90 protein-coding genes, 1 tRNA gene, 1 other RNA gene and 1 pseudogene are annotated in these 90,222 nt (G+C 64.1%); 68 read left to right on the forward strand and 25 right to left on the reverse strand.

Annotated features, from left to right (window positions below; all coding sequences use genetic code 11):
• Positions 1-11: 11 nt before the first annotated feature.
• Positions 12-443: pseudogene (locus tag QQK18_RS09045) on the forward strand (IS5 family transposase); the annotation flags it as partial.
• Between the two features lie 181 nt (positions 444-624).
• On the opposite strand, the gene QQK18_RS09050 reads toward QQK18_RS09045, so the two are convergent.
• The 4 genes from QQK18_RS09050 to QQK18_RS09065 form a co-directional block, all read right to left on the reverse strand.
• Positions 625-834 carry a ribbon-helix-helix domain-containing protein gene (locus QQK18_RS09050; RefSeq protein WP_284340008.1) on the reverse strand — a complete coding sequence of 70 codons (210 nt, stop codon included), beginning with the start codon at positions 832-834 and terminating at the stop codon, positions 625-627.
• 11 nt (positions 835-845) lie between these two features.
• The gene (locus QQK18_RS09055; RefSeq protein ID WP_284340009.1) at positions 846-1,334 is read right to left on the reverse strand and encodes an SspB family protein; all 489 of its coding nucleotides are present in this window, start codon (positions 1,332-1,334) and stop codon (positions 846-848) included.
• Positions 1,335-1,434: 100 nt separating this feature from the next.
• Positions 1,435-1,787: a transfer-messenger RNA gene (gene ssrA / locus QQK18_RS09060) on the reverse strand.
• 47 nt (positions 1,788-1,834) lie between these two features.
• Positions 1,835-2,254: a hypothetical protein gene (locus QQK18_RS09065; RefSeq protein ID WP_284340010.1), complete on the reverse strand. Its 420-nt coding sequence runs from the start codon at positions 2,252-2,254 to the stop codon at positions 1,835-1,837.
• A 253-nt stretch (positions 2,255-2,507) separates the two neighbouring features.
• On the opposite strand from QQK18_RS09065, the gene QQK18_RS09070 reads away from it, so the two are divergent.
• From QQK18_RS09070 to QQK18_RS09110, 9 genes are all read left to right on the forward strand, one after another.
• The gene (locus tag QQK18_RS09070) at positions 2,508-3,344 is read left to right on the forward strand and encodes an isocitrate lyase/PEP mutase family protein (RefSeq protein ID WP_284340011.1); all 837 of its coding nucleotides are present in this window, start codon (positions 2,508-2,510) and stop codon (positions 3,342-3,344) included.
• Between the two features lie 42 nt (positions 3,345-3,386).
• Positions 3,387-4,181, forward strand: a complete 795-nt coding sequence (locus QQK18_RS09075) for a thymidylate synthase (protein ID WP_284340012.1) — start codon at positions 3,387-3,389, stop codon at positions 4,179-4,181.
• A complete protein-coding gene (locus tag QQK18_RS09080; RefSeq protein WP_284340013.1) occupies positions 4,178-4,516 on the forward strand; it encodes a nucleoside triphosphate pyrophosphohydrolase family protein in 339 nt (112 codons plus the stop codon). Before QQK18_RS09075 ends, QQK18_RS09080 begins: the two co-directional genes overlap by 4 nt.
• A 21-nt stretch (positions 4,517-4,537) precedes the next feature.
• A complete protein-coding gene (locus QQK18_RS09085) occupies positions 4,538-5,545 on the forward strand; it encodes a DUF4424 domain-containing protein (protein ID WP_284340014.1) in 1,008 nt (335 codons plus the stop codon).
• A complete protein-coding gene (locus tag QQK18_RS09090) occupies positions 5,545-6,024 on the forward strand; it encodes a GNAT family N-acetyltransferase (protein ID WP_284340015.1) in 480 nt (159 codons plus the stop codon). Before QQK18_RS09085 ends, QQK18_RS09090 begins: the two co-directional genes overlap by 1 nt.
• Positions 6,021-6,545, forward strand: a complete 525-nt coding sequence (locus tag QQK18_RS09095) for a dihydrofolate reductase (protein WP_284340016.1) — start codon at positions 6,021-6,023, stop codon at positions 6,543-6,545. Before QQK18_RS09090 ends, QQK18_RS09095 begins: the two co-directional genes overlap by 4 nt.
• A 63-nt stretch (positions 6,546-6,608) precedes the next feature.
• Positions 6,609-7,730 carry an FtsH protease activity modulator HflK gene (gene hflK / locus QQK18_RS09100; protein ID WP_284340017.1) on the forward strand — a complete coding sequence of 374 codons (1,122 nt, stop codon included), beginning with the start codon at positions 6,609-6,611 and terminating at the stop codon, positions 7,728-7,730.
• 3 nt (positions 7,731-7,733) lie between these two features.
• A complete protein-coding gene (gene hflC / locus QQK18_RS09105) occupies positions 7,734-8,876 on the forward strand; it encodes a protease modulator HflC (protein ID WP_284340018.1) in 1,143 nt (380 codons plus the stop codon).
• A complete protein-coding gene (locus QQK18_RS09110; protein WP_284340019.1) occupies positions 8,873-9,058 on the forward strand; it encodes a DUF2065 domain-containing protein in 186 nt (61 codons plus the stop codon). The genes hflC and QQK18_RS09110 overlap by 4 nt, the downstream gene beginning before the upstream one ends.
• Positions 9,059-9,109: 51 nt before the next feature.
• Here QQK18_RS09110 and QQK18_RS09115 read toward each other — a convergent pair whose 3' ends face one another.
• Together QQK18_RS09115 and serB are read right to left on the reverse strand one after the other, a co-directional pair.
• A complete protein-coding gene (locus QQK18_RS09115; RefSeq protein WP_284340020.1) occupies positions 9,110-9,646 on the reverse strand; it encodes a GNAT family N-acetyltransferase in 537 nt (178 codons plus the stop codon).
• Positions 9,643-10,515 (reverse strand): phosphoserine phosphatase SerB, encoded by an 873-nt coding sequence (gene serB / locus QQK18_RS09120; protein WP_379993638.1) that lies wholly within the window; start codon positions 10,513-10,515, stop codon positions 9,643-9,645. Before serB ends, QQK18_RS09115 begins: the two co-directional genes overlap by 4 nt.
• Before the next feature lie 25 nt (positions 10,516-10,540).
• Here serB and miaA point away from each other — a divergent pair, with 25 nt between their 5' ends.
• On the forward strand, positions 10,541-11,422 hold the full coding sequence (miaA, locus tag QQK18_RS09125; protein ID WP_284340022.1) for a tRNA (adenosine(37)-N6)-dimethylallyltransferase MiaA: 882 nt from the start codon (positions 10,541-10,543) through the stop codon (positions 11,420-11,422).
• Here miaA and QQK18_RS09130 read toward each other — a convergent pair.
• The gene (locus QQK18_RS09130) at positions 11,419-12,837 is read right to left on the reverse strand and encodes an MATE family efflux transporter (RefSeq protein ID WP_284340023.1); all 1,419 of its coding nucleotides are present in this window, start codon (positions 12,835-12,837) and stop codon (positions 11,419-11,421) included. The two genes, miaA and QQK18_RS09130, sit on opposite strands and share 4 nt — an antisense overlap.
• Before the next feature lie 89 nt (positions 12,838-12,926).
• On the opposite strand from QQK18_RS09130, the gene QQK18_RS09135 reads away from it, so the two are divergent.
• The 6 genes from QQK18_RS09135 (at position 12,927) to panC (ending at position 17,277) form a co-directional block, all read left to right on the forward strand.
• Complete coding sequence (locus QQK18_RS09135) at positions 12,927-13,298, forward strand: DUF423 domain-containing protein (RefSeq protein ID WP_284340024.1); 372 nt, start codon at positions 12,927-12,929, stop codon at positions 13,296-13,298.
• Positions 13,299-13,370: 72 nt separating this feature from the next.
• Complete coding sequence (locus QQK18_RS09140; protein WP_284340025.1) at positions 13,371-13,643, forward strand: YMGG-like glycine zipper-containing protein; 273 nt, start codon at positions 13,371-13,373, stop codon at positions 13,641-13,643.
• Positions 13,644-13,769: 126 nt separating this feature from the next.
• A complete protein-coding gene (locus tag QQK18_RS09145) occupies positions 13,770-14,270 on the forward strand; it encodes an NUDIX hydrolase (protein ID WP_284340026.1) in 501 nt (166 codons plus the stop codon).
• A 135-nt stretch (positions 14,271-14,405) separates the two neighbouring features.
• The gene (gene panB, locus QQK18_RS09150) at positions 14,406-15,224 is read left to right on the forward strand and encodes a 3-methyl-2-oxobutanoate hydroxymethyltransferase (RefSeq protein ID WP_284340027.1); all 819 of its coding nucleotides are present in this window, start codon (positions 14,406-14,408) and stop codon (positions 15,222-15,224) included.
• Positions 15,224-16,435 (forward strand): bifunctional phosphopantothenoylcysteine decarboxylase/phosphopantothenate--cysteine ligase CoaBC, encoded by a 1,212-nt coding sequence (gene coaBC, locus QQK18_RS09155; RefSeq protein ID WP_284340028.1) that lies wholly within the window; start codon positions 15,224-15,226, stop codon positions 16,433-16,435. The genes panB and coaBC overlap by 1 nt, the downstream gene beginning before the upstream one ends.
• The gene (panC, locus tag QQK18_RS09160; RefSeq protein ID WP_284340029.1) at positions 16,432-17,277 is read left to right on the forward strand and encodes a pantoate--beta-alanine ligase; all 846 of its coding nucleotides are present in this window, start codon (positions 16,432-16,434) and stop codon (positions 17,275-17,277) included. The genes coaBC and panC overlap by 4 nt, the downstream gene beginning before the upstream one ends.
• 18 nt (positions 17,278-17,295) lie before the next feature.
• Here panC and QQK18_RS09165 read toward each other — a convergent pair whose 3' ends face one another.
• Complete coding sequence (locus QQK18_RS09165) at positions 17,296-17,769, reverse strand: SRPBCC family protein (protein WP_284340030.1); 474 nt, start codon at positions 17,767-17,769, stop codon at positions 17,296-17,298.
• A 468-nt stretch (positions 17,770-18,237) separates the two neighbouring features.
• On the opposite strand from QQK18_RS09165, the gene QQK18_RS09170 reads away from it, so the two are divergent.
• From QQK18_RS09170 to QQK18_RS09200, 7 genes are all read left to right on the forward strand, one after another.
• Positions 18,238-19,542: an autotransporter outer membrane beta-barrel domain-containing protein gene (locus QQK18_RS09170; RefSeq protein ID WP_284340031.1), complete on the forward strand. Its 1,305-nt coding sequence runs from the start codon at positions 18,238-18,240 to the stop codon at positions 19,540-19,542.
• A 448-nt stretch (positions 19,543-19,990) separates the two neighbouring features.
• Positions 19,991-20,614: a hypothetical protein gene (locus tag QQK18_RS09175; RefSeq protein ID WP_284340032.1), complete on the forward strand. Its 624-nt coding sequence runs from the start codon at positions 19,991-19,993 to the stop codon at positions 20,612-20,614.
• Positions 20,615-20,988: 374 nt separating this feature from the next.
• Positions 20,989-22,752 carry an acetolactate synthase 3 large subunit gene (locus tag QQK18_RS09180; RefSeq protein WP_284340033.1) on the forward strand — a complete coding sequence of 588 codons (1,764 nt, stop codon included), beginning with the start codon at positions 20,989-20,991 and terminating at the stop codon, positions 22,750-22,752.
• Between the two features lie 22 nt (positions 22,753-22,774).
• On the forward strand, positions 22,775-23,329 hold the full coding sequence (gene ilvN / locus QQK18_RS09185) for an acetolactate synthase small subunit (protein WP_284340034.1): 555 nt from the start codon (positions 22,775-22,777) through the stop codon (positions 23,327-23,329).
• 147 nt (positions 23,330-23,476) lie between these two features.
• A complete protein-coding gene (locus QQK18_RS09190) occupies positions 23,477-23,830 on the forward strand; it encodes a hypothetical protein (RefSeq protein ID WP_284340035.1) in 354 nt (117 codons plus the stop codon).
• Between the two features lies 1 nt (position 23,831).
• On the forward strand, positions 23,832-24,413 hold the full coding sequence (locus QQK18_RS09195) for a type II toxin-antitoxin system VapC family toxin (RefSeq protein ID WP_284340036.1): 582 nt from the start codon (positions 23,832-23,834) through the stop codon (positions 24,411-24,413).
• 126 nt (positions 24,414-24,539) lie between these two features.
• Positions 24,540-25,274 carry a pyridoxine 5'-phosphate synthase gene (locus tag QQK18_RS09200; RefSeq protein ID WP_284340037.1) on the forward strand — a complete coding sequence of 245 codons (735 nt, stop codon included), beginning with the start codon at positions 24,540-24,542 and terminating at the stop codon, positions 25,272-25,274.
• 15 nt (positions 25,275-25,289) lie between these two features.
• On the opposite strand, the gene QQK18_RS09205 is transcribed toward QQK18_RS09200, so the two are convergent.
• Positions 25,290-26,009, reverse strand: a complete 720-nt coding sequence (locus tag QQK18_RS09205) for a TetR/AcrR family transcriptional regulator C-terminal domain-containing protein (RefSeq protein WP_284340038.1) — start codon at positions 26,007-26,009, stop codon at positions 25,290-25,292.
• 192 nt (positions 26,010-26,201) lie between these two features.
• Here QQK18_RS09205 and QQK18_RS09210 point away from each other — a divergent pair, with 192 nt between their 5' ends.
• The gene (locus QQK18_RS09210) at positions 26,202-27,401 is read left to right on the forward strand and encodes a multidrug effflux MFS transporter (RefSeq protein WP_284340039.1); all 1,200 of its coding nucleotides are present in this window, start codon (positions 26,202-26,204) and stop codon (positions 27,399-27,401) included.
• A gap of 69 nt (positions 27,402-27,470) precedes the next feature.
• On the opposite strand, the gene QQK18_RS09215 is transcribed toward QQK18_RS09210, so the two are convergent.
• A complete protein-coding gene (locus tag QQK18_RS09215) occupies positions 27,471-27,806 on the reverse strand; it encodes a hypothetical protein (RefSeq protein ID WP_284340040.1) in 336 nt (111 codons plus the stop codon).
• Positions 27,807-28,158: 352 nt separating this feature from the next.
• Between QQK18_RS09215 and QQK18_RS09220 the strand changes: the two genes are divergently transcribed.
• From QQK18_RS09220 to QQK18_RS09230, 3 genes are all read left to right on the forward strand, one after another.
• Positions 28,159-28,776: an NADPH-dependent FMN reductase gene (locus QQK18_RS09220; protein ID WP_284340041.1), complete on the forward strand. Its 618-nt coding sequence runs from the start codon at positions 28,159-28,161 to the stop codon at positions 28,774-28,776.
• A gap of 188 nt (positions 28,777-28,964) precedes the next feature.
• Complete coding sequence (locus QQK18_RS09225) at positions 28,965-30,905, forward strand: potassium transporter Kup (protein ID WP_379993646.1); 1,941 nt, start codon at positions 28,965-28,967, stop codon at positions 30,903-30,905.
• Between the two features lie 153 nt (positions 30,906-31,058).
• Positions 31,059-32,135, forward strand: coding sequence for an FAD-dependent oxidoreductase (locus QQK18_RS09230; RefSeq protein ID WP_284340042.1), 1,077 nt, complete (start codon positions 31,059-31,061; stop codon positions 32,133-32,135).
• Between the two features lie 53 nt (positions 32,136-32,188).
• On the opposite strand, the gene QQK18_RS09235 is transcribed toward QQK18_RS09230, so the two are convergent.
• The 3 genes from QQK18_RS09235 to QQK18_RS09245 form a co-directional block, all read right to left on the reverse strand.
• Positions 32,189-32,863 (reverse strand): potassium channel family protein, encoded by a 675-nt coding sequence (locus QQK18_RS09235; protein ID WP_284340043.1) that lies wholly within the window; start codon positions 32,861-32,863, stop codon positions 32,189-32,191.
• Positions 32,856-34,187, reverse strand: coding sequence for a TrkH family potassium uptake protein (locus QQK18_RS09240; protein ID WP_284340044.1), 1,332 nt, complete (start codon positions 34,185-34,187; stop codon positions 32,856-32,858). The genes QQK18_RS09235 and QQK18_RS09240 overlap by 8 nt, the downstream gene beginning before the upstream one ends.
• A gap of 67 nt (positions 34,188-34,254) precedes the next feature.
• Positions 34,255-34,455: a hypothetical protein gene (locus tag QQK18_RS09245; RefSeq protein WP_284340045.1), complete on the reverse strand. Its 201-nt coding sequence runs from the start codon at positions 34,453-34,455 to the stop codon at positions 34,255-34,257.
• Here QQK18_RS09245 and kdpF point away from each other — a divergent pair.
• The 6 genes from kdpF to QQK18_RS09270 all read left to right on the forward strand — a co-directional run bounded on the left by kdpF (position 34,436) and on the right by QQK18_RS09270 (position 42,341).
• Positions 34,436-34,516 (forward strand): K(+)-transporting ATPase subunit F, encoded by an 81-nt coding sequence (gene kdpF / locus QQK18_RS27510; protein WP_379993664.1) that lies wholly within the window; start codon positions 34,436-34,438, stop codon positions 34,514-34,516. The genes QQK18_RS09245 and kdpF overlap by 20 nt on opposite strands.
• A gap of 105 nt (positions 34,517-34,621) precedes the next feature.
• On the forward strand, positions 34,622-36,331 hold the full coding sequence (gene kdpA, locus QQK18_RS09250; RefSeq protein WP_284340046.1) for a potassium-transporting ATPase subunit KdpA: 1,710 nt from the start codon (positions 34,622-34,624) through the stop codon (positions 36,329-36,331).
• A 10-nt stretch (positions 36,332-36,341) separates the two neighbouring features.
• Positions 36,342-38,393 carry a potassium-transporting ATPase subunit KdpB gene (gene kdpB, locus QQK18_RS09255; protein ID WP_284340047.1) on the forward strand — a complete coding sequence of 684 codons (2,052 nt, stop codon included), beginning with the start codon at positions 36,342-36,344 and terminating at the stop codon, positions 38,391-38,393.
• A 13-nt stretch (positions 38,394-38,406) separates the two neighbouring features.
• Positions 38,407-38,970 carry a potassium-transporting ATPase subunit KdpC gene (kdpC, locus tag QQK18_RS09260; protein WP_284340095.1) on the forward strand — a complete coding sequence of 188 codons (564 nt, stop codon included), beginning with the start codon at positions 38,407-38,409 and terminating at the stop codon, positions 38,968-38,970.
• A complete protein-coding gene (locus QQK18_RS09265) occupies positions 38,971-41,658 on the forward strand; it encodes a sensor histidine kinase (protein ID WP_284340048.1) in 2,688 nt (895 codons plus the stop codon).
• On the forward strand, positions 41,655-42,341 hold the full coding sequence (locus QQK18_RS09270) for a response regulator (RefSeq protein ID WP_284340049.1): 687 nt from the start codon (positions 41,655-41,657) through the stop codon (positions 42,339-42,341). Before QQK18_RS09265 ends, QQK18_RS09270 begins: the two co-directional genes overlap by 4 nt.
• Positions 42,342-42,398: 57 nt before the next feature.
• Here the strand turns inward: QQK18_RS09270 and QQK18_RS09275 are convergent, their stop codons facing one another.
• Both QQK18_RS09275 and dinB read right to left on the reverse strand, forming a co-directional pair.
• Positions 42,399-42,830, reverse strand: coding sequence for a hypothetical protein (locus QQK18_RS09275; protein ID WP_284340050.1), 432 nt, complete (start codon positions 42,828-42,830; stop codon positions 42,399-42,401).
• 153 nt (positions 42,831-42,983) lie between these two features.
• Positions 42,984-44,231, reverse strand: a complete 1,248-nt coding sequence (gene dinB / locus QQK18_RS09280) for a DNA polymerase IV (protein ID WP_284340051.1) — start codon at positions 44,229-44,231, stop codon at positions 42,984-42,986.
• 260 nt (positions 44,232-44,491) lie between these two features.
• Between dinB and QQK18_RS09285 the strand changes: the two genes are divergently transcribed.
• From QQK18_RS09285 to QQK18_RS09295, 3 genes are read left to right on the forward strand one after another with little or no spacing between them, the layout of a single operon-like run.
• The gene (locus QQK18_RS09285; RefSeq protein ID WP_284340052.1) at positions 44,492-45,118 is read left to right on the forward strand and encodes a TetR/AcrR family transcriptional regulator; all 627 of its coding nucleotides are present in this window, start codon (positions 44,492-44,494) and stop codon (positions 45,116-45,118) included.
• A 54-nt stretch (positions 45,119-45,172) separates the two neighbouring features.
• Positions 45,173-46,192, forward strand: coding sequence for a ketol-acid reductoisomerase (ilvC, locus tag QQK18_RS09290; RefSeq protein WP_284340053.1), 1,020 nt, complete (start codon positions 45,173-45,175; stop codon positions 46,190-46,192).
• 51 nt (positions 46,193-46,243) lie between these two features.
• On the forward strand, positions 46,244-46,984 hold the full coding sequence (locus QQK18_RS09295) for an NUDIX hydrolase (RefSeq protein ID WP_284340054.1): 741 nt from the start codon (positions 46,244-46,246) through the stop codon (positions 46,982-46,984).
• Here QQK18_RS09295 and QQK18_RS09300 read toward each other — a convergent pair.
• Positions 46,971-47,978 (reverse strand): SDR family oxidoreductase, encoded by a 1,008-nt coding sequence (locus QQK18_RS09300; protein WP_284340055.1) that lies wholly within the window; start codon positions 47,976-47,978, stop codon positions 46,971-46,973. The two genes, QQK18_RS09295 and QQK18_RS09300, sit on opposite strands and share 14 nt — an antisense overlap.
• Before the next feature lie 112 nt (positions 47,979-48,090).
• On the opposite strand from QQK18_RS09300, the gene QQK18_RS09305 reads away from it, so the two are divergent.
• The 9 genes from QQK18_RS09305 (at position 48,091) to QQK18_RS09345 (ending at position 56,209) form a co-directional block, all read left to right on the forward strand.
• Complete coding sequence (locus tag QQK18_RS09305; protein WP_284340056.1) at positions 48,091-49,074, forward strand: LysR family transcriptional regulator; 984 nt, start codon at positions 48,091-48,093, stop codon at positions 49,072-49,074.
• Between the two features lie 49 nt (positions 49,075-49,123).
• Positions 49,124-50,890 (forward strand): B12-binding domain-containing radical SAM protein, encoded by a 1,767-nt coding sequence (locus QQK18_RS09310; protein ID WP_284340057.1) that lies wholly within the window; start codon positions 49,124-49,126, stop codon positions 50,888-50,890.
• Between the two features lie 59 nt (positions 50,891-50,949).
• On the forward strand, positions 50,950-51,426 hold the full coding sequence (locus tag QQK18_RS09315; RefSeq protein ID WP_284340058.1) for a GFA family protein: 477 nt from the start codon (positions 50,950-50,952) through the stop codon (positions 51,424-51,426).
• Positions 51,423-51,938 carry a heme-degrading domain-containing protein gene (locus tag QQK18_RS09320; protein WP_284340059.1) on the forward strand — a complete coding sequence of 172 codons (516 nt, stop codon included), beginning with the start codon at positions 51,423-51,425 and terminating at the stop codon, positions 51,936-51,938. Before QQK18_RS09315 ends, QQK18_RS09320 begins: the two co-directional genes overlap by 4 nt.
• Positions 51,935-52,828, forward strand: a complete 894-nt coding sequence (locus tag QQK18_RS09325) for a PhzF family phenazine biosynthesis protein (RefSeq protein ID WP_284340060.1) — start codon at positions 51,935-51,937, stop codon at positions 52,826-52,828. Before QQK18_RS09320 ends, QQK18_RS09325 begins: the two co-directional genes overlap by 4 nt.
• 100 nt (positions 52,829-52,928) lie before the next feature.
• On the forward strand, positions 52,929-53,051 hold the full coding sequence (locus QQK18_RS09330; RefSeq protein WP_284340061.1) for a hypothetical protein: 123 nt from the start codon (positions 52,929-52,931) through the stop codon (positions 53,049-53,051).
• A gap of 107 nt (positions 53,052-53,158) precedes the next feature.
• Positions 53,159-54,721, forward strand: a complete 1,563-nt coding sequence (locus tag QQK18_RS09335) for a 2-isopropylmalate synthase (RefSeq protein WP_284340062.1) — start codon at positions 53,159-53,161, stop codon at positions 54,719-54,721.
• Positions 54,718-55,179: a GNAT family N-acetyltransferase gene (locus QQK18_RS09340; RefSeq protein ID WP_284340063.1), complete on the forward strand. Its 462-nt coding sequence runs from the start codon at positions 54,718-54,720 to the stop codon at positions 55,177-55,179. Before QQK18_RS09335 ends, QQK18_RS09340 begins: the two co-directional genes overlap by 4 nt.
• Positions 55,180-55,255: 76 nt before the next feature.
• The gene (locus QQK18_RS09345) at positions 55,256-56,209 is read left to right on the forward strand and encodes an endonuclease/exonuclease/phosphatase family protein (protein ID WP_284340064.1); all 954 of its coding nucleotides are present in this window, start codon (positions 55,256-55,258) and stop codon (positions 56,207-56,209) included.
• On the opposite strand, the gene QQK18_RS09350 is transcribed toward QQK18_RS09345, so the two are convergent.
• Complete coding sequence (locus tag QQK18_RS09350; RefSeq protein WP_284340065.1) at positions 56,190-57,314, reverse strand: pyridoxal phosphate-dependent aminotransferase; 1,125 nt, start codon at positions 57,312-57,314, stop codon at positions 56,190-56,192. The genes QQK18_RS09345 and QQK18_RS09350 overlap by 20 nt on opposite strands.
• Before the next feature lie 319 nt (positions 57,315-57,633).
• Here QQK18_RS09350 and QQK18_RS09355 point away from each other — a divergent pair, with 319 nt between their 5' ends.
• The 5 genes from QQK18_RS09355 to QQK18_RS09375 all read left to right on the forward strand — a co-directional run bounded on the left by QQK18_RS09355 (position 57,634) and on the right by QQK18_RS09375 (position 61,534).
• Complete coding sequence (locus QQK18_RS09355; protein WP_284340066.1) at positions 57,634-57,843, forward strand: hypothetical protein; 210 nt, start codon at positions 57,634-57,636, stop codon at positions 57,841-57,843.
• A gap of 142 nt (positions 57,844-57,985) precedes the next feature.
• Positions 57,986-58,061: transfer RNA gene (locus QQK18_RS09360), tRNA-Lys, on the forward strand.
• Between the two features lie 145 nt (positions 58,062-58,206).
• On the forward strand, positions 58,207-58,908 hold the full coding sequence (locus QQK18_RS09365) for a TerC family protein (RefSeq protein ID WP_284340067.1): 702 nt from the start codon (positions 58,207-58,209) through the stop codon (positions 58,906-58,908).
• A gap of 128 nt (positions 58,909-59,036) precedes the next feature.
• The gene (locus QQK18_RS09370) at positions 59,037-60,212 is read left to right on the forward strand and encodes a lipid II:glycine glycyltransferase FemX (RefSeq protein ID WP_284340068.1); all 1,176 of its coding nucleotides are present in this window, start codon (positions 59,037-59,039) and stop codon (positions 60,210-60,212) included.
• Positions 60,209-61,534 (forward strand): lipopolysaccharide biosynthesis protein, encoded by a 1,326-nt coding sequence (locus QQK18_RS09375; protein WP_284340069.1) that lies wholly within the window; start codon positions 60,209-60,211, stop codon positions 61,532-61,534. Before QQK18_RS09370 ends, QQK18_RS09375 begins: the two co-directional genes overlap by 4 nt.
• On the opposite strand, the gene QQK18_RS09380 is transcribed toward QQK18_RS09375, so the two are convergent.
• A complete protein-coding gene (locus QQK18_RS09380) occupies positions 61,535-62,155 on the reverse strand; it encodes a GNAT family N-acetyltransferase (protein WP_284340070.1) in 621 nt (206 codons plus the stop codon). It abuts the gene before it with no gap.
• A 153-nt stretch (positions 62,156-62,308) separates the two neighbouring features.
• On the opposite strand from QQK18_RS09380, the gene acs reads away from it, so the two are divergent.
• From acs to QQK18_RS09410, 6 genes are all read left to right on the forward strand, one after another.
• A complete protein-coding gene (gene acs / locus QQK18_RS09385) occupies positions 62,309-64,255 on the forward strand; it encodes an acetate--CoA ligase (RefSeq protein ID WP_284340071.1) in 1,947 nt (648 codons plus the stop codon).
• Between the two features lie 329 nt (positions 64,256-64,584).
• A complete protein-coding gene (locus QQK18_RS09390) occupies positions 64,585-65,679 on the forward strand; it encodes a glycoside hydrolase family 3 N-terminal domain-containing protein (RefSeq protein ID WP_284340072.1) in 1,095 nt (364 codons plus the stop codon).
• A gap of 130 nt (positions 65,680-65,809) precedes the next feature.
• Positions 65,810-66,607 (forward strand): UDP-2,3-diacylglucosamine diphosphatase, encoded by a 798-nt coding sequence (locus QQK18_RS09395; protein ID WP_284340096.1) that lies wholly within the window; start codon positions 65,810-65,812, stop codon positions 66,605-66,607.
• Complete coding sequence (locus QQK18_RS09400) at positions 66,608-67,645, forward strand: glycosyltransferase family 4 protein (RefSeq protein ID WP_284340073.1); 1,038 nt, start codon at positions 66,608-66,610, stop codon at positions 67,643-67,645. It abuts the gene before it with no gap.
• 160 nt (positions 67,646-67,805) lie between these two features.
• Complete coding sequence (locus tag QQK18_RS09405; protein WP_284340074.1) at positions 67,806-69,035, forward strand: MFS transporter; 1,230 nt, start codon at positions 67,806-67,808, stop codon at positions 69,033-69,035.
• Positions 69,036-70,211, forward strand: a complete 1,176-nt coding sequence (locus QQK18_RS09410; RefSeq protein ID WP_284340075.1) for an MFS transporter — start codon at positions 69,036-69,038, stop codon at positions 70,209-70,211.
• Between the two features lie 4 nt (positions 70,212-70,215).
• Here the strand turns inward: QQK18_RS09410 and QQK18_RS09415 are convergent, their stop codons facing one another.
• The 4 genes from QQK18_RS09415 to QQK18_RS09430 all read right to left on the reverse strand — a co-directional run bounded on the left by QQK18_RS09415 (position 70,216) and on the right by QQK18_RS09430 (position 77,435).
• Complete coding sequence (locus tag QQK18_RS09415; RefSeq protein WP_284340076.1) at positions 70,216-70,719, reverse strand: GNAT family N-acetyltransferase; 504 nt, start codon at positions 70,717-70,719, stop codon at positions 70,216-70,218.
• Between the two features lies 1 nt (position 70,720).
• The gene (locus QQK18_RS09420; protein ID WP_284340077.1) at positions 70,721-71,101 is read right to left on the reverse strand and encodes a GFA family protein; all 381 of its coding nucleotides are present in this window, start codon (positions 71,099-71,101) and stop codon (positions 70,721-70,723) included.
• A 10-nt stretch (positions 71,102-71,111) separates the two neighbouring features.
• Positions 71,112-71,678: a DUF2087 domain-containing protein gene (locus QQK18_RS09425; RefSeq protein ID WP_284340078.1), complete on the reverse strand. Its 567-nt coding sequence runs from the start codon at positions 71,676-71,678 to the stop codon at positions 71,112-71,114.
• A gap of 243 nt (positions 71,679-71,921) precedes the next feature.
• Positions 71,922-77,435 (reverse strand): apolipoprotein A-IV repeat region-like domain-containing protein, encoded by a 5,514-nt coding sequence (locus QQK18_RS09430; RefSeq protein ID WP_284340079.1) that lies wholly within the window; start codon positions 77,433-77,435, stop codon positions 71,922-71,924.
• 362 nt (positions 77,436-77,797) lie between these two features.
• On the opposite strand from QQK18_RS09430, the gene QQK18_RS09435 reads away from it, so the two are divergent.
• The 10 genes from QQK18_RS09435 (at position 77,798) to QQK18_RS09480 (ending at position 88,072) form a co-directional block, all read left to right on the forward strand.
• The gene (locus QQK18_RS09435; protein ID WP_284340080.1) at positions 77,798-78,193 is read left to right on the forward strand and encodes an Hpt domain-containing protein; all 396 of its coding nucleotides are present in this window, start codon (positions 77,798-77,800) and stop codon (positions 78,191-78,193) included.
• Between the two features lie 158 nt (positions 78,194-78,351).
• Positions 78,352-79,974: a peptide chain release factor 3 gene (locus tag QQK18_RS09440; RefSeq protein ID WP_284340081.1), complete on the forward strand. Its 1,623-nt coding sequence runs from the start codon at positions 78,352-78,354 to the stop codon at positions 79,972-79,974.
• Positions 79,971-81,155, forward strand: a complete 1,185-nt coding sequence (locus QQK18_RS09445; RefSeq protein ID WP_284340082.1) for a class I SAM-dependent methyltransferase — start codon at positions 79,971-79,973, stop codon at positions 81,153-81,155. The genes QQK18_RS09440 and QQK18_RS09445 overlap by 4 nt, the downstream gene beginning before the upstream one ends.
• Positions 81,156-81,234: 79 nt before the next feature.
• Entirely contained in the window at positions 81,235-81,555 is a 321-nt protein-coding gene (locus QQK18_RS09450; RefSeq protein WP_284340083.1) for a 2Fe-2S iron-sulfur cluster-binding protein, read from the forward strand.
• A gap of 204 nt (positions 81,556-81,759) precedes the next feature.
• A complete protein-coding gene (cysG, locus tag QQK18_RS09455; RefSeq protein WP_284340084.1) occupies positions 81,760-83,154 on the forward strand; it encodes a siroheme synthase CysG in 1,395 nt (464 codons plus the stop codon).
• 4 nt (positions 83,155-83,158) lie between these two features.
• A complete protein-coding gene (locus tag QQK18_RS09460) occupies positions 83,159-83,464 on the forward strand; it encodes a DUF2849 domain-containing protein (protein ID WP_284340085.1) in 306 nt (101 codons plus the stop codon).
• On the forward strand, positions 83,451-85,121 hold the full coding sequence (locus tag QQK18_RS09465) for a nitrite/sulfite reductase (RefSeq protein WP_284340086.1): 1,671 nt from the start codon (positions 83,451-83,453) through the stop codon (positions 85,119-85,121). Before QQK18_RS09460 ends, QQK18_RS09465 begins: the two co-directional genes overlap by 14 nt.
• On the forward strand, positions 85,096-86,370 hold the full coding sequence (locus QQK18_RS09470; RefSeq protein ID WP_284340087.1) for a phosphoadenylyl-sulfate reductase: 1,275 nt from the start codon (positions 85,096-85,098) through the stop codon (positions 86,368-86,370). Before QQK18_RS09465 ends, QQK18_RS09470 begins: the two co-directional genes overlap by 26 nt.
• A gap of 175 nt (positions 86,371-86,545) precedes the next feature.
• A complete protein-coding gene (locus QQK18_RS09475) occupies positions 86,546-87,574 on the forward strand; it encodes an NAD(P)/FAD-dependent oxidoreductase (RefSeq protein WP_284340088.1) in 1,029 nt (342 codons plus the stop codon).
• A 168-nt stretch (positions 87,575-87,742) separates the two neighbouring features.
• Positions 87,743-88,072: a 2Fe-2S iron-sulfur cluster-binding protein gene (locus tag QQK18_RS09480; protein WP_284340089.1), complete on the forward strand. Its 330-nt coding sequence runs from the start codon at positions 87,743-87,745 to the stop codon at positions 88,070-88,072.
• 56 nt (positions 88,073-88,128) lie between these two features.
• Here the strand turns inward: QQK18_RS09480 and QQK18_RS09485 are convergent, their stop codons facing one another.
• Positions 88,129-88,707 carry an NADPH-dependent FMN reductase gene (locus tag QQK18_RS09485; RefSeq protein WP_284340090.1) on the reverse strand — a complete coding sequence of 193 codons (579 nt, stop codon included), beginning with the start codon at positions 88,705-88,707 and terminating at the stop codon, positions 88,129-88,131.
• A gap of 97 nt (positions 88,708-88,804) precedes the next feature.
• On the opposite strand from QQK18_RS09485, the gene QQK18_RS09490 reads away from it, so the two are divergent.
• Positions 88,805-89,260 (forward strand): winged helix-turn-helix transcriptional regulator, encoded by a 456-nt coding sequence (locus QQK18_RS09490; protein WP_284340091.1) that lies wholly within the window; start codon positions 88,805-88,807, stop codon positions 89,258-89,260.
• On the opposite strand, the gene QQK18_RS09495 is transcribed toward QQK18_RS09490, so the two are convergent.
• Both QQK18_RS09495 and QQK18_RS09500 read right to left on the reverse strand, forming a co-directional pair.
• The gene (locus QQK18_RS09495) at positions 89,257-89,682 is read right to left on the reverse strand and encodes an SRPBCC family protein (protein WP_284340092.1); all 426 of its coding nucleotides are present in this window, start codon (positions 89,680-89,682) and stop codon (positions 89,257-89,259) included. The two genes, QQK18_RS09490 and QQK18_RS09495, sit on opposite strands and share 4 nt — an antisense overlap.
• A gap of 2 nt (positions 89,683-89,684) precedes the next feature.
• Positions 89,685-90,041, reverse strand: coding sequence for an ArsR/SmtB family transcription factor (locus QQK18_RS09500; RefSeq protein ID WP_284340093.1), 357 nt, complete (start codon positions 90,039-90,041; stop codon positions 89,685-89,687).
• Positions 90,042-90,222: the final 181 nt, after the last annotated feature.

Consider the following 90,222-nt stretch of genomic DNA (forward strand, 5'->3'; position numbering starts at 1 on the left):
GCGCGGCGTAAAAGGGGGGATCTCAAGCCCAAGCTCTCGGCCGCTCACGCGGCGGCTTCGGCACCAAGATCCATGCTGTCGTAGACGCGCTCGGCCTGCCGGTCCGCTTCGAGATCGGACCCGGCCAGCAGAACGACATGGCACCGGCTTGCCAACTCGTCGCTGGCCTGGCATCGGGCAAGGTCCTCGCCGATCGCGCCTACGATGCCGACAGCCTGCACGATGTCATCCTCAATGAGGGCGGCGAGCCGGTCATTCCACCGCGCCGCCACCGCAAGTACCAGCACCGCTACGACAAGTTCGCCTACCGACAGCGCTGGGGGATCGAAGGCTTCTTTGCCAAACTCAAGCAATGGCGGCGCGTCGCCACCCGCTACGACAAGCTGGCAGCCAATTTCCTCGGCTTCATCAAGCTCGCAAGCATCATGCTGTGGCTCAAATAGCTAAATTGTCACTACAACCTAGAGTGTTTTCAGCAAAAGTGGACACCACGTTTGCGGTTCGAACACGCGACAGTACAAGGACTTAGAGCTCACGTTCCGATTCACTCGGAACGTGAAATGCTCTAAATCGGGACGCGAAAGTGAGAACCGGTTTTCGTGAAAAGTCCCGCGACACCACAAGCTAACGCGCGCGCTCCCGATACCAGCCGAGCACAGCCAGCCGTACAGCCGACGAGAGATTGGGAACCGAGCGCTCCTCGTCGATGGCTTCGATGATTTGAGGAAGCGTTACGCCCTTGTGGGCGGCCATCGCCTCCAGGCCGATCCAGAACTCCGGCTCGAGCGCCAGGCTCGTGCGGTGGCCGGCAATGCTGAGGGAGCGTTTTTCCAACGCCTCGGCTGTCAGGGCTTCTTGCGGAATGAGTCGAGGCTGACGACCTTCTCGCCGGGCTGGCCGGACGGCCCTTCTTGCCCGCCGGTGGGCTCTCCACCGTCCTCGCCGTCCGGATCGCCGTCTTCGTTCTCGGCATATTCTCCGAGATCATGGAATTGCATTCCGGTCTGCACCGCGGGGTCGAAGAAGCCTTTGAGAGCCGAGAAGGGAATGACCAGCGTTTCCGGTTGGCCGTCGAACGAGAGGCCGACCTCGAAACTTGTCTCATTGACCTTCAGATCCCAATACTGGTTCTGAAGGACGATCGTCATCTCCTTGTCGTACTGGTCCAGCAGCTTCTGCGAGATGCGTACGCCCGGGGCACGGGTGACGAAGGTAATGAAGAAGTGGTGCTCTCCGGGCAACCCGGCCTTGGCCACTTCCGCCAGCACCTTGCGCACGACGCCGCGCAGGGCCTCCTGAGTCAGGATGTCGTAGCGGATGAGATCTTCGGCCATGGCGCCTTCCGGTTGCGAGAATCCAGTCTCGCCATATCAGCCCCAGCCCGCTCCGGAATTCAAGGAGAAAGCGGCAGATCGGGAGGAATTGAAGGGAGAGAGTGCAGGCTTCTGTTGCCAGGTGCCTGCGAACCCCGCCTTCCACCTGCTAGAGCGGAAGGGCTTCAAACGAGGCTATCGCGCCGCATTACGCAGCGAGACGGGCCTCAGCATAGTTGTCGTTGGCAACTATTGAGTATGGCCTGATAACGGTAGTGCCATGCCGAGCGAAAACACACCCTTTACGCCCTCGTCGATCCTATTTCGCCCCCATTTGTCCGGCCAACGCCGGGATGATGGTGGAGGCGCCGGGTACCGCCCCCGGGTCCGAAAGGTTTATTACGATGGCCATTTATCGCCATAGCCCTCGCGGGCACGGCCAATATAGGCATCCTTGGGCAGGGATTCAATCACATCAGGGAGCGAGCGCCTGAGGCGCTCGCTAGTCAATCGTGGCCGACCTAGCCGCGACCCAATATGCTGCGGGCATGGTCCCAGAAGCCGGGATACCTGCCTGTCTTGGCATAGCTGTGCAGGCGTCCGGCGATCATGGTGCCGGTGCTGACGCACTCGCACATCAGCTCATGGATGTCTTCCACGGTCATTTCGAAGAAGTCCATCGCGTCCGAGAGCCGGTCACCCTTGAGCCCGAGGGCTCGGAACACCGGATCGGCGAAGGCCACGGTCATGGGATAGTACGGGCCGGCGAGTTCCCGGCGTTCCGCGTCCGGCATGTACTCGATGCCAGGCAGTGGGCTGATACGCCCATCATACTCTTCGAGCAGCGTGGCCCACCGCTCTATACGCTCGCTGCGAGTCATCGCCAGATGGGCGATCGGCTCGGCAGTTACTTGCATTTCCAAAGGATCAGAGCGCTTCATCGACACCTCCTAGAAGTCTCCAGGGGCCGCCGCACCACACGGCGGCAACTGATCGGACGCCCCAACTAAGGCAGGAGTCCGGCGACGCGCGGAGATGTGATCAAGATTCGGCCATTATTTCGGCTTGATCGAACCGCCCGGAGAAGCCGAGACGCCGAACGGCAGGGAGAGGGTGCTTGCAAGCGGCTGCCGGCTTGGTCATACCCGTGAGCGGTGCGGGCGAGCCGTCCGGCCGAAGGAGGAGAATAAGGCCATGCCGCAGTCTCACGATCCCGGTCCGGCCCTGCGGGCGCTCCATCGTCCGGGCGAACCGTTCATCCTTGCCAATGCCTGGGACGCTGGATCGGCCCGCATGCTGGCGGGATTGGGGGCGAAGGCCCTGGCAACATCCTCGGCCGCCCATGCTTTCACGCTCGGCCGTCCGGACATGGGCCATGTGACGCGCGAAGAAGCACTGGTCCATGCCGAGGCTTTGGTCTCGGCAACGCCGCTCCCCGTCTCGGGCGATTTCGAGAACGGCTTCGGTGACGCACCCGAGACGTGCGCCGAAACGGTCCGGCTGGCAGCGGAAGTGGGCCTCGCCGGCATTTCGATCGAGGACACGGCACTTCCGGCGGCGTCCGCCTATCCCTTCGACCTGGCGGTCGAGCGCATCCGCGCCGCTGCCGCCGCCGCCCGGTCGCTGCCGCGCGATTTCGTGCTGGTGGCGCGGGCCGACGGCGTGATGAACGGGACCTACGATATGGACGAGGCGTTACGCCGGGTGCAAGCATTCGACGAGGCGGGCGCCGATTGTCTCTATGTGCCGCTGCCGCGTTCGATCGAGGACCTGCGCAGAATTTGTGCGGCGACGGCAAAGCCAGTCAACGCGCTGGCGGCCGGCAGCTTCGTCAACCTCTCGCGCAGCGAGTTCGCAGCGCTGGGCGTTGCACGCATTTCGCTCGGCTCCTCACTGGCCCGGGCAACGCACCGGATCATCCATGACGCCGCCACTGCGATGTTCGGGGCAGGGGACTTCAGCCAGCTCGGGCAGTCGATATCAGGTTCTGCGATAGACGCGCTTCTGGAAAAAGGGCAGCGGCACGACTGAGCGCGCTGCCCGTCGTTCCAGAATCGAGCTAAGCTTCAATCCATGCAGCCCTATCTCAAGCTACTCGCCGATATCCTCGAGCACGGCACCGACAAGTCGGACCGCACGGGCACCGGCACACGCTCCCTTTTCGGCTACCAGATGCGGTTCGATCTCGCGCAGGGATTCCCGCTGGTCACGACGAAGAAGCTCCATATCCGGTCGATCGTCTATGAACTCCTCTGGTTCCTGCGCGGCGAAACCAATGTGCGCTGGCTGCAGGAGCGGGGGGTCAAGATCTGGGACGAGTGGGCCGACGAGAACGGCGACCTCGGCCCCGTCTACGGTTCACAGTGGCGCAGCTGGCCAGCTCCGGACGGCCGCCACATCGACCAGATCGCCAACCTCATCGAAGGCATCAAGACGCGGCCGGACTCGCGCCGGCACATCGTCTCGGCCTGGAACCCCGCCGAGATCGACGAGATGGCATTGCCGCCCTGTCACTGTCTCTTCCAGTTCTACGTCGCCGATGGAAAACTGAGCTGCCAACTCTATCAGCGCTCGGCCGACAGCTTCCTCGGCGTCCCGTTCAACATCGCCTCGTATGCGCTGCTAACGCATATGGTGGCGCAGGTGACGGGCTATGCGCCCGGCGACTTCGTCCACACGCTCGGCGATGCCCATCTCTATTCCAACCATTTCGAGCAGGCGCGCGAGCAGCTGACGCGCGCGCCGCGGGCGCTGCCGCAGCTTGTTCTCAATCCGCAGGTGCAGCGGCTCGAGGACTTCACCTTCGAGGACATCGTCATCTCAGGCTACGATCCGCATCCGCACATAAAGGCCGCGGTGGCGGTATGAGCAGCACCCTGGCCGAGCTCGCCGAGGGCGTGGAGCGAGTCTCGGACCGCTATGCGCGCGTATTCTCGGTACGGCGCGACGATGACTGGTACCTGCTGAAGCTCCAGGAGGAACTGGGCGAACTGACGGCCGAGGCGCTGCGGGCCAGCGGGCGCGGCCGAAGGGGCGACGCTACAGACGCGGCCATCGCCGAAAAGCTCGCCGATGAAGCTGCCGATCTGCTTGGAAGCCTGTTACTGTTCGCGCGCCATCACGGCATCGACCTCGAGGCAGCCTTGTCGCGCAAATGGCTGGTCTATCTCGAGGAAGAGGCTGACCGGCCGCAGGTGCGGTAGCTTGAAAACGGGGGGTATGGGATGAAGCTCGGCGCGGCGTTGGTCTGTCTTGCATCGGTGGTTCCGGCGGTTGCCCTCGCCAATGACACGGCAGCCGTTCTCTCGACCGGTGGCCTCCAATTCGTCGTGGATCCGGACATCGCGATGGTCAGCGAGGACCTTTATATTTCGGCCGAAGAAATCCGGGTCACCTACATCTTCCGCAACGAAGGGAAGGCCGACCGCAATGTGCTCGTCGCCTTCCCCATGCCGGACATCACGCCCGACCACTGGTCGCCGGTCGCCTTTCCCGACGGGCCGGACGACAACCTTTTTTCGTTCGAAACGACGTTCGACGGCGAGCCAGTCGAAACGATCCTCTACCAATATGCCTATGCCTTTGGCGTCGACCGCACCGACTATCTGAGGGAGCTCGAGATGCCGCTTGTTCCCTTCTCGCAGGCAGCGATCACGGCGGTTGAAAAGCTCGACGCGGCGACGATCGCCGAAATGCTGCACCTCGGCCTCGTCGTGCCCGACGAGTTCGATGCGGGCGAGGGGTGGGAGACGCATCACTGGCCGATGTGGACGCTGCGCTCGACCTATACATGGGAGGCGATGTTCCCCGCTGGCGAGGAGGTGACGGTCGAGCATCGCTACAAGCCGAGTGTGGGTGGCACGACTGGCGTCAGTTTCCTCTCCGAACCCTATGAAGGGCACGATCCGGCCGCCGAATATGCCGAAAAGTACTGCACCGACGAAGCGTTCCTCGACGCAGTGCGCAAGACCGTCAAGAACGGCGAGCCATGGAGCGCGCCGTTCTTCGAGCAGTGGATTTCCTATATCCTCAAAACCGGCGCCAATTGGAATGGACCGATCGGCAGCTTCCGCCTGGTCATCGACAAGGGCGAGCCCGGAAACCTCGTCTCGTTCTGCGGGGAGGGGGTCACCAAGATCGGCCCGACCACTTTCGAGATGGTCAAGACAGACTACTGGCCCGATCGCGACCTCGACATCCTCATTCTCGAGCGACATGAGGGGTTCGAGTAGTGGCGCTTTCCATCCGTCAGGCTACCGCCGCGGACGCCGGCACGGTCCATCAGTTCGTTCATGCGCTGGCCGATTATGAAAGGCTCTCCCATGAGGTCGTGGCGAGTGAATCGGATATCGCGCGCGACCTTTTCGGGGACAATCCGAGGGTCTTTTGCGACCTGGCCGAATGGAGCGGTGAGCCGGTAGGCTTTGCCCTCTGGTTCTACACCTATTCGACCTTCAAGGGCCGGCACGGCATCTGGCTCGAGGATCTGTTCGTCGATCCTTCAGTGCGCGGCAAGGGCATCGGCAAAGCCCTGCTCGGCCATCTCGCGCGCCGCTGCGCGGTCGAAGGGCTCGGGCGCTTCGAGTGGCATGTGCTCGACTGGAACATGCCTTCGATCGATTTCTACAAGGCACAGGGCGCCGTGTTGCACGAGGAGTGGTTGACCTGCAGGGTGGACGGGGAGGCGCTGCTGGCGCTCGGGCGGCAATGAGCGTCAAGATCGCCATGATCGCCGCGGTCGCCGAGAACGGAGTCATCGGCAGGGATCAGACCATCCCCTGGCGTATTCCTTCGGACATGGCCTATTTCAAGCGCACCACCATGGGCAAACCCATCGTCATGGGGCGCAAGCAGTACGAGACTGTGGGCAAGCCGCTGCCAGGCCGCACCAATATCGTCGTCACCCGCCAGACGGACTATCGCCCGGATGGCGTGATTGTGATGAACGATCTCGAAACCGCGATTGCGCGAGCCAAGACCATTGCCGAGGCCGATGGGGTCGGCGAGGTGATGATCCTGGGTGGCGGGGAAATCTACCGCCAGGCGATGCCGCTCGCGGATCGCCTCTATATAAGCCACGTAGCGCTTTCGCCCGACGGCGACGTGACGTTCCCGGCCATCGATCCCGATCATTGGCGGATCGTCGATGAATTGGCCGTGCCGCCGAGCGAGAAGGATGCTGCGGCGTTTCGCGTCAAGGTCTACGAGCGCCGGTCACCCGCTTTTCATTGATCGGCTAGGCCCGGTTCCCTATATAGGTCCGAACTCGAAATCCAAACGAACAAAGGGTATGTGATGCCGTGGGAGAGTAATGGTGGCGGGGGCGGCCGCAATAGTGGCGGTCCCTGGGGGCAAACACCCGGCGGCGGCCCACGCCGGCCAGGAAATACTCCCAATCTCGAAGACATCCTCAATCGCGGCAGGGATCGGTTCCAGGGCGGCTTCCAGGGCGGCGTGCCGGGTGGCCGCTGGGCGATCATCGGCGGTATCCTGGCGCTGCTGGCCTTCTGGGGTCTCAACGCCATCTATACGATCAATCCCCAGGAAGTGGGCGTGGAGCTGCGTTTCGGCCAACCCAAGGACGAGTTGTCAAACCCGGGCCTTCACTTCCTCTTGTGGCCGATCGAGACGGTCGAGCGGGTCACCATCACCGAGAACCAGACCATTATCGGCTCGGGCAACGCCGCGGGGTCACGTGCCGCCAATCGCGAGGGATTGATGCTCTCTGGCGATCAGAACATCGTCGATGTGCGCTTCTCGATCCTCTGGGTCGTGGCCAATCCAGCCGACTACCTCTTCAACGTGCGCGATCCCGAAGCAATGGTGAGGGCTGCGGGGGAAAGCGCCATGCGTGAAATCGTCGGCCGGCGTCCCGCGCAGGACGCCTTCCGCGACGACCGGGCCGGTATCCAGATCGAAGTGCAGGAGATTACGCAGGCTATCCTCGACAGCTACCAGATCGGCGTGCGCATCAATGGCGTGCGGCTCGAAAACGCCGCGCCGCCCTCCGAGGTCGCCGACGCGTTCAACGAGGTGCAGCGCGCCGAGCAGGACGAGGACCGGCTGCAGGAAGAGGCCCGCCAATACGCCAATACCCTGCTTGGCGACGCCCGCGGACAGGCCGCGCAATTGCGCGAGGCTGCCGCGGCCTATACGAACAGGGTCGTGCAGGAGGCGACCGGTGAAGCCGGGCGCTTCAACGCGGTCTTTGCGGAATACGTCAACGCGCCCGCAGTTACGCGCAAGCGCCTCTTCCTCGAGACGATGGAAGAAGTACTCGGAAACTCCGAGAAGGTGCTGGTCGAAAACGGCGCCGGCGGCAGCGGGGTGGTTCCTTACCTGCCGCTACCGGAGTTGCGCTCGCGTGCCACCACCACGTCGACCACTACGTCGACCACCAACGGATCGGGGAACTGAGCCATGACCAATCGTCTTCTCGTCATTGGCGCAATCGTCCTTGCCGCCCTCTACGTGCTCTTCTCGTCGATCTACATCGTCAACGAGCGTGAGCAGGCCATCGTCATGCGCTTCGGGCAGATCACGGCCGTCAATACGCAGCCGGGCCTCTACTTCAAGGTCCCCACCGACATTGTCGACAGTGTGCAGATCGTCGAAGACCGGCTGCTGCGCTATGATCTGGACGACATGACCGTGCAGGTTTCCGGCGGTGCGTTCTACGAAGTGGACGCATTCCTCTCGTACCGGATCGCCGACCCCAGGCTCTTTCGTGAACGTGCTCTCGGCCAGCTCTCGGTTGTCGAGGATCGTATCGCCACCCGGTTCGACGCGGCGCTGCGCCAGGTCTATGGCCTGCGCGAGTTCAACGCCGCACTGTCCGAGCAGCGTCCGCAGATGATGCGCGAGGCGCGCGATCTCATCTATCCGGACATGGTCGAGCTCGGCGTGGAGATCGTCGATGTGCGCATCCTGCGCACGGACCTTGCCCGCGAGGTCGAGGAGCGCACGTTCGAACGCATGCGGGCCGAGCGACTGGCGGAGGCGGCGCTGCTGCGTGCCCGCGGCCAGGAGCAGGCACAGAGCCTGCGGGCTATTGCCGACCGCCAGGCGGTCGAGATCGTTGCCGCTGCCACCCGGGACGCGGAGATCATCCGCGGTGACGGCGATGCCGAGCGCATCCGTCTCTATGCGGCGGCGTATGGACAAGACCCGGAGTTCTTCGAGTTCTACCGGTCGATGGAGGCCTACCGCACCGCCCTCGCCGGTACAGGTACGACCATGGTGCTTACGCCAGAGTCAGAATTCTTCCGCTATTTCGGCTCCAACGGCGAATTGCCCGCGGCAAGCACGAGCTTTCCGACGCCGATCGACCCCTCGAGCCAGGTTCCTGCTGCGACCGACGAGCCGGCGCTCGACGGGCTCGGGATCGAGGAGACTACGCCGCCTTCGGTAACGCTCGATGACGGCACGCCGCTCGAGCCCACTCAGGGGACGCAGATACCGGCACCGGTCGAGGACGGCTCCGCGCCGGCGGAAGAGACGCCGGCTCCGGCCGAAGAGGCGCCCGCACCAGTTGAGGAAACGCCCGCACCGGCCGGCCAGTGAGCGATCTGCTGGCCGCCCTGGCGCTGGCCCTGGTTATCGAGGGCCTTCTCTACGCGGCCTTTCCGAACGAGATGAAACGAATGCTGGCAGCGCTGATGGCGCTGCCAGCGTCCAACTTGCGGATAGGTGCGCTGATCTGTGCCGGGCTCGGGCTGGCCCTCCTATGGGTAGTCCGCGCCTAGAGCCCCCTGCCATGCTTTCTCGACGAGAACAGCGAGGGCGGCCGCTCCCGGTCAGGAGCGGGGATTGATGACCCGGTAGAGGACGTGCGGGCGCACCGGGTGCCCGATGGGGAGCTTGGGATGGTCGAAATCCGCCCCGGCGTCGCGGACCATGCCGATCTTTTCCATTACCCGTTGGCTCGGCAGATTGGTCCGGGTCGTGAATGCCACCACTTCCGGCAGGTTCAGCACCGTGAACGCGTGGTCGAGGCAGGCCCTGGCCGCTTCGGGGGCGTAACCCTTACCCCAATAAGCCTCGCCCAGCACCCAGCCGATCTCGGTCTTCGGGTTGGTTGGTATTTCAAAGTCGATGCTCGCAAGGCCAACAAGCCCAAGCAGGGAGCCATCGGTCTTGAGTTCGGCGGCCAAACGCGTGACGCCGGTTTCAAGATCGGCCACCATCCTGTCGAACCAGGCGTCCGCTTCTTCTCTTGACCTTGGATGCGTATAGAACCGCATGACATGCGGGTTACCGACGATCGCGGCGAACGGATCGCGATCCTTTTCCTCCCATGGCCTCAGGATCAGGCGCTCGGTCTCCAACTTCATCGCACGAACTCCTCCTCGTGGTAGCCCTGCAGGTAGAGCAGGGCGGTGAGGTCGCCATGGTCGATGCGGATCTGCGCCTCGGCCGCGACGGCGGGCTTGGCGTGGAGGGCGACACCGAAGCCAGCGGCCTTGATCATGTCGAGGTCGTTGGCGCCGTCGCCGACGGCCAAGGTCTCTGTCATCGCCAGTCCCTTCTCTCTGGCGAGCGTCTGGAGCCGCTGGAGCTTGATGGACTTGTCGACGATAGGTTGGGCGACGGTACCTGTCAGCTGCTCTCCATCGAACTCGAGCACGTTGGCGACAGCTTCATCGAAGCCGATGCGCCGGGCGAAGTGGTCGGCAAAGAAAGTGAAGCCGCCCGAGATCAGCGCCGCATAGGCGCCGTATTGCTTCATCGTATGGACGAGCGCGCGTCCGCCCGGCGCCAGCGTGATGCGCTCGCGGCGGACTTCCTCCATCGCCTTGCGCTCGAGTCCTCTAAGGAGCGCCACGCGTGTGTCGAGGGCAGCAGCGAAATCCAGCTCGCCGCGCATGGCCCGATCGGTGATCTCGGCGACCTGGGGCTTGAGGCCGAGCGCGTCGGCCAACTCGTCGATGCACTCCTCATTGATCATGGTGGAGTCCATGTCGGCAATGAGCAGCTTTTTGCGGCGGCCGTCGGCAGGCACCAGGGCAACGTCCACAGCCTTTCCGGCAACGAGCGCGCGGGCCGCTTCGAGGCTCGCGGTTGACTTAGGATCGACGATCTCGCAGGCAATGCCGTGGTCGAGCCAGTTGAGCTCGCCGCCGACCTCCTTGTGGACCGTGGCCGCCAGTTTGGCGTCGAGTTCCGGATCGGCGGGATTGGCGATGAGGCAGAGGACCTGCATGGACATTTTCCGGGGAGCGGATCGAGTGAGCAAGGCGGACGCCCGGCGAGCGGTTCTGATAGCGGGTCCGACCGCCAGCGGCAAGTCGGCGCTGGCGCTTAACCTGGCGCAGCGTTCAGGCGGGGTGATCGTCAACACTGACGCCATGCAGGTTTACGACACGCTCAGGATCGTCACGGCTCGTCCCAGTCCGGAGGACGAGCAAAGCGCACGCCACGAGCTCTACGGCTTCGTGCCCTGCGCGCAACGGTTCTCGACCGGACGTTGGCTTGAAGCGGTCCGCGGTGTCATGGCAGAGGTGGACCCGGCAACGCCGCTGATTTTCGTTGGCGGCACAGGACTTTACTTCGATGCTTTGACAAAGGGATTCGCCGACGTGCCGGAGATTCCGGCGGAGGTCGCGCTTCAAGTTCAACAAGAGATTCAAGGGCTCGACGAGGCCGACCGCATGAGCCTGCTGTCGCGCGAGGACCCCGAGACCGCGGCTCGCCTCAAGGTTGCCGATCCGCAGCGGGTCGAACGGGCCCTGGCGGTCAAGCGGGCGACTGGCCGGACTCTCTCCAGCTTCCAGAGCACGCCGCAGCTGGGGCCGCTCGCCGGCCACGACGTCGAACGCATGGTGCTCGATCCGGGCCGCGACCTGCTGCGCGAGCGCATCGCGCGGCGGTTCGAGGCGATGTTCGCAAGCGGAGCGGTCGAGGAGGTCGAGGCGCTCCTGGTACAGAACCTCGATCCCTCCCTGCCGGCAATGAAGGCCATCGGCGTGCGCGAGATCGGCGACTGGCTCGCCGGCAGGCTGGCGCGCGAGCAGGCGATCGAACGGGCGATCATCGCCACCCATCAATATGCCAAGCGGCAGCGAACCTGGTTCCGCAACCGCATGGGCGACTGGCCGCGCCGCTCCTAAGCGTTCGGAGTGCCGACCAATCCCAGGCGTTCGCGCATGGCGAAGCGGCTAACGAGGATGACGGCGACGCACGCCAGCCCTACGGCGAGCCCGGTCCAGATGCCGACGCCGCGCCAGCCGGCGACGAAACCCAGCACATAGGCCACGGGCATGCCGACGGCCCAATAACCGAAAATGGCGACGACCATGGGGACAGCCGTATCGCTGAGGCCGCGAAGCGCGTGAGCAGCGGTCACCTGCGCCCCGTCAACGAGTTGGAAGATGCCGGCGACGACGAGATAGGTCCCGGCGAGATAGAGGGCGTTGGCGTTCCCGGGGTCGTCTCGATCGAGGAAAAGTCCGACGATCGATGGTCCGGCGGTGATAAACAGCAGCGCGGTGAAGGCCATGAAACCGGTGCCGAGAACGAATGCGACCCAGCCCGCCTTGCCGATGGCATCGGGATCCTGGCGACCATAGGCGATTCCGACCCGCACGGTCGCCGCCATGCCGAGCCCGAGCGGCACCATGAATGCGGTCGAAGCGCATTGCAGCGCCACCGCGTGAGCTGCCACCTCATCGGTGCCGAGCCAGCCCATCAGGAAGGCGGCTCCGGTAAAGAGCGCCACCTCGGCCAGAATGGTGAGGCCAATGGGCGTGCCGATGCGGAAGAGTTCGCGGAACCGGATCCAATCCGGCTTCCAGAAGCGGATGAGGATATAGAAGCGCCGGAATCTCCTGGTGCGGAGTACATAGGCGAGCAGCAGACCGAACATCACGCAATTGGTGGCAACCGTTGCGATAGCCGCGCCGCGCAGCTCCAGCCGCGGGAAACCGAAATTGCCGAACATCAGCAGGTAGTTGACGATGGCGTTCACAACGACGCCGGCGACCGTCACCAACAAAATGATACGGGTTGCGTCGAACGCCGACAGCAGCGAGCGCAGCACGATGATCAAGAGCTGCGGGATGACGGACCACACGGCGATCTGGATATATTGCTCGACGAGCACTGTCGTACCGGGATTCTGACCCAACAGATCGAAGATCGAGCCCACCTGCAGGAGGAAGGGGATCAACAGCGCCGAAAGCACGAAGGCTACCCAGAAACCCTGGCGCACGACCCGGCGCACGGCCTTGATCTGGCGCGCGCCGCGGGCTTGGGCGACGAGGGGCGCGACGGCGCCGACAATGCCGATGCCCAAAAGAAGGAACGGCATCAGAAAGGCGCTGGCAAGCGCGCCAGCGGCAAGGTAGCGCGGACCGAGCCATCCCATCATGATGACATCGGTCGTGAACAAGGCATTCTGCGCCAGCTGCGCGATAACGAGCGGCCAGGCAAGCGTGAAGGTCGCGCGCAGCTCCTGCCCCCAAGTCAGGGGGGCAAGGGCCGGCCGGCCGGCAGCGGAACCTGCCAGCGTGGTATCGGTGCTCATCTCTACTTCCTACTCGCGGACTTGACCTCTAACCGATTGCGCGCAAGGTGCAAGTCGGCAGCTGTCAGAACGTGGCAGGAGAAAGCGGTATGACGAGGTCCCTTATGCTCGCTGCGGCGGGATTTCTCGGCGCGGCCGGCATTTTGGCTGCCGCCGGTTCTGCGCATGCCGGCGCGTCGCAGATGCTCATTTCAGCAGCGCTCGTATGCCTCGCCCATGCACCGGCTCTGCTTGCCCTCGCACTCGGTAACTGGCGCAGTTGGCTGCTGACGCTCGCGGCCGGGCTGCTGGCGGTCGGAACGCTGGTTTTTGCCGCCGATATGGGGGTCAGGGAATTCGCCGGTGGCCGTATTCTGCCGCAGGCGGCACCGATCGGCGGGACGTTGATGATCGGCGGCTGGCTTTGCGTAATAGCGGGCGGGATTGCAAGTCTTTGGCAGTCTCGCACCGGGCTGCCTTAGTTTGTCCTTTATTTGCAGGAACCAATCGCCGCGGGGTACGTTATCAATTCCGTAGTTTTTCTGGAGGGTTCCATGCATAAATTTATCATCACCGCTGCTGCTTTGCTGTCGCTTGCCGCTTGCACCAGTACACAAACCGGCGCAGCGGTTGGTGCAGGCGCCGGCGCCATTGTCGGAGCTGCAACCACCAATTCGCTTCTAGGCACGGCGGTTGGTGCCGGTGTCGGCGGTGTCGTGGGTGCGGCGGCGGGCAATGTGCTCGGCCGGGTCGAGAATGATCCAAACCGTTGCGTCTACCAGCGCGCCGACGGCACCCGCTATATCGACGTCTGCCCGCGTGGCTGATTTCGGGTCGTCCGGCGCCAGCAGTGCGCCGGGCCTCCAGTCAACGGAAAAGGTCCCGCGCGGGACCTTTTTTGTTGGTACCATTCGAATACCAGCTGAGTCGGAAAAGGAGACATTGGCCGGCCCATGGGAACGGCAATCAAGGATTTCCTGAAGAGCCTCAACCCGTTGCGGGCGCACGCTCCGCGCGAGACGCAGTCGGGCGTATTGCCCTATAGGATCGTCGGTAGCCGGCTCACTTACCTTCTCATCACCTCACGCCGCTCCGCGCGCTGGATGTTCCCCAAAGGCGGCCTTGTTACCGGCGCGACCGCCTGGGACAGCGCGGCGCAGGAGGCTCTGGAGGAGGCCGGAGTCGAAGGTACGGTCGAGACCTCGCCAATTGGCAGCTATCATGGCGCCAAGAATGACGAGAATCAGACGCCGGTGATCGTCGATATCTACCCCCTCAAGGTTAGTGTCGAGCACGACGAATGGCGCGAGAAGCGTCAGCGTCAGCGGCGGTGGGTGACTATCGAGGAGGCCCGCAACCTCCTCGATGACCGCGAAAAAATCGCTATCGCCGTCGCGCTCGATGCGCGCCTGCGCCATCAGTTGAAGGCTGCAAGGCAGGCTCAGACGCGCTGATGGCCGCAGGTAGGTGCCGGCGCTCTACGACTATTGATGTCTTGCAAATTAGCCGACGCTGATTAATTGAAGGCTCGAGGCGCCGGGGGTTGCCGCACCCGCTTTGGGCGGGAGGCGCAGAGCAAGGACAAGTCGATGTCGGCCAGAACCGAAACCGCCCGCCTGACCACACGCGACCTTCAGCACCTCAAGCGTCAGGGCGAGAAGATCGCCATGCTGACTGCCTATGACCACGTCATGGCCGGCCTCCTGGATGACGCGGGTATCGAAATGATTCTGGTGGGTGACAGCCTCGGCAATGTCGTCCTGGGGCATGAGACGACGCTGCCGGTGACCCTTGAAGACATGATCCGCCATGCCGGCGCGGTCTATCGTGGGACACACAGGGCGCTTGTCACCGTCGATATGCCGTTCGGCACGGCCGGCGACCCGGAGACGGCGCTGCGCAATGCGGTCCAGATTCTCCAGAAGACGGGCTGCCAGGCGGTCAAGATCGAAGGTGGGGCGGCGATGGCGCCGACCGTTGCGCGGCTTGTCGGGCAGGGCATTCCCGTCATGGGCCATATCGGACTGACGCCGCAGGCGGTGCATCAACTCGGCGGCTATTATCGCCACGGAAAGAGCGGGCCGGCCGCGCAAACGCTGATCGATGCGGCCCTTGCGTTGCAGGACGCAGGCGCCTTCGCCGTCGTCCTCGAAATGCTGGTCCCCGACCTTGCCGGCGACATCACCCGGCTCCTCGACATCCCGACCATCGGCATCGGCTCGGGTTCCGACTGCTCGGGCCAGGTGCTGGTCGTCAACGATCTCATTGGTCTCAATAGCGGGCGTGTTCCCAGCTTCGTGCACCCGAAGGCGGACGTGGCCGCAGTCATCCGGCAAGCGGTCGGCGAATACATTACAGAGGTCAAGGCCACCCAGCCGGCCAAGGCCAAGGGGCGGGCGATCGCCTGATGGGCCACAACATCCTCATCGGCGTCACCGGCAGCATCTCGGCTTACAAGATCGCCGACGTCGTCTCTGAACTCGGCAAGCAGGGCCACGAGGTGCAGGTGATCCTGACGCAGAGCGCTGCGCAGTTCGTTTCGCCCCTGGTGCTCGAGACTCTCAGCGGCCAGCCGGTGAAGTCGGCCCTGTTTGGTCCCGAGATATCGGGTACCGAGCATATCGACCTGGCGCGTTGGGCGGACCTGTTCGTCGTTGCCCCGGCAAGCGCCAATACCCTCGCCAAGCTAGCGCTCGGTCTTGCAGACGATCTGCTGACCACCGTCGCGCTTGCCACCGAGGCGCCGATGCTGATTGCACCGGCCATGAACACCGTGATGTGGGAAAAGCCTATTACGCAGCAGCACGTCAGGACGCTCGAAACGCGGGGCGCCGCGTTCATTGCACCGGCTGCGGGGACGCTGGCTTGCGGAGAAGTGGGGGTGGGCAAGCTCGCCGCCGTCGAGACCATCGTCACGGCGATCAACGCGGCGCTTGCCGCGCCCATAGGGGATCTGACGGGCGTCAAGGTCCTGATCACCGCCGGGCCGACGACGACCCCGATCGATGCGGTCCGCTACATCACCAACCACTCGACCGGCCGCATGGGCGCGGCCATGGCCGAGGAGGCGCTGCGGCGCGGTGCCGAGGTGCGATATGTTCTGGGCGTCGACAAGGGGGTTGTACGGCCTGTCCCCCCGGACCGGACACAGGCCAGAATGACGCTTGTCGAGGTGCGCACGGCCGAGCAAATGGCCGAGGCGGCACTGAAATTCCTGCCGGAGGTGGATGGCGTCATCGCGACGGCGGCCGTCATGGACTACCGGGTGGCGAGCCCGGCATCTGGAAAGGTGAAGCGCGCGTCAGAACCCGTCACACTCGACATGCTGCCGTCCATCGACGTGCTGGGCACCCTCAAGGCAGCCGCCAACGGGCAATGGTTCCTTGGATTTGCCGCCGAGACGGACGATGTGGAGGCCAACGGACGCGGTAAGCTGGACAAGAAGGGGCTGGACTTCCTCTTCGCCAACCCGGTCGCTCGCGCGGGTGAGGCGAGCGATACAGGCTTTTCCGTGCCGACCAATGGCGGTGTGCTGTTGAGGCGCGAAGGCACGCCGCTGGCGTTGCCGGTGATGAGCAAGGCCGAACTCGCGCGCCGGCTCTGGACCGCTATCGCATGACGCAGGTCCTACGGTCGGTTGCAGAGCTGCGCTCCTGGCGCAAAGCGCTGCCGCCTCAGCAGTCTCTCGGGCTCGTGCCGACCATGGGGGCTCTGCATCGCGGCCATATGAGCCTCGTCGAGCTCTCGCAGGAGCGATGCGATACGACGCTCGTCAGCATCTTCGTCAACCCGCTGCAGTTCGGCCCGAGCGAGGACCTGGCCAAATATCCCCGCCCCTTGGAGGCCGACCTCGCGCTGCTCGAGGCGGTCGGGGTCGATGCGCTGTTCCTGCCGGGCACCTCGGATCTCTACCCGCCCGGCGCCTCGACTTTCGTCGTCGAGGAGAGCGTGTCGGCGCCGCTCTGCGGTGCGTTCCGGCCGGGGCATTTTCGCGGTGTGGCGACGGTCGTACTCAAGCTCTTCAACCTGTCGCAGCCGCACGTTGCCTTTTTTGGGCAGAAAGATGCGCAGCAATGTGCGGTGATCGAGCGGATGGTGCGCGACCTCGACGTACCGGTCGAGATCGTGCGCGGGCCGATCGTGCGGGAGAGCGACGGGCTGGCTCTCAGCTCGCGCAACGTCTACCTGAACCCGGCTGAACGCGCGGCTGCGCCGAGACTCTTTGAGAGCCTTAATGCAGCGCAAGCGGCATACGCTGCGGGTGAACGGCGTGCGGACAGGCTGGTGGCAGCGGGACGGGCGGTCCTTGCGAGCGAGCCGCTGATCCGCGTGCAGTATTGGGAGGTGCGCGACCCCGTCAGCCTCGATGAACTCGAGCGCATCGGGGAGGGCGGCGCCTTGCTGGCGGTGGCCGCGCACCTGGGGGCGACCCGACTCATCGACAATATCGTCGTTGGTTAGCCGAGCCGCGGTTCTCGGTCAGAGAGTCCGGGCAAGAGCCTCCAGTTGGTCGGCACAGATGCCCCAGCCTTCATGAAATCCCATCTTCTCGTGCTCTTCGCGTTTCTCTTTGGTCCAGTGGCGGGCGCGGGCGGTGTAGCGTGTCTTGCCGTCCTCGTCCTCGAAGGTGAGGACGACCGTCATGAAGGGTGCACCCTCCACGGGTTCCCAATCCCCGGAATACGCGTCGGTGAAGGCGAGCTTTTCCTCCTCAATGACTTCCAGATAGACGCCGGGGTTGGGGTACTCGTTGCCTTCGGGGTCGGCCATGGTGACATTGGCCTTGCCGCCGGGCCGAACATCCACGTCCACTTTGGGAGTCGTCCATGGCTTCGGCGCAAACCACTGCTTCATCAGGCCAGGCTCGGTCCAGCAGCGCCAGACGGCTGAACGCGGCGCGTCAAGCAGGCGGGTGAGAACCAGTTCGCGATCGTTGGCGGGGGTGGCGGTCATTTTTGTCGTCCTTTCGGATTGGCTTGCTTTCGATCACACGACGAAGGTCCAGTCCGTCATTCGACATCCGTGCCCAAAAACTTCGAACGCCTCACCATTGTGATTTGGGCCACGATAGCAGGGCCGTTAGGATGCGACGGTGCTGATGGCGGATTGGGGGCCTCGTGCGCCATCAGGTGCGAATTTTCGTAGCGGTTGGCCGATTGCGGAGATGCGGCGGGAGCGTCGCCCCGATCCGATTCCTGTGAACCAGGAGCCGGCTCCGAGGTTGTGACATAGGCATGGTGTGGTTGGCCAACGAACCGGCCAGAGAAGAGCCCGTGCAGCGTGACGATGGGGTGACACCCAATGAAGACAGGGGCATGCGACGAGGCGGCCAGAAATACTCGCGCCGACAGGGACGTCCGGCGCAATTGCCGTGCTTTGTCTCTATGCCTCGCCGTGTTGCTCTTCGGGGCGCCTCCCGCGGTGTCGGCTCCGGATCAGACCGGAACCGTCGTCATCCATCAAAAGACCGACGGCGACGACGCGGTATTCGGCTTCCATTCGGCCAACACCGGGCTCGGCACGACCATAGCGACGACCGGAGGCGAAGGGGTGGGCGAACTTCTCGACCTGCCGTCGGGCGTCTATGAGATCACCGCAGACGACATGAGCGGTGCGGGGTTTGCGCTGACCGGCATCTCGTGTTCGGACGGCGACAGTGTTGAGCAGGAGTCCGCGCGTACGGCGGTCATTCATCTCGACGCGGGGGAAATCGTCACCTGCACGTTCACCTCGGTCAATTCGGGTGCGCGCACGCAAGGCCTCATTGGAGACTTCCTGGGCAACCGCACCAATATGCTGGCGGGCACGCTCGCCGGCAGCGAGCGGCGCGTGGGGCGGCTCGAGGGGGCAATGAAGGCCGACATCAACAAGGCGATCAACCGGCTGATGCATTACATGCCCAATTTCGTCGGCAGCCGGCGGGTTTTGTTGTCGACTTCGCTCAACACCTTCGATGCACTTGCCGGCCACCGCAAAGCCTCAAGCTTCGATGTCTGGGTCGATGCCGCCTTCACCCTTTTCGATACCGGCGCGCCCAAGACCGACTCCAGCATCGCAACGCTCGGGGTCGACTATCTCGTCACTCCCGCAGTACTGGCCGGGGTCTATGTGCAGACCGATAGTTTGCGGCGACCGGCAACAGTGAGCGGCGCCGTCAGGGCCAGTGACGGCTGGCTGGCTGGGCCGTATCTGACCGCGCGGCTCGGCCCATCCCTCTATCTCGATGTCGTGGCCGGTGCGGGGGTCTCGTACAACCAAGTGCGGTCGGAAGGCGGAGAGGTGAGCGGGTTCGATGCAACGCGTTGGCTGACCAGCGCGTCTCTTACCGGACAGTGGAAGCTTGGAGAGTGGACCTTTTCGCCCCGGGCGCGTGTGGGCTATTCCGAGGCCATCTCACAGGCCTATATCGATGCGTTGGGCGTTCCCGTGCCGACAGTGACCGGTGGAACGGGGCAGGTTGCCCTCGGACCCGGCATCTCGCACAAGGTCACAACCAGCGAGGACTTCGACATCGAGACAAGAGTCCGGCTCGAAGGGGTGGTCGACGTCTCGCACAATGCCATCGGCTGGTCATTGCGCAATCCCAAGGGGAGGATTGAAGGCGGGCTCGGTATCGGCTTTCCGCAGGGCGCTAACCTCAATCTCTCGGCAACCTATGAAGGCATTGGTGTACCCGATTCGAGCCGGGCGACCGGCAAGGTGCGGCTGTCGCTACCATTGAACTAGGCGGCTGCTCGGCAGCCGGTGCACGAGGTTTGTCGAAGCTGGTTCTATAGGCTGCCGAAATGGGACCGAGATAGTAGGGCCAGACGATGAGGCCCAGCAGTCCCACCCAGAACCGAGTTTCAGGTAGCCGATGGTGAAGAGCCAGCCGGCGAACCAGGCCGCGCCGAGCGGGGAGTGCTGGGTGATGTGAATGCGACGTTCCATTGTGAGGTTCCATGCGGCGGTGGTTTGGAGAGATGTGTGTGGCACCGGTCCCTCCGGTTCGCAATCTGCCCCCGCTCTTGCCGGGCAGCCTTGATCCGGCTCAAGCTGGATGTCGGAAATAGGGGGGCTGCGAAGGCGGTACAGGAATAAATCTGCATTCGGAAGTAAATTCACCTCTCTTTAAAGCGGCACAGGACAAGCTCCTTCATGCAGTGGATCCTCACTGCATGAAGGAGGAAGTATGATGACGTCGAAATTGACGGGCGTGCTGGTTGCGGTTTGCGGTCTGGCACTGCTCGGTGCACAGCCCAGTTTTGCAGAAAACGAGTCGGCCGAGCTGCTGCAAAGTCTGGCTAACGGAAAGATCCGCAGCTTTGCCACCGATCCGATGGTCATCGAGGCCATCAACGCACAGAATGCGGTGACCGGCTCTTACGATCAGGCCAAGCTCGACAGTCTCGATACCCAGTGGCGCGCGGAGATCAGCGCTTCCGATACGCCCCTGATCAGCGCGACGCTCGGCAATCGTCTGTCCCAATACCTGACAGATGTGCTGCGCACCTCGGGCGGGTTCTATACTGAGATCTTCGTCATGGACGGCAAGGGCCTCAATGTTGGCCAGAGCAACGTGACATCCGACTATTGGCAGGGCGATGAGGGCAAGTGGCAGAACACGTTCCTGGTCGGACCGGATGCGGTCGACATCGGGGATGTCGAGATGGACGAAAGCACGAAGATCCTCCAGAGTCAGGTGAGCGTGTCGATTGCCGATCCGGCGACCGGGCAGGTCATCGGGGCGGTTACTGTTGGTGTCGATGTTTCGAACCCGGAGGCCATCGCTCAGTTCGCAGCGTCCGCGGCTCAGTAGCGCGCGCGTTTCATCGTTCGAAGGGTAACCGGTGCAGGCGAGCCGCCGAGCGCCGGCATCCTCCGCTTCGCCGCCGCTGCCCTTGACACTCCGGCATCCAGCCCCTATCAATCCCACGGTTCAATCTTGAGGAGCGGTCCCTTGCGGTCCCTTGTTCTCGTAGTAGGAAGGCGCACTGGTCACGTGGGGTAGGTCCCCGCGCGTAAGCTGGTGCGCCGAACAAGGTCCCGAATGGGGCCTTTTTTATTGCCCTTTTTCCGGCGTGGATAAGGGAGGATGCGGTAGAGGCCGCGAGATCTGGGACCGCGCAAGCGGTTGTCGCCCCTTCACTCTCCAGAGGAGAGGGCACGGGCGGAGAATGGAAGGAAAAGACGATGGCCGAGCAGATGACCGGCGCGGAAATGGTGGTCCAGGCGCTGATCGATCAGGGCGTGACGCACATCTTCGGATATCCCGGAGGGGCGGCGCTGCCGATCTACGACGCGATCTTCCAGCAGGATGCGATCACGCACGTGCTCGTGCGCCACGAGCAGGGGGCAACGCACATGGCCGAGGGCTATGCGCGCTCGACCGGCAAGCCCGGCGTCGTCCTGGTGACCTCGGGACCCGGCGCGACCAACGCCGTCACCGGCCTCACCGACGCGTTGATGGATTCAATTCCCCTCGTCTGCATCACCGCGCAGGTGCCGACGACCCTCATCGGCTCGGATGCCTTCCAGGAATGCGACACCGTTGGCATCACCCGCAGCTGCACCAAGCACAACTATCTCATCAAGAAGGTCGAGGACCTGCCCAAGGTCATGCACGAGGCCTTCCACATCGCAACGACCGGCCGGCCGGGGCCCGTCGTCATCGATATTCCAAAGGACGTGCAGTTCGCGCTCGGCGAATACCTCCAGCCCAATATCAACGGGTTCCGCCATTCGAGCTACAAGCCGCACGTGGAAGGCGATATCGAGGCCATCCGCGCCGCGGTCGACCTGATGCTCAAGGCCGAGCGGCCGGTCTTCTATACCGGGGGTGGCGTCATCAATTCAGGGCCCGAAGCCGCAACGCATCTGCGCGAGCTGGCCGAACTGACCGGTTTTCCCGTGACCTCGACGCTGATGGGGCTCGGGGCTTTCCCGGCATCGAACAAGCAGTGGCTGGGAATGCTGGGCATGCACGGCACCTATGAGGCTAACCTCGCCATGCATGACTGCGACCTGATGATCAATATCGGGGCGCGGTTCGACGATCGCATTACCGGGCGGATCGACGCTTTCTCGCCGCATTCGACCAAGATCCACGTCGACATCGATCCGGCGCAGATCAACAAGAATGTCCGCGTCGACATCCCGATCGTCGGCGACTGCGGATTGGTGCTCGAGGAGATGATCCGCATCTGGCGAAGCCGGACCAACGAGCCGCGTACCGAGGCCATCGCCCCCTGGTGGGAGCGCATCAGGACATGGCGGGCGGTCAACTCGCTCGGGTTCAAGAACTCGGACACGACCATAAAGCCGCAACACGCCATCCAGCGGCTCTACGAGCTGACCAAGGACCGCGACGTCTACATCACCACCGAGGTCGGCCAGCACCAGATGTGGGCCGCCCAGCACTTCCACTTCGACAAGCCCAACCGCTGGATGACCTCGGGCGGGCTCGGCACCATGGGCTACGGCCTGCCGGCGGCGGTCGGCGTGCAGGTCGCACATCCCGATGCGCTCGTCATCGACATCGCCGGGGAAGCGTCGGTGCAAATGACCATGCAGGAGATGTCGACGGCGGTGCAGTACCGGCTGCCGATCAAGGTCTTCATCCTCAACAATGAACGCATGGGCATGGTGCGCCAGTGGCAGGACCTCCTGCACGGGGGGCGGTATGCACACTCCTATTCGGAAAGCCTGCCCGATTTCGTCAAGCTTGCCGAGGCCTATGGGGGCAAGGGCATCCGCTGCGACGATCCGGCCAAGCTCGACGATGCGATCCGCGAGATGCTCGACTATCCAGGGCCCGTGCTCTTCGACGTCATGGTCGAGAAGGACGAGAACTGCCTGCCCATGATCCCGTCGGGCAAGCCGCACAACGAGATCATCCTGCCCGATACCGCCAATATCGGTTCGATCATCGATGAGAAAGGCCGCCAACTCGTCTGAGTTGCGTGTGGGAGAAACAAACATGAACGCACACCTTCAGCCGACTGGGTCGGCCTATTTTCTCACCAAGGAAACTGACTCACCCGAGCGGCATACGCTTTCGGTGCTGGTCGACAACGAGCCAGGGATCCTGGCGCGTATCGCAGGGCTCTTCACGGCGCGCGGCTACAATATCGAGAGCCTGACGGTCAGCGAGACCGAGCACGAAAAGAACCTCTCGCGCATCACCGTCGTGGTGGTGGCAACGCCCAAGGTCCTGGTGCAGATCAAGCTGCAGCTCGAGCGGCTGGTGCCGGTGCACAGGGTGCATGACCTGACTGCCGAAGGCGCCGCGCTCGAGAGGGAGCTTGCCCTGGTCAAGGTCGCCGGCACCGGCGAGCATCGGGTCGAGACACTGCGGCTTGCCGACGCCTTCCGCGCCCAGGTGGTCGATGCCTCGACCGAGAGCTTCGTCTTCGAGATCACCGGCAAGCCCAGCAAGATCGAGCAGTTCATCGCGCTGATGGTGCCGCTCGGGCTCGTCGAGGTGGTGCGCACGGGGCTGGCGGCGATTTCGCGCGGGCCGCAGGGGATGTAGAGCGGGGCGCGAAAAGCTAGGTTGCGTCGCTCCGCCATCCTTCAAACTCCACTTGGAGTCGATGAACTCACCTCTGGCTCATCGACAAATGCAGCCTCGCGTGCTATGTTGAACAAAACCGAGTTATGTTCAACAAGGGGTGACTGAATGTCCAAAAGCGCAGCGAAGGCGGTGCGGGCCGGCACCAAAACGGGTGGCGGGTCGAGCAAGGTCGTTTTGGGGCGCGACGCCCACACCGGTCGATTCCGCGCGCGCGAGGAACGTGTCGAAAGCGTTATGGAGGCCGCAGAGCGCTCGGGGCTGCTCACGGAGAAAAGCAGCCGCATTGCGGGTCGCGTGAGCCCGGCTCTCGTCGAGGAGGCGAAGCGGCGCACAGGGATCAAGGCGGATACCGACTTGATTGCCTTTGCTTTGGCTAACGTCGCGCTCGAGGACAATTTCGCGGAAGCCTTCAAGGACGCGCGCGCAAAGATCGATCGGGACGTGAAACTCGGCTTCTGAAGTGGCGGAGTTTGACTTTGACGGCGCCGTACGCTGGGCGCGCTTTGATCCGCGCCGCACGCTCGCGCGCCGCGCGGATAGCGCTTTGCCATTCGCCACCGAGGAACGGATCGGCGGCCAAGCCCTGCTCCTCGATACCTGCGTCTACATCGATCAACTTCAGGGGCGGGCACCTGACATAGTCGGAGCGCTCATAAACGCGCGCCAGACGAACCATTCCTCAGTGGCGCTCCAGGAACTGATGCACACGGTCGGTGTGCTGGATCCCGACGACGCCCGATCGTCAGGGCCGATCGATGCCATCCGCAGACTGGTTCGCGCAATGCCCCCGCATCGCACATTCTCGCCCGACATAGACGTGCTTGGCCGTGCGGCACTGCTGTCAGGTATTCTCTGCCGGCTCCAGGGGTACGGCCGGGAACAGAAGCTGCGTGTATTGCATGATTGCGTGCTCTTTCTTCAGGCGCAGAAGCTCGGTTTCACGGTTCTGACTGCAAACGTCGGCGACTTCGACATCTTACTTCAGATGGTGCCTGCAGGGAGAGCTCTGCTCTACCGGCGGAAAGGGCCCGAGGCGCGTTAGAAGCGCCGGCCGAGTCCGCGGTACGACCAGCGATCAACGGGAGTGATCCGGCCGATCAAAAGGTTCCATTGGGCCGGGTGACAACGTTGGTGTAAGGGTCTCATCTTAAACGGGAGATCCAGGCCCATGACGCATCTTTCCGTCAATCTCAATGCCGTCGCTCAGCTGCGCAACCGGCGTAATCTGCCCTGGCCGAGCGTGACGGGGATTGCGCGGGTGGTCATGGATGCGGGGGCGGCGGGGATCACGGTGCATCCGCGGCCGGACGAACGGCATATCCGCAGGACCGACGTCTTCGAGCTCGAAGCGCTGCTGCGGGCCGAGTATCCGAGCGCCGAATACAACATCGAGGGCTACCCCAGCCCCGACTTCCTCGATCTGGTGGAGAAGGCGGCGCCCGACCAGGTCACCTTCGTTCCCGACGACCCCAGCCAGGCAACCTCCGACCATGGCTGGAACATCGATGCCAGCCACGACATCCTCATCCCGGCCATCACGCGGATGAAGGCGGCCGGCATCCGGGTGTCGCTCTTCATCGACGAAGACCCGACGGTGCCGCCGGACGCCAAGGAGGTGGGGGCGGACCGGGTGGAACTCTTTACCGGCCCTTATGGCGGCAGCTTCGGCAGCGCCGAGGGTGATCGGCATCTGACCATGCTGGCAACGACCGCGGGAGCGGCGCACGCAGCGGGCCTGCTGGTCAATGCCGGCCACGACCTGACGCTCGAGAACCTGCCTGTGTTCATGCAGGTGATGCCGGAGGTCGCCGAGCTTTCCATCGGTCACGGCATCACCGCGGATGCGTTGTTGATGGGTTTTCTGGAAGCCGTGCGACGCTATAACGCCGTGCTCGGCGGCTGACCCTGCACGATCACCCTAATCCGATGCGGGATTGCGCAGGCGGTCGAGGCGTTTTTGGGCAACGTCCTCGACGCTCGCCGGATAGGACTGGCGTGGTCCGAAGGCACGCAGGAACGTGGTTACGGCGTTGCGGGCCGCGCGGGAGACTTCTTCCTCGCTCGGCCGGGTTCCGCAGGGCCGATCGTGCGGAATGTCGGCCTGAATCAAGGCCATGAACTGGCGGGCAGCGAGCGTCGGATCTTCGAGATCGAGATAGCCGCCATAGGCGAGCTGGGCGAAGCGGGCGGAAATGGCCGGCCAGGTCTTGCCGGGACCATATTCCTTCCAGGCAGTGAAAAGCTCGGGGTACCGGTGCGCTTCGTTGCGGATGAGGTTGGCGAGGGCGTGACCATCGTCGTCGCAGATACATCGCGTGATCAGGTGACGAGCGAAGGTCACCAGCTCGGCATGGAGATCTTCGGGCTTATCGGGAAAGCTGCCGAGCACCGCAAAGAGCTGTGCGCTGGAGCGGGCGGTGATATCTTCAACCACGGCAGCGAAAAGACGCTCCTTGTCGCCGATCTGGTTGTAGACCGTCTGGCGCGACACCCCGGCCTCGGCGGCGACGGCGTCTATACTGGCGGCCGCAACGCCGTCGCGCACGAAGGTTCGCTTCGCTGCGTCGAGGATTGCCTGCCGCTTGCTGGCGTGGCCGCGGAAGAAGGGGTGATTCGTCGCTATCGAGAGTTCGCTCATGTTCAGTCGATATAGCGCATCGCTGCGCATTTTACAATAGTGTCCAATTTTTTTGACGTGGTGGCTTGACTGACGTGCTGGTGTCGTCCAATAAAATGGACATGCGTCGTCGCGCTCCTCCCTATCGGCGGCGCGTCCTCATTTCAGAAATTTGCGCACCGGCCCGTGACAGGCTGGCAGAGCGAGGTTGCAATGAATTCTCAACTCATTCGGACGGCCGTGGTGCTCGGCCTGATGACGGCCATCGGGCCGTTTGCCATCGATATGTACCTGCCGACGCTCCCGGCGATTGGAGCCAGCCTGAATGCCGATACCGCTTCCGTGCAGGTAACGCTGATGGCCTATATGGCGGCCTTGGCCGTCTGCCAGCTCTTCTATGGCCCCGTCAGTGATATGGTCGGACGCAAGCCGCCGCTCTTTTTTGGCATGATCGTCTTCATCGTCGGTTCTATCGGCGCGGCGCTGGCGCCCAATATCGAGCTCCTGATCGTCGCCCGCGTTATCCAGGGCATTGGCGCGTGCGCGGTGATGGCCTTGCCGCGCGCCATCGTCAGGGATGGCTATACCGGCGCCGACGCCGCCCAGCTCATGGCGCTCCTGATGCTGGTGATGTCGATTTCGCCGATCCTGGCTCCGCTCGCGGGCAGCCTCGTCATCCAGGTCGGCGATTGGCGGACCATCTTCTGGGTGGTGACCGCCGCCGGCGTGCTGGCGACCATCCTGCTGGCTTTCGCTCTCAAGGAGACGCGCCCCGCGCATCTGAGGCTGGAAAGCAGTATCGGCAGCGCGCTCAGGGGCTATGGCACGCTTATCAAGGACGCGAACTTCATGGGGCTGACCTTCATCGGCGGCTTTGCCATGGCAAGCTTCATGGCGTACCTGGCCAATTCGTCCTTCGTTTTGATCGACCACTACGGGCTCTCGCCCACGCTCTACAGTGTTATGTTCTCAATCAACGCCGTTTCGTTCTTCTCGGTCTCGCAACTCTCCGGCGTGCTGACCCGGCGGTTCGGCCTCAACGACGTCGTTCGCGTGGCGGTCATAGGGTTTGTGCTCTCGATGATGGCGCTGTTCGCAGCGTTCAGCACGGGCCTGGGCAGCCTGCCGGTGATGGCGGTGCTGCTTTTCGTTGGCTACGGCTTCCTCGGCCTCGTCATTCCGACGACCGCGGTGCTCGCCCTCGAGGAGCATGGTGAGATTGCCGGCACGGCCTCGGCACTGATGGGCACGCTGCAGATGCTGACCGGTGCTGTGGTGATGGGTGTGGTGGGTGTGTTCTTCGACGGCACGGCCCAGCCCATGGTTGCCGGCATCGCGCTCTGCGCCGTGGTGGCGTTCGTTCTGACCCAGATCACCATCCGGCCCGGACGCGTCATCCAGCCGGCCGAATAGCTGGAATGGTTTCTAGCCAAATAAGAAACGGGCGGCCTGAGCCGCCCGTTTCTGTTCGTGTGACCCCGATCAGTTGGTGAAGTTGAAGTCGGTCAGCTCGCAGACATTGTTGTTGGCCGAGACGACTTCGTCGCCGTCCTCGAAAACGGCAAGGAAGTCGAACATGCAGTAGCCGGAGCCGTCATCGATGTTGATGATGACGCTGCTGCCCGCCGGAAGGATATCCTTGCCGAGAATGTCTTCCTCCCAGTTCGATGTCCCGGTGTTCGACGCATAGAACTCATAGATATCGTACGAGCTCTCGTTGTTGATGCGCACGCGACGATCAAGCGCGGAGGCAGCCGAAGCCATGGTGGCGACGGCAACAATGGCGAGCGCGCAAGCGCGCAAAGCGGTTTTGATCATTTGTAGTCCCCCAAATCCAACCCTTTCGGGCAGGGCAGAGACAATTGCGCCGCGCTCGTGCTGGCAAGCGCCATTTTCAGAAGCAGTTAAATTTGTGGTTGAAAACGCAGGCCCACCCACTGGTGGTCGCTCGTCGAACGATGCGTTTCCGCTGGGGCGCTACAATGACCGGCAGGGACCGCCGCCGAATCACTGATGCGGCCGGGAATTCCCGGAAACCCAACAATTACACTGATGTAACCGTCGCACGCCAATGTGCCTACGACACAAAATCATGCCTTCTTGAGTGTCGGGCGGGCAGGAACATATTACGCCTCAGTTACGATTTGTTCCTGACTTCAAGGAGACCTCCATGTCCAAACCCAAGATTGCCGTCATCATCTCGTCGACCCGCGATACGCGCTTTGCCGACAAGCCCGCGCAGTGGATCCTCGACCTCGCCAAGCAACGCGAGGAGTTCGACGTGGAGCTCGTTGATCTGCGCGACTACGACCTGCCGTTCTTTAATGAAGTGGCGTCCAACGCCTGGGCCCCGACACAGGACCCCAGGGCCGTCGCTTGGCAGAAGAAGGTCGCCGAGTTCGACGGCTATATCTTCGTCGTGGCCGAATACAACCGCTCCATCACCGGCGCGCTCAAGAACGCGATCGACCAGGCGTATGTCGAGTGGAACAAAAAGGCGGCCGGCTATGTCGGCTATGGTTCGGTGGGTGGCGCCCGGGCCATCGAGCACCTGCGTCTGATCGCGACCGAGCTGCAGATGGTCTCGACCCGCTCGGCCGTACACATCGGCGGCAGCGAGTTCTACACCGTATGGGGTGGCGGCGGCAATCAGCCGATATCGGCCATCGAGGGCGTGATCGGCGCCTCGGCCAAGGACATGCTCGATCAGCTCGCATGGTGGGTCTCCGCCGCCAGGGCGCAGCGCGCCGCCGACGAGGCGGAGGCCGTCAAGCAGGCTGCCGAATAGGGTCCTGCACTCGCGCAAACGCTTCGAAAGCCCCTTGGGACTTTCGTTTACCGGCAGGGGTCGCGCCAGACGGCGCGGCCCCTGTTGATATTTTGCTGCCCCCTGCAACCGGATCGTGCGAGGGTTGTTTGTGAATGATGGCGGGTGTATAGCGGCGCCCGCCTTTAACAGCGAGAGCGACACAGCTCATGACGCAGACGAACATCGCCGGCCCCGAGGCCGGCGTCGTTGCGACCGACCAGGCCGATCACTCCCATAGTCAAAGTGGCAATCTTCCGCTGCTGATGCTCGGCGCCCTCGGCGTGGTGTTCGGAGATATCGGTACGAGCCCGCTCTACGCCTTCCGCGAAGCCCTGCATGCGACAGGGCACAGCGCAGCTTCCGGTGTTGCCTCGCCCCGCGAAGTGCTGGGCCTTCTCTCGCTGATTCTCTGGGCGCTGACGCTTATCGTCACGATCAAGTATGTCGGTTTTGTCCTGCGGGCGGACAACAAGGGGGAGGGCGGCACGCTATCGCTGACGACCTTGGCGCGTGGCGCATTCGCCAAACGCTCCAACTGGGTGTTGCTCGTAGGCGTCGTGGGCGCAGCACTATTCTTTGGTGATGCCATCATCACCCCCGCTATCTCCGTGCTATCGGCCGTCGAGGGCCTGGAGGTCGTCGAGCCACGGCTGACGCCCTGGGTAGTGCCGCTGACGGTTATCATCATCGTTGCGCTTTTCACCGTCCAGCGACTCGGCACCGGCAAGGTGGCGGCCGTCTTCGGGCCGATCACCGCCATCTGGTTCGTGGCGCTCGGCATTTCCGGTCTAGTGCATATTTTCGAGGCGCCCGAGGTTCTCTGGGCGATCAATCCGCTCCTCGGCGGCCAGTTCATCCTCAACCACACCGGCATAGCACTCATCGTTCTCGGCGCGGTGTTCCTGGCGGTGACGGGTGCCGAAGCGCTCTATGTCGATCTCGGTCACTTCGGACGTAGGCCTATCGTGCTCGCCTGGCTCTCCATCGTCTTTCCGTGTCTCCTGCTCAATTATTTCGGGCAGGGGGCCTACGTGCTGACAAATGTGGGCGCTGCCGAGAACCCGTTCTTCCTGATGCAGCCGGAATGGGCGCGCATTCCGATGATCATCCTGGCGACGATGGCAACGGTCATTGCCAGCCAGGCAGTGATCTCAGGGGCCTATTCGCTGGCGAGGCAAGCGATGCACCTCAATCTGTTACCGCGCCTTCACGTTCTGCACACCTCCGAAACGCAGAGCGGGCAGATCTATATGCCGCAGGTCAATTCGCTGCTGCTCATCGCGGTGCTCATCCTCGTCATCGGCTTTCGCAGCTCGAGCGGCCTGTCGGCGGCCTATGGCATCGCGGTGACCGGCGAAATGCTGGTGACGACCCTGCTGCTTTTCATCGTCATGTGGCGCATCTGGAAGTGGCGTCTCGCCGTCGCGCTGGCGGTGGTGATCCCGCTCGGCCTCATCGATATGGGTTTCTTCATCGCCAATTCCGTCAAGTTCACCCAGGGCGGCTGGGTGCCGGCGGTGGTGGCCGTGATGTTGGTTACCATCATGATCACCTGGATGGGCGGGCGCAGACGCCTGGCCGAAAAGACGCGCAAGGACGAGGTGCCGCTGCAGTTCCTCGTCGACAATCTTTCCAAGAAGAAGCCGACGACCGTTCCTGGAACGGCGATCTTTTTGACAAGCGACATCGAGGGCGCACCCACTGCGCTCCTGCACAGCCTCAAGCACTACAAGGTCCTGCACGAGAACAACGTCATCCTGACGGTGCGGACGTCCTCCTCGCCGCGGATTCCCGACGATGAGAAGGTCATCATCGAATCCTACAACGAGCTGTTCAGCCGGGTGGTGGTCACCTTCGGCTACCTGGAAACTCCCAATATTCCAAAGGCACTGGCGCTGGCGCGCAAGATCGGCTGGAAGTTCGACATCATGTCGACCTCCTTCTTCCTGTCGCGCCGTTCGCTCAAGCCCGGCCAGAATCTGGGCCTCATCCGCTATTGGCAGGATAGGCTCTTTACGCGTCTGGCGCGCAATGCGAGCGATGCGACGGAGTACTTCCACATTCCCACCGGGCGCGTCGTGGAGATCGGCACGCAAGTGGTGCTTTAGGTCAGGGCCGCTCCGGGTGCGGCGGGGGCTGGATATCGCCATCTGCGGCGCGGGCCTGGCGGCCTTGCCACCGCACTCTATATGAGACGGCTCGGCCATAATCCGGTCATCAGGGAACGGTTCGAGAAACCGAGGCCGCTGGGCTCAGGGCTCATGCTGCAGCCGACGGGCCAGGCCGTTCTCGACGATCTGGGGTTATTGCCCAAGATTCACGCTCTCGGCGCGCCGATCGAACGCTTGTACGGCACCGACTCGCGAACCGGCCGCGTCGTGCTGGACGTCCGGTACGAGAAGCTGCGGAGCTTCGGGCGTGGTCTCGGACTGCATCGGGGAGCGTTATTCGGTGTGCTGCACGACGCCGTGCTAGCTGCCGGCATTCCTGTCCGCAACGGCAATGAGGTCATCGATCTCACCGCCGTTGCCAAGGGCAAGCGCCGGCTTCGGTTCATGAACGGCGAGTACTCGGAAGACTTCGATCTCATCGTCGACTGCCTGGGCTCTGCTTCGTCGCTCAAGGTGCACTCGCTTGCCCCGGGCAGATCGCGCCCTCTCGACTACGGTGCCCTCTGGGCAACGTTGCCCTGGTGCGGTCAAGGCTTCGAAGCTTCGGCACTCATGCAACGTTATCAGGCGGCCCGGGTGATGATCGGCGTCTTACCCGTGGGGCGTGAGGGGCCGGGAACCCCCGATCGGGCTGCATTCTTCTGGAGCCTGAAACCTTCCGATTACGAGATGCTGCAGCGCAACGGCATCGACGCTTGGAAGCAAAGCGTCCTTGTGAACTGGCCTGAAACGCGACCCTACCTGGAGGCGATCAAGGATCTCGAAGCATTGACGCTGGCCCGCTACGCGCATCACACCATGCCGATGCCGGTCGGCGAAGGGCTCGTCTTTGTGGGCGACAGCGCACATTCGACCAGTCCGCAGCTCGGGCAGGGCGCCAACATGGCATTGCTCGATGCGCGGGCGCTGTTCGTGGCGCTACGTGACGCCACCGATCTGGCGGACGGACTCGGCCACTACGCGCGGCTGAGACGGCGCCACATACGCCTCTATCAGGCGCTCAGCGCGATGCTTACGCCGTTCTACCAATCGGACAGTCCGATTCCGCCGATGATCCGGGATTTCCTGGTGCCCTACATCGCCCGGATCCCGCCAGCACCGCAGGTCCTGGCGGCGGTTGTTGCCGGCTCGCTGGTCTCGCCGATGCGAAAGCTCGGGTTAAGCTGAACAGGAAGGCGTCAGCTTTTCATGTCGGGGCAGACATAGGGAGCGGCCGCCGGTCACTCCAGCGCCGCGAACCGTTCGACGAGATTTGTGGCACCCGAGACGATCAGCAGGTCACCCGGCTGGATGACTGTTTCCGGGCGCGCATAGGTGAAATCGGTGCGGGGCCGCTTCACTCCGACGACAGTCACGCCATATTTGCTGCGCAGCGCCGATTCCGCCAGCGTCCTGTTGAGGCTTTCTTTGGGCGCACGGGTCTTGACGATAGCAAAGCCGTCGTCGAACTCGATGAAGTCGATCATCTGGCCGGTGACCAGGTGCGCTACCCGCTCGCCCATCGCCGCCTCCGGATAGATAACGTGATGCGCGCCCGTGCGCTCGAGCAGGCGCCCGTGCTTATCGCCGAGCGCTTTAGCCCAGATGTCCGGCACCCTGAGCTCGCTGAGCGCCAGGACCGTCATCAGGCTGGCTTCGATGTCGGTGCCGATAGCGACCACCGCCCGCTCGAACTCGCCGACGCCGAGGCGCTTGAGCGTATCCACATTGGTCGTATCGGCCTGCACCACATGTGTCAGGCGCGTTGCCCAGGACTGGACGATCGCTGCGTCCTCGTCGATGGCGAGCACCTCGTGCCCCAGCCGCACGAGGGAATCGGCCACCGCCCCGCCGAACCGGCCGAGACCGATGACGAGGACGCTGCCGGGGGTTGCTGCGACGGATTTCTTAGCCAACGATGGGGCGCTCCTCGGGATATCTGTAGGGCCGCTGGGAGCGCTTGAGCGCAAGCCCGGTGGCAACGGTAATGGTGCCGACGCGGCCAACGAACATCAGTGCAACCAGCGTCAACTCGGCCGATGGCGGCAGATCGCCGGTGATGCCGGTCGACAGGCCAACTGTAGCGAAGGCCGAGACGGTTTCAAACAGCACCCGTTCGAGAGAGAACGTCGTGACCGACAAGAGGTGCAGTGTTGCCAGCGCGATCGCGATCATGGCCAGCACGATGAGCGTCAGGGCCTGGCGCTGCACATCTCTCGAGAACCGGCGGTGGAATGCGGTGACGTCGGCCTCGCCGCGGATCTCCGCCCAGACCGCCAGGATCAGCACCAGCGCGGTCGAGACCTTGATGCCCCCGGCGGTGCCCGCGCTTCCGCCGCCGATGAACATCAGGACGTCGGTGACGACGAGCGTTTCGCTACGCAACGCGCCGACATCGATGGCGTTGAACCCGGCCGTGCGCGTCATGACCGAATGGAAAAGAGCCTCGAGCAGGCGTTCGGGAAACGTGAGAGGGTTGAGCGTGCCGTCGGCAACCGGTTCATAAAAGAGCACGGCGAGTGTGCCGGTGACGATCAACGCGCCGGTTCCGAGAAGCGTGATCTTGGTATGCACCGACCACTTCGAGGGATGGAGGAGCCTGCGCCGCAAATCGGCGAGAACCGGAAATCCGATGCCGCCGACGATCACCGCCAGCATGATCGCGCCAAGGAACAGCCAGTCGTCGGCAAAGCCGACAAGGCTGTCGGAATAAGTCGAGAACCCGGCATTGTTGAAGGCCGAGATCGCATGGAAGAGCCCGTTCCATATCGCGAGCGGCAGCGGCTCGCCATATTCCCAATGGAGCCGCGCCGCCAGCGCTGCCCATATGGTGAGTTCGACAACGAGGGTCGCCACGAAGATCAAGCGCAGCACGCTGGTCACCTCGCCCAAATCGAGCGTGCGTGTCTCGGCCTGAGCGACGATGCGGGTGCGGAGGCCCAGCCGCCGGCTGATCAGCACGCCCAGCAGCGTCCCGCCGGTCATGATCCCGAACCCGCCGACCTGTATCAGCGCCAGGATCACCGCCTGGCCAAAAGGGGTCCAGTAGGTCGGGGTGTCGACGACGATAAGGCCGGTAACGCACACCGCCGAGGTTGCCGTGAAAAGCGCGGTGATGAAGTCCGTGCCGCCGGAACCGGCCGTGGCGATTGGCAGCAGCAAGAGTGCCGTTCCGATGGCGATGGCGATCAGGAAAGCCAGCGGAACCAGGCGAGCCGGATGCTGCAGGGACGATCTCAAACTCGGCGTTCTCCTCGGTTGCGGACGGACCTGCGAAATCGGGAACCGGACTATGGCCCGCCCGTCCTTATTCTTTCCTTATGCGCTCGAACAACTTCCGAATGGAATCCTTACGAGAAACGGCGCGAAAAGACCGCTCCATCATCGGAGTTGTTCCATGTTCGACTTGTTTTTCCTCGTCGTTGCCGCCGCGGCCTTCCTCGCGCTCTTCGTTTATGCGCGCGGGCTTTCGAGGCTCTGAGACGGCCATGTTGATTGTTTCATTCATCGTTGCGCTCGGCCTAGCGGCCTATCTGCTGGTGACGCTGCTGTCGCCCGAGCGCTTCTGACCAACCTCCCCGGAGCGGGATGCGAAAAGAGCTTGTCCCGGACTTGGTCCGGGATGGGAACCGGTTTTTCGCGAAGAACCCCGCGGCTCAAGCAGGAGACATATCATGACCTGGCAAGGCTGGCTGCAGATCGGCCTGGTGCTCGCGCTCGTTGCGTCGGCAATCAAGCCGTTAGGCCTCTACATGGCCCACGTGTTCGAGGGCGAACGCACATTCCTTTCACCTGTCCTCCAGCCCGTAGAGCGCGGCTTCTATCGTCTGGCGGGGCTCGACTCTCGAGCCGAGCAAACCTGGCTCGGCTATGCGATGGGCGTGCTGCTCTTCAGCTTCCTCGGCGTCCTTCTGCTCTACGCGATCCTTCGCCTGCAGGGCTTCCTGCCCTTCAACCCGCAAGGCTTCGAGGCGGTTGCGCCCGATCTCGCCTTCAACACCGCCGTCAGTTTCGTGACCAACACCAACTGGCAGTCCTATGGCGGCGAGACGACCATGAGCCATATGAGCCAGATGCTGGGGCTGACGGTACAGAACTTCGTCTCGGCAGCAAGCGGCATCGCCATTGCGGTCGCCGTTTCGCGCGCGTTCGCCCGCTCGGGTGTCGACCGGATCGGCAATTTCTGGATCGACCTGACGCGCGCCACGCTCTACGTGCTCATGCCCATGGCTATCGTCGTGGCGCTGGTCTTTGCCGCGCTGGGCCTGCCGCAGACCCTCGAGGGTTCGGTGACGGCAATGACGCTCGAGGGCGTGAGCCAGACCATTGCCATGGGTCCCATGGCAAGCCAGGAGGCGATCAAGCAGCTTGGCACCAATGGCGGCGGCTTCATGAACGTCAACGCCTCACACCCGTTCGAGAACCCCAACGCCTTCTCGAACTACCTCGCCATCTTCTCGATGCTCTCGATCTCCTCGGCCCTCGTCTATGCCTTCGGTCAGATCGTCGGCAGTCGGCGCCAGGCCTGGGCACTGCTCGCAGCCATGGCGATCCTGCTGGTTGCCGGCATCGGAGCCATTTACTGGGCCGAGACGGCGGGCAATCCCATCCATCTCGCCGCCGGTGTCGATGCGAGCCTCGGCAACATGGAAGGCAAGGAGATCCGCTTCGGGCAGGCCATGACCGCGCTCTATGCGGCAGCCACGACCGGGCTCTCCAATGGCGGCGTCAACGCCATGCACTCCTCGTTGACGCCGCTCGGCGGGCTGGTCCCGCTCTTTTTCATCCAGCTCGGCGAGGTGCTGCCGGGCGGCGTCGGCTCCGGGCTCTACGGCATGGTCGTCTTTGCCATCCTCACGGTCTTCGTTGCCGGCCTGATGGTCGGGCGCACGCCGGAATTCCTCGGCAAGAAGATAGAGGCGCGCGAGATGAAGCTTGCGATGCTCGCCATCCTCATCCTGCCGCTCGCCATCCTCGGCTTCTCGGCGGTTGCCGCCGTGATTCCTGTGGGCCTTGCCGGGCCGGCCAATGCCGGGCCGCACGGGCTGACCGAAATCCTCTATGCCTATTCGTCGGCAGCCGGCAACAACGGCTCGGCCTTTGCCGGCCTTTCAGCCAACTCGCCTTGGTACAATACGACGCTCGCCCTCGCCATGCTCGCCGGGCGCTTCGCCTATATCGTGCCGGTGCTGGCCATTGCCGGATCGCTGGCGAAGAAAACCCGGGTGCCGGCCTCGAGCGGCACATTCCCGACCGATGGGGTGCTCTTCGTCGGCCTGCTCATCGGCATCATCCTCATCCTCGGCGGCCTGCAGTTCTTCCCCGCGCTCGCCCTCGGTCCGATCCTCGAGCACGTACTGATGCTTGCCGGCCAGACCTTCTAGGAGACACCCCATGTCATCCACAGCCATAACGCCGTCGGTCGTCGACCCGGCCATCCTCTTGCCCGCGCTGCGCGACGCTCTCGTCAAGCTCGATCCGCGCCAGCTCGTGCGCAATCCCGTCATCTTCGTGACGGAAGTCGTCGCGCTGCTCGTGACCGTCCTCTGGGCTCAGGAACTGTTGACGGGGATAGGGGCGCCGGCCTTTTCCGGCCAGATCGCTGCCTGGCTCTGGTTCACCGTCGTCTTTGCCAATTTCGCCGAGGCGGTCGCCGAAGGGCGCGGCAAGGCACAGGCCGAGAGCCTCAAGCGCGGCAAGGCCGATCTCTTCGCCAAGCGCCTGCTCCACCCAAACGATGAGGCCGACACGGCAAGCGAGGTCATCCCGGCGATCAGCCTCAAAGTCGGCGACATCGTTCTCGTCGAGGCCGGCGACATCATCCCCGGCGACGGCGACGTGATCGCTGGCGTTGCCTCGGTCAACGAGAGCGCCGTCACCGGTGAGTCCGCTCCCGTCATCCGCGAGAGCGGCGGCGACCGCTCGGCGGTGACCGGCGGTACGCAGATCATCTCCGACTGGCTGAGGATCCGCATCACCACGCGGCCGGGCGAAAGTTTCGTTGATCGCATGATCGGCCTCATCGAAGGTGCCAAACGGCAGAAGACCCCCAACGAGATTGCGCTCTCGATCCTCCTCTCGGGCCTGACGCTGGTCTTTCTCATTGCAGTCGTCACGCTTTATGGCCTGGCGCTCTATTCGGGCACCGACCTTTCCGTGGCGGTGCTGGCGGCGCTGCTGGTGACGCTGATACCGACGACCATCGGCGGGCTGCTCTCGGCCATCGGCATCGCCGGCATGGACCGGCTCGTGCGCTTCAACGTCGTTGCCACTTCCGGACGCGCCGTCGAGGCCGCCGGGGACGTCGACACGCTCCTTCTCGACAAGACCGGCACCATCACCTTCGGCAACCGCATGGCAAGCGAATTCATGGCCGTCGAGGGTGTCGGTGAAACCGAGCTCGCCAGGGCCGTGCTGCTTGCCAGCCTTGCCGACGAGACCGCCGAAGGCCGCTCGATCGTGGCGCTCGCCAAATCGGACTACGGGCTGACCGAACCGCCGGCCGGAGAAGGCCGACCCATCGCCTTTTCAGCCCAGACGCGCATCTCGGGCATCGACATCGATGGCCGCCCGGTCCGCAAGGGCGCGGTCGACGCCGTGTTGCGCTTCGTCGGGCTCGACAAGAGCCAGGCGCCGGCCGGGTTCAACGCGGCGGTCGATGCGGTCGCGCGCACCGGCGGCACGCCGCTCGCTGTCGCCGAGGGCACGAGGCTTCTTGGCGTCATCCACCTCAAGGATGTGGTCAAGCCCGGCATCAAGGAGCGCTTCGCAGCTTTGCGGGCCATGGGCATCCGCACCGTGATGGTCACCGGCGACAACCCCGTCACCGCCGCCGCCATTGCCTCGGAGGCGGGCGTCGACGATTTCCTTGCCGAAGCCACGCCCGAGCAGAAGCTCGACTATATCCGCCGCGAGCAGCAGGGCGGACGCCTTATCGCCATGTGCGGCGACGGCACCAATGATGCCCCAGCCCTTGCCCAGGCCGATGTCGGGGTGGCCATGCAGTCGGGCACCCAGGCGGCGCGCGAGGCCGGCAACATGGTCGATCTTGATTCGAGCCCCACCAAGCTCATCGAGATCGTCGAGATCGGCAAGCAGATCCTTATGACTCGTGGTTCGCTCACCACCTTCTCGATCGCCAACGACGTTGCCAAATACTTCGCCATCATCCCGGCCCTCTTCGTTGCGACCTATCCTGAGCTCGGCGCGCTCAACGTCATGGGGCTCGCCTCGCCGCAGTCGGCAATCCTTTCGGCGGTGATCTTCAATGCCCTGATCATCGTCGTCCTCATCCCGCTGGCCTTGAGGGGCGTCGCCTACCGACCGGTGGGTGCCGCCGCGCTCCTTCGCCGTAACCTTCTCGTCTACGGCCTCGGCGGGCTCGTAGCGCCGTTCCTCGGCATCAAGCTCATCGACCTCGCCGTCAGCGCCCTCAACCTCATCTAGGAGAAATGCCATGCTGACCAAACAGATCCGCCCGGCCTTGGTGCTGCTCCTGCTGCTTGCCGGTGTGACCGGCCTTGCCTATCCGCTGGCCGTCACCGGCATCGCTCAGGCCGCCTTTCCCGCCGCGGCTAATGGCGGCCTCATCGAGCGCGATGGCACAATCATCGGCTCCAGCCTCATCGGCCAGACCTTCACGGGCGAGCGCTACTTCCACGCCCGCCCATCGGAGGTCGACCATGATGCGGCCGGATCCGGAGGTTCCAACCTTGGGGCGACGTCGGCAACGCTCGCGGCCGATGTCGCCGCCCGGCGCGATGCGCTCGTGCAGGGCCAGACGCCGGTCCCGGCCGATGCCGTCACCGCGTCCGGCTCGGGGCTCGACCCGCATATCTCGCCGGCCTATGCTGGCCTGCAGGTCGAGCGCGTGGCGAAGGCGCGCGGCCTTGATCCGCAAGAGGTTGCAGGCCTTGTTGCCAACCAAACGCAGCAACCCCTGCTCGGGGTTTTCGGAGAACCGGCGGTCAACGTGCTCACGCTCAATCTTGCGCTCGATGCCCTGGAGTCCGACAACGGCTAGATGAGCGACGCGTCGCAAACGACCCGCCCCGATCCCGGAGCACTCCTCAAGCTTGCCGCGCGCGAAGACCGCGGCAAGTTGACGGTTTTCCTGGGTGCCGCTCCCGGCGTCGGCAAGACTTATGCGATGCTCGCGCGCGCGCAGCAGCGTCGGGCCGAAGGCGTCGACATCGTCGTCGGCCTTGCTGAAACCCACGGCCGTGGCGAGACGGCACGGCTGATGGAAGGCCTTGAGGTCCTGCCCCGACGGCAGGCCGAGCACTCGGGCAAGATCTACGACGAGTTCGACCTCGATGCCGCCCTTGCGCGCCAGCCCTCGATCGTCATCGTCGACGAGCTCGCCCACACCAACGATGCTGGCGCTCGCCATCCCAAGCGCTACCAGGATATTGCCGAGCTTGTCGACGCCGGCATTGACGTGTGGACCGCGCTCAACGTCCAGCATCTGGAAAGCCAGGCCGATCTCGTTGCCCGCATCGCCCGGGTGCCCGTGCGCGAGACCATCCCCGACGTGGTGCTACAGGAAGCCGACGAAGTGGTGCTGGTCGATCTGCCACCGGCCGACCTCATCGAGCGCCTCAAGGAAGGCAAGGTGTACCTGCCCGAAAACGCGACGCGGGCGACCGAGGGCTTCTTCCGGCCCGAGAACCTGACGGCGCTGCGCGAGCTGGCGCTGCGGCGCACGGCCGACCGGGTCGACGACCAGATGGCCGACATCTGGCGCCGGCAGGCCGTCGAGGGGCCCTGGGTCACCGGCGAGCGGCTTCTGGTCTGCGTCGGGCCGGACCGGCTCTCGGAAAAGGTCGTGCGCACCGCCAGCCGCATGGCCCTTGGCCTCAATGCCAGATGGCTCGTCCTCTCGCTGATGCGTAGCGCCGATCCCATCCCCGATGCCGACAAATCCGCGCGTCTCGAAACCACCCTGGTGCTCGCCGAGCAGCTGGGGGCCGAGGTGCGTCGGATGGTAGCCGACGATTTCGTTGCCGAGATCCTCAAGTTCGCACGCCGCGAGAACATCACCCAGATCGTCATCGGGCGGCCGAAAACTGGTTTCCTCGCTGGGTTGTTCCGCCGTACCTTGCCCGACGTGCTGGCGCGTTCCGTAGATGGTGTCGGCGTACACCTCGTCTCTGAAAGCCCCGGCCCCTCAGGAGGAGCCGGGTTCCGTCCCAGGAAGCGCAGCTTGCCCGAATGGGTGGCGGCTACCGGCCTGCCGGTCGCGACCGTCGGCGCCATCACCCTTCTCGGTCTCGGCTTCTCGCAATTGCTGGTGCTGCAGAACCTGTCGATCCTCTATCTCTTCGCGGTGCTGGTCTCGGCGATCCTGGCCGGGCGCTTCGCGGCGCTTCTGGCTGCCGGCCTCTCCTTTCTTGCCTATAACTTCTTCTTTATCGATCCGGTGCGCACCTTCACCATCGCCAGGCCGCACGAGGTGCTGGCGCTGATCATCTTCGTTGCCGTGGCGGCGGTGACGGGCACGCTCGCCGCGCGGCTGCGCGAGCAGATCGAGCGCGCCCGACAGGCGGTGCGCCGCACTCAGGCGCTCTACGATTTCTCCCGCAGGCTCTCGGCCGCCTACGGCATCGATAACGTCATGACCGCAACGGCTTCCCAACTCCACGCCATGCTCGGATTTGCCACCGTGCTCCTGGCGCCGGGCGAGGACCGCAACCTCGAGATCCAGGTCGCCTGGCCGCCCGATCAGTCTCTCGACGAGACGGCCATGACCGCCGCGCGCTGGGCCCTCGAGAAGAAGGAACCCGCAGGGTTCAGGACCGACACGCTTCCGCTCACGCCCTATCTTTTTCTGCCGACCCGCTCGGACCGGCGCATGGCCGGTGTCGTCGGGCTCATGCTCGACGCGGCGCACGGACCGCTTTCGGCTGATGAGGAACGCCAGGTTACCGCCGTTCTCGAACAGGCGGCGATCGCCATCGACCGTGCCCGGCTGGTGCGCGAGAATGCCAAGGCGGCCGTTGCCCAGGAGGGAGAAAAGCTGCAGACCGCGCTTCTCTCATCTCTCTCCCACGACCTGCGAACGCCTCTGGCCTCGATCACCGGCGCTGTGACGACCCTGCGGGAGCTCGGCGAGCGCATGAGCCCGGAAACCCGCGCCGACCTCCTGGTCTCGATCGAGGAGGAGACCGCGCGGCTGACACGCTTCGTCGGCAATCTCTTCGACATGACCCGGATCGAGTCGGGGATGGTCAAGCCCAAGAGCGAGCCGGTCGACCTCGAGGCGCTCGTGGCCGGGCTGGTCGAGCGGATGGGCAGGCTCGACGGCCGGCTCGAGATCGAGACCAGCATTGCGCAAGGCATGCCGCCGGCGCTCGCCGATCGGGACCTTCTCGAACAGGTCCTCTTCAACCTCCTCGATAATGCGCGCAAATACGTCGGCACCGAGCGGCCGGTGAGCGTCTATGTACGCCGGGAGAGCGAGACGGCGGTGATCAGCGTCACCGATCAAGGCAAGGGCATTCCGCACGAGGACCTCGAGGCGATCTTCGAGAAGTTCCACCGTCGCGCCAAGGGAGACGGCCGCCCGGCCGGCACTGGCCTTGGCCTCTCGATCGCCCGCGGGTTTGTGACCGCCATGGGTGGAACGATCAAAGCCGAGAGCCCCGCCGTGCGCAAGCGCGGTAGCCGCTTCGTAATCCGCCTACCCGTTGCCGCCGAGACGGCGCGATGATGAAGCCCCGCATTCTCGTCGTCGACGACGAGCCGCAGATCCAGCGGTTCCTGAAGCCCGCGCTCATCGCCGTCGACTATGACGTGCTGCAGGCCACCACGGTCGCCGAAGCAAAGCGCGCGATCGCAACTCAAGTGCCCGATGTGGTGGTGCTCGATCTCGGCCTGCCCGATGGCGACGGCAGGGACGTGATCGCCGCGGTGCGTCCGTTCTCCAGCGTGCCGATCATCGTGCTCTCGGCCCGCGACCGCGAAAGCGAGAAGATCGAAGCACTCGATCTCGGCGCCGACGACTATGTCGAGAAACCCTTCGGCATCGGCGAACTGCTGGCCCGCATCCGTACCGCGCTGAGGCGCGGGGAGAATGCGCCGGCCGCACCCGAGACGTTCGAATTCGGCCCGCTTGCCATCGATGCCGCCACGCGGCGCGTGACCCTTTCACGAAATGTCCTGCATCTGACCCCCAAGGAATACGATCTGCTGCTGCTGCTTGCCCGCAATGCCGGCCGCGTCGTCACCCACCGTCAGCTCCTCACCGCGATCTGGGGTCCGGCCCACGTCGAAGACGTCCAGTACCTCCGCGTCCTCATCGCCCAGTTGCGCGCCAAGATCGAGCCGGAAGCGGCTTCCGTCCGCCTGGTCGAGAACGAGCCCGGCATCGGCTACCGCCTGCAGCCGCCCTGACGGCGCCATGGGCGGCAGCACCGATGCAAAGCTCGGTCTACGTTGAATAGGAAGGCGTCAGCTTTCCATGTCGGGGCAGACATAGGGGACGGCGGCCGGTACGAAGCGCTGCTCCTTGACCTCGCTGCCGAGGTTAAGCCGAAGCACAAGCTCGGCGTCGCTGACGGTGGCGATATCGGCCTTGATCTCGATGCCGTCCTCGTCCCAGCTGATGGCAGTCGGCGAGACCTGTTGCCATTGCGAGAGGCGGTAGGTCTCCCAGCAGCTGTCGCTGACCAGCGTACCATCGGCAAGGAAGATATGCATCGGCCCGGGCAGACCATTGGTATCGTCCGCCCGGACCCATACGCGATTGAGCAAGGGATTGGAGGTCGCCTCAGACTCGGCCGCGTCTTCGGTCTCGGTTTCCTGAGCCGATGCGGGCAGGGAGACACATGTACCAACGCCCCACACGCTCAAAAGAGCAATAATGGCGGCCTTGGTATCCATGGCATCTTCCTCCGAGTCGCTCCTGATCTGGGGAGCGCAGATCAGGACTGCAAGAGTGGGTGGGCGAATGCGGTGAATTTTAGACGCTTTGTCGCGGAGTGCCGGCGGGGGCGACGCGTTTTTCGGCGTGGTTAGCAGCAAGTTAAGCCGCCGTCACAGGTCTTTCTCGGCAAGTTCACGGAAGGCGTCGGGGACGGAGCGGGACGTTTCGAGGACCACCGAGCCATAGCCGATCGCCTCCCAGCCGAAACGCTGCCGGACCGCGTCCAGGGCACGATCGGCTTGCCAGCGCGCTGCTCCCCTGCTTGTGCCGGGGCGGACCGCCTCGTCGTCGAGGCCGAGGGAGAACTCGAGCTGCATCGCCGGTTGCCGCTCCAGGTGCGACACCGAAATGCCCAGCAGCGAGATCGTCGCTTCGTTTGGAAAATCCGCGCGCACCGAACGTGCCTGCTCTTCGGCGACCTCGGCGAGGATCGCCGTTGCCGAAACCGGCGCGGGCAGTGTAACGGCGCGCGTGATCGAACGCAGGTCCGCGAACCGCACCCGCACCGTCACGGTGCGGCCGGACAAAGCCTTGCTGCGCATGCGAGAGCCGATGCGATCGGCTAGGTGCCGCAAGGTCGGCCGGAAGACGCGCTCCTCGAAAGGCCTGCGGCCGAGTGCCGATTGCGCGCCGACCGAGCGGGCTCGATGATCGGTGACGATCGCGCGCGGATCGCGGTTCCAGGCGAGAGCGCCGAGCTTTTCCCCCACCGCGTGGCCCAGCAATTTTTGCAGGGACTGGCCCGGCATCACCGCCAACTGTCCGACCTTGGTGACGCCGGCCTCGGCGAGACGCCTTTTGGTGGCAGGACCCACGCCCCAGATCACCTCGACCGGCAGGTCGTGCAGGAACTCGAGTTCATCTGCAGGATCGACGAGCAGCAGTCCGTCGGGCTTGGCGACCTGTGACGCGATCTTGGCCAGATGCTTGGTGCGGGCGATGCCGATCGAGATCGGCAAGCCGAGTTCGCGGCGCACGCGGGTCCTGACCGTCTGCGCGATCTCGGCAGGTGAGCCGAAGAGATGGAGGCATCCGGCGACATCGGCGAAAGCCTCGTCAATCGAGATGCGCTCGACGAGGGGCGTATAGTCGCCGAGGATACCGATCGCGGCATCACCGAGCCGCTGGTAGTGCCTGAAGTTGCCGGGGACGAAGATGAGGTGGGGGCAGAGCTCGCGCGCCCGGCGCCCAGGCATGCCGCCATGGACCCCGAACGCTTTGGCCTCGTAGGAGGCCGCCAGCACGACCCCGCCGCCGACGGCAATGGCCCTGCCGCGCAGTGACGGATCCAGCATCTGTTCGACCGAGGCATAGAACGCGTCCAGGTCTGCATGAAGGATCGTGGCCGTCGCCTCCATCCCGACACCGCTTGTGCTCGTTCGTCTTCCACGCAGTCTAGCGCCTGGGCAGGCGAGCGATCAAGAACATAACAGGAACATTTACCGAGAGTGAGACCTGATGGCGGGCTCCACCTGTCATAGTCATGCAGACTTCCGGATTGGGTCTTGACGGAGAACCGTACGTTACGGTACGGCAAGGCAAGGCAGTAATTGCAGCAGAGCGACGAGACGGATCGGACGGGAGTGCCGCCGGCAAGCGTCGTCCAGGAGGTTCCAGCGTGGCATTGACCATCAAGGTCAGCGAAGAGGCGTTCACGCCGCGCCAGCAGGCGGTGCTGACGGCTGCGCTCGACCTGCTGGTCGAGAACGGCGACGGGCTCACCATGACGGCGGTGGCGCGCCGGGCGAGCTGCTCGAAGGAAACGCTCTACAAATGGTTCGGCGATCGCGAGGGCCTGCTGACGGCGACGGTGCAATGGCAGGCGGCCAAGGTGCGGATGCCGCAGGTCGACCGCACGACGCTCTCGGCCAAGAAGCTGCGCGAAAGCGTCGAGCAATTCGCGCGAGACCTGCTGACGACGATTGAAGGCGACATCTCGGTGACCCTAAACCGCATCGCTGTCACGCACGCGGCCAGCGACAAGGACCGGCTCGGCGAGATCGTCCTCGAGAACGGCCCGCTGGCCATCCGCCGCCGTCTGAAGCCGATCCTCGAGGCCGGGCGAGAAGCCCGGCTCCTCAGGTTCGACAACAGCGAGGATGCCTATCGCACGTTTTTCGGACTGGTCGTGCGCGACGTGCAGATCCGCCTTCTGCTCGGCGACAAGACCCTCAAGCAAACCGACATCGACGTGGAGGCCAAGGCCGCCACCAACCAGTTCTTCGCCCTCTACGGGACGGACTGAACATTCCAAGCAGCCAAAAGCTGCCCGACCACACGCAGATTCAAGGAGATTTCCATGCGCGTCTATTACGATCGGGATGCCGATCTCAACATCATCAAATCCAAGAAGGTCGCCATCGTCGGCTATGGCTCGCAGGGCCACGCGCATGTGCTCAATCTGCGCGATTCCGGGATCACCAATGTCGCCGTGGCGCTGCGGCCGGGTTCGGCCTCGGCCAAGAAGGCGGAGGGCGAGGGCCTCAAGGTCATGAGCGTTGCCGAGGCAGCCGGCTGGGCGGACGTCCTGATGATGCTGACCCCTGACGAGCTGCAGGCCGACATCTACAAGGAGCACATCGAGCCCAATATCCGCGACGGCGCCGCGCTCGCCTTCGCCCATGGCCTCAACGTGCACTTCAATCTCATCGAGCCTAAGAAGACTGTCGACGTCATCATGATCGCGCCCAAGGGCCCGGGTCATACGGTGCGCGGCGAGTTCCTCAAGGGCGGCGGCGTGCCGTGCCTCATCGCCGTCCACCAGGACGCGTCGGGCAATGCCCACGACATCGCGCTCGCCTACGCGTCGGGCGTCGGCGGCGGCCGCTCGGGCGTCATCGAGACCAATTTCCGCGAGGAATGCGAGACTGACCTGTTCGGCGAGCAGGTGGTGCTCTGCGGCGGCCTCGTCGAGCTGATCCGCGCCGGTTTCGAGACGCTGGTCGAGGCCGGCTACGCGCCGGAAATGGCCTATTTCGAGTGCCTGCACGAGGTCAAGCTGATCGTTGACCTCATCTACCAGGGCGGCATTGCCAACATGAACTACTCGATCTCCAACACCGCCGAGTGGGGCGAGTACGTCTCGGGTCCGCGTATCATCACCGCCGAGACCAAGGCCGAGATGAAGCGGGTGCTCAAGGACATCCAGACCGGCAGGTTCACCTCCGAGTGGATGCAGGAGCACAAGTCCGGTGCTTCGCGCTTCAAGGCGACCCGCCGGCTCAACGACGAGCACCAGATCGAAGAGGTCGGCGAGAAGCTGCGCGGCATGATGCCCTGGATCAAAGCCGGCGCGCTGGTCGACAAGGCCAAGAACTGATCTGTCACGGCCGGGAGCAATCCCGGCCCTTTCCCTGCCCAGGTCGTTCAAGTGCTGCAGATTTTCCCCATCCGCGAGGTCGACGTCCGGCTCGTGCCCGGCCCATGGCCGCTGCCTGAGACGATGCGCCATGCGGTGGCGATGCACTGGCAACGATTGATCGCTGACAATCCGCATCTTTGGGATGGCCGCATCCTCGGTGTCCAGGCGCCAGGAACGCCCGGCGGCGCTGCCGTCGAAGACGGCGTGCTGCGCGGCTTGGCGCGCGAGGATGCCTATTCGGCCTTCCTCACCTGGCGCGACCAGGGTTTTGCCGAGATCGGCATCCGCAATCTCTTCGGCTCCGCGCTCATAGCATCGAGCGATAATGCGCTGATCTATGGCGTGATGGGCGGAACCACTGCCAATGCCGGTCGGGTCTACCCGCCGGGTGGATCGCTCGAGCCCCGTGACGTGACGCCGGACGGGCGCGTCGACATCGAGCGGTCGATCGCACTGGAGCTCACGGAGGAAACGGGCCTCGAGACGAGCGAGGCCGAGGTGGAGGGCATGGTTGCCGTGTTCGACGGGCCGCGCATCTCCATCGGCCGCGTGTTCCGGTTCAAGCAGAGTGCAGAAGAGCTGGTGGGGCGTATCCGGGCCGATCTCGATCAGCAGGAGCACCGCGAGCTTGCCGACGTCGTCGCGGTGCGCTCCGGCGCGGAGGTGGCCGCCGCCGGCAGCGCGCCGCCCTTTGCCGAAGCGATCGCCGACATGTTCCAGTCCGGCTGGCCGGTGGTCACCCGAGGGTAAACAGCTCGGCCGCTGGCGAATGGCCGACCATATCGGTCTGCAGCTGCTCATGGGCGGCGTTCACTGGATTTATGCCGTCGGTATAGGGTCCGACGGTCAGGCGGTTTGGCCGCGTGCCGAACTCCTTGGCCGCAAGCTCGAGCACCGCGTCGCTCACCTCCTGAGGATCAAGGGTCGTATCGGGTTCGAGTCCGGCGAGCATCGCCTCAACGTGAGGCGCGTAAAGCTCGAGGGCCGACGGCGCGGTCGCTTCGAGGTCGGCGAGCATCTCTTCCCAATAGCGGATGCCGTTGGCCTGGAACCGGGTGGGATAGGCTCCGGCCGGTTGCACTACGGCCACCTCGATGTTGGAGGCAGCCAGCTCGTAGCCCATGGCGTCGCAGGCCGCTTCCACGACAAGTTTCGAGGCGCAGTAGCCGCCGAGCATCGGATCTATCGCGCGACCGAGCGCACTCGACATCTGGATGATCGTGCCCCGGCCGGCCTCCCGCATATGCGGCACCACGGCTTTGATGACGCGCAAGGCCCCATATGCGTTCGTCTCGATATTGGCTCGGAACGACTCGGGCGGCTGCAATTCGATCGGTCCCGGCACGACGATGCCGGCATTGCTGACGAGAACGTCGATGCGACCGGCATCCGCGATGGCCTGTTTGATGGCCGCCGTCACGGATCGATCGTTCAGCACATCGAGCTCGATCACCTCGAGCGCGAGGTTCTCGTCTGCGGCAAGCGCGCGCAGTTCCTCGGCTGCAAGGGCGTTACGCCCATCGGTCTGGCGCATCGTGGCAAAGACGCGTGCACCCTGTCGAGCAAATCCCTCCGCCATCAGCCGACCGAAGCCGGAGCTGGTGCCGGTGATAAGGACGACGTGCTGGTCGGCATCTTGCGCGCGCAAGGGACCTGCCGCGGAGAGGAGGGCGGCGGCCGCGCCGATCTGCAGTACCGTGCGCCGCCGCATGCCGGCGGGCGAGGTTTCAATGGTCTGCTTCATCTTGCTGCTCCTTAGTCGATGGCTGCGCGGAGGTGGCCGCGCGATCCTTGCAGGAGGTTTGCATGATCGATATTGTGCCGGTAGAGCCGACAATCGGAACAGACTGCTACGCATGCAACAACAACAGGTCGATCTCAATGATGTGGCCGTGTTCAACCGGGTGGCAGAGGCCGGCAGCTTCAGCGCTGCGGCGCGCGAGCTCGGCATGCCGCGCGCGACGGTGAGCCGGGTCGTTGCCCGGCTCGAGGAGGCGATTGGCGCGCAGCTTCTTTATCGCACCACGAGACGGGTGGAACTGACCGAGCTCGGGCGCGCCTATCATGCAACGACGGCGCATGGGCTCAGCCTGATCGGGACGGCCGGCGAAGCGGTGATGGCCGCGCGAGCCGAACCCGTCGGATTGCTGCGCATGACGGCGCCTATCAACTTCGCGACCATGTCGCTCATCCCCTGGATTTCCGAGTTCCTGGACCAATACGGCAAGGTGCGCATTTCGCTGCGGCTCGTCGACCACCCGGTGGACCCGATCGAAGAGCGGGTGGACCTGGCGATCCTTGCCGGCCGGCAGCCGGATTCCAGCTATCTGACCCGCCGGCTCGGCACATCCGCGCTGATCCTCGTGGCGAGCCCCACCTATCTTTCCCGCCATCCCGCGCCGGTCACGTTGGCGGACGCTGGTTCACACCACTTCGTGCTGTTCTCATCGGACCGCAGCAGCGAAACCTGGACACTCGACGGACCGGAAGGGCGTGTCGAGATCGAGGTCGCCGGGCGCATCAATGTCAGCGGGCCCCATGCCGAACTCAGCGCTGCGCTTGCGGGCCTCGGCATCGCGTTGCTGCCGGCAGCGGTGACCATGCCCTATATCGCGGCCGGTGAACTGGTTCAGGTTCTGCCCGCCTATGGGCGGCAGGGCGGATCGATCGGCGCCGTCTTTCCGGCGAATCGGCATCAGCCGGCAGCGCTGCGTGCCTTCCTCGATTTTCTCGTCGCCAAGATGGCCGAGCACCCGCCGGTAAAGCCGTTTCTGGCCGGCGGGTCATCCAGCCAGGCGATCGGTCGGCGCCATCTTTCCATTAACCGCAATTCCCGTTAACGTCGCCGGAGCGTCTCGAAGTCCATCGCCTGCTGGGGGAAGCGGCATGATGACGACTACGCGTACCTTCTGCCTCTACCTGATCAAGCCGTCGCACTATGACGATGATGGCTATGTCATTTCCTGGAAACTCTCGCCGATTCCGTCCAATTCCCTGGCTTCGGTCTATGGCCTGACGATGGATATCGTCGAGCGCAAGGCGCTGGGCGAGGACTGGGCGTTCGAGGTCGTGCCGATCGACGAGACCAATACCCAGGTGCGCGTCGACGAGATCGCGCAAAAAGTGCTCGCGGCCGATGCCGGGCTCGTCATGCTGATCGGCGTGCAGTCAAACCAGGTCCCGCGGGCGATCGACATCGCGCGGCCGCTGCTGGCCAAGGGCGTTCAGGTCGCCATCGGCGGTTTCCATGTCTCGGGCGTCATCTCGATGCTTTCGGGCGAGGATGCGGATTTCAGGCTGGCGCAGGAGATGGGCATTTCGCTCTTTGCGGGGGAAGCCGAAGGGCGGCTGGAGGAGGTGATCCGCGACGCCGCGAACCGGGAACTGAAACCCATCTACAATTACATGAATGACCTGCCGGGTATCGAAGACACGCCCGTGCCGTTCATGCCCGGCGGGCACGTGGCTCGTACGGCCTATAACCTGACCAGCTTCGATGCCGGGCGGGGCTGCCCCTATCAGTGTTCGTTCTGCACGATCATCAACGTGCAGGGCCGCAAGTCGCGGCGTCGCTCGCCCGACGACGTTGAAAAGATCATCCGCCTGAACCTGGCGCAGGGGGTGAGCCGCTTCTTCATCACCGACGACAATTTCGCCCGCAACAAGGACTGGGAGTCGATCATGGATCGGCTCATCCAAATGCGGGAGGTGGAAAAGCTCAAGTTCAACTTCTTCATCCAGGTCGACACGCTCTGCCATAAGATCCCGAACTTCATCGAGAAATGCGCGCGCGCCGGGGTCAAGCGCGTGTTCATCGGGCTCGAGAACGTCAATCCGGCGAACCTCAAGGACGCCAAGAAGCGGCAGAACAAGATCACCGAATACCGGCGGATGCTGCTCGCCTGGAAGCAGTGGCGCGTCATCACCTATGCCGGCTACATCCTCGGGTTCCCGACTGACACGCCCGAGCGCATCATGCACGACATCGACGTGGTCAAGGAGGAACTGCCGGTCGACATCCTTGAATTCTTCTTCCTGACACCGCTCCCGGGATCTGAGGACCACCAGAAGCTCCATAGGGCCGGGATAGCCATGGATCCGGACCTCAACAAATACGACCTCAACCACTATACGACCGCCCATGCCTTGATGAGCCGGCAGGATTATGAGCGGGTCTATCGTGCGGCCTGGGATCGCTACTACAGCGTCGACCATGTCGAGCGGGTGATGCGGCGGGCGGCGATTTCGGGGATATCGACCGCTAACATCCTGCTGCTGGCCGTCTGGTTCATGGGAGCGCTCAGAATTGAAGGCGTGCATCCGCTGGAGGTTGGCTGGATCCGGCACAAATCGCGGCTCAACCGGCGCCACGGCATGAAGATCGAGCCGGCCTGGCTCTTCTATCCCAGGTATCACGCCGAGCGGCTGTGGAAGCTTGCGCGTTGGGGCGCGCTTTACCTGCGCTTTGCGCTGGCGCGACGCAGGGTCGAGAAGGACCCGGCCAAGCTCGCCTATATGGACAAGGCGATGACACCGGTGACCGACCACGACGAAGACGATTTCGAGATGTTCAAGACCGAGGATGCACTCGCTTATCTCGAACAGGAAAAGCGGATCGAGCGGGCGCGTCACGGGCAGGTCACCGCCGCCGAATAGTATGGCACCGGTTCCCCGCAATGCTAGGGTGCGCGGATACAGGTGCGAGTCGGATCGGCATGCAACTTCCAGATTTTCCCCTTGGCGGCGGCTGCCAGTGTGGCCGCGTGCGCTATGAACTGATGGCCCCGCCGCTCTCGGTCTATGCCTGCCATTGCAAGGACTGCCAGCGTTTCTCGGGTGCCGCCTGGTCGATGTCGATGCCGGTGCGGCGCGAGACGCTGCGCCATCTCCAAGGCGGACTGAGAGCATTCGACAAGCCGGCCGACAGCGGACGCACGGTGCGCATGCTGGCCTGTGCCGTGTGCGGCACGAACATGTGGAACGAGCCGCTGTCGTCTCCGGACATCTTCGTGGTGCGTGCCGGCACGCTCGACGACATCGACTGGATCGAGCCTGTCGGCAATATCTGGACGCAGAGCCGTGCCGCCTGGGTCGAGATAGATCCTGCGCTCATCAACTTCCCCGGCCAGCCACCTTCGCGCGAGCCGCTCTACGAGGCGTGGACGCACAAGACCGGAGCGCCGCGAGCATGAGCATCGCCGACGACATTGCCTTCATCAGAGAGCAGGAGCGGGCACTGGTCCTGCCCGCGCTCGACGAGCATACCGCCTTCGAGATCGGCGGGTTGGTGCGGGAACGCGCGGTCGCCGAGGGGCTGGTGCTCATCTGCGACCTGCGCACCTGGGACAGACAGCTCTTTTTCACTGCGACGCCCGGCACGACCGCCGACAATTCCGAATGGGTGCGGCGCAAGATCAACGTGGTCAGGCGCTTTCACAAGGCGAGCTACCGCCTGCTCCTCGAGCGGAACAACGAGACGCTGCTGCCGGCGAGCTTCGGTGCCGATCCGGCCAATTATGTGCTGGCGGGCGGGGGCTTTCCATTGCGGGTCGATGGGGCAGGGGTCGTCGGGTGCATCGCCATTTCCGGCCTGCCGGGGCGGTTGGACCACGGGGTTGCGGTCGAGGCCCTTTGCCGGCATCTCGGTCGCGAACCCGCTGAGCTGGCGCTGCCGCCGGATTCGGAGGCGAGCGAAGGCAAATGAAGCTCGACTACCTGTTGCTCGACGTCTTCACCGACAAGCCGCTTGCCGGCAACCAGCTGGCAGTGGTGCCCAATGCCGATCACCTGCTCGACGACGAGATGCAGGCGATAGCGCGCGAGTTCAACCTCTCGGAGACGGTCTTCCTGCGCAAGGCGCAGGGCGAGCGCAACACTGCGGCGCTGCGCATCTTCACCCCGGAAACCGAACTGCCCTTTGCCGGACATCCGACGGTCGGCGCGGCCGTCGTCCTTGGCCTCACGCACAACGCGAGCGCGGTGCGCCTGGAAGAAAAAGTGGGGCTGGTGACGGCGCTGGTCGACAAGCGCGGCAAGCACACGGGCGAAGCGCGGTTCAGCCTGCCGCGTTTGCCCGAGAGGGTCGGCAAGGCGCCGGAATCGCGCGACATCGCGCTGGCGCTCGGCATCGAGGTGGAGGAGATCGGCTGCGGCGCTTATTTGCCGGATGTCTTCTCGGCCGGCAATGTCTTTTATCTCATCCCGGTGCGCGAGCCGGGTGCCCTCAAGCGGATCGAACTCAATGTCGGGCGCTGGCGCGAGATCTTTCCCCTAGGGCACAACTCCGTCTACGTCTTTACCCAAACACCAAGGGAACCTGGCAACGACCTGGCGGCGCGGATGTTCTCGCCGGGCATGGGTTTGGCCGAGGATCCCGGTACGGGCTCTGCTGCCGCGGCGCTGATCGGGCTTCTTGCCGAGCATTGCGACAGCACCTCGGGCCAGGTCGACTATGTTCTGCGCCAGGGTCACGAGATGGGGCGACCCTGCCGCATCACCCTCCAGCTGCGCAAACAAGATGACGTACTCGTCCACGGCGCCATCGGCGGCCAGGCTGTGATCATCGGGGAAGGGACCCTCGATCTCGGCGCTTAAAGGTTCGGTTTCTCTTTTTGGCTTTTTTGACGCAGCACGCGTCCAAGGACTTGCACCCTTTGGCGTTCTCGCCCATTGTGCCGTCAAACGGAATTTCGCCATGCAGCGCAAGCGCGCCATCGCCATTGCCGCCCAGCAACGCCGGACCTTCGAGGCCCGGATGATTATTGCTGCCGGGCTGCTGCTGCTTCCCGCGCTCCTTCTCCTTCTTATCAGCCCCTGATCACCGGCAGCTCGGCAAGCGAGCGGGTCTTCAGGGGATACGCAAAATAGTGACACGAAATGCGTGGCCGACGAGGCGTTGCCCGGGCCGACCGATAGGATGAGAGAATGACCATGAGCGCGGACAATTCCAACAAGGAACGCGTCTACATCTTCGATACGACGCTGCGCGACGGCGAGCAGTCGCCGGGTGCCACCATGACGCTCGAGGAAAAGCTGCAGGTGGCCGAAGCGCTCGACGAAATGGGTGTCGATATCATCGAAGCGGGCTTCCCCATCGCCTCGGTTGGCGACTTCGAGGCGGTCTGCGCGGTGGCCAAGCAGGTCAAGCACGCCACCGTCGCCGGGCTTGCCCGCGCCATTCCCGCCGATATCGACCGGGCGGGCGAGGCGGTGCGTCATGCCCAGCGCGGGCGCATCCACACGTTCGTATCGACCTCTCCGATCCACCTTGCGCACCAGATGCGCAAGACCGAGGACGAGGTGATCGAGATCATCGCCAGGACCGTGTCGCAGGCGCGCAACCTCATCGACGACGTCGAGTGGAGCGCCATGGATGCGACCCGCACGCCGATCGAGTTTCTGATGCGGTGCGTTGAAACGGCGATCAAGGCGGGCGCCTCGACCATCAACCTGCCCGATACGGTCGGTTACGCGGTGCCCGAAGAGCACTACGCGATGTTCAAGACCATCATCGACAAGGTACCGGGTGCCGACAAGGCTATCTTCTCGGTTCATTGCCACGACGATCTCGGCATGGCCGTCGCCAATTCGCTGGCCGGAGTCGCGGGTGGCGCGCGGCAGGTGGAGTGTACCATCAACGGACTCGGCGAGCGGGCCGGCAACGCAGCGCTCGAAGAGATCGTCATGGCCTTGCGCACCCGCGGCGACGCCATGCCCTACTACACAAATGTGGAGACGACGCAGCTCTCCCGCGCCAGCCGCATCGTTTCGGCAGCAGCCAACTTCCCGGTGCAGTTCAACAAGGCGATCGTCGGCAAGAACGCCTTCGCGCACGAAAGCGGCATCCACCAGGACGGCATGCTCAAGAACGCGGAAACCTACGAAATCATGACCCCCGAGAGCGTCGGCATCAAGGCGACCACGCTCGTCATGGGCAAGCATTCCGGCCGCGCCGCCTTCAAGGACAAGCTGAAGGAATTGGGCTACGAGCTTGGCGACAATGCCTTCCAGGAGGCGTTCGTGCGCTTCAAGGATCTGGCCGACCGCAAGAAGCATATCTACGATGCCGACATCGTCGCGCTGGTCGATGACGAGGTGGGCTCGGCCGGCGACCGCATCAGGCTCGTCAACATGGAGGTCGTCTCCAAGACGGGCGGTGTGCATCGGTGCTCCATGACCCTTTCGATCGACGGACAAGAGAACACGGTCACCTACGACGGCATGGGCTCGGTCGACGCGATCTTCAACGCGATCAAGCAGGGCGTCGGGCAGAACCCGCATCTGGTGCTCTACGCGATCGATGGCGTCACCGGCGGCACGGACGCGCAGGCGAACGCGCATGTGCGCCTTGAGCTCAACGGGCGGATCGCGTCGGGTAACGCGGCCGAACCCGATACGCTCGTCGCCTCGGCGCGCGCGTATCTCAACGCCTACAATCGCCTGCTGCTCGAGCGCGGCGCCTCCGCCCAGGGGGCGCTCGCGGGGTGAGTCGGTACGAACTCGCCCCTGTCACCACACCCGAGCTGTGGTCAGCACTGCACGACATCCGTCGCGCGGTGCTGTTCAGTCCTGGCCGCCACGCAACGTCCATCGTCTACAACGACAACCACCCGGACGATCGGAAGCCGGGACACCACCCCTTCGTTCTGCTGGCCGATGGAAAGCCGGTGGGGACCGCTCGCCTCGACGAGATCGGCGACGGTCGGGGCGTTGTCAGGCTGGTGGCGATCGTTGCTGAGCTGCAGGGGCGAGGCCATGGCCGGATCCTGGGCACGATGGTCGACGAGGAGGCAGCTCGACGCGGTCTTGAAATCCTCCACGTCAACGCGGCGGCCGATGCGCTCGGATATTATGAGGCGCTCGGTTGGCGACGCGATTCGTGGGATCCATCCGAGCTGGCCGGCATTGCAGCCGCCTGTATCCAGATGAGCAAGGTTCTCGTTTAACTGCATTGCACTGCCCGCAATTGTATTCCCCGCGACCTTACGCCAATAGAGAGGCGTTTGTCGGTGCGGAGATGACATGGCGTTGCGTGCGGAGATCAGAGGCCTGCTGACCGGGCTCGGACTGGTCGCAGCGGCGGTGGTGGTGGCCGCCAGCGGTCCAACCTATATCCCTGGCCAGGCGCTGTTGCAGTCGCTGCGCCCGCACTTGGCGGTTGGCCTGCTGGTTTATGCCGTGGTTGTACTATTTTCCGGCGCGCGTTGGCGGGCACTGGCCCTGGCAGGGATCGCCGCAGTCAGCATCGCGCACACCGCTTGGATCATCATCCCGCAGCAGCAAGCGCGTGCGGCAGTCGCGGCACGGCCGACGGTCACGCAGTTCGACCTTTTGAGCTTCAACGTCCTAAACACCAACAAGGGCAACAGCGCTCCGATCGTCGACATGATCCTCGAGCGCGATGCCGACGTCGTCATCCTGATGGAGGCGGCGCCGCTCTTGCCCGATATCGAGCGGCTGCGGACCGCTTACCCTTACGGCATTGGCTGCGAGCTGGAGGCGACCTGCGACACGCTCCTGGTGAGCAAAACGCCGCTGGAGAAGTCCTCGCGCCTGGCTGATCTCGGCCATATCTTCCCCCGACGTGTGATCTATGCAGCGTCAGTGATCGATGGTCATCGCGTGAACCTGGTTGCCGCCCATTTGACCAAGCCCTATTTCGACTACTTCTCGGTAGCCGAAGCTCGTGTACTCAGGAAAGGTCTGAATGGACTGGAAGGGCCGGTGGTCGTCGCCGGCGATTTCAACGCCGCGCCGTGGTCGCGCAACCTTATCCGGCTGATGCGCAACGCGGATCTGTTGACCGGCAACGCCTATCCGGGCACGTGGCCGGTGGAGCTCGGCGATCTCGGTGTGCCGATCGATACCATGTTCACGCGAGCTCCCGCGGTCATCACCTCGATCGAGGGGCTGCCCGACCCGATGGGGTCAAATCACCGCGGCATAGTCGCCCAAATCACGCTCGTTGAGCAGTGAGGGCTTGCGCCGCCGCGATGGCGGCGGGCAGTTCTGCCTCGAAGATGTCGAGCGCTTCATCCGGTCCGACGCTGACGCGGATGCAACGGTCCAAACCCTGCGAGGCCGGTTTCCGGACGAACACGCCACGCGCGACCAGTCCTTCGAGCACGCCGAGGGCATAGGCGCCGTCGCGGCCGCAATCGATGGCAACGAAGTTGGTTGCCGAGGGGATGGCCTCGAATCCATTAGCGGCGGCTATGGCATAGACGCGCTGGCGGGCGGCTGCCGTGCGGGCGACGACATCGGCGAGCCACGCTTCATCGGCAAGCGCCGCGATGGCGCCGGCCTGGCCCATACGGCTGATGCCGAAATGGTTGCGGATGCGGTTGAAGGGCGCGATCGCCTCGCGAACACCCACCACATAGCCGACTCGCACACCGGCCATGCCATGGGCCTTGGAGAAGGTGCGCATGCGCAAGACGTTCGGGCGTAGCGGATGGATCGGGGGCAGCGTACCTGCCGGGGCGAACTCGCCATAGGCTTCATCGAGAATCAGCATGGTGTCGGAGGGCAGCGCGTCGATAAAGGCGGTGATTTCCGCGGCGGTCCACCAAGTCCCCATGGGGTTGTCCGGATTGGCCAGGTAGACGAGTCGTGCCTTCTCGCGGCGAACCGCCTCGGCAAGGCCGGCAAGGTTCTCGCGGTCGGCCTCGTAGGGCACCTTGACCTGCCGCCCGCCGAAGCCGGCGACGTGGAAGTCGAAGGTCGGATAGCCTCCGGCCGAGGTCACCACCGGCTCGCCCGGCTCAATGTAGAGCCGCGCGGCAAGGCCTAACAAGGCATCGATGCCTTCCCCCGGCATGACCTCGTCCGCCGCCACGCCCAGGTGGTCGGCGAGGGCGACCCGCAGATCGTGATTTTCCGGATCGCCGTACTTCCAGCTCTCATGGCTGGCCGCGGCCATTACGGCGAGCACGCGCGGGGAAGGGCCGAAGCCGCTCTCGTTGGCGCCGAGCCGGGCGCGGAACGGTTTGCCGAGGCGACGTTCGATCGCCTCGGGTCCGACAAAGGGCACAGCTTCGGGCAGGGCGGCGGCAAGGCGCGCTAGCGGTGGTCTGGTCAATCTTTCCTCCCATGGGCGATTCGTGCTTGCGGCGCCCCAGCCAATGCTTTTCGGGCAAGGTAATGCGGTCTGCCCGCCCGAGGCAAACCTCTCCATCTAATCCGGCTGGAGCACAGCCCCCATGTTTTGCACAGGACGTCCGCACCTTCATCCCGCGCAACCCGTTGGGGGCAGAGGATTTGCGGCCCGGTGTTCATTGCACTCAATTTTCAACAAATTGCAGCTTCTGCGGAAAGGTCCGTGAAGGCATGCCGGCTCACCTTCGTCCCATGGCCAAGGCCGATTCTCACCCCCTTCAACCACCCCTGGAGACAGCGTCATGCTCCCCACTTTCCTGCTTGCCCGCGACCACCTCGAGCAGGCTGCGGTCATTCTGCAGGGTTCTGATACCCGCTCCCGGCAATTGCGCCATATCATCGAGCGTACGATCGGGCTAATGGACGAATTCCAACGCCGCCAGCCAAGGCGGGCGGACAATGTGCTCGACTTCGCCGAATTCCGGCGCCAGCGGTACGGATCGCCGCAGTAACCGGTGCATGAGGAAAGACGCCCAGGGAACCGGGCTCGCGGATGGGGGTGCCGCGACGACGTTAACGAGCGCGCAGTTTTTGCGCGCTCGTCCTATAGACAGGGCCAAAACCCTTTGATAGAGAGGCGCCACTTTGGTGGCCGGGTGCATAGCTCAGATGGTAGAGCAGCTGACTCTTAATCAGCGGGTCCAAGGTTCGAGTCCTTGTGCACCCACCAAAGGCCGGCGCTGACAGGCGCCAGACAGGTTTTCATGTCAGATTGACCGCTTCCGTACGACCGAGTCCCTCAGGCCCGGTCCGCGTCGGCGTGCAATCTGAACGTCATGGAGCGGCCTCAAGCCGCCCGCCCCCGGAGGTCCCTTATGCCGTTTGGCATCGACGCCAGCTTCGTTTCCTCATTCTTTCAGGTCATCCTCATCGATCTGGTTCTCGCTGGCGATAACGCTGTCGTCATTGGCCTGGCGGCGGCGGGACTGCCCAAGGCAGTGCGGGGGCGCGCGATCCTAATCGGTATCGCGGCGGCGACGGTAATGCGCATTGGCTTTGCGCTCATCACCACCCAGCTCCTTGCCATGACCGGCCTGCTGCTCGCCGGCGGCCTGCTTCTCCTGTGGGTCTGCTGGAAGATGTATGAGGAACTGCGCATCTCGCCGGCCGAGCATGAAGCAGCGGCCGAGGCCGTCGCTCACGCCGACCTCAACGCAGACGGTACCATCGCCGGCGGCGCGGCGCCCAAGACGCTGCGCCAGGCTGTCATCCAGATCATCATCGCCGATGTCTCCATGTCGCTCGACAACGTTCTGGCCGTGGCGGGTGCGGCCCAGCACCATTGGGAGGTGCTGGTCTTCGGTCTCGTGCTCTCGGTCGCGCTGATGGGCGTGGCGTCGGCCTTCATCGCCAAGCTTCTCAACCGGCACCGCTGGATCGCCTGGGTGGGGCTGCTCATCATCCTCTACGTGGCGATCAAGATGGTCTATGAAGGCGCTGACCAGGTTCTCGGCTACACGCTGCCGCATATCCCCTTCATCTATGGGGGGCATGCGGCTCCCGCCGCTGCGCATTAACCGGGCGGCACGCCGCCAGGTTTCGGTAACCAAGGGCGCAGGTTTGCGGCATTTGGTCCGTCGGGATAGGGTTTTGCACACCCTCTGGCGCTAGTGTCCGGCGAAGAGAGTTCGCAGCGGATCATCTGATGTCAGCCATCGAAGAGCAAACGTCGCCAGCCTTGCCGGCCGTGGCGGCAAAGGATGCAGCGTCCGCTCTCGGCCTGACGGTCGAGATCGCATCCGGCAGCGCGTGGGACGCGGCCGTTGCCGATTTCGACGAGGTCTGCCAGGAGCAGCTCCATGCGTTCTCGGCCACACGTTGGCCGGGAACCGTGCAGGAGCCCGTGCTCTTCCGGCAAGGCGGCGAACTCGTGGGCGGTGCGCTGATGATGATCCAGCCCTTGCCGCTGCGGCTCGGCGCGATCGCCGTTTCCAAATGGGGGCCGATGCTCAAGGACGCCGGCCGGGCGGATGCGGAGGCTATCCATGCCGGCATGATCGAGTTGCTGATCGCGGACTACGCACGAGCGCGCGGCATGATGCTCTCGGTGCTGCCGCGTGCGGCGCTCGAAGCCGACAACAGACGCCATCGCTATCTTGTCGAGCGTGGCTTTCGGCGCGGCTCGGAGCTTCTCTATCCCAGCCGCTACATCGTCAACCTCAGGCTCGACGACGCCGGGCTGCGCAAGAGCTTTGCGCAGAAATGGCGCTATCACCTCAACAAGTCGGAAAAAGAAGGCCTTGCCTTCGAGCATGCGGACGTCGCGCGCATGGACGAGTTCCACGCCCTCTACAGCGCCATGACTGACCGCAAGCAGTTCTCCGACCATTCGGCTTACGACACTGTCGATACGCTGATGACGATGAAGCCGCCGAATTTGCGGCCCGAGCTCTTTTTCGTGCGGCACGAGAGCGGGATCGTTGCCGGGGCGATCATCTTCACGGCAGGCGACAGGGCCGTTTATCTCTATGGGGCGACGAGCGACCGGGCTCTTCCCCTGCGGGCCGGCTATTTCCTGCACTGGCACGTCATCCGGTGGTTGCGCGACAATACCCGCGCCAACTGGTACGACCTCGGCGGCACCGACGGCTATCAGGGGTTGCACCAGTTCAAGAAGGGGATGGTGGGTGAGGCGGGGGTTATCCGACCGGTACCCCCCGTTGCCAATTATGCCGACAACCCGATGGCCTTGTTGGTCGGTGAGGGGGCTTTTGCCGCGCGCGATGCCTATCATCAGGTGCAGCGCACAATCCATGCCTGGCGCAACCCGAAGGCGCGGCCCGATCAACCGCGATCGGCGGAAAACGGAGAGGCTCGATGAGCCTCTATCGGCGGCTGGCCTCCCAGTCGAGCGTCATCTTCGCAGCGCGTCTGTTCGGCGCGGGTATCGTTTTTGTCGTACAGGCGCTGATCGCCCGCACCTGGGGTGCCGATATCTTGGGCGAATACCTCGTCATCATCGCGACGGTCAACCTCGTCGCCGTGACCATGCCTCTGGGATTCCAGACCATCGGCGGCTATTTCGCGGCAGAGTACCGGGCGCACGGCAACCGGCGGCAACTCGTTGCTTTCCTCGCACGCGCCTATGGCCACATTGCCTTGGTATTTGCTGTACTCCTGGTTGCTGGTCAGCCGCTCCTTTCTCTCTTCGGACTGGGGCAGGGGACGGTCGCGCGGCACTTCCTGCCAGTGATGCTTCTGGCATTCGGCACGACCATGGTCTTCGTCAACGGAGCGGTGCTGGTCGGCATGAAGCGGCCGTTCGCCGGATTCTTTGCCGATACACTGTTCCGCCCGATGATCGTGATCGCGGGGTTCGCGGCAGCCGCCGCCATTGCCGACGCCGATGCAGCATTCACGGCTCTGCTCTGGTGGGTCGCCTGTGGTTACGTCGCTATCTGCCTTATACATTTCGGGTTTGTCGTCGCCACCGTTCTCGCCGTCGCCGACGAGGGGACCGCCAGTACGCGCGAACCGCGGCGCTGGTGGCGCTTTGCGCTGCCGTGGGTGGTGATCGGGCTTGCTACCGATTTCTTCTTCGATATCGACCTGTTGCTTCTTGCCGCGCTGCTGTCGCGCGAGGAACTGGCGATCTTCGGGGTTTGCACCAGGGTCTTTTCGCTGGTCTCGTTCGGCGTGGCGGCGGTCTATGCCGTCACCATGCCCGAAATGTTCGAAAGCGAGGCCAGGCAGGACCGGGCCGGGTTCAACCGCAAGGTGAGCGAGGCGAACCTGGTCGCCGGTGGCCTTTCGGTATTCCTGTTCGTAGTCATGCTAATCGCGGGCCCGTTTGCACTGATGCTGTTCGGGCCGGCATTTTCAGCCGGCGCTGTTCCGCTCGCCATCCTCTGTCTCGCGCTCGTCGTGCGCTCTCTGCTGGGGCCGGCTTCTCTCGTGCTGTCCATCCACGACAGGCCCTATGCCAGCCTGCCGGCCGTGGGGCTCGGAGTCGTGACTCTTGTTGGCGGCAATTTCCTGCTGGTGCCGGCCTTCGGGCTGATGGGAGCGGCTCTGGCGGCGCTCTTTGCCATCTCATTGTGGTCGGGAGCGTTATGGTGGACGGCACTCAAGACCGCAAAGGTCGACGTGTCGATCTTCCAGCGGTGGCGCCGGACAATCGAGCGGGCGACGCCGGCAGAGTGATCAGCGCTTCAGCAGGCGCCGGATGCGGCGCCTGACCTTGGCGGAAACGCCGCCCTGCATGCCGCGATCATAGCCGGATACGGTCTTGGTCAGCGGCCGCTCGTAGAGCAGGTAGTCTTCGCCGAAGATGTGCTTTTCGAGCGTTGCAGTCAGTGAATAGCCATAGCGCTTCATGATCAGCGCGGCGACGTCGTTGCCGGCCTTGGTGTAGGTGGCGATCTTGTGGAAGCGGCCGTCGTTCCAGTGTTCGATGAAGGCGCGCATGCCATGGGCGCCGAGGCTCGAGCGGCGGTGCTCGGGAAACACGTAGGACCAGTATAGCCAGAGCGTCCCCAGCTCCGGACCGCTGATCATGAAGGCGGCGGGCGCGCCGTCGCGCTCGAAGATCATGATGTGGAACGGATCGGCTTCGATGAGGCCGGCCAAATGGTCCTTGGTCAGCCGCGCCTTTTCGTAGGTCTTGAACTCGGGAATGTAGAATGGCGAGGTCTCTATGGCCTCCATCAGGCGCTCATGGACGAGGTCGATGTCGGCGAAGGTGGCGGCGCGGTAAGGTCGTTCGCGCGGCGTTTCGGCGGCCGGTGCCGATGTAGTCTGCTGCAGCTCGATCGTCTCGCTCATCGTACGCTCCAGATGAAGGGACATGCTAGCAGACCCGGCCTTGAGGCCGAAGCGTGCTTGCGCCAAGCGGTTAACGGGTCCGGTCCGCCAGGCCCTTGCCCGGTGGATGGTGCGCGATTAGAACGGGAGCCCCGAAGAGATGAGGAGGAGTCCATGAGCGAGGAGCTCGTTTTCCCGCCAAGCGCTGAGGCTGTCGCACGCACCCGCACGACCGCGGAACAATACGAGACTCTCTACGCCCGCTCGATCTCGGACCCTGATGGGTTCTGGCGCGAGCAGGCTGGCCGCCTGGACTGGATGGTGCCGTTCAGCACGGTGAAGGACACCTCGTTTGCCTACCCGGATGTGTCGATCCGCTGGTTCGAGGACGGTGAGCTCAATGTCTCGGCCAACTGCATCGACCGGCATCTGGCCACACGCGGCGACCAGACGGCGCTGATCTTCGAACCGGACGATCCCAGGGCCGAGGCGCGCCACATCACCTACCGCCAGCTCTACGACGAGGTGTGCCGGCTGGCCAATGTCTTGAAGGCCAGGGGGGTCAGGAAGGGCGACCGGGTGACCATCTACCTGCCGATGATCCCGCAGGCGGCCTATGCGATGCTGGCCTGCGCGCGCATCGGGGCGGTGCACTCGGTGGTATTTGCCGGCTTCTCGCCCGAGGCGCTGGCGGGGCGCATCAACGACTGCGGCTCCAGGCTGGTGATCACCGCCGATGAAGGCCGGCGCGGCGGCAAGGCGGTGGCCCTCAAGGCCAATGTCGACAAGGCGCTGGAAAGCTGCCCGGATGTGGAAACGGTGCTGGTGGTCAGCAACACCGGCAGCGAGGTGGCGATGGTCGCGGGCCGCGACCTGTGGCTCGACGAGGAGGCGGCCGGCGTTGCGGGCGAGTGCCCGCCCGAGCCGATGAATGCCGAGGACCCGCTGTTCATCCTCTATACCTCGGGCTCGACCGGCAGCCCCAAGGGCGTGCTGCACACCACCGGCGGTTATCTGGTGTGGGTGAGCCTCACCCATGAGCTGGTGTTCGACTACCGGGAGGGCGAGGTCTACTGGTGCACCGCCGATGTCGGTTGGGTGACCGGGCACAGCTACATCGTCTATGGACCTCTGGCCAACGGGGCGGTGAGCCTGATGTTCGAGGGGGTGCCGAACTGGCCGGACCCGTCGCGCTTCTGGCAGGTGGTCGAACGGCACAAGGTCAACATCTTCTATACCGCGCCGACGGCGATAAGGGCGCTGATGGGGGCGGGCGCCGAGTGGACGCAAAAGAACGACCTTTCCAGCCTGCGGCTGCTGGGGTCGGTGGGCGAGCCGATCAACCCGGAAGCCTGGCTCTGGTACCACAGGCATGTGGGGCGCGAGCGCTGCGAGATCGTCGACACCTGGTGGCAGACCGAGACCGGCGGGTTCATGATCACGCCGCTGCCCGGGGCCATCGCCACCAAGCCGGGCTCGGCGACCAAACCGTTCTTTGGGGTCAAGCCGGTGGTGCTCTCGCCCGAGGGCCGGCTGCAGGAGCAGGTCAAGGCCGAGGGGGTGCTGGCCATCGCCGACAGCTGGCCGGGGCAGATGCGCACCGTCTATGGCGACCACCAGCGGTTCGTCGACACCTATTTTGCCACCTACAAGGGCTACTACTTCACCGGCGACGGCTGCCGGCGGGACGCGGACGGCTATTACTGGATCACCGGGCGGGTCGACGACGTGCTCAACGTCTCCGGGCACCGGCTGGGGACGGCCGAGGTGGAGAGCGCGCTGGTGGCGCATCCCAAGGTGGCCGAGGCGGCGGTGGTCGGCTATCCGCACGGCATCAAGGGGCAGGGCATCTACTGCTATGTGACGCTGATGGCCGGGGAGGAATACACCGACGCCCTCAAGGACGAGCTCCGGGCGTGGGTGAGGAAGGAGATCGGCCCGATCGCCACCCCCGACCTCATTCAGTGGGCGCCAGGACTGCCCAAGACGCGCTCGGGCAAGATTATGCGCCGCATCCTGCGCAAGGTGGCCGAGAACGACTTCTCCAATCTCGGCGATACCTCCACCCTCGCCGATCCCGCCGTCGTCACCAACCTCGTCGACAACAGGCTCAATCGGTAAAAGGTTCAATGGGCCTCAGAGAGGAACTGGTGTCCTCCACCAGCACCTTGCGGCTGTTGAGAAATCTCAGGATGGGGCCCATCCTGAGATGGCGCGCCAGCCGCAAGATGTGTGAACAGGGTACGAAACGCGTGCAAACTGCGCTTCGCGCCCTCTGAGCGGACACAAGCACCGAGCCCTTCTCCTCAAGGGGAAAGGGCTCGGTGCCTTGTTCTACTCTCTTTCCTAGAGGAGAGGAGCGCCGCGGCGTTCAGTCTTCCAGTGCGATTGTTTCGGCCACAAAGCTCGTCCAGGGTAGGGCCTAGACGAATCCAACCGCGAGCGCCCTCGTGCCGAAATCCTTAGTCCTGCGCTTCCTCGCCCCGCTGCTCGTTCTTGCGGCATCGGGCGGCGTCCACGCCCAAAGCCTCGAGGAGATGGCCGGGCAGATGATTGTCGTCGGCTTTGAGGGTGACAGCGTCGACGACCGGTCGGTTGCGGCCCTGCGCGAGGAGATCGCCCAGGGCCATGTCGGCGGGGTGATGTACCTGAAGCCAAATGTGGCGAGCCTTGCCGGGGTTGAAGCGATGAACGCGGCCTTTCGCGCGGCTTCGCCGGACCTGCCACCCTTCATCACACTCGACCAGGAGGGCGGGGCGGTCGAGCGGCTGACGCAGGCGGTGGGATTCACCGAAATCCCTGATGCAGCGACCGTTGCCGCCCGCAGCAGCGTCGCCGAGGCCGAGGCCCTCTATGCCGATTTGGCACAGCGGCTTGCCGCGCTCGGCTTCAACGTCAATTTTGGGCCCGTGGCGGACCTCGACCTCAACCCCGATAACCAGATCATCGCCCGCTACGGACGCGCGTTCGCGGCCGACCCGCAGACTGTCATCGCCTACGATCAGACTTTCATCCGCGCTCATGAGGCTGCGGGCATGCTGACGGCACTGAAGCACTTTCCGGGGCACGGCTCGTCGACCGCCGACAGCCACGAGGGCTTCGTCGACATCACCGATACCTGGCAGGAAAGCGAGCTCGAGCCCTATCGGGCGCTGATCGCGGAGGGGTACGACGAGTTCGTTATGATCGCACACCTCTATCACGCCAGGTATTCGGGAGGAGTCGAGGGGCTGCCCTCGAGCCTTACCCCGCGATGGATCGATGGTGTGCTGCGCGGAGAGTTGGGCTTTACCGGCGTCGTCATCAGCGACGACCTCGAAATGGGCGCGATCCGCAAGCACTTCACCCTTGAGGAAACGGTGACCCGGGCGGTGCGTGCAGGCATGGACGTGCTGCTCTTTTCCAATACCTCGGACCCACGCGCCTCGCTCGCCGACGAGATCCGTGGGGTTCTGGTGGCCGAGGCCGAAGCCGACCCCGCTTTTGCCGCGCGCATCGCCGAAAGCTACCAGCGCATTGTGGCGCTCAAGGACCGCATTCGCTAAATCGCCAGGCTGACCGCGACTGCTGGTTCGCCGCCACTATTTCCTCCGCTCTCCCAAGGGGGTAGACTGTCACATGGCCGTCGCCGGCATGCGGCACGGTAATGTCGACGGGACCAGGGACGATTCGCTGATGACCGAAACCCGCCAGATGCGGCGCGTACGGGCGTTGTTCATTTCCGATGTTCACCTCGGCATGCGCCCGAGTCGAATCGGTCAACTCACGGACTTCCTACGCCACCACGATGCCGACACGATCTATCTCGTGGGTGATATCGTTGACGGCTGGCGGTTGGCCAAGTCCTGGCACTGGCCGAGCGACTACAACGTTCTGGTGCAGGTGCTGCTGGAAAAGGCTAATTCCGGTTCCAAGGTCATCTATCTGCCCGGCAATCACGATGAATTTCTGCGCGAGTATCTGGGAACCTATTTCGGGGAAGTGGAGTTCGTCGATCGGACCATCCACACCAGCGCTCAGGGCAAGACCTACCTCGTGATCCATGGCGACCAGTTCGATGTCGTAGTCATGCACGCCAAGTGGCTCGCCCATGTAGGTGACTGGGCGTACAACGCCGCGCTCAGGATCAACATGGCGCTCAACTGGGTGCGCCGGCGGCTGGGACTGCAATACTGGTCTCTTTCGGCGTGGGCCAAGCAGAAGGTCAAGAATGCCGTGTCGATCATCGGGCGGTTCGAGGAGGCATTGGTGCACGAGGCCCGCGAATCCGGCGTCGACGGCGTCATCTGCGGGCACATCCATTTCGCCGACATGCATGACCGCCTCGGCATCCACTACATCAACACCGGCGACTGGGTGGAAAGCTGTACGGCGGTGGTCGAGAATGACGACGGCAGCTTCGAACTCGTCAAATGGACCGAGATGGCGGTGGGCGAGCCGCGCCGCTTCCGGCTTCGGCGCGCGGTATCCTGAATGCCGACAAAAGTCCTCATCGTCACCGATGCCTGGTATCCCCAGACCAACGGGGTGGTGCGCAGCCTGTCGGCGATGGGACGGGAGCTGGCAAGGCGCGGGATCGTGACGACATACCTGACGCCTGAGCGGTTCTGGACGGTACCCGTGCCGACTTATCCGGAAATCCGTCTGTCGCTGACGCCAATCGGGGCGGTGGGACACATCATCGATGAGGATATGCCCGATCACATCCATATCGCGACTGAAGGGCCGCTGGGCCTGCAGGCGCGGCTGCACTGCGCCGATACGGGCCTGAGGTTCACAACCAGCTTTCATACCCGGTTCCCGGAATACGTGGCCGCGCGCGTGCCGGTGCCCCCCGACTGGTCCTATGCGTATCTGCGCTGGTTCCATGCGGACGCGGCAACAACGCTGGTGCCGACGGCTTCCATGCTCGCCGAACTCGAGGAACGCGGCTTCACGCACTTGAAGCTCTGGTCGCGCGGGGTCGATGCCGAGCTTTTCTCGCCGGGACCCAAAAACCGTTTCCTCGATCTGCCCGGGCCGCACCTACTCTATGTCGGACGGGTAGCGCCGGAAAAGAACGTCGAAGCCTTTCTCAAGACCGATATGCCCGGCACCAAGATCGTCGTCGGCGACGGGCCGCAGCGCGAGGAACTGCAGCACCGCTATCCAGATGCGGTGTTCCTCGGCTACCAGTTCGGCGAGGAACTCGCATCGCTCTACCGCAGTGCTGACGTCTTCGTCTTCCCAAGCCTGACCGACACATTCGGCAACGTCATGGTCGAGGCGATGGCCTCGGGTGTGCCTGTGGCCGCCTATCCCGTCACGGGTCCGCGTGACGTGCTGACCGAGAATGCCGGGGCTATGGACGCCGATCTGGGCATCGCGATCGCGCGGGCCCTGAGGCTCCCGCGCCCGGCGGCGCGTGCTCGTGCGGAAAGCTTCACCTGGAAGGTGAGTGGGGATCAGTTCCTGTCGGCGCTGGTGCCGGCGGAAGGCCCCCGACATCACCGTTTCGCAAAAGCGAGCTAGGCCCTCTCTATTCCAAAACAAATTCCTTCGCATCTCCCCCAAGGGCGGCGATAGCTGCCGAATTGAGGCGCGATTGGATGGGTCGCGCCTTGCCAGCCTCACCCGGCGCGCGCATTGTGTGATGCGTTGTTTCGCGAGATTCCCCCGGAGCGTATTTTCGATGGGTCCGACCTTGGCGGCGCGCCTGGCCTCGCCCGCCGCCCGTACGGGTGTCTACTATGCCAGCCTCTTCATGACCGGGGCCGTCTCCAATCCCTTCCTGCCGATCTGGCTGACCGAACGAGGCGTCGCGCCTCAAGAGATCGGCTTTATCAATGCTGCGCCGATCTTTGCCATGATCGCCATCAACCTCGTCGTCGGGCGTATCGCCGATCGGGCGAGCGACTGGCGCACGGTGATCGTAGCCGGCTCGATTTTCGCGGCAATTCCGCCGTTCTTCCTGCTCCTCACTGATGGTTACCTGCCCGTCCTCATCATCTGGACGCTGCTGATTGTGCCGTTCCAGGCGATCGCGCCAGTGGTCGATGCCGCCACATACCGAATGGCGCGTCGCAATGGTTACGATTTCGGCGCGATCCGCGTGTGGGGTACTATCGGCTTCGTCGTCATGACACTTGTCGCCGGCCTCGTGCTCGACTGGCAGGGCGCTGTCGCCTTCGTGCCGCTCCTCATTGCCGTGAGCCTGGTGCGGGCGGCGCTGTCGCTGCAGTTGCCGCTGTTTCGCGGGCATGACGACCACTTCCGCCCGACCTATCCGATCGATGCGCCGATCAGTCCGCTGGTGGCGGTGCGCAGGGGCGAACTGTGGAAGCCATGGTTCATCCTCACCCTCATCGGCGCCTCGCTTCTCCACGGCAGCCATATGATGCAGATGGGGTTCGGGGCGCTGATCTGGGCCGAGGCGGGGCTGCCCGGCTGGGTGATCGGCATTCTCTGGGCGGTGGCTCCGACCGCCGAAATCCTCGCCATGTTCTATTTCGAACGCATTACGCGGCGGTTTGCGGCCCGGCACCTCATCGTCATCGGTTGCATCTGCGGAGTGATCCGCTGGTGGGGGTTCGGCCTCGAGCCCGACGTGTGGGTACTGATCGCTCTGCAAACGCTACACCTGGCAACGGTCGGGCTCACCTTCCTCGGTATTACCCACTTCATCGCCAACTGGACGAGCGAGGACATCGCGGCCGAAGCGCAGAGCTTCTTCATGATGATCCGGCAGGTGGTGACCGTCATTGCCCTCGTCGGCTTCGGATATCTGGCCGGAGCGTTCGGGGCGGGCGCCTTTTTCGTGGCTTCGCTCCTTTCGGGGCTAGGTGCAGTGATGGTGTTTGCATCCCTCGTTCTCATGAATCCGAAGGTCGAGAAGGCCGAGTTGAAGGGCGTATTTCGCTAGATGTCGTCGTTCCTGGCGTTCCTTGCGCGGGCGGAAACGCGCGCCTCGGTCTTCCACTTCACCGTATTCCTGCCGGTGTCGGTGAGCGCGGTCTATTTCGCAATCTGGCTTTCAGGCAGGGGCATTTCACCCGAGCAGATCGGCATCATCAACGCGGTGCCCGTCCTGGTGCTCCTGCTCATCAATCTCTTCATCGGGCGGCTCGCAGACAGGGCCAGCGACTGGCGCACGATGATCCTCATCATGGCTCTGCTCGCCGGATCGGTGCCCATCGGGCTGTTTTTCGTCGATGAGTTCTGGGGGATCCTGCTGGTCTGGACGCTGGTGGCAGTCACTTCGGGTTCGATCCCGCCGGTCGTCGATGCGGCGACCGTGCGGATGACCACGCGCAACGGCAGCGATTTCGGGACGGTGCGGGCGTGGGGTACCGTCGGGTACGTGGTCGGCACGGCACTGACGGGCATGGCGATCGTCTGGTGGGGTTCGGTGGCGTTCGTGCCGCTCTTCGTTGGGCTGTCGCTGTTTCGCGCCCTCATCGCGCTGCAATTGCCGCGCTTCCGCGCACCGCCAACGCAGGAGGTCGTGGCGGCAGCCATACCGCGGGCCCGAGCGCTGAAGCAGGTGATGAAGCCCTGGTTCGTGCTGCCGGTCATAGCTTATGCCCTCGTCAACGCCACGCATGCGGTGCTTTCGACGCTGGCGGCGCTCGTCTGGCACAATGAGGGGGTTTCGGAAGGCACGATCGGGCAGCTCATCGCCGTGGGGGCGGGGGCGGAAGCGGTGATGATGTTCGTCTGGCGGCGGGTGGGTGCGCGGGTCAGCGCCCGACACATGATCCTTGCAGCTGCGCTCGCGACGATCGTGCGCTGGACGGTCATGGGGCTCAACCCGCCGATCGGCGTGCTCTTCGGGCTGCAGACGCTGCACGCGGTGACCTACGCACTCGGCTATTTCGGGCTCGTGCACTTCATCGCCAACTGGACCAGCGAGGACATCGCAGCCGAAGCGCAGAGCTTTGCCTTCGTGCTGCAGCAGGCGATGAGCGTCGTCACCCTCATGACCTTCGGCTGGCTGATCGCCCAATGGGGCGTCGCCTCGTTCTTCGCAGCGGCGGGCCTGGGCGTCGCGGCGCTCGTCTGCGTGCTCATCTCGCTGCGGATGATGCCGGCCAAATAGACGGCTACCGCCGGGCGTGCCGGAACACCAGATCCTCCGGATCCTGCTTGGCGGCATCCGGATCGAGAACGGCGTCCAGCCGTTGGGCGACAGCGATGGACGCGGCGTTGCCCGGATCGACGTAGCTGACGAGGGTGGAAAGGCCCAGCGTGCCGAAGGCCCAGTCGCGAAGCGCGTGAGCCGCTTCGGTGGCGTAGCCCTTGCCCTCATGTCCCTCATAGATCATCCAGCCGAGTTCCTTTTCCGGGAAGAGCGGGCCGTGGTTGATGCCGATCTGCCCGACGCACGTGCCGGTCTCGGTCACGTCGATCATCAACGCGCCATGACCAAAGAGCTCCCAGAGCGCCACGTCGTGGCAGAACATGCCCCAGGCGGCGCGCATGTCGAACGGACCGCCCATATAGACCGAGCGCTGCGAGGCCATCAGCCGCTCGTAAGCGGGAAAGTCTGCAAAGACCGGTGGGCGGAGCGTGAGGCGTTGCGTGCGGAGCGTCGGAATGGTGGTCATGCTATTGTTGGTTCTGTGGCAGTCGGTCGGTGATCTCGTAGTAGTCGCCCTTGTCGGCCACGAAAATGTGCATGGCAAGGCTCGTGTTGGTCGGGGTGTCGAACGCGCCCATGAAGATGCCGATCCGATCGACATGTATTGGGTCGAAGAACAGCGATGAGCCGCAGACCGAGCAGAACCCGCGCCTCACCTTTTCCGAGGAGTGGTACCAGGTAAGGGTCTGTGCGTTCTCGACGGTCACGGCGCTGCGCGGGACATCGGTGCCGGCTTCATAGTGGCCGGTGAACTTGCGGCAGCGTGTGCAATGGCAGGCGGTGGGCGGGGACAGGTCCCCTTCGACGGTGAAACGGACGGCCCCGCAGAGGCATGATCCCTTGTGCATGATCCGTACCTCAGGCGACCGCAGACGCCGGTGTCCGCGTCTCGCGCCGTTGCTCGAGCAGGCGGATCAGTTCGCGCGCTTCAGCGGGCGGGCGCACCTCCCGGCGGCGGTAGTTGGAGCCGTCGCGCTCGCGTGTGACGAGGCCCATGCCGAACAGGCTGCGGCGCAGGATAGCCGGATCTCCAAAGTGATGCTCGTTGTACAGCAGATCGTTGACCTGCCGCTCGTGGAGATTTGCTCCAGCTGGCAGCCGCGCCCACAGGGCCCAGAGGCTCAATTCCTGCACGGTGCGGCGCGAGGGCCACTGTCGCAGCCGCCCGGCCTGATCGAACTGGAAGAGCGTGCGCTCGACCAGGCGGTGATCGATGTTCTGCGAACCGGACGACCTGCCGAGGCGATCGCCGGCCCTTTGCGCGGCACGCAGGTGCTGGAAGTTGCGGTATCCTGCCGCCCGCGCCAGCATGTTCATGAGGCTCAAATGCGAGGGCGGACCATTCTCCCTCTTCAGCTGCAGGCTCAGCGTCCGTGCGAAAACGGAAATATCATCCGCAAATAACGGAATAGCTTGCTTCGACATATCGACATCCATCGCGTGCCGCAGGAACGTCGTTGGTCGCTGGCTTACGACGCGGCACTGGACGAAGGACCGAATGCTGTCGAATAAGTGGCAGGTTTAGCTCTCCTTGCGGAGCAGCGACGCCTCGGTATCTGCCGACCGGGTTGCTTTCTAGCATGCGCATTGCGCGGCAGCAATGCGGCGCGGGCAATGCGAAAAGGCCCCGCAGGGCGGGGCCTTTTCATTACTCCATCGATGGCCGGCTTATCCCAGCCGTCCACTGGCGTGGGAGAGGGCGGTATAGACCTTGCCGCGATCGGAAAGCAGGTGCTCGCGGGTTTCGGTTGCGGCGTTGGGGCCGGAGGCCGCGCGGCGAAGGAGCTGCTCGAATTCGCTCATATAGGCCTGGGCGGTCCGTGAGAATTCCGGATCGCGCTGCAGGCGGCGGCGCAGGTCATCATAGGTGCTCTGGCCGGCCAGCGTATAGATGCGGCGCGAGAACACGCCCTTTTCGCCGGACTGGTAGTGGTTCCAGGCGTCGGCCAGTGCCGCCTCGTCGATGGAGCGGGCGATCTCTTCGGTCAGCCCCGAAAGGTTGGCCGGCTGCGAACCAGCCTGCTTGGCCGTGGCGTTGCGCAGCACGTCGCGCAGCCATCCGCCTCCATCCTCGGCGGGTTGGGCGGGCTGTGCCGGCTGCGGGGCGGCCGCAACGGCGGCCGGGGCCGGGCGGGGTTCCTCGCGATAAGAGACGGCACGTGACGGCTCGGGCGCCCGATATGCCGGGCGAGGCTCCTGGCGCGGCGCGGGCGCCGGCGCCCGGTCGTTGAGATCGCGCGTTGCCGGCTGGGACCGCACGATGGCGTTGAGCTCGGAGAGCGCCTCGATCTGCTCGGCGACGACCCGTCGCATGGCGGCGGCGCTAGCGCGCGTTTCCTCGGGCAGTTCCGAAACACCACGGGCGAGTTCGGAACGGGTTGCCTCGAGCTCGGAGCCGACTTCATGTGCGGTGTCGCGCATGGCCCGGGCCGTGTCGTTGAAGCGCTGCGTCGCGTCCTCGAGCGCGCGCTGCATCTCGGAGATCATGGACTGCTGGGCCTGGCGGATAGCGTGGTTGGTGCGCTGGCCTTCCGTGCCAGCCGTCTCGTGGAACTGACCGATGCGGTTTGTCACCTCTTCACTGGTGACGTCGAGCGCCTCTCGCAACGCATCGGTATGGCTGGTGATGGCGTGACGTACAGAGGACGTCGAGTCGTTGATGGTATCGGTGAGCGTCGATGTCGTCGAGGAGAGGGCGGTGTTGACCCGCTCGGCCGTCTGGGAAAGGGCTTCGCTGACGACGTTGGTGTTCTGGCGCATAGCAGTTGCGGCGCTATCGCTGGCGCGCAGCAGCGCGCTGTCGACCTGACGGCCGGTGGTTGTCAGCGTTTCGCTGACGCGCTCGCTGGTCTCGAGCAGCGATTGGTTGACGCGCTCGCTGGTCTCAAGCAGCGATTGATTGACGGTGCTCGTTGCCGTCTCGATGGCCTCGGTCACACCCGTGGAGGTGGCGTTCAGCGCATCGTCCATGGCCCGGCGGGCACCGATCAGCCGGCGTTCGGTATCGTTGACCGTATCGGCGATCGATTGGGCGAAGAGACGCATACGCGCGTCGATGTCGTCGGCGCGGGCGGTGAAGGTCGAGGCCAGCGCATCCATGGCGCCACGCCGCTCCTCCAGCGTCTCGAGAGCGAAATTGCCCGAAGTCGAGAGTGTGTTGGCAGCTTCGGCGATGTTGGCTGCTTCTGTGTCCAGCCTGCCGAGCACGGAGCCGAACTCAGCCGTCATGCCGCGGATGGTCTGGTGCAGGGCGTCGACATGTCGGCTGACCATCTGGCCGGCTTCTTCGGTCTGGCTGATGGCGTCGCGTACAGCGGAGGAGTAGCCAGCGGTCTGCTCGGCGACGTTCGTTTCGAGCAGTTTGAGATTGGAGGTCGACGCGTCAAGCACGCGCTGCAGCAGGAGGTTGGAATCGTTGAGCTTGCCGAGCGCGGACCCGACGTCCTGCAGGATGCGGGAGGTCGAGACGGACATGACCTCCTCGGCCTCGCGTGCGGTCTCGGCGAGGGCCTCGCGCAACACGTTACCGTGGCCGGCGAGTGCACCGCGCAGTTCGTCGGATTTCTCGGCAACGATGGCGGCGAAACTGTCGGTATGCTCGGCGACCGAACGGTTGATGTCGGCAACACGCGCTGCGATGTCGTCGACTGCGCCCGTTGCCTTGATGGAAACGAGCTGGTCGATATTGGCGGCGGCGGCCTGGATCTGCTGGAGTGCCTGGCGTACGGCCGTATCCATGCGGTCGGCTGACGTGTTGACGTCGGAAACGATCGTCTGGGTGGCGTGACCAAGCCGGTTGGTGATCGTCTCCTCAATGCGATCGGCGCCGGCCTCGAGATCGGCCATCGACTGAGTGATCGAGGTATTGATCGAGGCGTTGAGCGCTGCGAGCCGGTCCGCCGTGATGTCGGCGCGCGCGGTGATGGCTTCGGGCAGGGTCCCGAGACGCTGGTCGACCATGTCGGCAATGGCCTTGCGCGCTGAGTCGACGCCGGTCTCGATGATGTCGGCGGCCTGGCGGGCGCTCTCGCTAACCGTCGAGGAGGCGCCCTCGATGCGGTGGATAACACCGTTCTCGGCGTCGGTGATGCGCACGAGCGCATCATCAATGCCGCGCCCCAGGCTCTCGTTGATGCCGGCCACCTTGTCGTCGATACGGCCGGAAACGTTATCGACCCGTTCGGCCATGGTCTCGGTGACGCTGCGCAGCGAAGCATCGATGCGGTCGCGGGCGACAAGGCCCTGGTCTTCGATAACGCGCGACATCTCCTCTGTGCGGACCGTCAGCTGTTCGGCGAGCTGCTCAGTACGCTGGGCCAGCGCGTCGGAAAGCGCGCTGGTGCGGGTGCCGACGGTCGAAGCAAGCTGGTGGGTGCGATTATCGAGCGCGGTGGTCAGAGCGACGGTCTGCGTATCGAGCTCGGCTGTCAGTGATCCGCCCTTCTCGGCGATCGTGTCGGCCAGCGCCTGCGTGCGGGTGGCGATGGCGTCCTCGAAGCCCTGCGTGCGCTCGGCCAGCGTGCTGCCCAGCTCCTCGGTCCGTCGTGCGATCGCCTCGCTCATGCCCTGCTGGTGCGTGGCAAGCGAGTCCTCGATTTGACCGGCGTGGCCAGCAAGCGACGCGTCGATATCTCGAGTGCGATCCGCAAGCGAGGTGTCGAGATCGCGGGTGCGGTCCGCGAGGGAGGCGTCGAGCGCGCGAGTGCGATCGGTCAGCGTGGTGTCGATGCCACTGACGCGCTTGTCGAGCGTCTCGGCGATGATCTCAGCGTGGCCTGCGAGCGAGTCCGAGACTTCCCGACTGCGTTCGGCGATGGCGTCGGTGATCTGCTGGCCGCGCACGTCGAGCAGACCGCCCAACTGATCGACACGTGCCGCCAGCGCATCGTCGAGGCGATTGGCACTGGTGTGGAGCACTTCGGCGAACGCCTGCGAGCGGCTTTCGATAATCTCGGAAATCTGGCTGGAGCGCTGATCGAGGGCGCCGGCGATTTCACCCGCGCGGGTGCCGAGAATGCCGTCCAGTTCCTCGGTGTGCCTGGTGACGATGCGATCGAGGCGCTCGGAGCGCTCGCCGAGCGTCGTTTCGAGCGTATCGGCGCGGGCGGTGAAGGTCTCGTTCTGCGCCTCTAGCGCGGCGATCAGCTTTTCGCCCTTGTCGCCGACGGCGCCGTCGAGCCTGCCGAGGCGCTCGTCGATGCCGACGGAGATCTCGTTGAGGCGCGCGTCGAATTCGGCAAGCGAGCCGGCGCCGGCGGTCGAGATGGTCACGCGGGCCTTGTCGGCGGTCTCGTCGAGCGCGCCGTTGATCTCGATCAGCGCCGACTGCAGGCGGCTCTCGAGCGAGTTGAGCTGGATCGAAACGCTCTCATCGAGCTGGCGAGTCAGGGCGCTGAGGAGTGTTTCGGCTTCCCGGGAGCGGCCAGTGATGTCTTCGCTGAGGCGCTGGCCGACCAGGTCGAGAGCGCCGGCGACCTCATGGCCGCGCTGGTGCAACTGCTCGAGAAGCAGGTTGCCGCCGTCGGTGAGCAGGTTGGAGAGCGCGCTGGTCCGATCTTCGAGCGCACCCGAGAGGGTGCCGACCTGGGTTTCGATTACGCCGGCCAGGTTGGCGGCGCGGCTATCGAGCGCGCCGGTCAGAGCGTTGGCCTGCGCATCGATCGTTCCGGTCAGAGCATCAGCCTGCGCGGCGATCGCACCGGTCAGACTGGTGGCGCGCGTGTCGAGCGCCTCTGTCAGACTAGTGGTACGCATGTCCAGGGCGTCGGTCAGAACGGCCGTTCGCGTGTCGAGCGCGCCGGTCAGATTGGCTGCGCGCGCCTCGAGTGCACCCGTGAGACTGGCCGTTCGCGTGTCGAACGCGTCGGTCAGATTGGCTGCGCGCGTATCGAGGGCGTCGGTGAGACTGGCTGTACGAGTATCGAACGCGTCGGTAAAACCGGTTACCCGCGTTTCAAGCGCGTCGGCCAGGTCGGCGGTGCGCGTGTCGAGGGCATCGGTCAAATTGGTCGTGCGCGCGTCGAGCGCTTCGGTCAGGGCGCTGGCCTGCCCATCGATGGCGTCGGTGAATATGGCTGCCCGACTGTCGAGGGCGTCCGTCAATGCATTCATCCTGTTGTCGATGGTCGACGAAAGAGCTTCCGTTCGCGCCGCAAGGTCACGCGACATGGCAGACGAATGCTCGGCAAAGCTCTGCGTCAGCTTGCCCGAGCTCTCGTCGATGGCTCCAAGGAAGTCGCCGGTGCGGTTTTCGAGGAGATTTACAAAGCCGTCGGCGCGCTCGGAAAAACCCGTGTTGAGGGTATTGCCGGCGGTCTCGAGCGCACGGGTCAGGTTCCCGCCGCTGTCGACGATGGTGCCGGCAATGCGCTGGGAGATCATGTCGAGGTCGAAGACGAGGCCGGTGTGGCTTTCGGTGATCGCCTCGCGCACGCGCTCGGTGTTGGAAAGGACACTCTCGCGCTGGGTGGCCAGCTCGGAAATAAGCGAGCGCATGCGCGACTCGTTTTCCGAATAGGTCTTTTCTAGCGCCGTGACCTCATTGTGGATCATGACTTCGAGTTCGCCGGCCCGCGAGAGGGCGCGCTCGAGGCCATCGCCGAGGGCATTGACCTCGCGGCGCACAGCCTGGCCGACCGTTGCCACACGCTCGGCGGCGGCAACTTCCGGTTCGGTCAGGCGCACCGCCGCCTGGGTGATCGACGAGGCCGCATTGCGCAGGTCCTGGGCGCGACGCACAAGCGTTGCAACTGCAAAGAAGCCCAGCACCGGCAGGAGCATCAGCGCGATCAGGCCGATAAAGTCGAGGGTGCGGACAAAGGTCGAGATGTCGGCGAGCTGGTCCTGGTAACGCAGATAACCGGCTGTACCCGTGGCGCCGAGCCAGACGACCGAGAGGATGGTGGCGATCCAGGTGGGCGTCGACGAGGAGCGGGTCTGCAGTCCATAAAGGATCCGCGACGGCTGGATGCGATCGTCATTGGCGATGGTGTTCGCCTGTGCGGCAATGCGATTGGCAGCGCGCAGCCGCTCCGACCGCGGCGCGGCTTCTGCGGGCTTCTTTTCCGGTTCGGCCTTTGGGGCCGGCTCCAGGTTGAAGACCGAGTCCTTGAGAGCGTCCTCTACGGCCGAAAACGCAAGCGCAGCAGGATCGTTTGCGGGGGGTGTCGAATTCTTCGCCATACTCTTTACAACTCTCGCGTCGACTCAACCGGCGATACGGCGAGGTATGCGAGCTGTCATGACTCGTGTCCCCTTTCTGGAAGGGATGTCAGATCGCTCGAATTCGATGCAAATGCCCCGCATCGACCCCTTGAACCCACGCCGCCGCGCGCTGGTAGTAGCGCATTAATACATGCAATTTTACACAAACCGAACCTTTTCTTAACGAAAGGTTAATCGTGTTTGACCAAACCTGCCGGCCGAACACAACCTCAACCAAAGGCGAAGGTGTGGCTTAAGCTCCCGTTCACAGCCGCTGATTAGGTTTGGGGATCGGGCCGTCATCATGAGGATTTAGCGACCCGAACCCGACGGGAAGTAATATGGCGCGCGCTGCAGGCTTTGTCGAACATGTGGAAAACCCGGCTACGGGGCGAGAGAGCCGGCCGATTGACCGTGAACACCTCGCCCGGCAGTGCCTGGGAGATGTGAGCCTCGAGGTCGAGGTGCTGCGGCTCTTCGACGAGACGATCGCGCGCTATATGGGGCGGCTCGTGGCCTCTGCCGATGCCGATGAGAAGAAGATGAACCTGCATGTCATCAAGGGGGCTGCCGCAGGAGTCGGCGCCTGGGGCGTCGCGGACGTTGCACGCGAGGCCGAAGCGAGCCTGCGCGAGGGACGGCCGGTGGGCACCGAGCAGGTCGCGGACCTGGCGATCGCCGTCGAGGAAGTGCGCGGGTATATTGCCGGGTTCGTCGCGGAGGCGGACCAGGGCTAGCGCCGTCTCGCTCGCTCGCGGGCGCCGGCACGCTCACGAACACGCCAGCCGTTTGACGGCAGCGGCCGAAACCCACTATAGAGCGGCCACGCATCGTCCGAGCCTGCCGCGTTTGCGCGCGGCTGCGGGCGCCCCTTCTCGAATAGGCCCGACTATCCATGAGCGCTGTCCAGGCGGTCGCGACCGCTCCTCTTTCCCGCATCGACCAGTCGCTGGCGAGCACGGATGCCTTCCGCACGCGTCGCACCTTCGCCATCATCTCGCATCCGGACGCCGGCAAGACCACGCTGACCGAGCGACTGCTGTCTGCCGCCGGAGCCATCCAGAACGCGGGCCAGGTGCGCGGCAAGGCCGGCACGCGCTCGACGCGCTCGGACTGGATGGAGATGGAGCAGCAGCGCGGCATCTCCATCGCTTCGTCGGTCATGACCTTCGACTATCAGGGACTGACCTTCAACCTGCTCGATACTCCAGGTCACTCGGACTTTTCCGAGGACACCTACCGTGTGCTGACGGCGGTGGACGCGGCCATCATGGTGATCGATGCGGCCAAGGGCATTGAAAGCCAGACCTTGAAGCTCTTCGAGGTCTGCCGGCTGCGCGACATCCCCATCATCACCTTCATCAACAAGATCGACCGTGAGGGCCAGGAGCCGCTGGCGCTCTTCGACGAGATTGCCGACAAGCTGGCGCTCGACCTCACCCCGGCGCTGTGGCCGATCGGGCAGGGGGTCGACTATCGCGGCTATCTCGACCTCGTTGAAAACCGCGTCGTCGGCCCGACGGGCACGCCCGGAGCCGAGTGGGACGAGATCGAAGAGCTTCTCGACCACGACGACCTGATGGCCGATCCCGTTTTCGTCAACGCCATCGAGACGCTTGACCTGACGCGCTCGGCGCTGCCGGAATTCGATCTTGCGACCTTTCAGGCCGGGCACCTGACGCCGGTCCTCTTCGGTTCGGCGCTCAAGGGCTTTGGCGTCGCCGAACTGCTGCGCGCGCTCGGCGAATGGGCGCCGGAGCCGCGGCCGCAGCCGGCCGAGCCCAAGCCTATCGAGCCCGCGGAAAAGAAGGTCACCGGGTTCGTCTTCAAGGTGCAGGCCAATATGGACGCAAACCATCGCGACCGCATCGCGTTCGTACGGCTGTCCTCGGGCACTTTCGCGCGCGGTATGAAATTGAGGAACGTGCGCACCGGCAAGGACCTCGCCATCTCCAACCCGATGTTTTTTTTCGGCAACAACCGGGAGTTGGCGGAAGAGGCGGTGGCGGGCGACATCGTCGGCATCCCCAACCACGGGACGCTTTCGGTGGGCGATACGCTGACCGAAGGCGCGGCGATCAAGGTGACGGGCATTCCGAACTTCGCGCCCGAGATCATTCGGCGGGTGCGGCTTGCCGAGGCCATCAAGGCCAAGCAACTCGCCAAGGCGCTCTCGGACCTTGCCGAGGAGGGCGTGGCACAGGTCTTTCGCCGTATGGTCGGTGCCGACTATCTCGTCGGTGTCGTCGGACCGCTGCAGCTCGAGGTGTTGGGGGCGCGCGTCGAGAAGGAATACAATGTTCCCATCGGTTTCGAAAGCGTGGGGATGGAAGTGGCGCGATGGGTGGAGAGCGACGACGAGGCCGAGCTCAAGCGCTTCATCGCCGCCCAGAAGACCAACATGGCCGAAGACCGCGACGGGGCGCCGGTGTTCATGGCGCAGAACGCATGGTGGGCGCAGCGCGCGCAGCAGGACTTTCCCAAGGTCCGGTTCCTGACGACCAAGGAACGGGCGTGACGCCCGTCGCCGAGGAACGGACCGCGGCGTTCCTCGACACGCTGGGCGAGGCCTTCCGTGACGGGAGCCTCATTCGGCTCAAGCTCGGCGGCTATCACGGATCGGATGAAGCGCTGAAGTCGGCCGAGGGACGCAAGGTCGCGCTCAAGGGCGGCGACAAGCTCAGCATTGTCTGGCGCTACAAGACCCGAGACATCACCAAGAATTACGGGGTCGACGAAGCTGTCGCACTGCTGCGGGCGTGGCTTGCTGATGACTTCCGCAGCGCGCGGCTCTCGACGACGGGATTCGACCTGTCGTTCGAGCGCAATGGCGACAAGGTGCGGCTGAAGCGCGAGACGGTCGAGGGACGCGCGACCGCATCGGGCGCCCATGATCGGGCAAAGGACCGGCCGGTTGTGGCGGAAAAGCCGTGGCTCAACGCCCTCGGGCTGACCGACACGCAGGGAAACGTCCTTAACGCGGCGCAGGACAAGTTCCGCCAGATCAACAGGATGGTGGAGATTTTTGCGCCTTTGATTCAAGCGATCCCGAAAGAGCGGCTGACGCGGATCGTCGACATGGGGGCGGGCAAAGGTTACCTGACCTTTGCGCTCTACGACCACCTGGCCACTGCGCTGGGCCTCGAGGTCGAGATGGTAGGCGTCGAGGTCCGCAAGAGCCTTGTCGAGCTCTGCAACGGCATTGCCGCCGAGAACGGTTTCTCGCGTCTGCGCTTCGTGGAAGGATCGATTCTCGATTATGACGCGGCAGGCGCCAGCGCCGTCATTGCGCTTCATGCCTGCGACACGGCGACGGATGATGCGATCTCCCGGGGGATCGCGGCCGGTGCCGAACTGATCGCGGTGGCACCCTGCTGCCATAAGCAGATCCGGCGCGAGATGGAGGCCGGCAAGGCCGCGGACGACCTCGATTTCCTCCTGCGGCACGGCGTCTTCCTCGAACGGCAGGCCGAGATGGTCACCGACGGCCTGCGTGCGCTGATGCTGGAGCTTTCCAGTTACCGTACACGCGTCTTCGAATTCGTGCCCGATGCCCATACGCCCAAGAACGTTCTGATCGTGGCGCAGAAGGATCGGCGGGCAGGGCGGGACCGGGAGGCGGTGTTGGGCAAGATCGCCGCTACGAAGGCCCGCTTCGGCATCGGCCGGCATCAGCTCGAAACGCTCCTCGGGCTGTGATTGCAGCCATGCGCCGGCTGGCGTTGCCGGACCGCTCCACCGCGTCTATATCGCCTGCATAGAGAGCAAGAACGGCCCCATGACCAAGATTACCTACATTGAGCCCGATGGTACGCGCCACGAAGTCGAAGCCCAGAACGGGGCGACTGTGATGGAGACGGCCATCATGAACGGCGTGCCGGGTATCGTTGCCGAGTGCGGGGGCGCATGCACCTGCGCCACCTGCCATGTCTATGTCGATGAGGACTGGTTCGACGTGACCGGCGGCCCCTCTCACATGGAAGAGGACATGCTCGACTTCGCCTTCGACGTGCGCCCCACCAGCCGGCTCTCCTGCCAGATACGGGTGCGTGACGAACTCGACGGGCTGGTCGTCAATGTGCCGACCCGCCAGGGCTAGCACCCGGCCGGAGCCGAAGTTCTCGGAGAAAAATTTCCTTCCTCCGCGCAAGCGCAGATTCATTTGGCGGGTGCGCGACCGTCTCGCGGGCGGCGTTCTAACTGCGGTGCAGGAAGGGAAATATAAAAGCTATTGTATTTCAATATCTTGCTCGTGGCGCACAGTGTCTCTATTTTCCGGGTCTCACTAAGGACAAGGAGTCCAATGGGCCAACTCAACACATTTCCGTTGAGCTACAGGATCGAGGGTAAGCGCATCGTCATCGTCGGCGGTGGAGAAGAAGCCCTCAACAAGACCCGATTGGCGATTAAGACGACTGCATCGGTCGTCATTATTTCCTCGAAAATCGAAGCGGACTTTTCTGCGTTACCGGTGACGGTCCTGGCGCGGCCTTTTGCTGCCTCCGACCTCGACGGCGCAGCCTTGGTGTTCGTGGCTGACCATGGTGCAGACGGCGAGGCGGCGAAGGTTGCGGCGCGGGCGCGGGGCGTGCCGCTCAACGTCGTCGACGTGCCCAGCGAATGCGACTTCTATACGCCCTCGATCGTCGAGCGGGCGCCGCTAACGGTGGCGATCTCGACCGAAGGCGATGCGCCGGTGCTGGCGCGGCTGGTGCGCGCCAGGATCGAGGCGCTGCTGCCGCCGGGGCTGGGCCAAGTGGCGCGGCTCGCCGGGAGCCTGCGGAGTAGAGTTGAGAACCTGCTTCAAGACGGGGCAGCAAAGCGCCGGTTCTACGAGGATCTCGTCACCTCTCCGACTGTCGAGGCGGCGGCCAGCACCGGTGACGGCGCGAAGGAAGCCGAGGCGATGCTCCAAGAGCACGCCGTCAGAGGCGGTGGGGCCGGGATGGTTTGGCTCATCGGGGCTGGGCCGGGGGCCGAGGACCTCTTGACGCTGCGCGCGCAGCGCCTGCTGCAAGAGGCGGACGTGATCGTACATGACCAGCTCGTGCCCGATGCCGTGGTGGAGATGGGTCGGCGCGACGCCGAGCGCATCTGCGTCGGTAAGGCCAAGGGGCATCATTCGTTCAGCCAGGCCCAGATCAACACGCTCCTCGTCAGGCTTGCCGGCGAGGGCCGGAAGGTCGCACGGCTGAAATCGGGCGACCCTATGGTTTTCGGGCGGGCCGGCGAGGAGATCGCGGCGTTGCGCAAGGCCGGGATCGGCTATGCGGTGGTCCCTGGGGTCAGCGCCGCGCTGGCGGCAGCGGCCGATACGGCAACGCCGGTGACCCTGCGGAAAGTGTCGAGCGGTTTCGTGATGGCGACGGCACATGGCGCCGACGACGCGGAGCTTGCGCACTGGGCGGCACTCGCCGGGAGCGGATTGACACTGGCGCTCTATATGGGCAAGTCGATCGCAGCCGAGGTGGCAGGCCGACTGATCGATTTCGGCGCGGGGGCGAAGCTGCCGATCGGCATCGTCGTCAATGCCGGGCGGGTGGACAAGACGCTCTACGCCGGCACGCTCGGCGGGCTGGCGACGGGCGCGATCGCGTTCGCTGACGGGCCGGCGATCATATTCGTGGGCGAGGCAGTGGCAGCCGGCGACTGGGCCGGGGCCGCCGAGATCGCAGCACAGGAATTCAAGGTGGCTTGAGGCAATGGAAATTCTAACTGGAAACGAGCTGACGTCCGGCGCGACGGTCTATCTCGACGCCGAGGGGCGGTGGGTCGAGGACCTGCAGGCAGCGCGGGTCTTTGGCAAGGACGAGGCCGAGGCCAAGGAGGCGGCTCTTGCGGCCACCAAGGCGACCGGGCGGATCGTCAGCCTCGAGGCCGAGGACGTGAACATGGTCGAGGGGCGGATCGTGCCGATCCGGTTGCGCGAGCGCATCCGCGCAGCGGGGCCGACCGCGCCCGCCTTCGACCGGCAGCATCTGGGTGAGGACGGTCATGTATCGATATGACGAATTCGACGCCGCGTTCGTGCGCGAGCGCACCGCGCAGTTCAGCGATCAGGTGCGGCGGCGCGTTTCGGGCGAGCTGAGCGAGGACCAGTTCCGTCCGCTGCGGCTGATGAACGGCCTCTACCTGCAGCTCCATGCCTATATGTTGCGCATCGCCGTGCCCTATGGAACGCTGAGCTCGCGCCAGCTGCGGATGCTCGCGCATATTGCGCGCACCTACGACCGCGGCTATGGGCACTTCACCACCCGGCAGAACATCCAGTTCAACTGGCCAAAGCTGAAGGACGTGCCGGATATCCTCGCCGACCTCGCTTCGGTCGAGATGCACGCGATCCAGACTTCCGGCAACTGCATCCGCAACATCACCACGGACCAGTTCGCAGGCGCGGCGGCCGACGAGATCATCGATCCGCGGCCGGTGGCCGAGATCCTGCGCCAATGGTCGAGCCTCCATCCCGAGTTCAGCTACCTGCCGCGCAAATTCAAGATTGCCATGTCGGGTTCGCCCAACGACCGGGCCGCGATCCGCTTCCACGATATCGGCCTGCAGGCGGTCGCCAATCCTAGTGGTGAAATCGGCTGGGAAGTCTGGGTCGGCGGCGGGCTTGGGCGCACGCCCATCGTCGGCAAGATGATCAACGGTTTCGTGCCAAATGAGCACTTGCTCGCGTATCTGGAGAGCATCCTGCGCGTCTACAATCGCTACGGGCGGCGCGACAACAAGTTCAAGGCGCGGATCAAGATCCTTGTCCACGAGGAGGGACTTGAAACGATCAAGGGCCAGGTGGAGGCCGAGTTCGCCGAAATGCGCGGCGGGGTACTCACCCTGCCGCAGGAGGAGCTCGACCGTATCGCCGCCTATTTCACTCCGCCGCCGTTCGAGGAGCTGCCGGCGACGCGCATCGACGTCAAGCGCGAGAAAATCCTCGACACCGCCTATGGCGAATGGCTGGAGAACAACATCACCTCGCACCGCATGCCTGGTTATGCGAGCGTGACGATCTCATTGAAACCCGTCGGGAAGCCGCCGGGGGATGCGAGCGCCGAGCAGATGGAGGCAGTCGCAGACCTTGCCGAACGCTACTCGTTCGATGAGCTGCGCGTGACGCACGAGCAGAACCTAGTGCTGCCGCATGTGCGGATCGCCGATCTCAGGACGATCTATAATGCTCTGGTCGCGGAGGAACTCGCGGACGGCAATGCGGGTCTCATCACCGACATGATCTGCTGCCCCGGGCTCGACTTTTGCGCGCTGGCCAATGCGCGGTCCATCCCCATCGCCCAGTCGATTTCCGAGCGCTTCGCCAGCATGACGCGGCAGAAGGAGATCGGGGACCTGAAGATCAAGATCTCGGGTTGCATCAACGCTTGCGGGCACCACCACGTGGGTCACATCGGCATCCTCGGTGTGGAGAAGAAGGGCGGCGAGCTCTATCAGATCACCCTCGGGGGCGACGCGACCGAGAACGCGGCAGTCGGCAAGATCATGGGCCCAGGCTTCGAGGCGGAGGCCGTGCCCGATGCCATCGAGCGGCTGGTCGATGCCTATATCGGCCTGCGGCAGAACCCGGCAGAGCCATTCATCGCCGCTGTCCGGCGGCTGGGCGAAGCGCCGTTCAAGGAGGCCCTTTATGGCGCAAGTGAACGCGCTGCCTAGGCAGCACAGGCCCGATCCGCTGCGCGCACTCGGAGTCGTCGCGCTCAACGGCATGTTCGATGAGATGGACGCGCTTGGCGTGCTGCGGCACGCCGTCGAGGAAATCCTGCCCGGCGACGTTGCCATCGTCTCGTCGTTCGGGGCGGATTCGGCTGTGCTGCTGCACATGGTCTCGAAGGTCAAAAAGGATCTTCCGGTCTATTTCCTCGAGACGGGCAAGCACTTTCCCGAAACGCTCGACTATGTCGAGACGCTGAAGACGCGCCTGGGACTGACCAACGTCATCGCCATCCAGCCGGACCCGGCGGACCTCAAGCGCTTCGATCCGAACGGCGATCTTTGGGAAACGGACCCCGACTCCTGCTGCCACATTCGCAAGACCGAACCGCTCGAGCCGATCACCGAGGAATATGGCGGGTGGGTCACGGGCCGCAAACGCTATCAGACGGTCGAGCGTGGGGTGCTGCCGCATTTTGAGTTGACGAGCGACGATCGCATCAAGGTCAATCCGCTCGCCCATTTTTCGGATGCCGACGTCGTCGCCTACCGGCAGGAGCATAACCTGCCCGAGCATCCGCTTTATCAAAGTGGGTACAAATCCATCGGTTGCGCGCCGTGCACCTCGGTGGTAGCCGAAGGCGAGGATCCGCGGGCCGGCCGCTGGCGCGGACTCAATAAGAAGGAATGCGGCATCCATTTCGACTTCAATGGAGCGATAGCCAAGCCGATGGTCGCGGTCGAGAAGCACAGGCTGTTCAAAGACGGCGCGTTCATCGCCGATCCGTTCCACGACTGGGGCGAGGGCGACGATGCGGCCACGGCCCACTATACGCACGTTCCGCTGCCTGTGTTCCTCGAGCACCGCGAGACGTTCCTTGCCAACCCGCACCCATTGGGGCTCCTGGTCTCTCCAGGCGAGCGCATCGAGGACGTCAAGGACGACCTCCAGCGTTTCGCATCAGTCGCCATAAAGTTCCCTGCCTTCACCGACGGGCGTGGATATTCGACGGCGCGGCTGCTTTCGGAGCGCTACAGGTTCGCGGGGGAAATCAGGGCGGTAGGCGACGTTCTTGCCGACCAGATTCCCCTGATGCGCCGCTGCGGCGTCACCGCCTTGGTGGTCACGCACGAGCCGACGCGTCAGGCGCTCGCCGAAGGCAAGCTGGCCGAGGTGGCGATTTTCTACCAGCCGGTAGGGCTGACGGAAGTCCCTGTCGGCACGCGCCCCTATCTTCGCCGCGCCGGTTGATTTAAACGGAGTGCGGCAATCAGCTTTTGCCGATCACCAGGCAAGCATGTTCAACCCCAGTCATTCCCGCGAAAGCGGGAACCTCTGTTGAAGGAAAAACGGAGGTCTCCGCTTTCGCGGGGATGACCCTGCGAGAGACCGAGGCGTTGGATCGCCTCCAAGAGTTGAGAAGAGAATGAGCGGAACTGAAATCGTCACCGATGTCGTCGTGATCGGCGCGGGGCCATGCGGCCTGTTCGCGGCTTTCGAACTCGGGCTTCTCGACATCAAATGCCAGTTCATCGATATCCTCGACCGTGCCGGCGGCCAATGCGCCGAGCTCTATCCGGAAAAACCGATCTACGACATTCCCGCCTTTCCTGTGATTACCGGGCAGGGGCTGACCGACAACCTGCTGACGCAGATCGCGCCGTTCCAGCCGGAGTTCCATTTCAGCCGGATGGTCACGAGTCTTGAAAAGCAAGCCGACGGCACTTTTCGGCTGACAACCGACGCCGACGAAGTGTTCCTTTCCAAGGTGGTGGTAATCGCGGCGGGCGGCGGCTCGTTCCAGCCAAAGCGCCCGCCGGTCGACGGCATCGAGCCCTTTGAAGGCAAGTCGGTCTTCTATTCGGTGCGCAAGATGGAGGACTTCCGCGGCCAGGACGTCGTTATTGTCGGGGGCGGCGACTCCGCGCTCGACTGGACGCTGAACCTTCAGCCTATCGTGCGCTCCCTGACTCTCGTTCACCGCCGCAACGCCTTCCGGGCGGCGCCGGACTCGGTCAACAAGATGCAAAAGCTCGTCGGCGACGGAAAGATCTCACTGCAGATCGGCCAGATCGCTGGCCTCGAAGGCGAGGACGGACAGCTCCGCCGCATCCACTTCTCGACGGACGCTGGCGATGTCTCGATTCCGGCGACGCGCCTGCTGCCGTTCTTCGGGTTGACCATGAAGCTCGGGCCGGTCGCCGACTGGGGCCTTGAGCTCAACGACAACCTCATCGTCGTCGACACCGAAAAGTTCGAGAGCTCGGTGCCGGGTATCTTCGCCATCGGCGACATCAACCACTACCCGGGCAAGTTGAAGCTCATCCTCTCGGGCTTCCACGAGGCGGCGCTGATGGCCCAGGCCGCCAAGAAGATCGTCTCGCCCGACGAGCGCGTGATTTTCCAATATACGACGAGCTCGACCAAACTGCAGAAGAAGCTTGGGGTGGCTTGAGGGTCCCGCTGGGCGGTTTTGCAGGCCGCCTAGCGCGAATTTCTGCGCTTCCGGTGCTCACGTATTTCACATACGCTGCGCTCCGGTTCTCGAAATCCACGCTATCCGACTCGGCCAAACCGCCCATCGGAACCCTCAAGTGCCAACTTTCGACATGAGAGATTCCAGATGAAAATCCACGTCACCGACCAGTCCGGCACGCAACACGAGCTCGAGGGCCTCGACGGCTGGCGGGTGATGGAAGTCATACGCGACTGGGGGCTCAACATCAAAGCCGAGTGCGGTGGCTCGTGCTCGTGCGCGACCTGTCACGTCTATGTGGATGACGCGTGGGTCGAGATCGTCGGCGCCCCGAGCGAGGAGGAAGAGGACCTGCTCGACAGCGTCGGGGACGTCCGCTCCAACTCGCGGCTTTCCTGTCAGATCCTGATGAACGACGACCTCGACGGATTGAAGGTGACGCTTGCCCGCAGCGCGGCCAAGGACGAGGCGGCCTGAGTCTCTTTCGAGGTGAGGATTGAAACGGCCGGACCTTGGTCCGGCCGTATCTTGCTCTATTCGGCCGCAACGCTTTCTGCGGGTCGAGGAGCGCCGTGCGTTTCGATCCAGTCGACGAACCGGTCGACGAAGCCGGTGAGAAACCCGCGCGTCTGGTCATCGGCGATTTCGCCGTGCTCGTCGATGAGCCCGGGTTGGGCGTGGAGATAAACCTCGGGCTGGCCCATGACGACGAAGCCGAGGGCGGGCAGCAGCGAGCGCAGGTGTGCCTGGCCGGCGGCGGTGCCGATGGCGCCGGGGCTGGCGCCAGCGATGGCGAGCGGCTTGCCGGTCCAGGAATTATGGCCCCAGGGACGCGAGCCCCAGTCGATGGCGTTCTTGAGCACGGCGGGGAACGAGCGGTTGTGCTCGGGCATGACGATGAGGACGCCCTCGGCGGCTTCGATGCGACGCTTGAGGTCGGTGACCGCGGCCGGCGGGGCGGCCCACAGGTCGTCATTGTAGTGGGGCAATGTGCCCAGATCGAGAAAATCGAATTTAAGTCTTGAATCCGCCAATGCCTGCAGGGCCTTGGCGAGTCTGAGGTTTATCGAATTGCTGGCGAGGCTGCCGACGAGAACGACAACGGTTTTCATGCATATCTCCGGGTGGTTTCCGTTGGTAACTCACGCTATATCAGTCACCTGAAATTCCGCCGCAAGACGGCACTTTTTCGATACGGAAGGCACCAAAATGAAACCCGGTGACACCTACACTCCTCACGATTGCCGGCCGGTCGGGGAGATTCTCAACCAGATCGGCGGCAAATGGACGGTGCTCATCATCACCCGGCTGAAGCATGGGCCCATGCGGTTTTCCGAGCTCAAACGCCTGATCGGCGGCATCAGCCAGAAGGTGCTGACGGCAACGCTGCGCGAGCTCGAGATGAACGGGTTCGTCACCCGCACCGTCACCCCGAGCATTCCGCCGCGTGTCGACTATGAGCTGACCGATCTGGGGCGTGAGCTGCTGGTGCCGCTCGATGCGGTTTCGGAGTGGGCGCTCGCCAACCGGCAGCGCGTGCTCGATGCGCGCAAGGCCTTCTTCGAGCAGAACCCCGACGCAGTGCCACCGCGCATCGGGCAGGTGGCGACGCTCATCCATTCGGGTAACAGCAGCGACTCGAGTGCGCCCGTGGCGGGAGGTTAGACGAACAGCGCCTCGAGCTTGACGAGGCACCCCTCCCAGCCGGCCATATGCATGTCGCGCGTGGCCGCATCGGTGAACCGCTCGTGGTTCAACACCAACTCGGTCCCCTCGGGGTGCTGGTTGAAGTCGAGGGTGACAAGGGTCGGGTTCCCCGGATAGGTGCTGACGCTCCAGGTATAGACGAGTTGCTCGGGCTGAACGACGCGCTCGAAAACCCCGGAAATCCAGGTGACGGAGCCATCCGGATGGCGATTGGCGATGCGGTAGGCGCCGCCTTCTCGCAAGTCTACATGCGCCTCGGGGCAGACGACAGGTCCCGGCCCCCACCACTTCTTGAGGCTTTCCGGGTCGGTCCAGGCGGCAAAGACCCGCTCACGCGGCGCGCGGATCACCCGGGTCATCGAGAGGGCGGTGGGGGTCATGCTTACTCCTCGGCCTCATTCGCGCCGCTTTCGACGAAAGTGGCGAAGTTGTCGAGCTTTTCGTTCCAGAAGTCGCCATAGGCGGTCAACCACTCATCGGCGCTGGCGAGCGGGCCGGTGTTGAGCGCGCAGACATGGACGCGTCCGCTGACCCTGCGATCGACGATGCCGGCGTTTTCGAGGACGATCAGGTGCTTTGAGACGGCCGCCAGCGACATGCCGAAGGGCTCGGCCAGGTCGGTGACTTTGGCCGCGCCCTTGGCGAGCCGCGCCACCAATGCCCGCCGCGTGCGGTTGGCAAGGGCATGGAAGATCAGATCGAGCCGGTCGTCGTCGGTGACTGCGGCAAAAGCGGACAAGGGCGTTCTCCAAAATTCAACCGATCGGTTGACATTTGATTTAAGCGGTGGCATACGAACGAAAGTTCAACCGATCGGTTGATCAAATAGTCCATCCGACGCGAATGTCAAACAAGGAGGGGTGGGTTCAACCGGTCATCGCAACACCTTCTGTAGCCTATCGGCGGGCGTTTCGAAGTCC

Source organism: Devosia nitrariae, from assembly GCF_030160115.1.
Classification (GTDB): domain Bacteria; phylum Pseudomonadota; class Alphaproteobacteria; order Rhizobiales; family Devosiaceae; genus Devosia; species Devosia nitrariae.

Excerpts from the sequence above, each read along its gene's own strand:
- QQK18_RS09320 (WP_284340059.1), top strand. The coding sequence starts at position 51,423 with ATGAGCATCGCCGACGACATTGCCTTCATCAGAGAGCAGGAGCGGGCA.
- QQK18_RS09495 (WP_284340092.1), bottom strand. The coding sequence starts at position 89,682 with ATGACCCCCACCGCCCTCTCGATGACCCGGGTGATCCGCGCGCCGCGT.
- QQK18_RS09425 (WP_284340078.1), bottom strand. The coding sequence starts at position 71,678 with ATGTCGAAGCAAGCTATTCCGTTATTTGCGGATGATATTTCCGTTTTC.
- QQK18_RS09190 (WP_284340035.1), top strand. The coding sequence starts at position 23,477 with ATGTCCAAAAGCGCAGCGAAGGCGGTGCGGGCCGGCACCAAAACGGGT.
- QQK18_RS09230 (WP_284340042.1), top strand. The coding sequence starts at position 31,059 with ATGCTGCAGCCGACGGGCCAGGCCGTTCTCGACGATCTGGGGTTATTG.
- QQK18_RS09220 (WP_284340041.1), top strand. The coding sequence starts at position 28,159 with ATGTCCAAACCCAAGATTGCCGTCATCATCTCGTCGACCCGCGATACG.
- QQK18_RS09135 (WP_284340024.1), top strand. The coding sequence starts at position 12,927 with ATGACGAGGTCCCTTATGCTCGCTGCGGCGGGATTTCTCGGCGCGGCC.
- QQK18_RS09140 (WP_284340025.1), top strand. The coding sequence starts at position 13,371 with ATGCATAAATTTATCATCACCGCTGCTGCTTTGCTGTCGCTTGCCGCT.
- kdpB (WP_284340047.1), top strand. The coding sequence starts at position 36,342 with ATGTCATCCACAGCCATAACGCCGTCGGTCGTCGACCCGGCCATCCTC.
- QQK18_RS09275 (WP_284340050.1), bottom strand. The coding sequence starts at position 42,830 with ATGGATACCAAGGCCGCCATTATTGCTCTTTTGAGCGTGTGGGGCGTT.
- QQK18_RS09175 (WP_284340032.1), top strand. The coding sequence starts at position 19,991 with ATGACGTCGAAATTGACGGGCGTGCTGGTTGCGGTTTGCGGTCTGGCA.
- panB (WP_284340027.1), top strand. The coding sequence starts at position 14,406 with ATGTCGGCCAGAACCGAAACCGCCCGCCTGACCACACGCGACCTTCAG.
- QQK18_RS09080 (WP_284340013.1), top strand. The coding sequence starts at position 4,178 with ATGAGCAGCACCCTGGCCGAGCTCGCCGAGGGCGTGGAGCGAGTCTCG.
- QQK18_RS09440 (WP_284340081.1), top strand. The coding sequence starts at position 78,352 with ATGAGCGCTGTCCAGGCGGTCGCGACCGCTCCTCTTTCCCGCATCGAC.
- QQK18_RS09215 (WP_284340040.1), bottom strand. The coding sequence starts at position 27,806 with ATGATCAAAACCGCTTTGCGCGCTTGCGCGCTCGCCATTGTTGCCGTC.
- panC (WP_284340029.1), top strand. The coding sequence starts at position 16,432 with ATGACGCAGGTCCTACGGTCGGTTGCAGAGCTGCGCTCCTGGCGCAAA.
- QQK18_RS09265 (WP_284340048.1), top strand. The coding sequence starts at position 38,971 with ATGAGCGACGCGTCGCAAACGACCCGCCCCGATCCCGGAGCACTCCTC.
- ilvC (WP_284340053.1), top strand. The coding sequence starts at position 45,173 with ATGCGCGTCTATTACGATCGGGATGCCGATCTCAACATCATCAAATCC.
- QQK18_RS09300 (WP_284340055.1), bottom strand. The coding sequence starts at position 47,978 with ATGAAGCAGACCATTGAAACCTCGCCCGCCGGCATGCGGCGGCGCACG.
- QQK18_RS09485 (WP_284340090.1), bottom strand. The coding sequence starts at position 88,707 with ATGAAAACCGTTGTCGTTCTCGTCGGCAGCCTCGCCAGCAATTCGATA.
- acs (WP_284340071.1), top strand. The coding sequence starts at position 62,309 with ATGAGCGAGGAGCTCGTTTTCCCGCCAAGCGCTGAGGCTGTCGCACGC.
- QQK18_RS09245 (WP_284340045.1), bottom strand. The coding sequence starts at position 34,455 with ATGAATGAAACAATCAACATGGCCGTCTCAGAGCCTCGAAAGCCCGCG.
- QQK18_RS09095 (WP_284340016.1), top strand. The coding sequence starts at position 6,021 with ATGAGCGTCAAGATCGCCATGATCGCCGCGGTCGCCGAGAACGGAGTC.
- QQK18_RS09315 (WP_284340058.1), top strand. The coding sequence starts at position 50,950 with ATGCAACTTCCAGATTTTCCCCTTGGCGGCGGCTGCCAGTGTGGCCGC.
- QQK18_RS09200 (WP_284340037.1), top strand. The coding sequence starts at position 24,540 with ATGACGCATCTTTCCGTCAATCTCAATGCCGTCGCTCAGCTGCGCAAC.
- ilvN (WP_284340034.1), top strand. The coding sequence starts at position 22,775 with ATGAACGCACACCTTCAGCCGACTGGGTCGGCCTATTTTCTCACCAAG.
- hflK (WP_284340017.1), top strand. The coding sequence starts at position 6,609 with ATGCCGTGGGAGAGTAATGGTGGCGGGGGCGGCCGCAATAGTGGCGGT.
- QQK18_RS09465 (WP_284340086.1), top strand. The coding sequence starts at position 83,451 with ATGTATCGATATGACGAATTCGACGCCGCGTTCGTGCGCGAGCGCACC.
- QQK18_RS09070 (WP_284340011.1), top strand. The coding sequence starts at position 2,508 with ATGCCGCAGTCTCACGATCCCGGTCCGGCCCTGCGGGCGCTCCATCGT.
- QQK18_RS09415 (WP_284340076.1), bottom strand. The coding sequence starts at position 70,719 with ATGACCACCATTCCGACGCTCCGCACGCAACGCCTCACGCTCCGCCCA.
- cysG (WP_284340084.1), top strand. The coding sequence starts at position 81,760 with ATGGGCCAACTCAACACATTTCCGTTGAGCTACAGGATCGAGGGTAAG.
- QQK18_RS09410 (WP_284340075.1), top strand. The coding sequence starts at position 69,036 with ATGTCGTCGTTCCTGGCGTTCCTTGCGCGGGCGGAAACGCGCGCCTCG.
- QQK18_RS09490 (WP_284340091.1), top strand. The coding sequence starts at position 88,805 with ATGAAACCCGGTGACACCTACACTCCTCACGATTGCCGGCCGGTCGGG.
- QQK18_RS09270 (WP_284340049.1), top strand. The coding sequence starts at position 41,655 with ATGATGAAGCCCCGCATTCTCGTCGTCGACGACGAGCCGCAGATCCAG.
- QQK18_RS09305 (WP_284340056.1), top strand. The coding sequence starts at position 48,091 with ATGCAACAACAACAGGTCGATCTCAATGATGTGGCCGTGTTCAACCGG.
- QQK18_RS09225 (WP_379993646.1), top strand. The coding sequence starts at position 28,965 with ATGACGCAGACGAACATCGCCGGCCCCGAGGCCGGCGTCGTTGCGACC.
- QQK18_RS09355 (WP_284340066.1), top strand. The coding sequence starts at position 57,634 with ATGCTCCCCACTTTCCTGCTTGCCCGCGACCACCTCGAGCAGGCTGCG.
- QQK18_RS09405 (WP_284340074.1), top strand. The coding sequence starts at position 67,806 with ATGGGTCCGACCTTGGCGGCGCGCCTGGCCTCGCCCGCCGCCCGTACG.
- QQK18_RS09325 (WP_284340060.1), top strand. The coding sequence starts at position 51,935 with ATGAAGCTCGACTACCTGTTGCTCGACGTCTTCACCGACAAGCCGCTT.
- QQK18_RS09055 (WP_284340009.1), bottom strand. The coding sequence starts at position 1,334 with ATGGCCGAAGATCTCATCCGCTACGACATCCTGACTCAGGAGGCCCTG.
- kdpA (WP_284340046.1), top strand. The coding sequence starts at position 34,622 with ATGACCTGGCAAGGCTGGCTGCAGATCGGCCTGGTGCTCGCGCTCGTT.
- QQK18_RS09365 (WP_284340067.1), top strand. The coding sequence starts at position 58,207 with ATGCCGTTTGGCATCGACGCCAGCTTCGTTTCCTCATTCTTTCAGGTC.
- serB (WP_379993638.1), bottom strand. The coding sequence starts at position 10,515 with ATGCAGGTCCTCTGCCTCATCGCCAATCCCGCCGATCCGGAACTCGAC.
- QQK18_RS09450 (WP_284340083.1), top strand. The coding sequence starts at position 81,235 with ATGACCAAGATTACCTACATTGAGCCCGATGGTACGCGCCACGAAGTC.
- QQK18_RS09375 (WP_284340069.1), top strand. The coding sequence starts at position 60,209 with ATGAGCCTCTATCGGCGGCTGGCCTCCCAGTCGAGCGTCATCTTCGCA.
- dinB (WP_284340051.1), bottom strand. The coding sequence starts at position 44,231 with ATGGAGGCGACGGCCACGATCCTTCATGCAGACCTGGACGCGTTCTAT.
- QQK18_RS09115 (WP_284340020.1), bottom strand. The coding sequence starts at position 9,646 with ATGAAGTTGGAGACCGAGCGCCTGATCCTGAGGCCATGGGAGGAAAAG.
- QQK18_RS09470 (WP_284340087.1), top strand. The coding sequence starts at position 85,096 with ATGGCGCAAGTGAACGCGCTGCCTAGGCAGCACAGGCCCGATCCGCTG.
- kdpF (WP_379993664.1), top strand. The coding sequence starts at position 34,436 with ATGTTGATTGTTTCATTCATCGTTGCGCTCGGCCTAGCGGCCTATCTG.
- QQK18_RS09085 (WP_284340014.1), top strand. The coding sequence starts at position 4,538 with ATGAAGCTCGGCGCGGCGTTGGTCTGTCTTGCATCGGTGGTTCCGGCG.
- QQK18_RS09400 (WP_284340073.1), top strand. The coding sequence starts at position 66,608 with ATGCCGACAAAAGTCCTCATCGTCACCGATGCCTGGTATCCCCAGACC.
- QQK18_RS09335 (WP_284340062.1), top strand. The coding sequence starts at position 53,159 with ATGACCATGAGCGCGGACAATTCCAACAAGGAACGCGTCTACATCTTC.
- QQK18_RS09430 (WP_284340079.1), bottom strand. The coding sequence starts at position 77,435 with ATGGCGAAGAATTCGACACCCCCCGCAAACGATCCTGCTGCGCTTGCG.
- QQK18_RS09395 (WP_284340096.1), top strand. The coding sequence starts at position 65,810 with ATGACCGAAACCCGCCAGATGCGGCGCGTACGGGCGTTGTTCATTTCC.
- QQK18_RS09130 (WP_284340023.1), bottom strand. The coding sequence starts at position 12,837 with ATGAGCACCGATACCACGCTGGCAGGTTCCGCTGCCGGCCGGCCGGCC.
- QQK18_RS09380 (WP_284340070.1), bottom strand. The coding sequence starts at position 62,155 with ATGAGCGAGACGATCGAGCTGCAGCAGACTACATCGGCACCGGCCGCC.
- QQK18_RS09180 (WP_284340033.1), top strand. The coding sequence starts at position 20,989 with ATGGCCGAGCAGATGACCGGCGCGGAAATGGTGGTCCAGGCGCTGATC.
- QQK18_RS09475 (WP_284340088.1), top strand. The coding sequence starts at position 86,546 with ATGAGCGGAACTGAAATCGTCACCGATGTCGTCGTGATCGGCGCGGGG.
- QQK18_RS09145 (WP_284340026.1), top strand. The coding sequence starts at position 13,770 with ATGGGAACGGCAATCAAGGATTTCCTGAAGAGCCTCAACCCGTTGCGG.
- QQK18_RS09205 (WP_284340038.1), bottom strand. The coding sequence starts at position 26,009 with ATGAGCGAACTCTCGATAGCGACGAATCACCCCTTCTTCCGCGGCCAC.
- QQK18_RS09435 (WP_284340080.1), top strand. The coding sequence starts at position 77,798 with ATGGCGCGCGCTGCAGGCTTTGTCGAACATGTGGAAAACCCGGCTACG.
- QQK18_RS09345 (WP_284340064.1), top strand. The coding sequence starts at position 55,256 with ATGGCGTTGCGTGCGGAGATCAGAGGCCTGCTGACCGGGCTCGGACTG.
- QQK18_RS09330 (WP_284340061.1), top strand. The coding sequence starts at position 52,929 with ATGCAGCGCAAGCGCGCCATCGCCATTGCCGCCCAGCAACGCCGGACC.
- QQK18_RS09065 (WP_284340010.1), bottom strand. The coding sequence starts at position 2,254 with ATGAAGCGCTCTGATCCTTTGGAAATGCAAGTAACTGCCGAGCCGATC.
- QQK18_RS09165 (WP_284340030.1), bottom strand. The coding sequence starts at position 17,769 with ATGACCGCCACCCCCGCCAACGATCGCGAACTGGTTCTCACCCGCCTG.
- QQK18_RS09210 (WP_284340039.1), top strand. The coding sequence starts at position 26,202 with ATGAATTCTCAACTCATTCGGACGGCCGTGGTGCTCGGCCTGATGACG.
- QQK18_RS09460 (WP_284340085.1), top strand. The coding sequence starts at position 83,159 with ATGGAAATTCTAACTGGAAACGAGCTGACGTCCGGCGCGACGGTCTAT.
- QQK18_RS09420 (WP_284340077.1), bottom strand. The coding sequence starts at position 71,101 with ATGCACAAGGGATCATGCCTCTGCGGGGCCGTCCGTTTCACCGTCGAA.
- QQK18_RS09480 (WP_284340089.1), top strand. The coding sequence starts at position 87,743 with ATGAAAATCCACGTCACCGACCAGTCCGGCACGCAACACGAGCTCGAG.
- hflC (WP_284340018.1), top strand. The coding sequence starts at position 7,734 with ATGACCAATCGTCTTCTCGTCATTGGCGCAATCGTCCTTGCCGCCCTC.
- coaBC (WP_284340028.1), top strand. The coding sequence starts at position 15,224 with ATGGGCCACAACATCCTCATCGGCGTCACCGGCAGCATCTCGGCTTAC.
- QQK18_RS09075 (WP_284340012.1), top strand. The coding sequence starts at position 3,387 with ATGCAGCCCTATCTCAAGCTACTCGCCGATATCCTCGAGCACGGCACC.
- QQK18_RS09370 (WP_284340068.1), top strand. The coding sequence starts at position 59,037 with ATGTCAGCCATCGAAGAGCAAACGTCGCCAGCCTTGCCGGCCGTGGCG.
- QQK18_RS09310 (WP_284340057.1), top strand. The coding sequence starts at position 49,124 with ATGACGACTACGCGTACCTTCTGCCTCTACCTGATCAAGCCGTCGCAC.